Annotated in this window: 105 protein-coding genes and 8 pseudogenes (1 of these 113 running past the window's edge); 64 read left to right on the plus strand and 49 right to left on the minus strand. The window is 65.2% G+C overall.

The annotated features are described in order from the left end of the window. Nucleotides 1-339 precede the first annotated feature (339 nt). Together GV792_RS30285 and GV792_RS29450 are read left to right on the plus strand one after the other, a co-directional pair. Nucleotides 340-987: pseudogene (locus tag GV792_RS30285) on the plus strand (wax ester/triacylglycerol synthase domain-containing protein); the annotation flags it as partial. 48 nt (nt 988-1,035) lie between these two features. Continuing rightward, complete coding sequence (locus tag GV792_RS29450) at nt 1,036-1,608, plus strand: WS/DGAT domain-containing protein (protein WP_256667951.1); 573 nt, start codon at nt 1,036-1,038, stop codon at nt 1,606-1,608. Nucleotides 1,609-1,687: 79 nt separating this feature from the next. Here the strand turns inward: GV792_RS29450 and GV792_RS02525 are convergent, their stop codons facing one another. From GV792_RS02525 to GV792_RS02545, 5 genes and pseudogenes are all read right to left on the minus strand, one after another. Next, complete coding sequence (locus GV792_RS02525; RefSeq protein ID WP_163821931.1) at nt 1,688-1,972, minus strand: DUF1918 domain-containing protein; 285 nt, start codon at nt 1,970-1,972, stop codon at nt 1,688-1,690. Between the two features lie 93 nt (nt 1,973-2,065). After that, complete coding sequence (locus tag GV792_RS02530; protein ID WP_163821932.1) at nt 2,066-2,998, minus strand: ribose-phosphate diphosphokinase; 933 nt, start codon at nt 2,996-2,998, stop codon at nt 2,066-2,068. Then, nucleotides 2,995-4,338, minus strand: a complete 1,344-nt coding sequence (locus tag GV792_RS02535) for a phosphoribosyltransferase family protein (protein ID WP_163821933.1) — start codon at nt 4,336-4,338, stop codon at nt 2,995-2,997. The genes GV792_RS02530 and GV792_RS02535 overlap by 4 nt, the downstream gene beginning before the upstream one ends. Before the next feature lie 52 nt (nt 4,339-4,390). Next, nucleotides 4,391-5,329 (minus strand): universal stress protein, encoded by a 939-nt coding sequence (locus GV792_RS02540; RefSeq protein ID WP_256667950.1) that lies wholly within the window; start codon nt 5,327-5,329, stop codon nt 4,391-4,393. Nucleotides 5,330-5,349: 20 nt separating this feature from the next. Further along, nucleotides 5,350-5,850: pseudogene (locus GV792_RS02545) on the minus strand (pyridoxamine 5'-phosphate oxidase family protein). Between the two features lie 396 nt (nt 5,851-6,246). Between GV792_RS02545 and GV792_RS02550 the strand changes: the two are divergent. After that, a complete protein-coding gene (locus GV792_RS02550) occupies nt 6,247-6,897 on the plus strand; it encodes a universal stress protein (RefSeq protein ID WP_163821934.1) in 651 nt (216 codons plus the stop codon). 2 nt (nt 6,898-6,899) lie between these two features. On the opposite strand, the gene GV792_RS02555 is transcribed toward GV792_RS02550, so the two are convergent. Then, nucleotides 6,900-7,718, minus strand: coding sequence for a nitroreductase family protein (locus GV792_RS02555; RefSeq protein ID WP_178124412.1), 819 nt, complete (start codon nt 7,716-7,718; stop codon nt 6,900-6,902). 219 nt (nt 7,719-7,937) lie between these two features. Between GV792_RS02555 and GV792_RS02560 the strand changes: the two genes are divergently transcribed. Together GV792_RS02560 and GV792_RS02565 are read left to right on the plus strand one after the other, a co-directional pair. Beyond that, the gene (locus GV792_RS02560; protein WP_163821935.1) at nt 7,938-8,492 is read left to right on the plus strand and encodes a flavodoxin domain-containing protein; all 555 of its coding nucleotides are present in this window, start codon (nt 7,938-7,940) and stop codon (nt 8,490-8,492) included. A 69-nt stretch (nt 8,493-8,561) separates the two neighbouring features. After that, entirely contained in the window at nt 8,562-9,035 is a 474-nt protein-coding gene (locus tag GV792_RS02565; protein WP_256667959.1) for a DUF2267 domain-containing protein, read from the plus strand. 177 nt (nt 9,036-9,212) lie between these two features. Here the strand turns inward: GV792_RS02565 and GV792_RS02570 are convergent, their stop codons facing one another. Further along, nucleotides 9,213-10,109, minus strand: coding sequence for a universal stress protein (locus tag GV792_RS02570; RefSeq protein ID WP_163821937.1), 897 nt, complete (start codon nt 10,107-10,109; stop codon nt 9,213-9,215). A 44-nt stretch (nt 10,110-10,153) separates the two neighbouring features. Continuing rightward, a complete protein-coding gene (locus GV792_RS02575; protein WP_163821938.1) occupies nt 10,154-10,828 on the minus strand; it encodes an Rv1733c family protein in 675 nt (224 codons plus the stop codon). A 138-nt stretch (nt 10,829-10,966) separates the two neighbouring features. Between GV792_RS02575 and GV792_RS02580 the strand changes: the two genes are divergently transcribed. After that, nucleotides 10,967-11,869: a universal stress protein gene (locus GV792_RS02580; RefSeq protein ID WP_163821939.1), complete on the plus strand. Its 903-nt coding sequence runs from the start codon at nt 10,967-10,969 to the stop codon at nt 11,867-11,869. A 21-nt stretch (nt 11,870-11,890) separates the two neighbouring features. Here the strand turns inward: GV792_RS02580 and GV792_RS02585 are convergent, their stop codons facing one another. Further along, nucleotides 11,891-12,733 (minus strand): magnesium transporter, encoded by an 843-nt coding sequence (locus GV792_RS02585; protein ID WP_309138496.1) that lies wholly within the window; start codon nt 12,731-12,733, stop codon nt 11,891-11,893. A gap of 193 nt (nt 12,734-12,926) precedes the next feature. Then, complete coding sequence (locus GV792_RS02590; protein ID WP_163821941.1) at nt 12,927-13,907, minus strand: Acg family FMN-binding oxidoreductase; 981 nt, start codon at nt 13,905-13,907, stop codon at nt 12,927-12,929. A gap of 319 nt (nt 13,908-14,226) precedes the next feature. On the opposite strand from GV792_RS02590, the gene GV792_RS02595 reads away from it, so the two are divergent. Next, the gene (locus tag GV792_RS02595) at nt 14,227-15,099 is read left to right on the plus strand and encodes a universal stress protein (protein ID WP_163821942.1); all 873 of its coding nucleotides are present in this window, start codon (nt 14,227-14,229) and stop codon (nt 15,097-15,099) included. Nucleotides 15,100-15,348: 249 nt separating this feature from the next. Here GV792_RS02595 and GV792_RS02600 read toward each other — a convergent pair whose 3' ends face one another. Next, nucleotides 15,349-17,229: a SulP family inorganic anion transporter gene (locus GV792_RS02600; protein WP_375154302.1), complete on the minus strand. Its 1,881-nt coding sequence runs from the start codon at nt 17,227-17,229 to the stop codon at nt 15,349-15,351. 165 nt (nt 17,230-17,394) lie between these two features. Between GV792_RS02600 and GV792_RS02605 the strand changes: the two genes are divergently transcribed. Next, nucleotides 17,395-20,622 carry a beta-phosphoglucomutase family hydrolase gene (locus GV792_RS02605; RefSeq protein WP_163822217.1) on the plus strand — a complete coding sequence of 1,076 codons (3,228 nt, stop codon included), beginning with the start codon at nt 17,395-17,397 and terminating at the stop codon, nt 20,620-20,622. A gap of 51 nt (nt 20,623-20,673) precedes the next feature. After that, nucleotides 20,674-21,099 (plus strand): hypothetical protein, encoded by a 426-nt coding sequence (locus GV792_RS02610; RefSeq protein WP_163821943.1) that lies wholly within the window; start codon nt 20,674-20,676, stop codon nt 21,097-21,099. Between the two features lie 439 nt (nt 21,100-21,538). On the opposite strand, the gene GV792_RS02615 is transcribed toward GV792_RS02610, so the two are convergent. Together GV792_RS02615 and GV792_RS02620 are read right to left on the minus strand one after the other, a co-directional pair. Beyond that, nucleotides 21,539-23,149: an ABC transporter permease gene (locus tag GV792_RS02615; RefSeq protein ID WP_163821944.1), complete on the minus strand. Its 1,611-nt coding sequence runs from the start codon at nt 23,147-23,149 to the stop codon at nt 21,539-21,541. Further along, a complete protein-coding gene (locus tag GV792_RS02620; protein ID WP_163821945.1) occupies nt 23,146-24,060 on the minus strand; it encodes an ABC transporter ATP-binding protein in 915 nt (304 codons plus the stop codon). Before GV792_RS02620 ends, GV792_RS02615 begins: the two co-directional genes overlap by 4 nt. A 161-nt stretch (nt 24,061-24,221) precedes the next feature. Here GV792_RS02620 and GV792_RS30290 point away from each other — a divergent pair, with 161 nt between their 5' ends. The 4 genes and pseudogenes from GV792_RS30290 to GV792_RS02635 all read left to right on the plus strand — a co-directional run bounded on the left by GV792_RS30290 (nt 24,222) and on the right by GV792_RS02635 (nt 28,277). Next, the gene (locus tag GV792_RS30290) at nt 24,222-24,509 is read left to right on the plus strand and encodes a cation-transporting P-type ATPase (RefSeq protein ID WP_256671511.1); all 288 of its coding nucleotides are present in this window, start codon (nt 24,222-24,224) and stop codon (nt 24,507-24,509) included. Continuing rightward, nucleotides 24,470-24,667, plus strand: a pseudogene (locus GV792_RS30295) (hypothetical protein); the annotation flags it as partial. The gene GV792_RS30290 and the pseudogene GV792_RS30295, both read left to right, overlap by 40 nt. A 336-nt stretch (nt 24,668-25,003) precedes the next feature. Beyond that, on the plus strand, nt 25,004-27,292 hold the full coding sequence (gene ppsA / locus GV792_RS02630; RefSeq protein WP_163822218.1) for a phosphoenolpyruvate synthase: 2,289 nt from the start codon (nt 25,004-25,006) through the stop codon (nt 27,290-27,292). After that, a complete protein-coding gene (locus tag GV792_RS02635) occupies nt 27,276-28,277 on the plus strand; it encodes a 1-phosphofructokinase family hexose kinase (protein WP_309138497.1) in 1,002 nt (333 codons plus the stop codon). Before ppsA ends, GV792_RS02635 begins: the two co-directional genes overlap by 17 nt. 343 nt (nt 28,278-28,620) lie before the next feature. Here GV792_RS02635 and GV792_RS02640 read toward each other — a convergent pair. Further along, nucleotides 28,621-29,679 (minus strand): annotated as a pseudogene (locus tag GV792_RS02640) (AMP-binding protein); the annotation flags it as partial. Between the two features lie 262 nt (nt 29,680-29,941). On the opposite strand from GV792_RS02640, the gene GV792_RS02645 reads away from it, so the two are divergent. Genes GV792_RS02645 through GV792_RS02660 form a run of 4 tightly spaced genes read left to right on the plus strand, consistent with a single transcriptional unit; the run spans nt 29,942 to nt 34,872 of the window. After that, entirely contained in the window at nt 29,942-30,592 is a 651-nt protein-coding gene (locus GV792_RS02645; RefSeq protein WP_163821947.1) for a DUF2267 domain-containing protein, read from the plus strand. 1 nt (nt 30,593) lies between these two features. Then, nucleotides 30,594-31,799 (plus strand): site-2 protease family protein, encoded by a 1,206-nt coding sequence (locus GV792_RS02650; protein ID WP_163821948.1) that lies wholly within the window; start codon nt 30,594-30,596, stop codon nt 31,797-31,799. Next, nucleotides 31,777-33,825: an erythromycin esterase family protein gene (locus GV792_RS02655; RefSeq protein WP_175583856.1), complete on the plus strand. Its 2,049-nt coding sequence runs from the start codon at nt 31,777-31,779 to the stop codon at nt 33,823-33,825. Before GV792_RS02650 ends, GV792_RS02655 begins: the two co-directional genes overlap by 23 nt. Nucleotides 33,826-33,858: 33 nt before the next feature. Next, the gene (locus GV792_RS02660; protein ID WP_175582980.1) at nt 33,859-34,872 is read left to right on the plus strand and encodes a zinc-binding alcohol dehydrogenase family protein; all 1,014 of its coding nucleotides are present in this window, start codon (nt 33,859-33,861) and stop codon (nt 34,870-34,872) included. A 79-nt stretch (nt 34,873-34,951) separates the two neighbouring features. Here GV792_RS02660 and GV792_RS02665 read toward each other — a convergent pair whose 3' ends face one another. After that, entirely contained in the window at nt 34,952-37,516 is a 2,565-nt protein-coding gene (locus GV792_RS02665) for a cation-translocating P-type ATPase (protein WP_256673734.1), read from the minus strand. Nucleotides 37,517-37,767: 251 nt separating this feature from the next. Here GV792_RS02665 and GV792_RS02670 point away from each other — a divergent pair, with 251 nt between their 5' ends. Then, nucleotides 37,768-38,421: a response regulator gene (locus tag GV792_RS02670; RefSeq protein WP_163821949.1), complete on the plus strand. Its 654-nt coding sequence runs from the start codon at nt 37,768-37,770 to the stop codon at nt 38,419-38,421. A 68-nt stretch (nt 38,422-38,489) separates the two neighbouring features. Continuing rightward, nucleotides 38,490-40,244: a GAF domain-containing sensor histidine kinase gene (locus GV792_RS02675; protein WP_163821950.1), complete on the plus strand. Its 1,755-nt coding sequence runs from the start codon at nt 38,490-38,492 to the stop codon at nt 40,242-40,244. A gap of 80 nt (nt 40,245-40,324) precedes the next feature. Here the strand turns inward: GV792_RS02675 and GV792_RS02680 are convergent, their stop codons facing one another. Both GV792_RS02680 and GV792_RS02685 read right to left on the minus strand, forming a co-directional pair. Next, nucleotides 40,325-40,732, minus strand: a complete 408-nt coding sequence (locus tag GV792_RS02680) for a DUF302 domain-containing protein (protein ID WP_163821951.1) — start codon at nt 40,730-40,732, stop codon at nt 40,325-40,327. A gap of 20 nt (nt 40,733-40,752) precedes the next feature. Beyond that, nucleotides 40,753-41,022 carry a metal-sensitive transcriptional regulator gene (locus tag GV792_RS02685; RefSeq protein WP_163821952.1) on the minus strand — a complete coding sequence of 90 codons (270 nt, stop codon included), beginning with the start codon at nt 41,020-41,022 and terminating at the stop codon, nt 40,753-40,755. A 350-nt stretch (nt 41,023-41,372) separates the two neighbouring features. On the opposite strand from GV792_RS02685, the gene GV792_RS02695 reads away from it, so the two are divergent. The 4 genes from GV792_RS02695 to GV792_RS02710 all read left to right on the plus strand — a co-directional run bounded on the left by GV792_RS02695 (nt 41,373) and on the right by GV792_RS02710 (nt 45,292). After that, nucleotides 41,373-41,903 carry a flavodoxin family protein gene (locus GV792_RS02695; RefSeq protein WP_163821953.1) on the plus strand — a complete coding sequence of 177 codons (531 nt, stop codon included), beginning with the start codon at nt 41,373-41,375 and terminating at the stop codon, nt 41,901-41,903. Nucleotides 41,904-41,920: 17 nt separating this feature from the next. Continuing rightward, complete coding sequence (locus tag GV792_RS30025; RefSeq protein WP_163821954.1) at nt 41,921-42,862, plus strand: DUF302 domain-containing protein; 942 nt, start codon at nt 41,921-41,923, stop codon at nt 42,860-42,862. A 133-nt stretch (nt 42,863-42,995) separates the two neighbouring features. Next, nucleotides 42,996-43,754, plus strand: a complete 759-nt coding sequence (locus GV792_RS02705) for an SDR family NAD(P)-dependent oxidoreductase (RefSeq protein WP_163821955.1) — start codon at nt 42,996-42,998, stop codon at nt 43,752-43,754. A 65-nt stretch (nt 43,755-43,819) separates the two neighbouring features. After that, entirely contained in the window at nt 43,820-45,292 is a 1,473-nt protein-coding gene (locus GV792_RS02710) for a bifunctional aminoglycoside phosphotransferase/ATP-binding protein (RefSeq protein WP_175583857.1), read from the plus strand. 44 nt (nt 45,293-45,336) lie between these two features. On the opposite strand, the gene GV792_RS02715 is transcribed toward GV792_RS02710, so the two are convergent. Next, a complete protein-coding gene (locus GV792_RS02715) occupies nt 45,337-45,543 on the minus strand; it encodes an SHOCT domain-containing protein (protein WP_256667947.1) in 207 nt (68 codons plus the stop codon). Here GV792_RS02715 and GV792_RS02720 point away from each other — a divergent pair. Then, a complete protein-coding gene (locus tag GV792_RS02720; protein WP_163821479.1) occupies nt 45,542-46,870 on the plus strand; it encodes a hypothetical protein in 1,329 nt (442 codons plus the stop codon). The two genes, GV792_RS02715 and GV792_RS02720, sit on opposite strands and share 2 nt — an antisense overlap. A gap of 145 nt (nt 46,871-47,015) precedes the next feature. On the opposite strand, the gene GV792_RS02725 is transcribed toward GV792_RS02720, so the two are convergent. The 3 genes from GV792_RS02725 to GV792_RS02735 all read right to left on the minus strand — a co-directional run bounded on the left by GV792_RS02725 (nt 47,016) and on the right by GV792_RS02735 (nt 50,422). Continuing rightward, a complete protein-coding gene (locus GV792_RS02725) occupies nt 47,016-47,213 on the minus strand; it encodes a hypothetical protein (RefSeq protein WP_163821958.1) in 198 nt (65 codons plus the stop codon). A 159-nt stretch (nt 47,214-47,372) separates the two neighbouring features. Next, nucleotides 47,373-48,428, minus strand: coding sequence for an Acg family FMN-binding oxidoreductase (locus GV792_RS02730; protein ID WP_163821959.1), 1,056 nt, complete (start codon nt 48,426-48,428; stop codon nt 47,373-47,375). A gap of 749 nt (nt 48,429-49,177) precedes the next feature. Then, entirely contained in the window at nt 49,178-50,422 is a 1,245-nt protein-coding gene (locus GV792_RS02735) for a cytochrome P450 (RefSeq protein ID WP_163821960.1), read from the minus strand. A gap of 519 nt (nt 50,423-50,941) precedes the next feature. Between GV792_RS02735 and GV792_RS02740 the strand changes: the two genes are divergently transcribed. Together GV792_RS02740 and GV792_RS02745 are read left to right on the plus strand one after the other, a co-directional pair. Continuing rightward, on the plus strand, nt 50,942-51,097 hold the full coding sequence (locus GV792_RS02740; protein ID WP_163821961.1) for a hypothetical protein: 156 nt from the start codon (nt 50,942-50,944) through the stop codon (nt 51,095-51,097). An 812-nt stretch (nt 51,098-51,909) separates the two neighbouring features. After that, nucleotides 51,910-52,116, plus strand: coding sequence for a hypothetical protein (locus GV792_RS02745; RefSeq protein ID WP_163821962.1), 207 nt, complete (start codon nt 51,910-51,912; stop codon nt 52,114-52,116). Between the two features lie 189 nt (nt 52,117-52,305). On the opposite strand, the gene GV792_RS29205 is transcribed toward GV792_RS02745, so the two are convergent. The 3 genes from GV792_RS29205 to GV792_RS02760 form a co-directional block, all read right to left on the minus strand. Continuing rightward, complete coding sequence (locus GV792_RS29205) at nt 52,306-52,551, minus strand: multicopper oxidase domain-containing protein (RefSeq protein ID WP_309138502.1); 246 nt, start codon at nt 52,549-52,551, stop codon at nt 52,306-52,308. Between the two features lie 475 nt (nt 52,552-53,026). Next, nucleotides 53,027-54,343: an MFS transporter gene (locus GV792_RS02755; RefSeq protein WP_163821963.1), complete on the minus strand. Its 1,317-nt coding sequence runs from the start codon at nt 54,341-54,343 to the stop codon at nt 53,027-53,029. A gap of 321 nt (nt 54,344-54,664) precedes the next feature. Continuing rightward, complete coding sequence (locus GV792_RS02760) at nt 54,665-55,675, minus strand: AraC family transcriptional regulator (RefSeq protein WP_163821964.1); 1,011 nt, start codon at nt 55,673-55,675, stop codon at nt 54,665-54,667. 212 nt (nt 55,676-55,887) lie between these two features. On the opposite strand from GV792_RS02760, the gene GV792_RS02765 reads away from it, so the two are divergent. The 5 genes from GV792_RS02765 to GV792_RS02785 all read left to right on the plus strand — a co-directional run bounded on the left by GV792_RS02765 (nt 55,888) and on the right by GV792_RS02785 (nt 61,980). Beyond that, complete coding sequence (locus GV792_RS02765; protein WP_163821965.1) at nt 55,888-56,793, plus strand: TauD/TfdA dioxygenase family protein; 906 nt, start codon at nt 55,888-55,890, stop codon at nt 56,791-56,793. Nucleotides 56,794-56,862: 69 nt separating this feature from the next. Then, nucleotides 56,863-57,330 carry a 2,4'-dihydroxyacetophenone dioxygenase family protein gene (locus tag GV792_RS02770; protein ID WP_163821966.1) on the plus strand — a complete coding sequence of 156 codons (468 nt, stop codon included), beginning with the start codon at nt 56,863-56,865 and terminating at the stop codon, nt 57,328-57,330. A gap of 114 nt (nt 57,331-57,444) precedes the next feature. Beyond that, complete coding sequence (locus GV792_RS02775; protein ID WP_163821967.1) at nt 57,445-59,070, plus strand: long-chain fatty acid--CoA ligase; 1,626 nt, start codon at nt 57,445-57,447, stop codon at nt 59,068-59,070. A gap of 63 nt (nt 59,071-59,133) precedes the next feature. After that, on the plus strand, nt 59,134-60,144 hold the full coding sequence (locus tag GV792_RS02780; protein ID WP_163821968.1) for an alpha/beta fold hydrolase: 1,011 nt from the start codon (nt 59,134-59,136) through the stop codon (nt 60,142-60,144). Nucleotides 60,145-60,711: 567 nt separating this feature from the next. Beyond that, the gene (locus GV792_RS02785) at nt 60,712-61,980 is read left to right on the plus strand and encodes a sensor domain-containing diguanylate cyclase (RefSeq protein ID WP_163821969.1); all 1,269 of its coding nucleotides are present in this window, start codon (nt 60,712-60,714) and stop codon (nt 61,978-61,980) included. 26 nt (nt 61,981-62,006) lie between these two features. Here GV792_RS02785 and GV792_RS02790 read toward each other — a convergent pair whose 3' ends face one another. Both GV792_RS02790 and GV792_RS02795 read right to left on the minus strand, forming a co-directional pair. Next, the gene (locus GV792_RS02790) at nt 62,007-63,389 is read right to left on the minus strand and encodes a CitMHS family transporter (protein ID WP_163821970.1); all 1,383 of its coding nucleotides are present in this window, start codon (nt 63,387-63,389) and stop codon (nt 62,007-62,009) included. A 76-nt stretch (nt 63,390-63,465) separates the two neighbouring features. Beyond that, nucleotides 63,466-64,440 (minus strand): Bug family tripartite tricarboxylate transporter substrate binding protein, encoded by a 975-nt coding sequence (locus GV792_RS02795; RefSeq protein ID WP_163821971.1) that lies wholly within the window; start codon nt 64,438-64,440, stop codon nt 63,466-63,468. Nucleotides 64,441-64,588: 148 nt separating this feature from the next. Between GV792_RS02795 and GV792_RS02800 the strand changes: the two genes are divergently transcribed. Beyond that, nucleotides 64,589-66,199, plus strand: coding sequence for a sensor histidine kinase (locus GV792_RS02800; protein WP_163821972.1), 1,611 nt, complete (start codon nt 64,589-64,591; stop codon nt 66,197-66,199). Then, nucleotides 66,196-66,867: a response regulator gene (locus GV792_RS02805; RefSeq protein WP_163821973.1), complete on the plus strand. Its 672-nt coding sequence runs from the start codon at nt 66,196-66,198 to the stop codon at nt 66,865-66,867. The genes GV792_RS02800 and GV792_RS02805 overlap by 4 nt, the downstream gene beginning before the upstream one ends. A 629-nt stretch (nt 66,868-67,496) precedes the next feature. Here GV792_RS02805 and GV792_RS02810 read toward each other — a convergent pair. From GV792_RS02810 to GV792_RS02820, 3 genes are all read right to left on the minus strand, one after another. Further along, complete coding sequence (locus GV792_RS02810) at nt 67,497-68,300, minus strand: SDR family oxidoreductase (protein WP_163821974.1); 804 nt, start codon at nt 68,298-68,300, stop codon at nt 67,497-67,499. A 104-nt stretch (nt 68,301-68,404) separates the two neighbouring features. Continuing rightward, on the minus strand, nt 68,405-68,845 hold the full coding sequence (locus GV792_RS02815; protein ID WP_163821975.1) for a nuclear transport factor 2 family protein: 441 nt from the start codon (nt 68,843-68,845) through the stop codon (nt 68,405-68,407). 48 nt (nt 68,846-68,893) lie between these two features. Then, complete coding sequence (locus GV792_RS02820) at nt 68,894-70,072, minus strand: NADH:flavin oxidoreductase (protein ID WP_163821976.1); 1,179 nt, start codon at nt 70,070-70,072, stop codon at nt 68,894-68,896. A gap of 196 nt (nt 70,073-70,268) precedes the next feature. On the opposite strand from GV792_RS02820, the gene GV792_RS02825 reads away from it, so the two are divergent. Together GV792_RS02825 and GV792_RS02830 are read left to right on the plus strand one after the other, a co-directional pair. Next, complete coding sequence (locus GV792_RS02825) at nt 70,269-71,237, plus strand: IclR family transcriptional regulator (RefSeq protein WP_163821977.1); 969 nt, start codon at nt 70,269-70,271, stop codon at nt 71,235-71,237. Between the two features lie 287 nt (nt 71,238-71,524). Further along, nucleotides 71,525-71,722, plus strand: a pseudogene (locus tag GV792_RS02830) (hypothetical protein); the annotation flags it as partial. Nucleotides 71,723-71,904: 182 nt separating this feature from the next. Here the strand turns inward: GV792_RS02830 and GV792_RS02835 are convergent. After that, a pseudogene (locus GV792_RS02835) lies at nt 71,905-72,150 on the minus strand (GDSL-type esterase/lipase family protein); the annotation flags it as partial. 470 nt (nt 72,151-72,620) lie between these two features. Further along, entirely contained in the window at nt 72,621-72,947 is a 327-nt protein-coding gene (locus GV792_RS02840) for a hypothetical protein (RefSeq protein ID WP_163821979.1), read from the minus strand. Nucleotides 72,948-73,168: 221 nt separating this feature from the next. On the opposite strand from GV792_RS02840, the gene GV792_RS02845 reads away from it, so the two are divergent. Together GV792_RS02845 and GV792_RS02850 are read left to right on the plus strand one after the other, a co-directional pair. Continuing rightward, entirely contained in the window at nt 73,169-74,530 is a 1,362-nt protein-coding gene (locus tag GV792_RS02845; RefSeq protein ID WP_163821980.1) for a phosphatase PAP2 family protein, read from the plus strand. Nucleotides 74,531-74,759: 229 nt separating this feature from the next. Continuing rightward, a complete protein-coding gene (locus tag GV792_RS02850) occupies nt 74,760-76,145 on the plus strand; it encodes a DUF1254 domain-containing protein (protein ID WP_163821981.1) in 1,386 nt (461 codons plus the stop codon). A gap of 38 nt (nt 76,146-76,183) precedes the next feature. On the opposite strand, the gene GV792_RS02855 is transcribed toward GV792_RS02850, so the two are convergent. Then, complete coding sequence (locus GV792_RS02855) at nt 76,184-77,581, minus strand: MFS transporter (RefSeq protein WP_375154303.1); 1,398 nt, start codon at nt 77,579-77,581, stop codon at nt 76,184-76,186. A 209-nt stretch (nt 77,582-77,790) separates the two neighbouring features. Here GV792_RS02855 and GV792_RS02860 point away from each other — a divergent pair, with 209 nt between their 5' ends. Genes GV792_RS02860 through GV792_RS02870 form a run of 3 tightly spaced genes read left to right on the plus strand, consistent with a single transcriptional unit; the run spans nt 77,791 to nt 80,013 of the window. Next, nucleotides 77,791-78,606, plus strand: coding sequence for an SDR family oxidoreductase (locus GV792_RS02860; RefSeq protein WP_163821983.1), 816 nt, complete (start codon nt 77,791-77,793; stop codon nt 78,604-78,606). Nucleotides 78,607-78,620: 14 nt separating this feature from the next. Continuing rightward, a complete protein-coding gene (locus GV792_RS02865) occupies nt 78,621-79,085 on the plus strand; it encodes a nuclear transport factor 2 family protein (protein WP_163821984.1) in 465 nt (154 codons plus the stop codon). A 10-nt stretch (nt 79,086-79,095) separates the two neighbouring features. Then, nucleotides 79,096-80,013 (plus strand): NAD-dependent epimerase/dehydratase family protein, encoded by a 918-nt coding sequence (locus GV792_RS02870; RefSeq protein WP_163821985.1) that lies wholly within the window; start codon nt 79,096-79,098, stop codon nt 80,011-80,013. 1,051 nt (nt 80,014-81,064) lie between these two features. Here the strand turns inward: GV792_RS02870 and GV792_RS02875 are convergent. After that, the gene (locus tag GV792_RS02875) at nt 81,065-82,027 is read right to left on the minus strand and encodes a ferritin-like domain-containing protein (RefSeq protein ID WP_163821986.1); all 963 of its coding nucleotides are present in this window, start codon (nt 82,025-82,027) and stop codon (nt 81,065-81,067) included. A gap of 213 nt (nt 82,028-82,240) precedes the next feature. Between GV792_RS02875 and GV792_RS02880 the strand changes: the two genes are divergently transcribed. After that, nucleotides 82,241-82,918: a phosphodiesterase gene (locus GV792_RS02880; protein ID WP_175582981.1), complete on the plus strand. Its 678-nt coding sequence runs from the start codon at nt 82,241-82,243 to the stop codon at nt 82,916-82,918. Between the two features lie 90 nt (nt 82,919-83,008). Here the strand turns inward: GV792_RS02880 and GV792_RS02885 are convergent. Continuing rightward, nucleotides 83,009-83,561 (minus strand): annotated as a pseudogene (locus tag GV792_RS02885) (SDR family NAD(P)-dependent oxidoreductase). Nucleotides 83,562-83,567: 6 nt separating this feature from the next. Further along, nucleotides 83,568-84,149 carry a TetR/AcrR family transcriptional regulator gene (locus GV792_RS02890; RefSeq protein WP_163821987.1) on the minus strand — a complete coding sequence of 194 codons (582 nt, stop codon included), beginning with the start codon at nt 84,147-84,149 and terminating at the stop codon, nt 83,568-83,570. Nucleotides 84,150-84,249: 100 nt separating this feature from the next. On the opposite strand from GV792_RS02890, the gene GV792_RS02895 reads away from it, so the two are divergent. Next, complete coding sequence (locus GV792_RS02895) at nt 84,250-85,389, plus strand: acyl-CoA dehydrogenase family protein (RefSeq protein ID WP_163821988.1); 1,140 nt, start codon at nt 84,250-84,252, stop codon at nt 85,387-85,389. Between the two features lie 178 nt (nt 85,390-85,567). Here GV792_RS02895 and GV792_RS02900 read toward each other — a convergent pair whose 3' ends face one another. Next, nucleotides 85,568-86,992: an MDR family MFS transporter gene (locus tag GV792_RS02900; RefSeq protein ID WP_163821989.1), complete on the minus strand. Its 1,425-nt coding sequence runs from the start codon at nt 86,990-86,992 to the stop codon at nt 85,568-85,570. Nucleotides 86,993-86,994: 2 nt separating this feature from the next. Further along, nucleotides 86,995-87,945, minus strand: coding sequence for an NAD(P)/FAD-dependent oxidoreductase (locus tag GV792_RS02905; RefSeq protein WP_163821990.1), 951 nt, complete (start codon nt 87,943-87,945; stop codon nt 86,995-86,997). 62 nt (nt 87,946-88,007) lie between these two features. On the opposite strand from GV792_RS02905, the gene GV792_RS02910 reads away from it, so the two are divergent. From GV792_RS02910 to GV792_RS02925, 4 genes are all read left to right on the plus strand, one after another. After that, nucleotides 88,008-88,457 (plus strand): helix-turn-helix domain-containing protein, encoded by a 450-nt coding sequence (locus GV792_RS02910; protein WP_163821991.1) that lies wholly within the window; start codon nt 88,008-88,010, stop codon nt 88,455-88,457. A gap of 207 nt (nt 88,458-88,664) precedes the next feature. Continuing rightward, nucleotides 88,665-89,468: a helix-turn-helix transcriptional regulator gene (locus tag GV792_RS02915; RefSeq protein ID WP_256673752.1), complete on the plus strand. Its 804-nt coding sequence runs from the start codon at nt 88,665-88,667 to the stop codon at nt 89,466-89,468. A 156-nt stretch (nt 89,469-89,624) separates the two neighbouring features. Continuing rightward, a complete protein-coding gene (locus GV792_RS02920) occupies nt 89,625-90,380 on the plus strand; it encodes an SDR family oxidoreductase (RefSeq protein WP_163821993.1) in 756 nt (251 codons plus the stop codon). A gap of 153 nt (nt 90,381-90,533) precedes the next feature. Continuing rightward, nucleotides 90,534-90,959, plus strand: a complete 426-nt coding sequence (locus GV792_RS02925; protein ID WP_256670352.1) for a hypothetical protein — start codon at nt 90,534-90,536, stop codon at nt 90,957-90,959. 42 nt (nt 90,960-91,001) lie between these two features. Here the strand turns inward: GV792_RS02925 and gntA are convergent, their stop codons facing one another. Then, on the minus strand, nt 91,002-91,694 hold the full coding sequence (gene gntA / locus GV792_RS02930) for a guanitoxin biosynthesis heme-dependent pre-guanitoxin N-hydroxylase GntA (protein WP_163821994.1): 693 nt from the start codon (nt 91,692-91,694) through the stop codon (nt 91,002-91,004). 447 nt (nt 91,695-92,141) lie between these two features. Between gntA and GV792_RS02935 the strand changes: the two genes are divergently transcribed. Together GV792_RS02935 and GV792_RS02940 are read left to right on the plus strand one after the other, a co-directional pair. Then, nucleotides 92,142-92,522, plus strand: a complete 381-nt coding sequence (locus GV792_RS02935; protein ID WP_163821995.1) for an RNHCP domain-containing protein — start codon at nt 92,142-92,144, stop codon at nt 92,520-92,522. 10 nt (nt 92,523-92,532) lie between these two features. Then, complete coding sequence (locus GV792_RS02940) at nt 92,533-92,943, plus strand: RNHCP domain-containing protein (RefSeq protein WP_163821996.1); 411 nt, start codon at nt 92,533-92,535, stop codon at nt 92,941-92,943. Nucleotides 92,944-93,024: 81 nt separating this feature from the next. Here GV792_RS02940 and GV792_RS02945 read toward each other — a convergent pair whose 3' ends face one another. The 3 genes from GV792_RS02945 to GV792_RS02955 form a co-directional block, all read right to left on the minus strand. Further along, nucleotides 93,025-93,588: a YceI family protein gene (locus GV792_RS02945; RefSeq protein WP_218581180.1), complete on the minus strand. Its 564-nt coding sequence runs from the start codon at nt 93,586-93,588 to the stop codon at nt 93,025-93,027. A gap of 71 nt (nt 93,589-93,659) precedes the next feature. After that, the gene (locus GV792_RS02950) at nt 93,660-94,157 is read right to left on the minus strand and encodes an allene oxide cyclase barrel-like domain-containing protein (RefSeq protein ID WP_163821998.1); all 498 of its coding nucleotides are present in this window, start codon (nt 94,155-94,157) and stop codon (nt 93,660-93,662) included. A gap of 15 nt (nt 94,158-94,172) precedes the next feature. Further along, on the minus strand, nt 94,173-94,661 hold the full coding sequence (locus GV792_RS02955; RefSeq protein ID WP_163821999.1) for a nuclear transport factor 2 family protein: 489 nt from the start codon (nt 94,659-94,661) through the stop codon (nt 94,173-94,175). A gap of 452 nt (nt 94,662-95,113) precedes the next feature. Here GV792_RS02955 and GV792_RS02960 point away from each other — a divergent pair, with 452 nt between their 5' ends. Further along, on the plus strand, nt 95,114-96,079 hold the full coding sequence (locus GV792_RS02960; protein ID WP_163822000.1) for a GNAT family N-acetyltransferase: 966 nt from the start codon (nt 95,114-95,116) through the stop codon (nt 96,077-96,079). On the opposite strand, the gene GV792_RS30030 is transcribed toward GV792_RS02960, so the two are convergent. Beyond that, nucleotides 96,076-97,704 carry a helix-turn-helix transcriptional regulator gene (locus GV792_RS30030; RefSeq protein ID WP_163822001.1) on the minus strand — a complete coding sequence of 543 codons (1,629 nt, stop codon included), beginning with the start codon at nt 97,702-97,704 and terminating at the stop codon, nt 96,076-96,078. The genes GV792_RS02960 and GV792_RS30030 overlap by 4 nt on opposite strands. 132 nt (nt 97,705-97,836) lie before the next feature. On the opposite strand from GV792_RS30030, the gene GV792_RS02970 reads away from it, so the two are divergent. Continuing rightward, nucleotides 97,837-98,427, plus strand: a complete 591-nt coding sequence (locus GV792_RS02970) for a hypothetical protein (RefSeq protein ID WP_256671513.1) — start codon at nt 97,837-97,839, stop codon at nt 98,425-98,427. 527 nt (nt 98,428-98,954) lie between these two features. Next, entirely contained in the window at nt 98,955-99,857 is a 903-nt protein-coding gene (locus GV792_RS02975; RefSeq protein WP_163822002.1) for an aminoglycoside phosphotransferase family protein, read from the plus strand. A gap of 58 nt (nt 99,858-99,915) precedes the next feature. Here the strand turns inward: GV792_RS02975 and GV792_RS30200 are convergent, their stop codons facing one another. From GV792_RS30200 to GV792_RS02985, 3 genes and pseudogenes are all read right to left on the minus strand, one after another. Beyond that, nucleotides 99,916-100,029, minus strand: coding sequence for a DUF397 domain-containing protein (locus GV792_RS30200; RefSeq protein WP_309138504.1), 114 nt, complete (start codon nt 100,027-100,029; stop codon nt 99,916-99,918). Nucleotides 100,030-100,178: 149 nt separating this feature from the next. Then, nucleotides 100,179-100,340: pseudogene (locus GV792_RS30300) on the minus strand (Scr1 family TA system antitoxin-like transcriptional regulator); the annotation flags it as partial. A 128-nt stretch (nt 100,341-100,468) separates the two neighbouring features. Next, on the minus strand, nt 100,469-100,633 hold the full coding sequence (locus GV792_RS02985) for a helix-turn-helix domain-containing protein (RefSeq protein ID WP_163822003.1): 165 nt from the start codon (nt 100,631-100,633) through the stop codon (nt 100,469-100,471). Nucleotides 100,634-100,939: 306 nt separating this feature from the next. Here GV792_RS02985 and GV792_RS02990 point away from each other — a divergent pair, with 306 nt between their 5' ends. After that, nucleotides 100,940-101,125, plus strand: coding sequence for a hypothetical protein (locus GV792_RS02990; protein ID WP_163822004.1), 186 nt, complete (start codon nt 100,940-100,942; stop codon nt 101,123-101,125). 92 nt (nt 101,126-101,217) lie between these two features. Further along, nucleotides 101,218-101,406, plus strand: coding sequence for a hypothetical protein (locus GV792_RS02995; protein WP_163822005.1), 189 nt, complete (start codon nt 101,218-101,220; stop codon nt 101,404-101,406). A gap of 231 nt (nt 101,407-101,637) precedes the next feature. Here GV792_RS02995 and GV792_RS03000 read toward each other — a convergent pair whose 3' ends face one another. From GV792_RS03000 to GV792_RS03010, 3 genes are all read right to left on the minus strand, one after another. Beyond that, entirely contained in the window at nt 101,638-102,177 is a 540-nt protein-coding gene (locus tag GV792_RS03000; protein WP_175582982.1) for a VOC family protein, read from the minus strand. 203 nt (nt 102,178-102,380) lie between these two features. Further along, a complete protein-coding gene (locus GV792_RS03005; RefSeq protein ID WP_163822006.1) occupies nt 102,381-103,583 on the minus strand; it encodes a lipid-transfer protein in 1,203 nt (400 codons plus the stop codon). After that, nucleotides 103,576-104,022 (minus strand): Zn-ribbon domain-containing OB-fold protein, encoded by a 447-nt coding sequence (locus GV792_RS03010; RefSeq protein ID WP_309139067.1) that lies wholly within the window; start codon nt 104,020-104,022, stop codon nt 103,576-103,578. The genes GV792_RS03005 and GV792_RS03010 overlap by 8 nt, the downstream gene beginning before the upstream one ends. A 132-nt stretch (nt 104,023-104,154) precedes the next feature. Here GV792_RS03010 and GV792_RS03015 point away from each other — a divergent pair, with 132 nt between their 5' ends. Continuing rightward, nucleotides 104,155-104,940, plus strand: coding sequence for a hypothetical protein (locus tag GV792_RS03015; RefSeq protein WP_163822007.1), 786 nt, complete (start codon nt 104,155-104,157; stop codon nt 104,938-104,940). Nucleotides 104,941-105,127: 187 nt separating this feature from the next. On the opposite strand, the gene GV792_RS03020 is transcribed toward GV792_RS03015, so the two are convergent. Continuing rightward, nucleotides 105,128-105,733, minus strand: coding sequence for a TetR/AcrR family transcriptional regulator (locus GV792_RS03020; protein ID WP_163822008.1), 606 nt, complete (start codon nt 105,731-105,733; stop codon nt 105,128-105,130). Between the two features lie 86 nt (nt 105,734-105,819). On the opposite strand from GV792_RS03020, the gene GV792_RS03025 reads away from it, so the two are divergent. The 10 genes from GV792_RS03025 to GV792_RS03075 all read left to right on the plus strand — a co-directional run. Further along, nucleotides 105,820-106,821 carry a saccharopine dehydrogenase gene (locus GV792_RS03025; RefSeq protein WP_163822009.1) on the plus strand — a complete coding sequence of 334 codons (1,002 nt, stop codon included), beginning with the start codon at nt 105,820-105,822 and terminating at the stop codon, nt 106,819-106,821. Between the two features lie 210 nt (nt 106,822-107,031). After that, nucleotides 107,032-108,420, plus strand: a complete 1,389-nt coding sequence (locus GV792_RS03030; RefSeq protein WP_163822010.1) for an MBL fold metallo-hydrolase — start codon at nt 107,032-107,034, stop codon at nt 108,418-108,420. Between the two features lie 249 nt (nt 108,421-108,669). Continuing rightward, on the plus strand, nt 108,670-108,939 hold the full coding sequence (locus GV792_RS03035; protein ID WP_163822011.1) for a metal-sensitive transcriptional regulator: 270 nt from the start codon (nt 108,670-108,672) through the stop codon (nt 108,937-108,939). 46 nt (nt 108,940-108,985) lie between these two features. Then, nucleotides 108,986-109,759: a sulfite exporter TauE/SafE family protein gene (locus GV792_RS03040; protein ID WP_163822012.1), complete on the plus strand. Its 774-nt coding sequence runs from the start codon at nt 108,986-108,988 to the stop codon at nt 109,757-109,759. A 227-nt stretch (nt 109,760-109,986) separates the two neighbouring features. Further along, nucleotides 109,987-110,400 (plus strand): hypothetical protein, encoded by a 414-nt coding sequence (locus tag GV792_RS03050; RefSeq protein WP_163822013.1) that lies wholly within the window; start codon nt 109,987-109,989, stop codon nt 110,398-110,400. A gap of 213 nt (nt 110,401-110,613) precedes the next feature. Next, the gene (locus tag GV792_RS03055; RefSeq protein ID WP_163822014.1) at nt 110,614-111,159 is read left to right on the plus strand and encodes a VOC family protein; all 546 of its coding nucleotides are present in this window, start codon (nt 110,614-110,616) and stop codon (nt 111,157-111,159) included. A gap of 403 nt (nt 111,160-111,562) precedes the next feature. Then, nucleotides 111,563-111,814: a hypothetical protein gene (locus GV792_RS03060; protein WP_163822015.1), complete on the plus strand. Its 252-nt coding sequence runs from the start codon at nt 111,563-111,565 to the stop codon at nt 111,812-111,814. A gap of 221 nt (nt 111,815-112,035) precedes the next feature. Continuing rightward, nucleotides 112,036-112,524 carry a TauD/TfdA dioxygenase family protein gene (locus tag GV792_RS29475; RefSeq protein ID WP_375154447.1) on the plus strand — a complete coding sequence of 163 codons (489 nt, stop codon included), beginning with the start codon at nt 112,036-112,038 and terminating at the stop codon, nt 112,522-112,524. A 138-nt stretch (nt 112,525-112,662) separates the two neighbouring features. Continuing rightward, nucleotides 112,663-113,307, plus strand: coding sequence for an ABC transporter permease (locus GV792_RS03070; protein WP_375154448.1), 645 nt, complete (start codon nt 112,663-112,665; stop codon nt 113,305-113,307). Then, nucleotides 113,304-114,488: the 5' portion of an ABC transporter ATP-binding protein gene (locus GV792_RS03075; RefSeq protein ID WP_163822016.1), read on the plus strand. Its footprint extends 93 nt past the window's final position; 1,185 of the gene's 1,278 nt are visible here — the first part of the coding sequence; its start codon is at nt 113,304-113,306; the stop codon falls past the right edge of the window. The genes GV792_RS03070 and GV792_RS03075 overlap by 4 nt, the downstream gene beginning before the upstream one ends.

Below are 114,488 nucleotides of genomic sequence, written 5' to 3' on the forward strand. Positions count from 1 at the left end.
CTATCACGGATGCGGTTCGGCACGAGACCCGGCTGCCGCGCACACAGCGATACCGGGTCGAGAGCTGCCAGAACCGGCTGGGGGCACCGGTCGGCGCACCGTGCCGTCGTCAGTGCCTGTCCCGTGGACGACAGCGTGGTCGCCCACGCACCCGACCAACACAACGGTGTGCGGGCTGGGCTCCGGAGCCGAAGCACGTGGGTGCGCGACGCGTGGTCCCGCGACAGATCTGCCGAGACGAGGAAGCACACGCACATGGCTCACCTATCACAGACCGACTATCTCACCTGGCGATTGCAGCGAAACCCCGTCCTGCGGCCAACCATTGTTTCGATTCTGATGCTCGATGAAGAACCGGACTGGGCGAAGCTGACAAGGGCGGTCGATCGGTGTACCCGAGCGGTGCCGGAACTGCGCCAGCGGCTTGTCCCGTCCCTGCTGCCCCTCGCTCCACCACGCTGGAAACCCGACGAGTACTTCGACTTGTCGTGGCACCTGCAGCGGTCCCCGCTGATCCCCCGGATCGATCTGGAAGCGGTACTCGACTTCGCTCGCCACGACGCAATGAACCAATTCGAACCGGACCGTCCCTTGTGGCGGGCGACGCTCCTGCACGGACAGGACGGTCAAGGATGCGCGTTGGTGTTCAAAGTTCATCACAGCCTCACCGACGGTGTCAGCGGAGTTCGAATCCTTGCCGGACTCTGTGATCTGGACAGAGTGGGAGTGGGCCACATCCACTCCGAAACGCCGCCATCGCAGCATCGCGTCGTTTTCCATTACTGGTCAGAGGGTCTGGGATTGCTCCGGCACGGCATCTCCCGTTCAGCGGCGACGGCCGTTGGAGCCGTCACCCATCCCGTGGCTACCGTGCGGGACGGAATCGGCCTCGCGGCGTCACTGGCACGCGTAGTCCGCCCGATCACCACAACACTGTCGCCCGTGATGACCGATCGTGGTACTGCGCGCCGCCTTGCCGCATTCGACGTTCCTACCGCTGCGCTCGCCCGTGCCGCGCACACAAACGAGTGCACGATGAACGAAGCATTCATAACGGCAGTACTCCTCGGATTGCGTGACTACCACGACCGGCACGGCACATCGATCGAACAACTGCGGGTGACGATGCCGATCAGCCTTCGAACCGATGACGACCCGCTAGGGGGCAACCGAATCACTCTGTCCCGCTTTGTGGTACCGGTGAATGGCGACCCCGCCGTCCTGATGCGGCGCGTCGGTGAGGTGATCCGGAGCCAACGCAGTGAACCCGCGCTCCCGTACTCCGCCGCCGTGGCGGCGGTCCTCAACCGAGTACCGGTCACGCTGATCGCCGGAATGCTCGAGCATGTCGACTTCGTCGCCTCCGACGTACCCGGCTCGCCGGTGCCGCTCTATCTCGCCGGCGCACGTATCGAACAGATGTATGCCTTCAGCCCCACGCTCGGTACGGCCCTCAACGTGACGATGGCCTCCCACGCCGGTACGTGCTTCCTCGGAATCAATGCCGACATCGCCGCTGTCCCCGATGTCAGGACCCTTTCCCAGTGCCTCGCCGACGGCTTCCGGGCAGTGCTGGATCTCGATGATCAACAGGCAACCGGGATCTGAACCCACATGCGACAGCCGCGGCCGGCGAGACCAGGGCCGCTCGCCGGCACTCCCTGACGGTACCGCGCCTGATGTCGGCCTATTCAGCCAACTTGCCGGTGTCCGTGGAGCGCAGCACGGACGGGTCGAGAGCCGAGGTGAAGTGGCTGGTCGTGATCTCTACTGCGGCATGTAGCTCATCGCTGGTCAGGACGTGCGCGTCCGGGCCGGGAAAGGTCAATGCCCTGTGCCCGTTGTCGGCCCAGTGCACGAGATACGGCGGAGCCCCATCCTTTCCTTGTACCTGTTCGATCAATCCGCGGCGTACCGCGCCGCCGACATTACGACACTCGACGACCAGCCAATCCCCCACCTTTGCATACATCTCCCTACCTCCTATCTCGCCGGCCTCGGGCCCCACATTCGTGCGTATGCCTCGACTCTCGCCCCAGAATTCATCGAACAAGCCCTCTGTAGATCAGTAGTCAACGAGCGAGGCATGCTTGGGCTCGGGGTAGTCGCGATGCAACCGGTCGATCGCTTCGGCCAGCAGCGGTGCCAGGGTGCAGACCTCGTACGTGCTCGCAGCATTCGGCAGCACCACGGAATCTGTAACCACGATGCGGCGCAGCCCGAGCCGACTCAGCCGCTCGACCGCCTCCGTGGTCAGAGGGCCGTGTGTCGCTGCCACGGCGATATCTGTCGCGTTGTGCCGTATGAGCCCCATTGTCGCTTCGATGGTGGCTCCGGAGCAGATCATGTCGTCGACGATGACGGCACGGTGGCCGATGACGTCACCCAGTATCTCGCGGGCCACCACGTTGGTTTCGTTCACTCGGAACTTGCGCACGACCGCCACGGACTCTCGCATTGCCTTGGCGTACCGCTCGGCGAGCTCAGCTGCGCCGAGGTCCGGCGCCACCACGACCGCCTCGGTCCACGCCGGCGCGATGTGGTGTGCCAACAGAGGGACGGCGGACAGTGTCTCCACCGGTATCGAGCACACGGCTTCCAGAGCCGGGGTGTGCGGATCGACGACCACGAGTCTATCCGCGCCTGCGTTCGCAATCGCGTCTGCGGCAACTCTGGCACCCAGCGCTTGGCCGGCCAGTTCCCGCTGATCTTGACGCGCATACCCGAAATAGGGCACCACCGCGGTCACCCTGGCGGCGCCTGCGCGCCGGCACGCGTCGATGAGCAACAACAGTTCCATGAGGTGCTCACCCACTGGCGGCGAAGTCGACTGCACGATATAGACATCTTGTCCGCCGAGGTGCTCGACTCGAGGCTGCAGCTCACCATCGGGATACCGCCCCATCGTGTAGTCGGTGATCCTGACGTCGAGCAGCTCGGCCACTGCCGGCGCGAGCGCCGCACCCGTGCTACCGCCCACAATTCGTACTTCAGTCATCTCGGGAACTTCCCTCCATCAGCGGAGCGAGGCCCTGTGCCGAGCGGGGCCAGCTGCTTGATAAACCACGTACGAGCGAGTTCAGCGACCTTTGTCAGTGCGCCCGGCTCGGTGAACAGATGCGTCGCGCCAGGAACCACGGTCAATACCGTCTCGCAGGTCATCTGCTGTGCAGCAAGACGGTTCAGTTCCAGAACTGCATCGTCGGCACCGCCGACGATCAGCATGGTCGGCGCCTGTACTTCTGCCAGTACCGGCCCGGCAAGGTCGGGTCGGCCACCACGTGAGACCACAGCAGCGATCGACGCCTCCGGCGAGACCACCGCTCGCAGCGCCGCCGCGGCGCCCGTACTCGCCCCGAAGTAGCCGACCCTCAGACCTGCCGCTTCCTCTTGTTCGGCCAGCCACACGGTGAGGTCGACCAACCGCGACGCCAGCAGCTGCACATCGAACACCCGCGACCGATCGCCCTCCTCTTCCGCCGTCAGCAGGTCGACAAGAAGCGTTCCGAGCCCCGCGTCGTTGAGTACCCCTGCCACGTAACGGTTGCGAGGGCTGTGGCGGCTGCTTCCGCTGCCATGCGCGAACACGACCAGCCCGATCGGATCACTCGGGATCATCAGGTGCCCGGCCAGCTGAACCCCGCCGGCGAGGATGTGGACCGATTCGTCTCGCAGCGGCGGTCTCGGCGGACCGGCAGCCGACATCCCCGCGGCCCGGTTCAGCAAGACGGTCACCTCCGCGTCGGTCACCTGCGCGAACTGGCGATACAACCGATCCCCGGCACCAGAACCCGGTGACATCTCCACGCAGACCAGCTCATCGACGTCGCCGCGGAGCGCCATCAACACGTCCTGGCCTGCGGCGGGTACTGCCAGGATGACCCTCCTCGCGCCCCGTGCCCGCGCCTCCCGGCACACAGCCCGCGTCACCGCTTCGACAGCGATACCTTCATCGACCACGACCGCGATCCGGTCACGCATAGGAATCCTCGGCACCGCTCGCCGGAGCCGGTCGACGCGGGCGGCGAGCTGTTGGCATTCGTGCCGCTCCACCTCCGCGATCTCATACCGGGTCAACCGGGCCCGCGACACGATGCTGTTGTCGATCACCACCACACCGCCTTCGCTGAGAGCACCGAAGGTGAGACCGGGCCGCTGCGGGTCATCGAGCCTGCGGAGAACCACCACATCCAACGGTGCCCGCAACGAGGAGGCAACCTCGGACGCGACGACAGCACCGCCCGGAGGCACGCCGAGCACGACAACGTTCTCACCACGCAGGAAGTCCAGCCGTTCAGCCAAGCGGCGCCCGGCATCGCGTCGATCCTCGAACATCATCGCGAACCTCCTACCCCTACTCTGCGCCGCAGGGCGGTGCCCGGCCTCGAGGTCAGTTCTGGTGGACCACCATCACCGGGCAATGTGCATGTTGGACCATGTAGTTGCTGGTCGAGCCGAGCAATAGTCCGCGGAATCCGCCACGGCCGCGGCTGCCCACGACAATCAGTTGGGCTTCTTTCGACCAGTGCATCAAGTGCTGGCGTGGCCCTGACAGATACACCTCACGGCTGACCTCGACGGTCGGGTACTTCTCCTGCCAGCCGGCCAGGCGCTCGGACAACAGTGCCTTCTCTCCGGTCTCCAGTTCAGTCGTGGGGAGATCCAGGTAGGACGTTCCCGCGAACGTCCCTTGCGAGAGGTCGCTCCAGGCGTGCACGGCGACAAGGTCGGTCCCGCGTTCGGACGCCTCGCTGAAGGCGGCCTCGACAGCTGGTTCGCCGACCGAGCTGCCGTCGACGCCGACGACCACGGGCCCGGTGTCGCGGACGGTGTGCTGGGGATGTGTCTCGCGAACGACCACGATGCGGCCGTGACCATGACTGGCGACAGCCAGCAGCGTCGAGCCGAGGTGGGCAAGGGTGCCTGCCATGGTCGCGGCGCCGAGGACGGTCATATATGCGGTGCGCGAGAGCTCGATCAGTAGTTGCGCGCAATTGCTTTCCGACAGCTCGGTGACGACGTCGAGGCTCGCGTCGGTGTCGGCTGCGATGCGGGCCGCCGAGTCCAGGACACGTTCACCGTTGGTGCGGATGTTTTCGGCGATCGGGGGCACGACGACGTCGTAGGAGGTGAGCATCGCGCTAGTGGCTTTGAGGTCGTAGCCGTGGGCGATGACGAGGCGGCGGCCGCGGGTGGATGCGGTCTGTGCGGCCCATTCCACCGCGCGGGTGGCGGCCGGTGAGCCGTCGGTTCCGACCACCACCGCGGCCGATGCCAGGGTGCGCAGGTCATGAGTGGATTGCGGAGTCATGGCGGTTGTGCCTTCCATTTCGTTCCGTTAAGCCACTTTCAGTGTCGATCGGGCTCTCGACCGGCCCCAGGGGCTTCGGCCCTCATTTGTTGGGACTCGGTGCCCTCGTCGTCGACGAGCTGGATCCCGTTGACGAGGGTGGGCTCGATCTCGATCACGTCGTCGAGGGCCATTCCGACCCACGGTCGAAGCAGATCGTGATAGCGAGCCAGCCGGGTGCGATCGGTGACGGGCCGAGCTATGCCCGTCACGACGACCGACCACCCGGTTCGGCTCACCGTATCGATGTCATCGGCCTGGTAGGCGACAACAACTGTGGGAATGGTGTGGACCGTTCCCGAGAATTGTGAAGCCAGCCGGGTACGGACGATAACGACGCCGTCGTCGACGATGTGGTTGACCGGCCGAATCGCGGGGAGGGCGTCGCGCGTGTACACCACCCGACCGAACGATGCCTATGCAAGCAACGACAGCGCCTGCTCGCGATCCAACTCCACGACTCGACGCCCAGTGTCGTCGGCGGTAGTCGAGCTGGTCATCCTGCCTCCTTCGAAGGTTCCCACAAGTAGCTCAGTCGACCGAGATGTTTCTTTCGAGCGCGCTGCGCGATCGAGCAGTACTGCAAGGCGCAGATTCCGTCCTGCTGCCGACGGGAGCAGGAATGTACGTGCCCACAGGTGTTCTCGGTCCAACCGCTCAATTTCACCGGTGGATTCAGCCTGTCGGTAGGGCCCAATGTCGCAGCAGGCGGGGACGAAGGGCCCGGCTCCAGGACAACGTCCGAGACGCCTCCCAACAACGGCCAATAGCCGGTCGAATGCCAGTCGGAGGGTGCCGATAGGCCCATTTCTTCGGGTACGGATGCTCTGACGGTCCGCGCTGCCGGCGAGGACGCTGTGAGATAAGCATCGCAGAAGCCGGCGCCTCCGATTACCATGCTGATGATCCGCGGCGAGCCTGCGACGAAGCTGGTCGAGCTGTCGGAAACTGCGGCGCTGGTCGTGATCGGCAGCGTGGGCGGAAGTTCGGGTGCGCGCGCCTTGCTCGGGTCGGTGGCGACCGATCTGGCCGCCGGGTCGCATTGTCCGGTCGCGGTGATCCGTCCGATCCAGAGCGGAGCGTCAGCGGTCGGACCGGTTGTGGTCGTCACCGAGCCGTCGCTGTCGGGGTCGCCGGCGGCGGTTTCGGCGGCGTTCCAGGCAGCGGCTGATCGCCACGCCGACGTTCTGGTCGTCGACATCGCGCGTCCAGCCATGCGCGACACGGCGCGGGCAGTGGGTGTCGATGTCGAGGCGGTGCTGGACGACCTCGGCCGTCGATACCGCACTGGGCGGGTTCGTCTGGTCACTTACTTCGGACACGCCCGTACTGCCATTGAAAAGTTCAGCATCACTGCACAATTGGTTGTCGTCGGCCGCAGCCGCAGACCGCGCCGGCCGCATCTGGGCGACTCGCTGCGAACGGCGCTGTGCCACACCCGCTGCGCGGTGCTCGTCGTCCCCGAGGGCACCGCTGCGCTAGCGGACATCCGCAGCGTCCCCAGACATCGGAGCGAGGCGAAAGCCGGCGTTTCTGCACCCGTATAGACCTATCGTCGATCGGCTATCTCGAGTATTTCCTCGATGCTTCGACGCGGAGTGCGTGGCGGCCGCGCACCCAGTGCCCGGCCCACTCTCACTAGGACCTGGGGATGGCGTTCACCGGTGAGATCGACCAGCATGGACCGGGCCGCCGGGAGCTCGGTGATATGGGTCAGTGTGCAGGTGGACAGGCCCTTTACAGTGCACTCGAGCAGTACTGCCGACAACGCGGCTCCGCAATCGAGTAGCGCCGGCGGAGAATCTTCTCCGTTCGACAGCACCAGCACCGTCGCCTGGTCATCGAGATCGTCAGCTGACTCTGCCGTGCCGGCGGGGAAGGTTCGGCCGCTGGCCACGTACGGGCGTTGCTCAGCCGTCGGCAGGGCCGATGCCGGCACCCCGGTCTCCCCTTCACGTTTGGCGGTCCACCACGCCAACTCCGACTGATACTTCGGGTCGTAACGGCGCAGCCCGGTCGTGACCTGTGCGATCTTGTCCAGTTCGCTGCGTTGATCGTCGTCGAGAACCAGCATCGATATCGAATGGCGTCGGCACAGGTGATCGAGGACGATCTCGACAGCGGGCCAGCCATCCAGCGCCGCCATCGCCATCCGATCGGTGTACCGGTCGTCCATCGCGGCGGCGAGCATCTGGTCGGGCTCGACTGGCTCATGACGACGCACTGGACGCATCGCAGCGACGTGTGATCTGTCCGTTGGTTGACCGAGCAGGGAAAACTCGTCGGCATCATCACCGAAGCCGACCTCGCCCGCAGCCTCCCCGATCAGACCGTCGGCGAATTCGTCGAAGCGATCTGCGCCCAACACCTGCCATCAACAACGACCGCAGACTCCTGAGCGCCACCCGCGCAACGATGCCAGGGCCGGTTGAGGCGCGGAGGGCGCTGCTGTCCGTGCGTTCATTCACCGTCTTTGCTAATCGGATTCGAGCACCACGCGACATCCGATTCGCCTGAGGCCCTTGGTCCCTGCCGCGCGGGCACCTTGGCTCTGCCGCCTTCGACTGCGATTGAGCAGTCTGATGACATGGACAACAACAGGCTCCGAATCGCCATCCTCTACGCGACCGAACAGGGATCGACCCGCGATATCGCCGAGTTCATCGCAGACGACTTGGCCGGCCGCGGCGCCGAGGTCATGTTGCACGACATCGAACACGCTCCTGATTTGTCGCCCTTCGGCACCATCATCATCGGCAGCGCAATCCACAACATGGATCTACTACCGGCAGCCTCCGCCTACATCCACGCGCACCGCGACCAGCTGACCGGCTCGCGAGTGTGGATGTTCAGCGTCGGGCTGGGCCCCGCCTTGCGCGGGCCCCTCGGACGCCGACTCGGTCGAGTCGTTCCGAAGAAGGTCGCCGAGCTGCGCGACACGATCAGGCCTCGGGGATACCACGCCTTCGCAGGTAGATACGACCGCGCAGGAGCCGGATGGAAAGCTCGCACGCTCTACAGGCTGATGGGCGGCGCACGCTACGGCGACTTGCGCGACTGGGCCGCGATCCGCACGTGGTCGAACGACATCGCGAGCGCCCTCGGGCTGCCACACTCGGCCGCCAACACCGTCCATCCGTAACTACCATCCTGTGGGTTCACCCGATAGGACCTCCACATGCACGACCACGACGACCCACTCGCTCCGGCGATGCACACCGCCCACGAATGGCTCCGCACAGTCACCGATGATCTCGGCACCTTCGATCGGACGTTCGCCCACCGCGTCATACGTGCATGGCTCCACACAGTGCGAGACAGGCTCGGCGTATCGACCACCGCCCAGCTCGGAGCACAACTACCAGAGTTGTTCCGCGGGCTCCTCTTTGAGGGGTGGAGGCCCACGCAAGTGCCCAAGCCACACGACGTCACCGGCTTCCTCGACCAGTTCGCTATGGAAGCCGGCGTCACCACCGATGAGGCAGCCGCATTGGCGGCCATCGTGACCGAGGCATTCGCCGACCTGTTCTCCGAAGGTCAACTCGACCGAATGTTCGCCGAACTCCCCCGCGAGCTGCGCGAACTCCTGCGCGGGGATCTACTCAGCGGCACCATGGGCGATCAGGACGCAAAGCCCGCCAGACGCTCCGCCGCCGACCAGCCCAGCAGGACGGAGCCGCGCTGACCAACCCCGTTACTGGTTGGGGATCCAACCGAGGCGCACAGTGAGGTGGCGTTGGTTCACACCCACGGCAGGACGTCGCCCACCGAGGGCAACAGCCGCCGTCCTGTACGGCTGTACCTTTCGATTCTCGCTCGAGTGCAGACGGTGGAATCGCCTTCCATCATTCCGCACCTGACCTCAGCGTGAACGGATGACAACAACCGGGCAGGCGACTGTGTGTAGAACGGAGTTGCTCGTCGATCCGAGCAGCATGCTGGTGAAGCCGCCGCGGCCGTGGCTGCCGACGACAACCATTTGGGCGTAGTCGGATTGGTCGTGGAGCGCGTGTGCCGGCCGGTTGGGTACAACGAGTCTGCGTACCTGGACGTCGGGATACTTCTCCGCGAAGCCTGCCAGCCGCTCAGCGAGCACGGCGCGTTCGGCCTCGCGCAGCGATTCCCAGTCCCTCGTTGGCAGGTCCAGGGAGCTGGTGTCGCTCCAGGCGTGCAGGGCGATCAGGCCGACGTTGCGGCGTGATGCTGCATCATAGGCGTATTCGACTGCGGACACACTGTTTTCGGTGCCATCGACCCCGACGAGGATAGGTTTGTCAGCCGACACAGCGTCAATCGCGGCGAAATCGTGGATGACTGCCACCGGGCAGTGGGCGTGCCGAGTGATCGCGGTGCCGACCGAGCCGAGCAGCCCACGCTGAAACGCGCCTGATCCACGGCTGCCCACGACCAGCATTCTCGCGGTTGTGGAGCGGTCGAGCAGAGTGGGGATGATGAAGTTGGACGTGACCTCGGTGGTGAGGGTCAGCCGGTCGTCGTCGACTGCTTGACGCACGACTCGCGCTGCTTCGGTGACCACACGCTCGCCATCGGCGCGGAGCCACTGCTGCTCACGTTCGGACGGCTCTAGGCCTTCACTGAGCGCTGATGCCATCGCGATTCCCGTGGAGATGATCAGGTGCAGATGCGCGTCGTGTAGTAGCGCTTCCGCAGCGGCCCAGGCTGCTGCGTGGTAGGAGCTCGCTGATCCGTCGACCGCGGCCAGGATGACCCGCTCGTTCGGACTGGTGTGCGCCGACATTCATATCCCCTTCTCGAAGATGGTCATCCGGCGGGTCGGCCGGGCTATGACATATCGCCTGTGACGGGTTTGTCGAATAGCACCCATTCGCGCTCCCACTGCTTGGCATGCCGGCGGCCCGACAGGATCGAGGCACCGCGGAGCAGCCCAACGCCGAGCAGGCATGTGGCGGTCCAGATGAGTATCGTGGCGCCGATTCCGGCGAACGCGGCGGTGACGGGGTTGCGAGGCGCCTCGGTGAGTGCGCCATCGTGATCGACCCAGACAGGTACTTGGTCTCCGACGTCGGTGCGGCGCGGCACGGCTACGACGGCTGTCACGGCACGATCTCCAGTCTTCCAGCGCACTTGGGCCTCGAAGTCGTGTGCTTCGGTCCATTCCGGTTCGGTGAGCACGGTGGCATCGATGGATGTTGCGCGTGCGTGCTCGGCACGGACACGCGCGGCGTCGTCCGTATAGATCTGGGTCCCGATGGTCAATGCCAGTGGGAGGGCAAGCATGACCGCGATCGCCACGACAACCAGCAGCAGGCATTCGGCCCGGTCCGACGAGCGGAGTAGCGGGTTGGGGTTCCATGGCCGCATCCACGACCACATCGGCGCCCCAGCCCGAGTCTGGGCGTCCTCTACGCCGGCCATGGCGAGTCCCCTCTCGAACGGCAAACCTTCTTGTTCGAGCTTCCCGCGACGACCTGTGCGGTCGACAGGGACGAAGGTCATCGGGAGTAAGGGTCCACCGGCACCCCTCGACGATGAAGTGGCTTTGGACCTGCAGGTCGAGGACTTCCGGCGGACGCGGGCGAATCCCGATGTTGCCTAGCCTGTAGAAGCCATCGCACCAGCGGAAGGACCTCGGTCATGTGTGCGCAGAATCTCGATGATGAGCAATGGCCGATCGTGGTCGGCGTCGACGGCTCCGAAGCCAGTGACCTGGCCGTGCGGTGGGCAGCCGAGACCGCCTCCGCCAGAGGCCGGCGCCTTCGCCTCGTGCACGCTGCCGACCTCGCCGCGGCCCGGATGGTGCTCGAGCCATACGACCTGCTGGCGCCGTCGGTGACCGAATCCATGAAGGACCACAGCGCCGATTGTTCGGCAGCCGCACGCCGGCTTGCTTTGGCTGTCGACGCCGGGCTGCGGATCGACACCGAGACCGCCGACGGCATCCCGGCCCCGGTGCTGATCAGGCAGTCCAAGTCGGCGCATCTGACCGCGATCGGCGCGTATGGCGTCAGCGGAGGCGGAATACTCGGCTCCACCGTGCTGGCCGTGACAACGCACGCACACGGTTCGGTAGTCGTTGTCCGTGACACCGGCACCGAACAGCAGACCCGCCACACCGGACCAGTCGTCGTTGGTGTCGACGGCAGCGAATTCAGCCGAACCGCAGTAGCCGCCGCGTTTTTCGAAGCCAGCGAACGCAATGCGCCCCTTGTCGCTGTCCACTGCTGGAGCGACCTTCGGTTCGGATGGTTCGCCGGACTACCCGACACGATCTCCAATCCTCACGCCGAAGCTGCCGCACAGGCGCTGGTCGCCGAACAGTTGGCCGGATGGACCGACAAGTATCCCGACGTCACCGTGACACCCAAGGTGTACATGTCCGGTCCGTGCCACCATCTGGTCGAATGGTCGAAATCGGCGCAGCTGGTCGTCACTGGAAGTCGTGGCCGCGGTGGCTTCTCCGGGATGCTGCTCGGCTCGACGAGCACCGCCCTCGTTCAGAGCGCCCACTGCCCGGTCATGGTCGTCCATCCGCGCTGACCGGATCGCTTCCGCTGCAGGTCAACCCACGACGACAGTGCTGATGGTCAGGTACACCAGGATCGACAGCACATCCTGCACGACTGTCGCCAACGGACCGGCCCCGAACGCCGGGTCGACGCCGACTATGGAGAACGCCCACGGCAAGGCCATCGCGACGCCAGCCGCGACCGAACACGCCGCGAACAACGACAACGCGACCGCTAGTGAAACCGACGGGTCATGCCACAACAGCAAGGTCGCAGGGTAGGCGGCGACGGCAATGAGTGCGCCGATCAGTAGGCCGGTGATGGTTTCGCGCCACACGATGCTGCGAATGCCCACGCCTACGGACAATCCGCGAATGACCAGCGCCTCGGTTTGAGTCCCGACTGCGTCGGCCAGGTAAACCACGCCGGGGATGAAGAAGGCAACCAGCACCTGGCGTTCCAGCTGATCCTGGAATACGTCGAGGACTCCAGCTGCCAGTATCGCACCCACCAATCCGACCAGAAGCCACGGCAATCGATGCCAGAGGCGCCGGCCAATCCGCTCCGTCGTTGCCGATCGGGCTCCTGCTGTCGAGGCCAGATAACCCGACAGCCGAGCGACGTCCTCGTCGTGTTCCTGCAACAGCACCGACAACAGCCGCTGAGGAGGAATAACGCCGAGCCATCGCCTTTCGGAATCGACCACAGCCAGCCCTGGCTCGTCATGGCGGAGTGCTTCCCAGACCGCGTCCTCTTGGTTTTGATGACCGGCGACCACGGGCGGGTCGCGATCCATGACTTCGGCGACCCGAGCGGTGGGTTCGGCCGCCAGTAGATTCTCTATCGTGATCAGCCCGGCGAGCCGGGGCCCGTCGCAGACCGCGACGACCGACACCGTGGCGAAGCGTCTACCCTGCAGCCCACTCAGCACTTGGCCGACCGTGTCGTCCGGGCGCGCTTCAGGGATATCTCGGTACGCGTGCGCTGCCGCCGAGGTCAAGAACGCGGACGAGGATTCCACTGGTTGTCCGCGCCTACGGCGGTTCGGGGCGAACGTCCCGAACCGCCCGAGCGGCTTCATCGGCCGGTCAGTCGACGTCGGGCGGGAACACCAGTTCCTCGACCGGACGTCGCGGCGTCGCAGGAATGGGCTCATTGCTGGTCGGTGCCCACCCGACCCGAATGAAGGCCTGCGGGTGGCAGGTTCCGTTCAACATCTGCGACCTGATCCGCTCGCGCTGCGCAGGGATCTCGAGCGGTTCGGTGAGCGCACAAGTGGCCAGCCCGATGTTTGCGGCAGTCAGCAGCACGGCGCTCAACGCCTCCCCGGCCCGCAACCGCGACATCCGATCATCGGCCGACGTTCCCAGCATCAACAGCTCCGCGTAGTCATGCTCCTCGGCCGGATCAGCCAACTCCGGTGCAGCAAACGCCCGTGCAGGTAGCTCGTCACCGGGCCTCGGAAGGGGCGTATTGCGGGCCGGAACGCCGTCGAGGCTGCCACGCCTTCCCGACCACACCGCCAGCTCGAACCGATAGTCGGGGTCCGCAGCATGTGCTCGTGCGGCGGCGCGCGCGGCGGCGATCAACTGTTCTCTTTCGAAGTCCCGAACCGGTCGCAGAATCGCCCCGAGCGACGCTGCTCGCTCGGTCAGCAATCCGAGATACCCGGGCGGTATGGGCCACGACGTGTAGTGGCGACGGTCGGTCCGCCGTTGATGAATCGCGGCGCTCATCTCGATCTCTTGACTGGTGGCACGGTGGCCGACCAATGTCACTGCGGCGAGGTGATCCGGGTCGTCCGAGTTGGGCAACCGGTGAATGACCGTCGACCAACCCATCGCCGCGAACGCCACCGAAAGGTGGTGCAGCGCAGCGCCGCAACTGAGGATCAGATCACGCCGGTCAGGGTCGGTCATCGGCAAGGCCCGGTCCTCATCGAGGTACAGGTGGATACTTCGGCCGGCGATGCGCCAGCGCCATGGCTGCACGTTGTGTACCGACGGTGCTCGTCCGGCGAGCGCGAGTACCGCCTTAACAGTGTTGTCGTCAGGCAATCCGCGGTCCATGATGTCCGTCCTTCATCCGTAAGAGTTGCCACCACAGTGGCACCGCGATGTGCTGCAGATAAGGGCATGAGGGCCCCTTCTGAGGTGACTTCGGATGGCTGGCGCCGGACACCGCCTGCCGTTCGCGGACTATCGGAGCAATCGGCCGAACGGGCCTCGTTTCAACCGCGCGGTCATGCGAAACGCTGGTGCGTCCGGGCATGCCGCTCACCATTGGTCCTCGACAACGGTGACCAAGGACCGGCGCGGACGGCCCCGACCATGCTTAACCTTCAAGTATCCGTTCGAACGGAGCCGAAGGGGACAGAAAGGCCAGCTCATGTCCGCTATCACCAATCCACCGGTTGTCATCGGAGCAGATGGTTCCGAGCAGTCCCTCGTCGCCGTCCGCTGGGGGGCCACCTACGCAGCACACCACCACGCACGACTGCATCTGGTCTACGCGATCGGGGTGCCGGTCGAGTTCGTGCCTGGTCTCTCTGGGCCGCCGTTGGATTACGAGGGATTCCGCAAACACGGCGAAATCCTGCTCGCCGCTGCAGCCGAAGTCGCACACGAAGTCACAGCGTCGAGGGCGCCAGTCGAAATCACCACCGCGGTGATCGGCGCGGAGCCGATCCCCGTCCTGCGGGATCTCAGCAGCACGGCCCGCCTGCTGGTGGTCGGCAGCCGCGGCCTGGGGGCGTTCCGCCGCACACTGCTCGGCTCGGTGAGCACCGCGCTGGCCAGGCACGCGACCTGCCCGGTCGCCATCATCCCCGAGAACGACTTCCGCGGATGGCGGGGACCGGTTGTTGTCGGTGTCGACGGCTCCCCGGCCAGCGGTCGCGCTATCGCGATCGCGTTCGAAGAAGCTTCCGCCCGCGACACCGGCGTGGTTGCACTGCACGCATGGTCGGAGTTCAACCGCTACGTATCCCGGCCAGGTATGCAGACCGAAGCCGAAGCGCTGCTCTCTGAGAACATCGCCGGCTATCGCGAGAAGTACCCCGACGTGCCGGTCAAACGTGTCGTGGTGGAAGACCGCCCAGTCCGCTCCATCCTGCACGCCGCAGAATCGGCACAGCTGATCGTCCTCGGCAGCCATGGACGGGGCGGATTCGCCGGCATGACCCTTGGATCGGTCAGCCAAGCCGTCCTGCACACCACCGAATGTCCACTGATCATCGTCCGCGAACCCGAGGACAGCTGAGCATCCGCGCATCGGAAGCGGCGACAGCGGTTGTCCAGCGTCACCCGAAATGGCTTGTAGGCATCCAGATGACTGCCTGTGAGCCCGCTGGTCTCATGACACACGGCGTACCCTGTGCCATGCCGTGGACTATCCGCGCAGTGAGCACCGGCGCCGTCGGCGTGAGCGCCGCCAGGCGTGCCATTACTGGTGCCGGATTCGCTCTTGGGCAGAGATTGCGGAGCATTCGGGTGTTTCCTCGCGGCGCCGCTATACATCCCCATCGGCTCGCGCGCGGTTTGGCGGGAGGGCACCGCCCGCGGGGTCGGAAGTGGTAGTGCCGCGACGAGTGTCGGCCGAGTCGGTTGCGGTCACCGACGTCGTGCCGGCTGACTGCTCCCGTGCAGCCTTACCCGCGTCAGCGGGGCCTCTGTCATCGCTGGCGTCTGCTCCACCCTGTTGTGAGCGCAACCGTGCTTCGTAGGCTGCGACCGCAGTAGGCAGGGTCGGATAGAGATGCTCGGCACCGATCCGGTCGGTGAGGCCAGCGGCGTCGAGGTCGTCACGAAGGTCCTGTTTCACCCGCGCCATCGCGAAATCCACTCCACGCGAGGACAGTTCACATCGAAGCTGTTCCACAGCGTCCATCGCGGTCAAGTCGACCTCGACGTTCGCCTCGGCATTGAGTACGAACCAGCGCACCGGGGATGAGTCACGGTCGGCCTGTTGATCGATCGCTTCCAGCGCCCGGCGCCGGAAGTCCTCGGCATTCGCAAAGCACAAGGGCGCGTCGTAACGGTAGATGAGTAAGCCGGGAACGGGCTTCGCTTGGGGGTAGTCGTCGATGTCGTGCATTCCGGGCAGATCGGGCACGTAGCCGAGGATGGCGTCGTGGGCCCGGGCGACTCTGCGCAGCAGATCGAAGATCGAGAGCCCGATGGCGATCAGCACGCCGTACAGCACTCCGAGCGCGAGCACAGAGAGCAGCGTGGCCAGCGCCAGCAGCAGTTCACTGCGCCGGAACCGGCCGATTCGCCGGAACTCCGCCATGTCGACCAGGCGGATAGCTGCGTACACCACCAGCGCGCCCAGAGCCGCGGTAGGAAATCCTGACAACACTCCCCTCGCCCCGATCAACACCACAAGGACAACCGCCAGCGCGGTGAGCGAGTACAGCTGGGTCTTGGCGTTCATCGAGTCGGCGATGGTTGTCCGGCTTCCACTACAGCTCACTGGGAAGCCGTGCAGGGCGCCCGCTGCCAGGTTCGTTGCCCCCAGCGCTGCGAGTTCGGTGTTCGCGTTGACGTGGCGGCCGTGCCGGGCGGCGAACGCTCGTGCGGTCAGCGCGTTGTCGGAGAAGCCGACGATCGCGATGCCGATAGCGGGAAAGATGAGCTGGGTCAGGTCCGATGGTGCCACTGCAGCGAATCCAGGGGCTGGGATACCCGAGGGCACCGGCCCGACGGTCTCGATGCCGTTGTTCGGTAATGAGAACACCGCGACTATGACTGTCGCCAGCAGCACCGCCAGCAACGGGCCCGGCAGTCGAGGCGCCCACCGCGCTGCTGCCAGCAACCCCAGCAGGACAGCTCCCGCGAGGAGCGTCGTCGGCCAGTGCAGTGCCGCCAGGTTCTCGCCGAAAGACCGCAGCTGCGCGGGGATCGTGTCGCCGTCCACGGGAATCCCGGTGACTGTGCCCAGTTGGCCGACAATCATGATGCCTGCCGTCCCGGCGAGGTAGCCGACGAGTACAGGTCTGGACAACAGGTCCGCGAGCACACCCAATCTGGCCACCGCACCGGCAAGACACAGCACACCGACAACGACCGCGAGTATTGCCGCCAGCGCAGCGTAACGGGCAGGATCGCCGCCGGCCAGAGGTGCCAGCGCGACAGCGGTCATCAATGCAGTTGTCGACTCCGGCCCCACCGACAGCTGACGTGACGTACCGAGCACGGTATATACCGCCAGTGGACCCAGCACCGCCCACAGCCCGACAACTGGCGGTAGTCCTGCCACGGTCGCGTAAGCCATCACCTGGGGCACGAGGTACGCAGCCACTGTGATTCCGGCCAGCACATCCGTCCGCAACCAGCGACGTTGATAGTGCCGGAATTGGTCCAACCCGGGTAGCGCACGCGCCGCCATCATGTCAGCATTGTCCGTCCTCACCGCTGCGTCGCGCGCCTGCCGTTTGTGTTCCGTTTGCGGACCAAAGGCACTTTTCTTCCCACCTGAGGGCGAGCAAGATCGAGACGTGCAGGTCGCGCGCAGATCTTCCTCGGGTCCGCACCACACGGGCGGGTCGGTGTCATGATGCGCCTGGACGAACCGCCGACTACGCCGGCGCGTACGGCCAACGGCTACGCCGCAGTTGTCTTCGATATGGACGGGGTGGTGACCGACACGGCCTCTGTGCACGCAGCCGCATGGAAAGCCCTGTTCGACGAAGCGCTGCCTGCGCTCGGTGGCACCAGCCAGCGGCCGTTCGACCCGATCGGGGACTATCGCGAGCTAGTAGACGGTCGTAGCCGCGAAGATGGCGTACGGGCCTTTCTGGCCTCACGCGGCGTCGATCTTCCGGAAGGTCGACCCGACGATGCGCCGGACAAGCTGTCTGTCGCCGGCCTCGCTGCGCGCAAGCAGAACCTGTTCGCAGAGGAGCTCGCCCGCTCCGGCGTGCGTGTCTTCGCTGACGCTTCGCGTCTGCTGCGGGGTCTGCGGACCGCGGGTGTTCCGACTGCTCTGGTGACCGCCAGCCGAAACAGCGCCGCCGTCCTGGATGCGGCCGGAATCGCCGACATGTTCTCGGTAAGGGTCGACGGCACGGATGCCCTCCGCCTCGCCTTGCCCGGAAAACCGGATCCCGCGATGTTCCTCGAGGCCGCGCACCGGCTTGGATTCCCACCGAGCGAGGTGGTCGTATTCGAAGATGCCAGTGCTGGAGTTCGGGCCGCCGCTCACGGTGGGTTCGGGCTCGTCGTCGGGGTGGACCACACCGGCTCCGGTGCGCAGTTGGACTCAGCAGGTGCCGATGTCGTGGTTACCGATCTCGCTGACCTGCCGCTGGTTCCGCACCCCGACTATCCGCCACGGCCAGGACTTCGCTGGGGTGGTGGCGCATCCGGCGAGAGCCCGGGTGGATGGAACCTCATCTACGACGACTACGATCCCGCGGAGGAAGGAACTCGGGAAGCGTTGTGCACGACCGGCAATGGCTACTGGGCCTCGCGCGGCGCACTCCCCGGCACGACAGCCGACGGCGTCCACTACCCGGGCACTTACTTCGCCGGCGTCTACAACCGCCGAGAATCCGAGATCGACGGGCACACCACCGAAACCGAACACCTCGTGAACGCACCTGACTGGGCCTATCTCACCGTCCGGCGCGTCGACGGATCCGAGCTGACGTTGGGTGTCCCGGACATGGTCAGCCACCACCAGAACTTGGATCTGCGTGCTGGAGTCCTCACGTGCATCGACCGCTACCGTGATAGCGACGGCAATTTCACCCGCATCACCAGCCGCCGCTTCCACTCGGTGACCGACCCGCACCTGGCAGCTGTCGAACTCACCATCGAGGCCGAGAACTGGTCCGGCACACTCACCATCACTTCCGCGATCAACGGCCGCGTGGCCAACCGCAACGTCGCTGCTGACGAGGCCCTGGACTGCGACCACCTACGACCACGCGGCTACCGCGAACTCGATGCCGAAACCGTGGTGTACGAGGCGATCACCAACCAGTCCGCGATCACGATCGCCACCGCGACCCGCACCCACATCGAGTGCGCCGGCAATATCGAGCGCCGATTCCAAGCCGACGATCGCTGCCCCGGGCACCACTTCGGCGTCCACGTGCGGGCCGGTGTCCCGGTCGTCATCGAGAAGGTCGCGGCGGTGGCAACGTCCAGAGATCCGGCGCTATCGACGGCTGTGTCAGACGTTGGCGCTCGAATCGAGCTGGCGCCCAGCCTCGCGACGCTCCTGGCAGCTCACGTGACAGCATGGGCACGGCTATGGGACCGGTTCGGGATCCGTCTCGATGATGGCCGCCGCCACCGGCTCGCGCTCAACCTGCACATCTTCCATGTCCTGCAGGCCACGATCGCGACGCTCCCCGATATCGATGCGGGCCTGCCCGCCCGAGGGTTGCATGGGGAGGCCTATCGGGGACACATTTTCTGGGATGAGCTGTTCGTGTACCCGATGCTCACGCTACGCCGCCCCGAACTGACCCGGTCGTTCCTCCAGTACCGATATCGCAGACTCCGCCGAGCGCGCGCCAACGCCCTCGCCGCGGGGCTGTCAGGGGCGCTGTTCCCCTGGCAGAGCGGCAGCGACGGCCGCGAGGAAACACCGACAATGCTGCTCAATGTTCGCAACGGGCAGTGGGTTACCGACAACTCATCACGCCAGCGTCACGTCGGCCTCGCTATCGCCTACAGCGTCTGGCAGTACTACCAGACAACCGGCGACCAACGATTCCTCATCGACTGCGGCGCTGAGATCATCGTCGAGGTCGCACGACTGTTCACCTCACTGGCCGTCCACGACCCTGCCGACGACCGCTACGACATCAGCGGAATCATGGGACCCGACGAATACCACGACGGCTACCCCGACTCACCAGGTCAGGGCATCCGCAACAACACCTACACCAACGTGCTCGCTTCATGGGTGTTGTGCCACGCCCGCGATATCACTGGTCTTCTCGATGGCCTGGATTGCGAGCCCTTGTGGGACCGGCTCCAGCTCACCGCGAACGAACCGGCCCTGTGGGACCGGATCAGCCGCCGCCTGCGCATCCCCTTCCACAGCGACGGCATTATCAGCCAATTCGAAGGATACGAAGATCTCGACGAGTTCGATTGGCACGCCTACACTTCCAGATACGAACACATCGAACGACTCGACCTCATCCTGCAAGCCGAAGGCGACACCACCAACCGCTACAAGGTCTCCAAACAGGCCGACGTGCTGATGCTGTTCTACCTGTTCTCCGCCGAAGAGCTGCGTGCGATGTTCGAGCACCTCGGCTACACGCTGCCACCCGAGCTCATCCCCCGGACCGTCAGCTACTACATCTCCCGCACCAGTCACGGATCAACGTTGAGCCGCCTGGCCCACGCATGGGTCCTCGCCCGTACCGACCGCGAAATGTCATGGTGGCTGTTCACCCAAGCCCTCGAGGCGGACCTCGCCGACACCCAACGCGGCACCACTAGGGAGGGCGTCCACCTCGGCGCCATGGCCGGCACCGCCGACATGATCCTGCGCTGCTACAGCGGCATCGAAACCCGCCACAACACACTGCGGCTGCATCCAGTGTTGCCCACCGAGCTCAACGAAGTGGAGTTCACCGTCTCCTACCGCGGACAACCCATCAACGTCACCATCACCCACACACGCATCACCCTCCGGCTCCAGCCGAGCGCCGCGGCACCCATCCGCGTCCACGTCGAAGACACCGAACGCGACCTCGGTCCGGGACAGGTATGGGAAGTCGAGCTGGAGCCGAAGGCCGACCTTCGGCCCTCCTGACGATTACCTCCGGCACTGTAGACCGCGACGATCACGCGCGATCGTTGACCTATGACCGGACATATTCATCCCCCGACCCCCACAGTCGCACGGCGGGCCCTGGTGGCGACATCCGGGTTCGTCGCCTTCTGGGCGATAACTGGAGCTGTCGGCCTGACCGGCGGCGGCGCCGATCTGAACCGAGACATCACTGAAGAACTCCCGTTCGAAAGCCCCGCCTTCGCAGGAATCATGCTTCTGGTCATCGTCGGCATCCCGATGACATTGACGTGCGCGATGGCCGTATCGCGCCACACCAATACACCTGCCGCCGCCGTGATCAGCGGGCTCACGCTCGTCGGCTGGGTGTGTGCGCAGCCGGTAATCATCGGCCAGACCCACTGGTTGCAGCTAGTTTTCGGAGTGCTGGGTGTCACGGTTGCGCTGCTCAGCACCGGAATGCGCGAGCACCAGGTCCAGCCGATCACGACCTCCTGACTGCTCCACGCACGCCGTCGCGCCCACGCCGTGGGACGACCTCGCTACTCGGGGAACGACGAGATCCCATCCGCGCCGATACTCACGAAAGGAGTCATCCCATGAGCTGGTCAGTTGCTGCTGTCATCATCGCCGTGGTCTTCGCGGTGATGGTCATTGTCACGACGTATCTGTCGACGAAGAAGTCCTGAAACGCCGACCATCCGGCGACCACTGCCCCGCGAGGTCTTCAGTGGTCGCCGGTGTCCTCATGTTTCCTGGGCGACTCCCACAATCCGACGATGTTGACTTCAGGATCGGCGCAGTACGCTGCGAAACCCATCTCCCCCACAGGACATCTCGGGCCGACGGTCTTGCAGCCGAGTGATCGAATGCCGTGGTTCAGTGGCAGGGCATCGTCGAAACATCCTACCGATCGGTCATAGAGACAGGTGCCTCATCAGTATCCGACGTCGCGGTGGCGGAAGCCCACGAACCCGACCGCCAGGAGTGCCGCCGCGGTGACCAACAGGGCGAGGATCGGCATCGCGGCGGCGTCCTCGAGCGGAGCCTGCGTTGCATGGCGGAACGGTGAGGCGGCCTCGAACCATTCGGGCAGGTCGAATGCGTCGGTGAACAGGATCGCCACCACGCAGTAGGCGAACACAGCCCAGGCCACTGCCGCGGCCGCTCGGGGGATCCACCCGAATCCCAGCACGGCGAGCGCGATGATCACCCATACCGCAGGTACGTAGACCAGCGCCGCTGCGGCGAGCCTGGCCGGCTGGGCCGGATCGGAGATCGTCATCCCGTAGGACACTCCCCCGCCGAGTCCGCCGGCGATCGTTACCAAGGCGCTTCCTGCGAGCACGACAGTGAGGTGGCTGCCGAGCCAGGTGCCACGCGCTATCGGGCCGGCGAGAAGCGTGTCGGCCCGACCGGCGGCTTCTTCGGATCGGGCGCGCAGAGCTGCCGCGACACCATAGGCGGCCGCGAGCAACGAGGTGATCGAGATCGTCAGGACGAGATAGGAATCGACGGCGTCTTCCACACCACCCGGCAGATATGCCGCGATAGCCGGATTGTCGGCCAGATACTGTTCGATGCTCTCGGCGAACGACCCGTAGGCGACCCCCAACATGAAGACTCCGAAGACCCACGCGGCAAGCACTGCACGTTGCAATCTCCACGCCAAACCCAGCGGCGACCCGAGCAATACCGATGCGGTCGGGCGGCCAGTTCCGTAGCGGAACAAGCCCGCGCCGAAGTCGCGGCGTTCGAGCACAAAGAACGCTGCCGCGATCAGCGCTGCCGACGCAATCGGAAACAGCAGTGCCGGCCACCAGCGATCTACGACGAACGGGTAGCTGCGCTGGCCCCACCCGATGGGCGAAGTCCACGCGATCGCATCGTTGCCGACGTCACCGACCGCACGCAGGACATAGGCTGCGGCGATGGCCAAGGTGACCGATCCGTAGACGCTGCGCGGGTTCTCGAATATCTGTGCAGCCAGCGTCGTCGCCGCCGCGAAACTGAATCCGATACCGCCGACCGCGACACCGGTGAGCAGCGAGCCGCCCGTCGGTAGTCCTGTGGCTGCCGCTGCGCCGAAGACCACGAGCGCCGCTGCACAGTCGGCGATCGCAGCCAAAGCGAGCGCAGCGACCGCCGGGGCTCGCCGCCCGACCCGCGTGGATCGAATGAGCTCCGCGCGCCCGGTCTCCTCGTCGGAACGTGTGTACCGGCCGATCACGAACAGGTTCATCAACGCGGCGACAATGGCCAGGTAGGTGAAGATCTCGAACAGCACCTCCCCACCGATGGTGTCGAGCAACCGGGCGGGGCCGCCCGTCGCGAGTGCGGCGGCGCTGGCGCCGACAGTGGCGCGCAGTTGGGCCAGCTTTTCGGGGGCACCGTAGAAACGCTGGCTGCCCACCGACTGCATCGTCATCAATACGCCCAGGCCGAACAGCCACAGCGGCAAGGTGAAACGCTCGCGGCGTAGCGCGAAACGCAGCAGGGAAATTGTGCCTGCCACGCTACTCAGGCTTGCGTCGGCCCTGACGGTCATGACGCCACCTCGGTGGGCACGCCGATCTCCCCGTAGTGGCGCAGGAAGATGTCTTCCAGAGTCGGTGCGGTGCTGGTCAGACTCTGTACCCCGATGTCGGCCAGTACACGCAGCACTGTGTCCAGATGTGCGGCGTCGGCCTCGAAACGTGCGTGGCGGCCGTCGATCACCAGGTTGTGCACACCAGCTGTCGTCTCGAGTATCACGGCGGGGCGTTCGGTCTTGACCGTGACGGTGGTGCGGGTGAGATGTCGCAGATCGTCGAGTGCGCCGCTTTCCACGGTGTGGCCGGCACGGATGATGCTCACCCGATCGCAGAGGGCCTCGACCTCGGCGAGGATGTGACTCGACAGCAGCACGGTGCGTCCGTGTGCGACGAGTTCGCGCACGCAGTTCTGGAACTCCGCCTCCATCAGCGGATCCAGCCCGACGGTCGGCTCATCGAGCAAGAGGAGTTCCGCGTCAGAGGCCAGTGCCGCGACCAGAGCAACCTTCTGCCGATTGCCCTTGGAGTAGGCACGCGCCTTCTTGGTCGGATCGAGATCGAAGCGCTCCAGAAGTTCGGCCTGCCGGTGGCGGTCCAGGCCTCCACGCAACCTACCCATCAGATCGATGATCTCGCCGCCGGTGATCCCCGGCCACAACGTCACCTCACCGGGCACATAAGCGAGGCGGGCATGCAAAGCCACAGCGTCGGACCACGGGTCGCCGCCGAGCAGCCGGATACGGCCGGAATCGGCACGCAGCAGTCCGAGCAAAATGCGGATGGTTGTCGTCTTTCCTGACCCGTTCGGCCCGAGGAAACCATGAACCTCGCCCGCCTCGACCGTCAGATCAAGGTCGTCGAGAGCCTTGGTGCGGCCAAACGATTTCGACAGACCGGATACCGAGATCGCTGCATCGGTAATCATCGCTCCATCGTCTCCACCGCCGCGGTAGCTCAGGCAGAGCCGAAGGTCCCGGCAGACGCTGCTTTGTACCCTGATCACCCGGGGCCTCGGGACGTTCGGCCCGCCGACCCGCACCAGTCGACTCTGCCGCCTCCGCGCCATGCGTAGGCAGGGTGAATGGCATGGACCTGACGGTCAGGCCCGCCCCTGCGGGCGGGCTCAGTAAGGCCGAGGCAGCCGAGCGGCATCGTCGACAGGGCCCCAATGCCCTGCCCCCGCCGCCTCGGCCCAATCTTGTTGTGTTGCTGCTGGCTCAGCTGACTCACTTCTTCGCGGTGATGCTCTGGATTGCTGCGGGGCTGGCTCTTGTGGCGGGTGTGGCCCCCTCGCGGTGGCTATCGCCGTCGTGGTCGGAGTGGTCTCCTTCGCAGTGTTCGCCGCGCTCGGCAGGCCGACGACCCCGAGCGTGATGTTCTCCATCGGGGTCACCGTCGCGTTGGTGCCCGAGGGCCTCCTGCCAACGGTGACCTTGTCATTGGCGCGCGCCGCACAGCGAATGGCGGCCGCCGAGAACGCCCTGGTACGCCGCCTCGAATCGGTCGAGACGCTGGGAGCGACAACCTTCATCTGCACCGATAAGACCGGAACGCTCACCCGCAACGAGATGCAGGTGGTCCAGGTATGGACGCCGCATGGCATCGTCACCGTCGACGGAGTCGGCTACAACGCTGAGGCTGATGTCACTGGTGCGTCGCAGGCGCTATCGGCGGCGGCGGGCAGGTCGAGAGCTGTCGATATGGATCGGGCGATTCTCCGAGCGGCTGGTGCTGCGTGTTCTCTTCGAGCTCGAGGCCCTAAGTCCCGTCGACACGGGCCCCCCGACCCTGACCATCGGTTACTGGCTCGAGCCAGGCTGAGGACAGCACACGAAGCATCGCGAGATCGACACGATCGGAGTCGAGCCATGGGCGACAATGTGGCCACTTTCGCCGAACTACGTCTCACCGACGCAGACCGAGCCGGGGGCAAGGGCGCGAACCTGGGCGAGTTGGTGGCAGCTCAACTGCCGGTACCACCGGGCTTCGTCGTCCTGCGCAGCTGCTACGACCACATCGTCCTAGCGGGCGAGACCGGTAACGAGCTGGAACGACTACACAATCGAGCACTCGACAGCTCCGACACAGTACTGCGGGATTTGTGCGGCAGAATGCGCGAGTTGGTAAGCCATGCGACATTCGATCCTGCGGTCCGCAACGCTGTTCTCGACGCCTATCACGCACTCGGCGACAACATCTCGGTAGCCGTGCGATCGTCGGCAATCGGTGAAGACAGTGCGACATCCTCGTTCGCCGGAATGAATCTGACCCGCACCAACGTCCGTGGCGACGACAACCTCATCGCTGCCGTCAGCGACTGCTGGGCATCGCTGTTCACACCACGTGTCGTGACCTACCGAGCCCGCCGCGATATGCGCAAACCTCCGGTCATGGCTGTGGTCGTCCAGCGCATGGTGCGGGCGAAGCAAGCGGGTGTGGCATTCACCGCCGATCCAGCCACGGGGCGCCGCGACCGGATCGTCATCGATGCCGCGCGCGGGCAAGGCGAAGTAGTGGTGTCAGGTGCGATTGAGCCCGATACATACGTTCTCGACTCGCGTGGGCCGCGGTTGCTCGAAACCCGTCTCGGCACCCAGACCTACGCCATCGTCGCCGGACCGCATGGCGACCGCACCCTCGAGATCGACGCCGACGAGGCCGCGACCCCCGTTCTCAATGAACGGCAGGCTCTTGCGATCGCCCGACTGGCAACGGCAGTTCAGGATCATCACGGCGGGAAGCCACAAGACATCGAATGGGCCTTCGACGACGAAGCACTCTGGCTGGTGCAGGCACGCCCGATCACCATGCTTCCCGAGGAGACCGGTACCGAACCTCCCCAGAAGCAGACAACGGCATCGGCCTTGGTGCGCGGACTTGCAGCGGCCCCTGGCATCGCCGACGGCGCCGTTCGCATCCTCAGTTCACCTGAGCAGGGTGGGGCGCTGCGGTCCGGCGAAATCCTGGTCGCACCTATGACCAGCCCCGATTGGCTCCCCACCATCACCCGCAGCGCCGCAGTGGTCACCGACAGCGGCGGCATGACCTGCCACGCCGCCATCGTCGCCCGCGAACTCGGCGTGCCGTGCGTCGTCGGCACCCGCAACGCCACCAAAACCCTTACCGACGGCGCGATCGTCACCGTTGACGGTTCCGCCGGAGAAGTCCGCGCCGGGTATGCCGCCAGGCCTGTCACAACCACGACTTCTGCTGGGGTTCCCTCGCAATCGGGGGCTGCCGCGGCGCCGATCGCCACCAAAATCTACGTCAACCTCGCGCTTCCCGATGCCGCCGAACGCGTCGCGGCGACCGACGTCGATGGAGTCGGACTACTACGAGCGGAAACGCTGCTGGTTCAGGCGCTCGGCGGAAAGCACCCCCGCGAGCTGATCGCCCGCGGACAACAGCAGATGTTCATCGACCAGATGGTTCAGTCGCTGCACCGCATCACCGCCGCATTCCATCCTCGGCCGGTGATCTATCGAGCCACTGATCTGCGCAGTAACGAATTCCGGGCGTTGGAAGGAGGTTCGCGCCATGAGCCCGTCGAGCAGAACCCGATGATCGGCTACCGCGGCTGCTACCGCTACAGCCGGGAACCCGAGGTGTTCTCCCTTGAACTGGCCGCGCTCGCCCGAGTCCGCGCATCCACGCCCAACCTGCACCTGATGATTCCGTTCGTCCGCACTCGGTGGGAGCTGGAAGCCTGCCTCGAGTTGGTCGACGCGAGTCCGTTGGGCAAGCAGCGGGGCCTGCATCGCTGGGTGATGGCAGAAGTGCCCTCTGTCGTACATTGGCTACCCGAGTACGTCGGTCTGGGGATCGATGGCGTGTCGATCGGGAGCAACGATCTCACCCAGTTGATGTTGGGTGTCGATCGTGACTCCGAGCAGTGCGCCGAACTCTTCGACGAATCCGATCCCGCAGTCCTGGACGCGATCGCGCGCATCATCAGCACCGCCCGACGGCTCGGCATCACCTCGTCGCTGTGCGGACAGGCACCGTCCAATCATCCCGAATTCGCCGAGCGCCTCGTCCGCCTCGGCATCACCTCGATCTCGGTTTCACCCGACGCCGTCCCAGCCGCACGCCGCACCGTCGCCGCAGCCGAACAGCGTCTCATCCTCGACCATTCGCTCCGTGAAGCAGCGTGCTGAGGCAATGGAGCACAACGACATTGTGACGGTGACTCTCAACCCGACGGTCGACCTGTCGATGGAAGTGGATGCGCTCACCGCCGAAGGCAAGAACCGGGCTCGCATCACGTCGGTCCGCGGCGGTGGGGGCGGAATCAACGTCGCCCGGTGCATCGGTCGGCTCGGCGGATCCGCAACTGCAATCCACACGAGCGGTCGAGAAGTGGGACAACGCCTGGATCGGCTACTCGACGACGAAGGTCTGCAGCACATCGGCGTCGGCATAGGCTCCGACACACGAGAAGCGTTCGTAGTCGCGGATGGGGCCACGAACCGCAGCTATCACATCGTCCCGCCGGGGCCTCAGCTGTCTGCGGACGAGGAAGCGCTGCTCCTCGCGGCGATACAGAGATCCAGCGCGAACGCTCGATATCTTGTCGTGTCCGGCAGCGCCACGCCGCATCTCCGCGAGGATTTCTGCGCTCAGATCATCCGCAATACCTCCCCCGCTACCCGGGTCATTCTCGATATCGCCGGCAGCCAATTGCGAACGGCGCTGCGTGAACACACTTTTCTGATCCGACTTGATCGCCGCGAGGCAGCCACGCTGATCGGACAGGAGATCTCGAGCCACGCGAACGCTCGTGCTGCGAACGAGCTGTTGCTCACGAACAAATCCTGCGATCACGCCGTCACTACCGTGGGTGCGCTCGGTGCCGTGTACTCCTGCCACGACGCGCACTATGAGATATCGGCACCGCGCCTGCCCCACTCGTTCCGCAGCGATGCCTGCGCGGGGGACAGTTTGGTCGCAGCCATCACCTACCATCTCGCCGCTGGTGCTGCACCATTGCGTGCCTGTGAACTCGGCGTCGCTGCAGCAGCCACGACGGTGCAGTTACCTGGAACCGATGTGTTCGAGTCGACCAGCGTGGAGGCCCTGATCGGGCAGGTTCGCACGCGGCGTATCGACCGCAACTCGTCGTTCGCGCCAGCGGCACGCTGATAACGACATGCTCAGCACGCTGATGGCCTCCGGGTTGACCCGATCCGTGAACCGTACGAGCTCTCGGATACAGAACACATGGACACCAGCCGTTCGGCCCACCGGACCGGGACAAACTAGACGGTCAGCGCGACCGCATGGACTTTGGCCCCGTGCGTCCACGATCAGCGATCACCCCGTCCAGTGCCATTGTGTTGTTCATCGGTGCACACCTCGACCCGGTCGCTTCCGAAGCTCGTCCCCCGAACCACACTCACACCGTCATTCCCTCGCATATGCGGTACATGGTTTGTCGGGATGTCGCCGTTACGAAATTGCTTCGGCCGATGGCGTCTGGGCGCAGGCCCGACACTCGGACGCCATCGACGCGGGCCGCGCTACAAGCACCATAGCCCTCGGGTTCGCCCCGATATCCGCGAAACATCGATGGCCATCCCGCACGCAGGGCGAGCTCGCCCGTCTCCCCCACATCGGCGCGCATGAGGTCACCATCTGTGGCCAGCACGCGGCCGTCGGATCCGCGTCGCACAACGGTCGCCTCGATTCCGGGAAGGGGACGACCCATCGAGCCCGGACGCACGTCGGTGGCGGCGAAGTTGGCGACCATGATTGCGCCGGTCTCGGTCTGCCACCAGTTGTCGTGCACCACATGTCCGAGCACGCGCTCGCTCCAGACGACGACCTCGGGATTGAGTGGCTCGCCAACGCTGGTGATGAACCGCAACGCGGACAGGTCCGTTCCGTCCGGTAGCCGGTCTCCGAATCGCATGAGCATGCGCAGCGCTGTTGGCGCGGTGTACCAGACCGATACCCGCTGCCTGCTCAGGATGTCGTACCACCGCTTGGGGTCGAACTCGGCCTCGTCGCTGATCACTGTGGCACCCAGACACAGCGGAGCGATGACACCGTAGGACATACCGGTGACCCAGCCAGGATCGGCGGTAGACCAGAAGATGTCTCCCTGACGCAGGTCCAGCGCGTAGCGGGCGGTCACCCGGTGGGCAACGACGGCGCCGTGAGCGTGCATCGCACCTTTCGGGCGACCAGTTGTGCCACTGGTGAAATGCAGGAGCGCAAGATCATCTGCCGTCGTGTGGACTGTATCGAAATGTGGGTCTGCGTAGGTGTAGTCGACGATCGCACCCGCGGTATTCAGCCAACGCAGCGCGATCGCTTTCGCCATCTCTCCCTGTGCGTGCCGATCGACGGCCTCATGAGCGATATTCATCCAGCCGATCGAGCCGTCGAGCTCGGCATCGGCGGCCTTCTCCCAGGAGAACTCGCTGCATGTGCGTTCGTAGTCGGTGATGTTGGCCTTCGCCCGCACCGATTGCGGCTTGACGATCGGCGCCCAATCGAACGACCCGCTCGACGGGCGACCGGTCCGAGTCGTCTCCTTCATACCGCCATGGTCGGACGGACCAGGCCTCGCGCGGCAGGGCCGCCGGACCCTCAGTTCAACCTCTTTGCCGCAGGTAAGTCCGCACGAGATGGGACTTTGGCCCCTTGCGCGCAGCCGCAAGCGACCGCACAACGGGTCAGCTGGCGACGCAGGACCATAGACCCGTCGCGAGCACACCTATGGCCCTTGGGCCGATATCGCGCTGAGCACACGCTAGGTGGTACGCCCCACGCCGCACCGGGTGAACACCGAGGAGGACACCATGCCGCACCCCGACGATCCCTTCGCACCGGCCGTCCACAAGGCCCATGAGTGGGTACGCGCAGTGGCAGACGGACTCGACACCGATGACCACGGTTTTGCCTACCGGGCACTACGGGCATGGATGCACACCGTGCGCGACCGCATCACAGTCGCCGCTTCGGCACATCTCACCGCTCAGCTGCCCGAGATCCTGCGCGGCACCTATTACGAGGGCTGGGTCCCCAGCCACGTACCGGTCCGGCACAACATCGGCGACTTCGTCGCCCAGTTCTCCCGAGAGGCCGGCATCAACCGCGACGATGTCGGCGAGGTTGCGGGCTCGATCACCGTGGTCCTGTCCGAGATGTTCTCCCCAGGCCAACTCGATCGCGTCTTCGCGCTCCTTCCGATGCACCTATACGCGGTCCTATGCGGCGTATCAGCGGCCGACTTCGAACCTGTGCCTCGCGACGACGAAACGCAACCGCCCGACCGCCTGACCGATCTCGACGCCCGGGTCCGCGCGCTCAGCGACGCGATCTCGGCGCTTGTCACCGGGCTGGAGCAGCTGCCCACCGACAGAGATGACGGCACGCGAATGGCTTCGGCCGCCCAGCAGGCGCACCGCATTCTGCTGGCCGAAGGGCTCGCCCGGGTACCGGAGCGCTGACATGCTGCGCGCCACGCTCCCGCTCGGCAGGATCGCCGGCATCCGGATCGGAGCCCATTGGTCGGCGCTGGTGACCCTCGGCCTGTTCACTTGGCTGCTCGGCCTGGCTTTGGCCGATGAATATGGAAACTCGCCCGCTGTGTGGCTGATCGCCATCGGCAGTGCTGTCGGATTGATCGCCACGTTGCTGGCTCATGAGCTCGCGCATTCCGTGGTTGCTCAGCGCCACGACGTGCCCGTAGATCGGGTGGTGCTCTGGCTTCTCGGCGGTGTGTCCGAGCTCGGTACCGAGCCCAGAGACGCGCGCTCCGATCTACGGATCGCGTTGGCCGGACCGCTCACCAGCCTCGCGATCGGCGTCGGCCTGTTCGGCGTGGCAGTCGGTGTCGGATTCTTCGGTTCCGGGCCCGTGCTCGCCGCACCCGTCTGGCTGGCCGCGATGAACGTTCTGCTCGCGGTCTTCAACCTCCTGCCCGGTGCTCCCCTGGACGGAGGCCGGGTGCTGCGAGCACTCATATGGCGGCGAACCGGTGACCAACTTCGCGCGGCGATCCTCGCAGCACGGTGGGGCCGGGCGATGGGCCTGGGATTCTTGCTCATCGGCGCCGCCGAGCTCGTTCTGGTCGGCGCAGCCGGAGGCATCTGGCTGATGCTGCTGGGCTGGTTCCTGTTCACCGCCGCCAGCACCGAACTGACCGCCGCCGGCCTCCGCCACCAACTCGGCGACCTGCGAATCCGCGACGTCATGACCACGCCGGCCACCGCAGTACCGAATACGTGGTCGGTTGCGGACCTGCTCACCTCCACAGTCCCTGATACCGGCCACCAAGTGTTTCCGGTCGTGGACATGAACGGATGCCCGGTAGGCGTAGTGGGCTGGGCCGACCTCATCGCTATCCCGAGACCTGAGCGGGCGAAGTCGATGGTGTCCGAGGTTGCTCGACCGCTACCTGCCCGCGCACGCGCCCATGACAACGACACACTCAGCGATGTCGCTGCTCGGGTCGTGCTGCGGCCCGACCTCGACGTCATCGCCGTCGTCGACTGGGCAGGCCGCATCACGGGGCTGATCACGGCCACAGAGGTGGCCCAGGCCTGCCGGCGCAGCGAACTGGGGCTTCCGGTCCGCCCTCTACCGCAGCGCCGCAACGGCCGGATCGTGACAAATCCCTGTGGAGGCACCTATGAACCCCATCAAGACGCGTGATAGCGGTTCATTCCGGCAGATCTTTCGTGATCGGCGAGAAGCTGGACAAGCGCTGGCCGAATTGCTCGACCACTACCGCGACGACCCGAGCGTCGTGGTACTCGGCCTGCCGAGAGGCGGAATCCCGGTGGCCTGGGAGGTCGCCGCCTCCCTGGAGGCTCCGCTGGATGCACTCGTGGTGCGCAAGCTGGGTGCCCCCGATAACCCGGAATTCGCTTTCGGCGCCCTGTCCTCCGGCGGCCGGATCGTGCTCGCCGACGATATGGTGCGCGCCCTGCGCCTGACGCCTGAACAAGTGCGTGCGATCGCCCGCGACGAGGCATCGGAGCTGGCCCGGCGCGAAGCCGCCTATCGCGCCGACCGCGGGCCGATCGAGGTCTCAGGACGAACCGTCATCCTCGTCGACGACGGCCTGGCAACCGGGGCAAGCATGTTCGCCGCGATCGAAGCGATTCGATCGCAGGAACCGAAATGCATCGTTGTCGCTGTCCCCGCGGCACCAGAATCGACCTGTCGCGAACTCGGCGCCGCGGTAGATGAACTGGTGTGCGCGACGATTCCGTCGCCATTCCGCGCGGTCGGGGCCTCGTTCTGGGATTTCACGCAGGTCACCGATGACGAAGTGCGCACTCTGTTGACTACCCCGACTACCGGCCCACCGAGCACCGAAATGGACCCTGTGCAAACGATTCGTGCGTGTGCGATAGCGGCGCCCGCAGGCATTCCCCCAGAGAGCGAACTCGAGGAACTGATCGGCGAGGCGAACGTCGTTCTGATCGGCGAGAGCAGCCATGGAACACACGAGTTCTATGCCGCCCGCGCGCAGATAACGAAGTGGCTGATCGAGAACAAGGGGTTCACGGCGGTCGCGGTCGAAGCGGACTGGCCCGACGCCTACCGGGTCAACCGCTACGTACACGCGCGCGGAAGCGACACCCACGCGGAGGAAGCCCTGCGCGGCTTCGAACGGTTTCCCGCGTGGATGTGGCGCAATACAGTTGTCCGCGACTTCGTCGGCTGGCTACGTGATCACGACGACGGCCAGGTTCGTCACGACGAACCCACCACGGGGTTCTACGGGTTGGATCTGTACAGCTTGCATCGTTCGATGACGGAGGTCGTGCGCTACCTCGAGCGAACCGATCGCCTCGCGGCACAACGAGCCAAAGCCCGCTACGACTGTTTCGACCACACTGGCGGCAACGACGCGCAGGCATACGGATTCGGCGCGGCATTCGGCGCCGGACGATCGTGCGAAGACCAGGTGGTTCAGCAACTGATCGAGCTTCAGAACACCGCGGTCGCCGACGGAGGCAGCGACCCTGCCGCGGCCGACGAGTTGTTCGATGCGCTGCGCAACGCATGGTCGGTCCGCGACGCGGAGGCCTACTACCGCACGATGTTCGGGGAACGGTCCGCCTCGTGGAACCTGCGCGATCAACACATGGCCGACACCCTCGACGCACTGCGCGAACACCTTCGCCGACGTTCCCAGCCGGGGCACGACATCACCGACGAGCCACCGAAAATAGTGGTGTGGGCACATAATTCCCATGTCGGCGACGCTCGCGCCACCGAGATGGGCGCCGAGGGACAGCTCACGATCGGTCAGCTGATGCGCGAACGCTACGGGCCGGACTGCCGAACGATCGGTTTCAGCACCTATTCGGGCACGGTCACCGCCGCCGAGGAGTGGGGCAGTGTGGCGCTCTGTGAAGCCGTCCGCCCAGGGCTGCCCTCCAGCATGGAGACCTTGTTGCACGACACAGGGCTGCCGGAGTTCCTACTGCGCTTCGATACAAGCAACGCTGCTGCCGAGGAGCTCACACAACCGCGGCTTCAACGCGCCATCGGGGTTATCTATCGTCCGGGCACCGAGCGCCAGAGCCACTATTTCCATACTCGCGCGGCCGAGCAGTTCGATGCGCTGATTCACATCGACCGGACCACCGCCCTGGAGCCGCTCGAGCCGACCAGTCAGTGGATCGCCGACCAGACTCCCGAAACCTACCCTTCCGGCCTTTAGCCCGCGTCGGTACATCGAGCGAAGGACACCGCCATGACAGCACGAGACATGCGGGCCTGGCAAGTGAGCACAACGGGCCCGATCCAGACCACGCCCCTGCGGAAACAGAACGTCCCGATTCCGACTCCCAACGACAACGAACTACTGGCCCGAGTGTTGGCCTGCGGGATATGCCGAACGGATCTGCATGTTGTCGAGGGCGATCTACCGGTTCACCTTCTCGGGGTCGTACCCGGACACGAGGTCGTTGCCGAAATCGTTGCCGTGCCTGGTGCGAGTACCGTATTCGCCGTCGGTGACCGTATCGGCATTCCCTGGTTGCGCCACACCTGCGGAGTGTGCCGCTACTGCCGGCGCGGGGCGGAGAACCTATGCCTCCGCTCGCAGTACACCGGCTGGGACGCCGACGGCGGGTACGCCGAATACACCACGGTGCCCGTCGATTTCGCGTTAGAACTCCCCTCCGGCTATTCCGACGACCAGATGGCGCCCCTGCTCTGCGCAGGCATCATCGGATATCACGCGCTGCTCCGCGCCGACCTACCAACCGGCGGTGTGCTCGGTATCTACGGGTTCGGCGGCAGTGCACACATCACGGCCCAAGTCGCGATTGCACGCGGTGCACGCGTCCACGTGATGACACGCGGTGAGGCGGCCCGTGATCTGGCCATAGCGCTCGGCGCCGCATCGGTACAGGGGCCCGCGGATGCTCCGCCCGAGCCATTGGACTCGGCGATCCTGTTCGCGCCAGTCGGTGAGCTGGCCCTTCCCGCCCTGGAAGCATTGGACAGCGGCGGCACCCTCGCACTCGCCGGGATCCACCTGACCGACATCCCGCCACTGAACTATCAGCGCCACCTCTTCCGGGAACGCCAGGTGCGCAGTGTCACCTCGAACACCCGCGCACAGGCCCGGGAATTCCTCGCCTTCGCCCAACAGCACCGGCTGCATGTGACGACCCACCAATACTCACTCGACCACGCCGACAGAGCACTCTCCGACCTTGCCTACGGCCGGTTCGACGGCGCCGCAGTCCTTGTTCCCTAGCGTCTGGGAGTCCTGCTCAGCAAGAAGCCGATTCCGGTCGACTTCTCAGCTCGAGGCACATCAAGGGGACCGAACCTGTTCAGTCAGTAGTAACTTGCGGCGTCGAGGGAACTGTGGGGGCCTCAACCGCGCGGCTCGGATGCACGATTCGATCCAGCCGCACCGCGGCATAGCCCAGGGTCGACAGGGCACCGACAACCAGCAGTTCGAAACCGTTGAGCGGCTCGGTACCGAGCAATTCGCGCAGCGGCGGCAGATACAGCCCGGCCAGCTGCAAAAGCAGGGCAGCGGCGACGGCAATCAGAAGCATCGGATTTGCCAACGATCCTGGCCGAGATCGGGATCCGAGGGCCGCACCCAACTGGGCCGCTCCCAGCGCGAAGAACGCCATGCTCTGCCACGGCCGATCGGTGTGGTGCCCCCAGAGCGCCACTCCCAGCGTGACAGCTGTCAGCACAAGTGCGATTCGCGGGACCCGTTGCCACAGACCGGCCCCGAGAATGCTCTGCGTCGGCGGACGTGGCGTCAGCCCCATGGCTTTCGGGTCCACGGGCTCACCGCCGAGCGCAACACCCGGGAGCCCGTGAGTGAGGAGATTGATCCACAGGATCTGCGCCGGCAGCAGCGGCAAGGCCAGGCCGAAGAACGGGCCAGCGAGCATGACAGCGATCTCGGCTGCCCCACCCGATAAGCCGTAGACCAGGAAACGTCGAATGTTGGCATAGACCCGCCTGCCCTCTTCGACAGCCACAACCACGGTATTCAGGTCATCATCGGCAAGGACGAGATCGGCGGCCTGTCTGGCTACCTCGGTGCCGCGCCCGCCCATGGCGACGCCGATATCGGCACGCCGCAGAGCTGGGCCATCGTTGACTCCGTCACCATTCATTGCCACGACCTGGCCGTCGCCGCGTAGGGCTTCGACGATGTCGAGCTTCTGGGCGGGAGTAGCGCGGGCGAACACGATGCCGGTAGTCAGGTCGGTTTCCGACATATGGCGGCAATCGATCACGCGTTCAGTCGCAGTGATGATGCCGAGATCGACTGCGATCGCGTGCGCGGTGCCGGGATGGTCGCCGGTGATGACGATCGGGCGTATCCCCGCCCGACGGCACGCTGCTATCGTGCCCGCGGCGGCGGAACGAGGCGGATCAACGATGGCGACGAGTCCGATGAGCCAAAGATCACGTTCGAATTCTTCCTCGGCAGCAGGCAGTTCCGCCCTGTCCGCGGCGGCCACCGCGAGCACGCGATACCCTTCCGACGCCTGGCGATTCGCCCAGTCGGAAGCTTGCTCCAACACCTCTGGATCATCGAGTAGGACGGTGCGGTTCAGCAGGACTTCGGGAGCGCCCTTACAGATCACTCGGTACCCGGCGCCGGGCAGTTGGTGGACGGTGGACATCCGCTTTCGATCGCTGTCGAACGGCAGCTCACCCGTCCGCGGGAGCCGCTCGTCGAGTTCGGCGTGGTCGAGGCCCAACCGGGCCGCGGCAGCCAACAGCGCGGCTTCGGTCGGATCGCCGAGCGCAGTCCATCGACGCCCGTCGGTGCGTGGATCCACCAGACGGGCGTCGTTGCACAGCGAGGCGTCCGACAGCAATTCGGTCACATCGCGTCGATCCGAGGGTGCGAGCACCTGCCCGTCCGCATGAACCGCGCCGTCGGGTGCGTAACCGGATCCGCTGACCTCGGCCACGCCGTCCGGTGTCCACAATGTGCGCGCGACCATCCGCCCCTCGGTCAAGGTTCCGGTTTTGTCGGTGGCCAGCACCGTGACCGATCCCAGTGTTTCCACGGCGGGCAGTTTGCGGATCAGGGCATGTCGTGCGGCCATATGGCGAGCGCCCATCGCGAGAGCGAGTGTGACCACGGCCGGCAAGGACTCCGGGACGGCCGCGACGGCGAGGCTGATCGCGGTCACCACCATCAGCTCGACAGACTCGCCCCGCGCAAGGCCCAGGACGAGCACGATCACGCAGAGCATGATCGTCACACCGGCCAGCAGCCGACCAACATCGAGTAGCCGCTTCTGGAGAGGCGTTGGTCCGGAGCCTCGGTCCATCAGATGCGCGATCCGCCCCGTCGCGCTCTGCGCACCGACCGAGGTGACCACCGCCCGGCCGCGGCCTCGAACCACAATCGTTCCCGCCGATACCAGGCTCGCCGCGGTTTTGTCGACCGGGACGGATTCGCCGGTCAGGGCAGACTCGTCGACCATCATGGCGGCGGCTTCGACAACGTCCGCGTCCGCCGGAACGATGTCGCCTTCGGTCAGGACCAGCAGATCGCCGACCACGACTTCCGCGGCCGGGATCTCGCGCTGACTGGTTTCCCTGATGACTCGTGCGCTCGGGGCGGTCAGCGCTGACAGGGCGGTGATCGCACGGTCGGCGCGAACCTCCTGACCGACGCCCACGACCGTATTCGCCACGATGACCAGAAGAATCACCGACATGTCGGTCCAGTCGGCGGTCACCGCGGTCAGCACGGTCGCCCCTAGCAGCACCATGATCAATGGGTCGCGCAGTTGACGCGTGACCCGCTGCCACAGCCGGGTGGGAGGCGGCTGCGGAACCATATTCGGCCCATCGCGGGCGAGACGGGCAGCGGCCTCCGCCGACGACAACCCCATCCCGGTCATCGGCGGTGTCGGTCTCGGTGAAGCCGGCCTGCGGCCGCCACTGGCCGCAGGCGGTTCAGTGGCCGACGCGTCCACCCCGCACCTCCGATTCCGCACGGACTGCTCTGATTCGAGTCCAGCAGCGAGTGGCTTACGGCATCGAGGGAACAAAGTCCTCATCTGGAGAGACCAATGGCAAGTTCGCCACTCGACTACACCACCGTGGCCTGCATCTTTCGTAAGCTGGGGGCATCGTTGAAAGGAGTCGGCCGATGGTCCGAGTATTCCTGGTCGATGACCACGAAATCGTGCGACGCGGCGTGGGCGACCTGATCAGCGCCGAACCCGACCTCGAGGTCGTCGGTGAGGCAGGCACCGTCGACCACGCGCTGGCCCGCATCCCCGCCACCCGGCCAGAGGTCGTCGTGCTCGATGTCCGGCTGCCCGACGGTAACGGCATCGAGCTGTGCCGTGAGCTGCTCACTCACGATAACGATCTGCGGTGCTTGATCCTGACCTCGTTCACCGATGAGCAAGCCATGCTCGATGCGATTCTTGCCGGGGCAAGCGGATATGTCGTGAAGGACATCGGTACGACCGATCTCGTCGACGCCATCCGTGCTGTCGGCGCCGGTAAATCCCTGCTCGACAACCGCGCCGCCGCCGCGCTGATGGCCAAACTCCGCACCGAAGCTGAAGAACAGAAAGGTCCCCTCGCCGGTCTCACCGGACAGGAAAGGAAACTGCTGGCACTCCTGGGCGAAGGATTGACCAACCGACAAATCGCGGCCCGGATGTTCCTGGCCGAGAAGACGGTCAAGAATTACGTCTCCCGGCTACTCACCAAGCTCGGGGTCGAACGCCGAACCCAAGCAGCTGTGCTCGCGTCCAAGATCGATCCAGAACGACGACGGGAAACGCCCTGAACGGCGAGGGCAACACCGGTTCCGAGCATCGACCTGCTCGGGCGGCTTCTGACTGCCAGAATGCTGATATGCACGATCCCTCGTCGGTCTCCGGCCCGAACGGCCGACCCCCGGTGATCGAGACACTGGCCCAAACGCGACTGCGCGAACTCCTCAACGAGGTGCAAGATCGCATCTCCGAGATCATCGGCGTGCGCGACCAGATGGACCGGCTCATCGAGGCCATGCTGGTCATCAACGCAGGCCTGGATCTGGACAACACACTGCGATCGATCGTGCACACCGCCATCGAGCTCGTCGATGCCCGCTACGGCGCACTCGGCGTCCGCGAAGCCGACAAGAGCTCCAAGAAACTGTCCGAATTCGTCTACGAAGGCATCGACGACCGCACCAGAGTCCTGATCGGCGACCTACCGCAGGGCCACGGCGTCCTCGGCCTGCTCTTCGAACAACCCACACCGATCCGGCTCACCGATCTGTCCCAGCATCCCTCGTCGGTCGGATTCCCACCGCACCATCCACCGATGCACACATTCCTCGGCGTCCCCGTTCGGGTTCGTGACGAGATCTTCGGCAACCTGTACCTCACCGAGAAAGCAGGCGGCCAAGAATTCACCGCCGACGACGAGGTCGTCGTCCAAGCCTTGGCAGCCGCCGCAGGCAGCGCGATCGCCAACGCCCGTCTCTACGAGGAGTCCCAAGTCCGCCAGCAGTGGCTCGAAACAACGCAAGAGGTCGCCACAGCGGCACTCGCCGGTAGCGCTCCCCCCGATCTGCTCCAGCTGATCACCGAACGCGCCCTGACATTGACACAATCGGCGTCGGCTTACCTCGCAATGCCCGAGGACCCGGACGCACCGAGCGAGGAGGTCACCGAACTCGTCATCACCGCCGCAGCGGGTGCCGGAGCACAACCCCGCATCGGACGGCGTGTCCCTGTCTCGTGGTCGCCAGCAACTCTCTCCTTCGAACGCACAACCGACGACGCATCAGCGGATGACCTTCAACCCGGATCCAACGGCGACGACGCCTCGGTGGAAACGTCGCAATTACGGGCCGGCCAATCGGTCATCGGGGTGCTGGCCACCGTCCGCGCGAACGGAATGGCAGCGCTCGATTCGACCGGGCAGAAGATGATGACCGCCTTCGCCGACCAAGCCGCCCTCGCACTGCAACTCGCCGATACACAGCGACGGATACGCGATCTCGATGTCGTCTCCGAACGCGACCGCATCGCACGCGACCTGCACGACCACGTCATCCAGCGCCTCTTCGCCGTTGGCCTGTCCCTGCAAGGAACAGTTCAGCGTGCACGCGCACCCGAGGTGAAAACCAGGCTCGCCGACACCATCAACGACATCCAGTCGATCGTGCAAGACATCCGGCACTCGATCTTCGACCTGCACGCGAGTTCGACCGCCGAGACACCCGCCCTACGCAAACGGCTACACGCCCTGGTCGGCGAGATGACCTCAGAATCCGACCTCCGCACCTCCATCAGACTGTCCGGACCCGTATCGGTGCTGAGCCCCACCATGTTCGACCATGTGGAGGCCGTGCTCCGCGAAGCTCTCAGCAACGTCGTCCGGCACGCACGCGCCAGCGCTGTTGCCGTCAAGCTGACGATCGGCGACGACGTCGTCATCGAGGTCATCGACGACGGCATCGGTCTCCCCGACATCATCGAACGCCACAGCGGCCTGGCGAATATGGCGGCACGCACCCAGGAAGCCGGTGGAACATTCGGGGTGGAACCGAACCCTTCCGGTGGCACGATCCTTCGCTGGTCCGTGCCGATGCCTGAGGTACCGCCACGACCGTAGCTCGGTAGAGCGGACCCGTATCCGGTCCCACATGCTCGATGAACTCACCACGCACCGTTACGGATCTGCAGATGATCAACTCAAGGCGAATTGTCCTCGAGGGAGTCGAGTGCGGCCTGAAGCTTGGCGCTTGCTTGGGTGGCGATGGGCTGCAGCGCCGGGTCGTCGGTGACCTCAACCATGACGTCGGGATTCATTGCCTCGACAATGATCGTGGACTCGGAGTGCGGGTCGCGACGCACGACGACGTTACACGGGAGGAGTAGCCCGATCTGGCGGTCGGCGCTGACGGCGCGGTGGGCCAGGGGCGGGTTGCAGGCGCCGAGGATGAGGTAGTCCTCCATATCCTCGCCGAGTTTGGTTTTGAGGGTCGCGCGCATGTCGATCTCGGTGAGAACGCCGAATCCTTGTTGTGACAGCGCGTCTCGTGTGCGGGTGACCGCCTCGTCGAAGGTGGTGTGCAGTCTGGTGGTCAGACCCAGTTTCATCGGTTCGCTCCTTTCGGTTGTCAGGCCAGGGCCAGGAACAGCTTTTCCAGCTCGGCTACGGTCATCAGCTCCGCGGTCTCAGAGGAGTCGCCGGCCAGGCATTCGCGCAGACCGGTAGCGACGATCTTGAATCCGGCGCGATCGAGTGCACGCGAGACTGCCGCCAGCTGGGTGACGACGTCTTTGCAGTCGCGGCCTTGTTCGATCATGGCGATGACGCCAGCCAGCTGACCGTGAGCTCGGCGCAGCCTATTGAGTACTTCGGTGATCGCAGCGTCATCGCCGACCATGTTGCGCCTCCTCAGTTGATCCCTGGTTCCAGCATACCCCTAGGGGTATAGTGGCCATCGCCGAGCGATCCCCTGGCTCATCACCGCGATCGCAGGGTTCGACACCGCTGGCGACCAGCACACGATCACCTCGAGTAGATGAACTCGCGTTTGCTGTGCTCTTCCCCCACGATCCCGGAGCCGATCAGCATGATGGTGGCAAGCCGGGCTACGAGGGCGGCGACCAGGACCACCCGGCGCAGCAACCGACGACGAAGGTCCTTCGGCTCGTGCCGTTCGGCACTGTCGTGCTCTGGCAGGTGGTCATAGCGTCGGGGATGTACCAGGACCCACTTCTCGAGGAGGCCGTCATGCGAGCACGCGTCGTCTATGAATCGATGTACGGCAACACCGCTGACGTCGCCCGGGCGATCGCAGAGGGACTTCGTGAACACGCCACCGTGGAAGTCCTCGACGTCGCTTCTGCCGAGCGGGCATCAACCCTTCCACTCGTGGACCTCCTAGTAGTCGGGGGGCCCACCCACGCCTTCGGTCTGAGTCGGCCCTCGACCCGCGCCGACGCGGCCACCCGATCCGGTGACGCGGTCACGGTCGATATCGGGATACGTGAGTGGCTCGACACCATCGAACCGGTGACGGCAGGCAGTCTCGCGGCAGCCTTCGGTACCAAAGTGGCGAAGCCGCCCTGGTTGCCGGGATCGGCGGCGCGCGGCACAGGCAAGCGGCTTCGCAAGCTGGGCTATCAGCTCGTCGACCATCCCATGGATTTCCTCGTCGACGGAATGACCGGACCACTCACCGAAGGGGAACTGGGCCGAGCACTCCAGTGGGGACAGCGCCTGGCCATCGCCGGAGCCGAACGAACCGCACGGCATCCCTGATCTGGAAGGTCGCCACGATGTCCTACCACGTCACGGTGGCTGAATCCGCACCCGAAACGGTTCTCCAGCTGCACCGCACGATCAGGGCCGACCATGCCGGCGACGACATCGGCAATGGTATGCAGTCGCTCTACGAACTGGCCGCCCACACTGGCATGCATCCGGCCGGGCCACCGTCGACCACCTACCACAGCGATTTCCTGCCCGGCCAGACCACCGAGGTCGATTTCTGCCTGCCTGTTGCTGCGGGCAGCAACGACGGCGTCGAGCAAATGGCTGTCCGGTCAACCGAGTCCGGCATAGTCGCCCGGACCATCCACCACGGCGACTACCACTCCATCACCCACGCCTACCGCGCACTCGACCAGTGGCTGAGAGAGTCGCCATTCCGGCCGGTCGGGCCACCAACAGAGATCTACCTGGTGGCTCCCGAAGAAGCTGTGGCGGCCAAAGATCTCGTGACCGAAATCCGCATTCCTGTCGCGCCCACCGATCTGAGCGCCGAGGTTGCCTCCACAGTCGCTGATACCGCGGCAATCGTGCGCGAGGCGCTGGCCGAACAAGGGTTCGGTGTACTCACCGAGATCGACGTGAGTGCAACGCTGCGGGACAAGATCGGACGTCAGATCGAGGATTACTTCATCCTCGGAGCCTGCAATCCGACGCTGGCCTCCGAGGCGCTAGACGTGGACCGGGCTGTCGGCTTGCTACTGCCCTGCAACGTTGTCGTGCGAGCCACAGATAGCGGCACCGTCGTCGAGGCCGTCGATCCCCGCACGTTGTTGCAACAGTCGCACTCCCCCGCGCTCGCTGCGGTCGCCCGCCAGGCACGAGCCGGATTGGCAGCGGCTATCGCGGCGGTTGGAGTCCGCTCACATTCTCAACGAACACCGTCGGAAGCACAAAGCTCCGGCGACATGAAGAGCCGTGGCGGTTCGCAAGGCCCTGCTGATCAATGACTTTCGGCGATCGCGGTGGTCGCGGTGGTCGCGGTGGTCGCGGTGGTCGCGGTGGTCGCGGTGGTCGCGGTGGTCGCGGTGGTCGCGCGATTCTGAGTTCAACCCATCACAACGAGAAGAAGGAGTCGCCATCATGACGGATACCAACACTCTCGACCTTGCCGGACGCAGTGTCGTCATCACCGGCGGAGCGCGTGGCATCGGCGCGGCGATCGCGCACGCCCTCGTCAAATCCGGTGCCGGCATCGTGGTAGCCGACATCCTCGACAAGGATGGCGAAGCCACCGCGGCCTCGCTCGGCTCCGCGTGCATCTACCGGCGGCTCGACGTCACCGACGAAGACCAATGGCAGCGTGTACTCGATGACGCCGAAGCCACCTTCGGACCGCTCGCGGTGTTGGTCAACAACGCCGGCATCGTCGACTTCGGCAGTGTCGAATCTGAATCGCCTGCCATGTTTCGGCACGTCATCGATGTCAATCTGACCGGAGCCTGGTTGGGAATGCACCTGGCGGCGCCGCGGCTGCGTGCAGCAGGCGACGGTGTAATCGTCAACGTCTCCTCCACCGCCGGACTCATGGGCTACTCCGGCGTCGCCGGCTACGTCGCCAGCAAATGGGGACTTCGCGGAGTCACCAAAGCTGCCGCCATCGAACTCGGAAAGGCCGGAATCCGCGTCTGCTCCGTGCATCCGGGCCCCATCCATACGCCGATGACCGCCGGAATGGATGAGCAGATCGCCGCCAGTCAGCCATTGCCTAGATTCGGCGAGCCCGAAGAGGTCGCAGCCATGGTCGAATTCATCATCACCGAGGCCACGTTCTCGACCGGATCGGAATTCGTCATCGACGGTGGCGCGACGGCAGGCCAGGACCTGATCGAGCAGCTGTGAGCACACAAGACACATCAGCGAATACTGATGCGCAACTCTGTGAAACCCACACCGGAATCGTCATCTTGTGCGGCGACCGCGCATACAAGGTCAAGAAGCCGATCACCACCGACTTCCTGGACTTCAGCACGCCGCACTTGCGTGAGCGTGCCTGCGCTCGCGAGCTCGAGCTCAACCGCCGACTGGCGCCCGATGTGTACTTAGGCGTCGGGCACCTGACCGACCCGGTCGGAGGTCCTGCGGAACCGGTGTTGATCATGCGGCGCATGCCTGCGAAACTGCGGCTTTCGACTCTGTTAACAGAGTTCGGATCCGACACCATCGATCTGGCGGCGCTGACGGATACTCTCGTGCAGTTTCATCAGTCGGCTGGCCGCGGACCCGAGATCGACCGCTGCGGGCGACCTGAATCAGTCCGGAGCCGATGGCTACCGGTGCTGAATACGCTGCGGCTGCAGCCACCAGCTCTCGTCGACTCCGCTGCGCTCGCCAGGGTGCAGACACAAGCCATGCGCTATCTCGACGGCCGGGCACCGTTATTCAACCGCCGCATCGCTGAGGGCCGCATCGTCGACGGCCACGGAGATCTCCTCGCCCAAGATATCTTCGCCCTGCCTGATGGCTTCCGGATCCTCGACTGCTTGGACTTCGACGACAAGCTCCGATACGTCGACTGTATCGACGATATCGCCTTCTTGGCTATGGATCTCGAGTTCCTCGGATACCCTGACCTCGGCGAACGGCTGCTGACCGACTACCTTCACACTACGTCGGACACTGCGCCGAGGTCGCTGCTCGACCACTACATCGCCTATCGCGCCCTCGTCCGCGCGAAGGTCGATGTCATCCGGTTCGCCCAGGGTGAATGCGCCGCCGGCGAACGGGCTCGCTGCCATGTGGCGATAGCCGGCGCCCATTCCGATCGCGCTGCCATCCGGTTGGCGTTGATCGGTGGACTTCCTGGCACCGGCAAGTCGACGGTGGCCCAAGCCCTTTCCGAAGGGACGGGTGCGGTCCTGTTGTCCAGTGATGTGGTGCGACAAGAAATGGCCGCCGCAGGCGAGCTGAGCGGCGCCAGCGGTCTCTATGGACAAGGCCGGTACTCCCCCGCGAGCAAGGGCCGGGTGTATGCCGAGCTACTTTCTAGGGCCAGGTCGCGGTTGGAAGCCGGTGAATCCGTTGTTCTGGATGCCAGCTGGATCGATCCCGAGCAGCGGCGGCACGCGAGTGCGCTGGCAAACGCAACGGCCGCGGAGTTGGTTCAGATCCGGTGTTGTTGCCCCGTTGAGGTGGCTGAGCAGCGTATCCGAAACCGCAGCAGCTCCATGATGTCCGAGGCTACCGTCGAAATTGCTGCTGCGATGGCGTCCGATGACGTGACATGGCCGCAGGCACGCACGGCGCCAACCGACCAATTGCTCGAGGCCACCGTAGCGAAGGTCCTCCACGAATGGCATGCTTCAGCAGAGTCAGACCGGCGCAAAAGGTCCTGTGCAACGGCACTTTCCCGCCGCGCCCGCGCCGGTCCCGACCGGTAGCCGCCAGCTTCTGCGCGGCGATCGAGCAGCACGCGGTGTCGACGTCAGGCGTGTTTCAGGCCGGCGCGCAGGATGGTCAGACGTCGCTGGAATTCCTCGTCGTCGATCTCCCCGCGGGCAAACCGCGCCGCCAGCAGCTGTTCGGGCGACTCGGAACCTCCGTAGGGTGGCTGCGAGCGCGGGGGTGTCGACGCGACAATCCGTAGTGTCGCGATGATCGCCACGGCGACCAGCGCCCATACCAGGATCATGACGAGGATCATCACCGCATATCCCCATCCGGTCATCCCGTGGTCAGGCCAGTACATCATCGTCCTTCTCCTGAGTTTCGGTGGATCAGACATCGACCATCTCGCGTTGCCGGGGTGTGCAGTAGAGGACTACGACATGTCGGGCCCGTCCGTTTGGCCCGGCTCGCCGGGCACATTGGCCGATACCCGAAAGTCCCCACCCAATGATGGCCTTTGGTCCTGTCCAACTCGGGCGCAGCTGAGAAGCATCGACGTTATGGCAGACAATCACGGCTACCGAACCTCCGGGTGGTCGAGTTCGGCGATCCTGAGCGTCCTGCATTTCCCGATCACCTCCAAGTTCGTGCACGGCCTCACCGAACTGCGGTACACCGGGATTCGAACGCGCCGAGACATCGCGCTGCCTGTCGGATATGCCCGCCGAGGAGACGAAGTGGTTGTCCGGGTGAGCCGCCCAGAAGCGAAGACCTGGTGGCGCAATTTCGTCACGCCCGCACCACTGTCACTCTGGATAGATGGGCGGTGGCGCCACGGCACCGCACGAGTCCTCGCTCCCGGCTCGCGCGGCTATACCTATGCTGCGGCAATTCGCCAGAAGCGCCGGCTGCTGCCCTCAGCTGCTCCTACAGATCCACTGTTGCTGATCGACCTCGCATCCAACAGCAAGAAGCCTGAGATCTCCGGCGCACAGCAGGGAAAGCGGTTATGGCGCCGCTGGTTCGCGCTCGTCACTATCGGCGAGGTATTGGGGTTCGCCGCACCGGCCGCGGCCGCTGTAACGATTGGTCAGATCGACAGCACACTAGCTGCCGTCACCATGCTTATGGCAGGCCTTGTCGAAGGCGCAGTACTCGGCTGGTTTCAGGCCCGAGTGTTGCACAGCGCCATCCCCGATCTGGACACACGCCGCTGGATACTGGCAACAGCCCTCGGCGCGCTGACCGCATGGACCGTCGCAATTGCACTGATGGCGTCAAACGGGCTACAGGGCTGGCCAACCGCTGCGGCGATACCAGTGCTCGCATCCGGCGCACTCGTGATCATCTTCTCGCTCGGCGTGCCCCAATGGTTCGTACTTCGTGATCATCTTGCAGAGGCAGACGGCTGGATCGGAGCAAGCGCGGCAGGCTGGATCGCCGGCCTGCTGGCATGCACCATCGTCACCAGCCCGCTCTGGCAGCCTGGACAATCCCGAGCGGTCACCCTCGCGATCGGACTCGTCGGTGCAATGGTCATGGCGGCCGCAATGGCGGCAGTCACCGGGTCCTACCTCGTATGGTTGCTTCGGGCACAACCACACCATCCGTCCCGCATCGCACAACGATGACCGAGTCCTGCGTACCGTGCAGCGAACACGAACACGGCCTGCCTCAGCTTGCATGCGTTGACGTCTGTTCGCCTGGCCGGGCATTCCGACGATTCCCGATCCGATGGCTACGCAGCTGACGTAAGGCGCGCCTCCAACGGCGTGGCTATTCGGTGGTCCCCGCTTGTTCGCCGCCGGGCGGCTCGGCCGTAGTCCGCAGCAGTGTGATGGCCAGGACTGCCAACCACAGCACGAACGCGGCAACGCTGATCCGTTCCAATACCCCAGCCCACGGCGGCGGGAGGTCGTCCGGGATCCGCGGCCCGTAGAAACTCGTCGCGATACCAAAGACGAATGAGATCACCAACGACACGATCGAATAGGTCCGGAACCATTCGCCGAAGGGATGGTTTCGAACCCGCAGCTCCCGGGTCCCGAAGCCCACGCACCGGGGCCGCTCCACGTCGGGCTGGTCCGCAAAAGATCGGCGGGTAGTCCCAAACTCGGTCAACGTCCCGGCCGATTACTGAAGCACCGACAAGATCTCACTGACCGGCCGCCGCGGTGTGGGCGGCGGGGCGAGATCGGTCGGGGCGGCACCGACCCGAATGAGGACCTGTGGCACCCCATGACATACGGTCAGCCCTTCGATCGCCTTACGCGCGCTGACCAGTTCGGTGATATGGGTCAAGGCGCATGTCGCGAATCCTGCTCTTGTACACTCCAACAGGACCGCCGACAGCGCTTCACCCGCATGGAGCCAGTCGGCCATGCTGTTTCCTGACGAGCTCAGCACCACAAGCTTCGCTTCGTCCTCGATGTCGCCGCGGCGCTGGGAGTGGGGGGCCGAAGGGAATTTTCGCGCGACCGGTACGTGAGCAGCCTCGGCATCCGAAGGCAAGGATGTGCGCGGCACCCCTTCTCGGTCCGGCGAATGCCCTGCCCACCAGTGCAGTTCAGCCTGGTAGTCCATGTCATAGCGTCGCTTCGCACTCGCTTCTCGAGAGGCTTGCGCGAGCAGCGGACGAGCGCTGTCATCCAAGAGATCGAGCTCGATCTCGAGCGGACTAGCCAGCATCCGCGCCGACCGCATGACTTCCTCGAACCCGACGGGAGCCGCTAACGGGAGTCGGTCGGTCCGCCTCGTCGCGATCGCTGCGGCGCGGGCCACAACTCCTTTCGGAGGGTCGAGCCACGGCCGGAAAGCGAGTCGACCCAGGAGGTCCGGACGTCCGGTATCAGGAATGCGTTCGAGATCGGTATGCCACCCACCCGCGGTCAGCACAGTCCGGAGGTGGTGCAGCATCGCGCCGCAACTGATCACCAACTGACGCCCGGTCGGATCCGCCGAGGCCAACAGCCGGTCTTTATCGCGGTAGAGACACAGCTGTGCGCCATCGAACTCCCAGTGCCATGGCTGTGTGTTGTGAATCGAGGGAGCGCGACTCGCTCGCTGCAGCGCCACCTGGATCGCCGCCAGATCCGGGACGGAGGATACGGTGTTGGCGTTATTGTCCATCATGGCTTCAGTGTTCTCCCGACCTGACGCGCTGCGTATGGGCGAAAGGTTCCGCATCATGGGCCTATGGTCACCGGGAGTAACCCCGGTGCCCCATCTGCTTCGTTGCTGCCCGTAGCGTTGCATCGTCAACCAGTCAGGGACCTCGACACCTCGATGTCGAGTAGTCGACTCCCCGGAATTCGCGTATCCAATTTCCCGCCGCGCGCGGTTGAATCCACGTCACGCTTGATTTAGCAGGGGCGGCGTCGACGGGATGGACAGAAATCCCCGTGGTCTCTCGCAGTCGGGGGAGTACCAATGTCAACGATGAAAGACCCAGCCGCGCGGCGGCAACCGCCGCGATCGCAGCCGGTGCACATGTGAATTGCTCATCGTGCAGAGCGGTGTTGCGCAGCGCATACAACCAACCGAGGTCGGATTCGAAACCTGCTGCGGCGTCCTCGATCCGGTCGGCGAGTCGGTGCGCGTCTGCCAGCGAACCCCGCCACGTTCGCAGGCGATAGCCGGCTTCGCCTCCCAGGTTGTCGGCAATGACTGCCACAGAATGCGCGGCGCCACGCCCGCGCGGATCCGCAGTGGGAGAAACCGTCAGCGCGTCGACCCAGAGATTCGGATCACGGAGTAGCTCGTCATCGGCGGTCCCCGTCCACTCGGCGATCGTCGCGCGATGTGTCTGGGTCGGCATTGTGCCGAGCCTGTTCGGCCGACCGCGATCCTGCGGCGTCAGTGCTGCTACTGATCCGCTTCGGCGAAGTGGCTGGTTTCGCCATCGCGGTCAGACTGCCACTGCTGGTATTCGAGGCGGGCTAGTACATACCGGCACCCTGGATCGGCGCGCTCGGCGGAAAGGTGACCGGCAGGGAAACCAGCGACCGATGAAACGGGCCCGGTCGCCACCGCAGTTCCTCCCTCGGTATCGACAATGCCAATTCTGGCAGTGCGTCGAGCAGTTGGTCGATGGCATTCTGGACGATCAGCATCGTCATCGATCGCGCTGGGCAGCCATGCGGGCCCGTCCCGAACGCCAGATGTGACCGATTATCGGTGATGTTTCCGGTCCGGACGGCCGGATCGTTATTGCAGGCGGTCATGCTGATCAGCACCGGCTGATGCGCGGGCAACCAGACGTCCTCGATCAGAATCGGTTGGCGCGGATATCTGATGCAGTAGTTCGCCAAGGGCGGGCTATTGAACAGCACCTCGTCGAGAGCATCCCGGGTCGACAAACTCCCGTCGAGCACATTCCCCGCGAACCGACCATCGGTCAGCATCAACAACAGGGTATTGACGATGAGATTCTGCGTCGGCTCGATACCGGCCGCGTACAGCAGCGCCAGATGACACACCATCTCTTCGTCATCGAGGCGCGCCGGATGCTCGACCAGCCAACTGGTGACGTCTTCGGCTGGTCCGGAACGTTTGATCCGGATGAGTTCGGCCAGCGCACCGAGGAGCATCTGATTGCCGTCCGCGGCTCCGACGGTGTCGAATATGGCCGCCATACCGATCGCCGCGCGCTGACCGATGTCGGCGGGGCAGCCGAGGATCGCGTTCAGGGTGGCGAAGGCGACCGGCAGCGCGTACTGGCCGACCACATCGCAATGACCGTCTGCGCAGAAGGTGTCGATCAGCGGTGTCGCGATCTGTTCGACGGTGCCGTGCAGACGATGCAGATCGACCTTGCCGAGTGCACCCGCGGTGGCGGATCGGTAGCGGATATGCTCCAGGCCCCCACTGTGGAGGGGATTGGGATACCACTCCATCATCGGGCGGATCGGGCAGTCGGCGGGAATATTCTGCTCCCAGCCCCGTGGATCGGAGGTGAAGCGATCCGGGTCGTTGAGGATCCGCACCGCGGCGTGGTAGCCGATGACCAACGTCGCGGGAACTCCGGGCGCCAGCTCCACCGGCGCGAGCGAGCCGAACCGGTGGAGCATGTCGCGGTGCGCCCGATGCGGATCCGCCGCGTACTCCTCGGTGTACAGAGCGATACGTGGACCGTCGAAACCCGACGGCGTCGGCGCCGAGCGTGCATTGCTGTCGATACTCAATTCCTACCGATCCTGACGTGTCGCGTGCGGACCATCTGCCACCTGGGGCGATATCACACTATCCAGGTTCCGGCGAGTCACGCATGTGGAAGAGGCCGGTTGAGCCATTGTCCTCAGAGGCAGGGCGCCAGTGCTTATCTGTGACCGTGGTTCTGGCTGAATTCCGAGTGGCATCCGGCAAGCGCCACGTCCCGTGGCGAACCCGACTCACCGACGTGCTCCTCGGCGACCTACGATCGGCTGAATTCCACGTCTTCGACAGCTTCGTTCATCCAAGCACGTCCGTTGTGGATCCCTCCAATTCGTCCTCGATGTCCCAGAATTCGGATGCGACGTCCCTCAGTCCTTGAAGCGTGAACGATCAGGCCACCTTCTCCGGGCGAGGACCCGTGCACTCCACTTCGAGAAAATGACCTGTTCGTCCAGATCGTCGCCGTCGATTCCCAACCGCCGACCGGGCATCGCGTGGCCGTGCACGAGCCCGCCGCGGGAAACCCTTGCTAGCCCAGGTCCACGCCTGTGTTCATTCCTCGAGCAGAGCGCACCCCGGCCGGTATCGCCGCCCGTTGGGATGAACTCAACCGCCTCACCCACCTGCAACGCTATGGGTCGGCGTTCGAGCAAACCGACCGATACCTGCGCGCAATCCCGGACGAAACGACCCCGCATGCGTGAAACTGACTGTGACTACGCCAGTGGCGCCGGAGATTCGCACCTGCGACCGCGCCGCACGAGCGGATCACCTTCCTGGGTCGTCGATGGCCAGCAGTCCGTATCGGCGCAGCGCGTGTGCGTAGTGGCTCACTCCCCCTCCGGACACAACTCGACATTAGCCTGACCTGCATGTTTCCGGTTTTCAGCCGAGTGTCGTGGGAGAAAATTGCAGTTCAGCGCGGTGGGGGTTCACCTCGCCCACGCCGAGATGACCACTACGCACACGGCCAGAGCCGTTACCACCGTGTCCGGCCCTGGCCGCCGCTCGGGCACCTATTCGGACCGCGCTCTCGGGCTGCGGCATTCATTACTATCCGCAACAACGCTTGCGCGGCTGCAGGATTCAACTCAGGTGCCTCGGTTGGCACCGTAACCGTCACCTGGTTGCTGCAACCGTCGTCACTACTCACGCTAGTCATGCGGGCCTCCGTGACCTGTCGTCCGGACTATGCCGGGCCGGCTGACTTGCTCTCACCCGAGTATCGATCGTCGGCTGTCGTGGCGTGACTGCAGCTGTAACCGTTCGTGTTTCGTGATCGTGGGTCAATTTCAAGCCGGGGTGTCGACATACCTCGAGTGCACGGTCGTGCGCGATTCGATGGCGGAAATGTCAGCGGCAGCGAGATCTCGCTGGAGCTATCGGCCGTGGTGAACTGGGCAGGCCATCGTCGCGATCATCCCCATGCGCGTCGGCCTCGGCCTCATCATCGCCCCACTGGCCGACCTGATCCTCGCCGATATCCCGAAGAACGACTCCGGCGCGGCCCTCGGGCATGCTCAACACGACCACCCAGCTCGGCCAGGTCCTCGGCATCAGTTCGCTGGCATTCTTCGGCCGCCTCGACCACGGCACCGCGCTGCCGGACGCGTTCGCCTACTCGCTGCGGTACGTCGCCGCCTTCGTGATCGTCTTCACACTGCCGCTCACCGTGCGAAACCGCCGGTCCGCACCGCAACCGACCGGCGGTGTATCCAGCTGAGCCTCCCTAACACGGTGGCCACCCCGCGGCAACCCGGTGGCCGTGCGAAACGACCCCGAGGTCATCCACGAGGCGACCGCCTTGACGCTGTCTCGAAATTGCCCTGTCGGTGCAGCCGAGCAGCTTCGCGAACGCTCGATGACCAGTGTTCGCTTCTGATGTAGGGCCTTTGCGCAGCGGCTTTGCGATTCAGACGATTTCGAGGTTGGTCATCTCCATGTCCTCGTGTTCGGCGTTGTGGCAGTGGAACAGGTAGCGGTCGCGATAGCTGTCGAAGCGAGTGAGGAGCTCCACCGATTTGCTCGGTCGCAGTGACACGGTGTCTTTGGGGCCGCCGTCGTGCGGCAACGGTTGTTTGTCACCGCGGGGAGACTGTCCGGAAGCCGACCAAGTGCAGGTGGATCGGGTGGTGGACGTCGGCGACCAACGCCAAATTTCTACGTCCCCGTGCCGGACTGTGACATGGTGCGGGCGGGGCGAACTGTTTTCCGCCGATCAGCCAGCCGTGACCGCCATCCATACGACCGGCACGGAATGAGAGGTCGCGCATCCGGTTGGCGTCCGACCGGCGCCAGTTCGGTAGATCGGTCGCAAGGACGCGGGGAATTCGACTGTCGTCCACGGCTTTTCGTGCTATACGGAAGGCTGGTACGTCGCGAGCGCGGCCGGAGCCCAGCCGGTCGGGAACCCGCACGCGGCTGCCGGTCGGTACGTCGGCGAAGTCGATGATCACGTCGTAGCGCTGGCGGCCATCGCCGAACTGATCAAGGCGGGACTCGGTATCGGTCTCGTCCCGACCTCGCCCGGCGTTCCATCCCCAGCCCCGCCGTCGCCTAGGTCGCCCGGTGGTCTGGGATGTGCATTCCGCCCGGAACCGGTTGCGCCCCATCGGGGTTGAGCACGGGTGAGCTCAGCGGATGGCGGCGCTCACCGATCGGCGCAGGCTCGCCGGGTAGGCGAGCTTTCCGACGATCAGGACCACGATGGCGACGATGTACACCAACGGAGCCAGTTGCAGGGCTACATCGAGGCCGTGCCGGTCGGCGATGACGCCGGTGACCATGGGTCCCAGCGCGAGCCCCAGGACGCTGTTGGACGTCGTCACCACCCCGAACGCCGATGCCCGCAGGGACCGGTGGGTGAGACTGACGACCATGGAGGTGATACCACCGGAGGTGGCGGAGGTGAACAGCGCACCGGCGCCGATGAATATCAGTTGGATCGGACCCGGATCGAGGCTGAACCCGGTGATCAGCAATACGGCTGCCGCGCAACAGAAAACGATCGCGACCGACCATTTGCGCTCGGCGTTCCGGAGAGCGGCGCGGTCGATGATGATGCCCCCGAAGACCATGCCCGCACCGAGCGCCAGAAAGATGACCGCCGCCATCGCGCCCGCTCGGTCCGGCGCGAGGGAGTAGTAGCGATTGAAGTAGCTGGGCAGCCATGCGATGAGCGCGCCCGCGACAAAGGTCTGCAATCCCGCTACCGCGTAGGCGCACAGCACCGAGGTTGTGGAGAACAGGCTCCGCAGCGGTGCGCGATAGCCGGGTGGCGTCGCCGACGAATCGGCAGTGGCCGGGCCGGTGTCGTCGATGTGGTGGCGTGCCAACCGCGTTTCGGTGACCACGCCCCGGAAGAGCGCCACGAGCAGGAACCCGAAGATCGCCATGACCGCGAACGACCATCGCCAGCCCAGATGCACGGCGACCACCCCGCCCACTGCTACGCCGATCACCGATCCGACCGATCCCGCCGCATAGAACGCTCCGCTGAGCGAAGCCTGCGCGCGGTGCGAAAATACGCTGAGTAGCACTGCGACCCCGGCACTTCCGAATGCGGCTTCCCCCACCCCGACGAAGAATCGCGCTCCGAGCATCTGCTCGTACGAGACGACGAGCGCGCAGATCAGTGTTGCCACACTCCAGAACACCGCCATCAGGATCATGCTTTTCACATGCCCCCAGCGATCCGCCAGAATGGACAGCGGCAACGCCAGTATGCCGACCATGAGCGAGACGGCACTGTTCAAGGTCGCCAGTTTCGTATCCGATAAACCCCATTCGTTCTTCAGGAAGGGGTAGATGGAACTGAGGACCTGCCGAGACATGTAGTCCGAAAGGACCAGGCCGATTACCAGCGCCAGTACGAACCATGGGAAAAGGCGCGAAGTGGCGGTCGAGCGTGGTTCCTCGACACTGGTTCGTTCGAGACGAGAAAGGTGCATGTGCGAGTCCTAAACAGGTAAGGGACGTGCCCGCATCCCGCTGGCCGCCACCGAGCGAATCATTGTGGGCAGCAGCGGTTTCCGAGTGGGCTCCTCGGGCGGTGAAAGTCGCGTCCTGAGGCGGCAGGTCATGGACGAGTTGGTCAGCCACGGCCGCCGGGCCGGAATGTATGCCACGTCACAGTAACCCGAGGTAGAAGCTCAGGTCTTTGACTGATAGTTGCCTATGACTGTGCGATCTGTTGCATGTGCGGCGATTCGACGGGCGAGCGCGCCCTGCCGTCGCGAGGGATGGTTGCCCGCGGGAACCGCGCGCGCCGCCTAGCTTCCAGCCCGGTGGAGCGTTCTCCACGCCGAGGGACTGGATCCGAACTCGGAGCGGAACCAGCGCGAAAACGCGGATGGTTCGGAGAAGCCGAGCAATTCGGCGATCTCGGTGAGCGAGCGGCGCTGTTGTTCGACGTGTCTGACGGCGAGCTTGCGCCGAGTCGTGTTGAGCATCTCGGAGAACGAGGTATTCGTCCGCGCGAGGCGCCGATGGACGGTGACGCGATTGACGCCGAGGGTTTTCGCGATTTGATGCAACGAGCAGCGGCCGGTGGGAAGCATCGTCTCGATGAGATCCTGAATGCGATCCAGGTCGTCTTCGGGCCGGGGGCCGACGATCTCCGCGAGATACTGCTTCGCGAACGGCCGCAAGGAAGGGTCGGACCAGATATTCGGTGCATCGAGATCGGTGGAATAGAGGACGAACCCGTTGAATTCCCCGTCGAATCGGATGCCGCCGCCGAGAACCTGTTGGTGCGCGGAGAGGTCTCGTGGCGGGTCGTACATCAGGGAGACGGCGACCGGCTGTAGGAGATTGCGGCCGACGAGCAGCTTGAGAATCTGGAGCACGGCGCCGACGGCCAGTTCGGCGAGCTGGCGGTGCTGGACCGACTCGTCCATATCGAGGCCGAATTTGATCGTCGCCAGCCCGTCGGCCTCGGTGACCCGGATGTGGAATGCCTCGCTGTGCAGGTAGTCGTAGCGGCTGATCAACCTGAGCACGCTGCGGACATCGGGTTCCTCCCGGGCGGCGAGGCTGATCGGGCCGACATTGGACAGGCGACGTCCTTGCGCGAGCCGCAGCCCGAAACCCTCGGTATCCGTCACCTCGGCCGAGAGCTCGAGCAGTCGGGCAACGGCGTCGACGGCGACCCATTGATTGGGTAGCGCCACATCCGCGATCTGAAGACCGACCGACCTCAGCAACGGCAGCGGCTCGGCATCCAGGCTGCGGACGAGATCCAGGTAGCCGTTCAGCACCGCGTTGCGGACCAGAAGTGTCATCGGAACCTCCCTAGCGGAAACGTACAGTCAAGTTGAAAGCAACGCAAGGTCAAGCAACCGCCAAGCCGACGTGCTTATCATTCATTCGTCATCGAAATCGCCAACCCTGTTTATAGGCGATCGGGGATTGCCGCCGAATTCGCCGAATGCATACGGCGACACCTCGATGTCCGTTTCGAATCAATCCATCCGACCATTAAGGGAGCTGTGCCATGCAGACCATTCCAGTCGCCGAGGATCAGCGGACCGGCACCAATCTACGGGACCCGCAGAATTTGATCAAAGTAAATCCGCTTACTCGTCATATCGGCGCCGAACTGTTCGATGTGCAAATCCCCGACATCACGGCCGACGACGACTTGTTCGCCGAAGTGCAGGCGCTGCTGCACCGCTACCGCGTGCTCTTTCTGCGCGACCAGGACATCACCCGGGCCGAGCACTCGGCCTTCGCCCGTCGCTTCGGCCCGCTCGAGGAGGGACACCCCAGTACCGATGCCGATTCCGGCCTGATCCTGCTCTACAAGGACGAAACCACCGAAGAACACTACGAAAACGCTTATCACACCGATACCAGCTGGCGCGAAACCCCGTCCATGGCATCGGTTCTGCGGTGCGTGGAGACGCCGGAGGTGGGCGGCGACACCATCTGGGTCAATATGGTCCAGGCCTACAGGGACCTGCCCGAACACGTCAAGTCGCAGATCGGCGGACTGAAGGCCCGGCACAGCTTCGAAGCCACCTTCGGCGCTGCCAGGCCCATTGAGATTCGTCACCGGCTGCGGGAGCAGTTCCCCGACCCCGAGCACCCAGTGGTGCGCACCCACCCCGAGACCGGGGAAAAGATCCTCTACGTCAACACCTTTACCACCCATTTCACGAATTTCCACACTCCGGAGAACGTCCAGTTCGGCACCGACTACACGCCCGCCGCGAGCAACCTGCTGAATTACCTCCACAGCCGGGTCGCGATTCCCGAGTATCAGGTTCGCTGGCGCTGGACCAAGAACAGTGTTGCCCTGTGGGACAACCGCGCCACCCAGCACTACGCCGTCCAGGACTATTGGCCCGCGGTTCGCAAAATGGAGCGAGCGACGATTATCGGAGAAAAGCCGTTCTGACGGTTCGGCCCCAGTAATCGCACCGACGCGAACAATTCACTTTCCAATCACCGAGATCGGGAGACATCCATGCAGATCCAGAAACAACTCGACGTCAATTACATGAGCGGTGACGACAATCCGTGGATCCCGTTCACGCCACTCAGCGATGACGTGCTCCTCAAGTACTGGAAGGTCGACCCGGTGCGCGGCGAGATCGTCGTGTCGATGAGGGTTCCGGCCGGAGTCGAACTCGCACCGCACTACCACACGGGCATCGTCGTCGTTCACACCGTGAAGGGCGTGTGGCGGTACAAGGAGAATGACTGGACCGCCCGCGCTGGCGACACCGTCTACGAGGTCGCGGGTTCCTCTCATACCCCGGAGGGCATCGAGGACTCCGAAACGTTCCTCTTCATGATCGGTGAACTGCTGTTCGTCGACCAGGACAACAATCTGCTGTGGCAGGAAAACCACAAGACCTCGATCGAGCGCTACACCAATTACTGCGCCGCGCACGGCATTACCCCGCGCGACCTGAGCAACTGGGAAGACTGAGCGCCGACTCCATCGAACCGGTCCGGTGCCGCCCGGCTGTCCGGCGGCACCGGACCTCGTTCGTCAATCCGGCTGTGGAGGACCGTCTTTCACTGCCACTGAACGAGGAATCACATGATCAACGGTCTGACCATGGACAACTACCAGTTGACATTGACCGCAGTCGTCGAGCGGGCCGAACGCTTCCACCGGGACAAAGAGGTAGTCTCCCGGCGGCCGGACGGCAGCATTACCCGGACCACGCTGGGGGCATGTGCCGAACGTGCTCGGCGCCTTGCCTCGGCCCTGGCGGAACTGGGGATCGGTGACGGCGATCGGGTGGCCACGCTGTTGTGGAACCAGGCCGAACACCTCGAGGCGTACTTCGCGATCCCCGCGATGGGAGCGGTGGTGCATACGCTCAATCCCCGTTTGCATGCCGACGAACTCGCGTTCATCGCCGCGGACGCACAGGACAAGGTGATCATCGTCGAGGAATCGCTGCTCGACGTCTTCGAGGGCTTCCGTCACCGCCACCGTTTCGAGCACATCGTCGTCGTCACTCACGGCACGAGCGCGCCGGCCGGGATGCTGCAATACGAAGGGCTGATCGCCGATGCCGAGGCGATGGTGTGGCCCGTCCTCGACGAGTGTCGCGCGGCCGCGATGTGCTACACCTCGGGGACCACCGGACGACCGAAAGGCGTCGCCTATTCGCACCGCGCACTGGTGCTGCACTCGATGGTCGCCGCGCTCCCCGATACCTTGAGCGTGTCGGCCCGAGACGCACTGCTGCCCATCGTGCCGATGTTCCACGCCAACGCATGGGGACTGCCGTACGCGGCCGCGCTCGTCGGATCGCGCCTCGTGCTGCCCGGCCCCCGCCTGGACCCGGTGAGCCTCCTGGAACTGATCTCGGACGAGCGGGTCACCATGGCGGCCGGTGTACCCACGGTATTCCTGGCAATGCTGTCGGCCCTCGATTCCGAGCCGAAGCGCTGGAATCTGTCAGCGCTCGACCGGCTCGTGATCGGCGGCGCCGCGGTGCCGCAGAGCATGGCCGAAGGCTTCGGCGCACACGGCCTGACCGTCATCCAAGCCTGGGGTATGACCGAGACCGCCCCACTGGGCAGTGTCTGCCGCCTGCCCGAGGAACTCGAACGGGCAGATGAGAAGGAACAGTGGGACTTTCGATCCCGACAGGGCATCGCCGTGCCGTTCGTCGACATCCGCGCCCGCGACGACGACGGCGAGCTGATCGCGTGGGATGATCGCGCTCTCGGCGAACTGGAAGTGCGCGGACCATGGGTAGCCGCTGAGTATTACAACCGCGGCGCGGCGGACAGCTTCACCGACGACGGTTGGTTCCGCACCGGAGATATCGTACGAATCGATCACCGAGGCTGTATCCGCATCAGCGATCGGGCGAAGGACCTCGTCAAATCCGGCGGTGAGTGGATTTCGTCCGTGGACCTCGAAAACCACCTGATGGCGCACCCCGCCGTCGCCGAAGCCGCCGTGATCGCCGTGCCCAGCAGCCGCTGGGGCGAGCGCCCCCTGGCGGTGGTCGTACTGCACGAAGGACAGGATTCCACCGCCGACGAGTTGCGAGATCATTTGGCCGCCAAGTTCAGCAGCTGGCAGATACCGGACTCCTTCGAATTCATCAGCGCTATCCCGCGAAATGCGACCGGAAAGTTTCTGAAGACCGAACTCAGAGACCGTTTCGCCCGACCTGCTACGACATCCGACCACCATTAGTGTCCTCGACGGAGAATTGGAGTGCCACCTGTGTCATCTCGATACGAAACTTCCGATCTCGCCATGGCCAGCGCAGCGAATTCGACAGATATCGATGATCCCGCTACGTTCACCCACCGTTTCGCGGACGTCAACGGAATCCGCCTGCATTACGTGGAGGAGGGCGAAGGACCGCTGGTGATCATGGTCCACGGATTTCCGTTCCTCTGGTATCTGTGGCGACACCAGATCCGCTCCGTCGCCGCGGCGGGATATCGCGTCGTGGCCCTCGACACACGGGGATACGGCCAGAGCGGTCGGCCGGACGCGGTCAGTGAATACGATATGACCAGGCTGGTCGGAGACATCGTCGGGCTGATGAAGGCGCTCGACGAGCGATCGGCAGTCCTGGTCGGGCAGGACTGGGGATCGCCGATCATCTTCCACGCCGCACTCATGCGACCCGACCTTTTCCGCGGCCTCGTCATGCTGTGCGCACCGCCGACCGCGCGGCCGCCGATCAGCCCGGCTGCCGCATGGGACAGGGTTTACGGTGATATCAATTTCTATCAGAAGTACTTCATGACTTCCGAAGCCGAGTCCGAGATCACGAAGGACCTGCGCGCGTTCTTGCTCGGCGTCTTCTACTCGACTTCCGCCCGATGCCCCACGGACGAACAGTGGCGTTGGGCGTGGAGAAGAAGCGAACAGTTTTCCGACACCCTGACGATCCCCGAGGAACTTCCGGATTTTCTGAGCCGCCAGGCGCTGGACTACTACACCGAAAACTTCGAGCGCACCGGAATCGCGCCCGCGCTGAACTATTATCGCGCAATCCAAAGGAACTGGGAGATCACCTCCTACCTGGACGATGCCGTAGTGTCCTGCCCCGCCGTGTTCGCCTACGGCGAGAACGACCCCAGTATCCGGCCCATCTTCGGCATCGATCGGCAAGGGCCGGCGCTCCGCGCCCTCGATGAAATCATCCCCAAGCTGCAGAATGTTATACAGATGCCCGGGGTCGGCCATACACCTCCCGAAGAGCAACCAGCAGACACGACCAGGATCATCTTGAACTTTCTGTCCACGCTCTAAGCGGGCAGGCATAAGCCATTTCGACTCCGGCGGCTCGCTCCTGCGGTGGATGCATCAGATGAAATGGGCCGCGCCCGGCCACTACCCATGCACGAACCCCGGTCAGCCTGGCCGCCGCAGTGGAATCCTTCCGTACGTAACCCATCTCTGGGACCCCCGACGGGATGAGCGGGCGGACCAGGCGCCCTGCAACATCGCTGCAAATCACTCCAGGAATAGCAGCTTCTGCTGGTGCAGGGCGTGTGCGTAGTGGTCGAGTCCCCCTCCGGACACTTACCATAGCCCCACGGTTGACCCGTGGGGTTGTTTTTTTTGGCTGCGATCAATCCCCTCCAGCCAGCGTGTGACCGTAGAGCCACACTGCCTTCTGCATGGACGTTCCGCGTCTGGACGAGGCGGAACCAGCTCATCACGTGACCGGTACGGGGAATCGGTCCGCATGCCTGCCCCGGCCAGCGCCGGGGCTCGGGTGGCGTATTCCGCCTCGCCCGCGCCGCTCGCCTGCTACGTTCGGTTGCCCATGAGCAGCGGATGTCAGTGGGTGTCGTGCGAGGAGGTCCGGTCGCGGTGAGGGGTGCTGCCTCCGATATCGCCGGCGAGTGGGCCGCGCGATTGTCCGCCACGACCGAACCGGCGCGATCGCGCGAAGAAGTTGTCGCCGTACTCGAGCAGTGGGTCCACCGGCTATTGGCCGATGTGGCCGGACCGCGAGAGGAACCGGCGGTCGGCGAGCGCGCCGGGGCCGCTCTCGTCGAGCTCGGGTTCACCGATCCGGCCGCCATTGCCGAGTCGGTGCCCGCACTGCTGCGGCTGAGCGAATGCGCCGATATGGATCCGTGCCGGCTCGCTGCCCTGGTCGGCGATGTCGGGCACGGGTTCGCCCGCGCGGCGATCGCTGCCCGCCAGCCCGCCCCGGAAGGATTCGAAGCCGCCTTCCGGCATGCGTCGGTAGCGATCGCCATCGGCGACACCGAAGGTCGCATCATCGATGCCAACCCCGCGTTCGAGAAGGTCACCGGGCAGACGGTGGCCGCCAGCCGTGGCCGGTCCGGCTTCGACTTCGCGCCTGCCGAACAGGCACGCATCCAGCAACGCGTCCACGAAGAGCTTGCCCGATCCGGCACCGGAACCGTTCGCATCGAAGGACGTATCCGACGACCCGACGGCGCCGAAGGCTGGGTGGCGTGGACGGTGACGCGATGTTTGTCGGCCTCGGGTGAGCACACATATCTGCTCGGCTTCGGCGAGGACGTCACCGAATATCACAACACCACCGAAAGTTTGCAGTGGCAGGCTCACCACGACCCGTTGACGTCGCTGGCCAATCGCCGCCACCTCATCGCTCGCTGCCAGGCCCTCATCGATGCGGCCGATCCCGGCGATATAGCTGCCGTGTGCGCCATGGACGTCGACGATTTCAAGACCATCAACGACACCCACGGTCACGCCATCGGCGACCGTCTTCTGGTCGCCATCGCCGCACGACTGTGCACCTGCTTGGATCCGGGCACCGATCTGCTGGCGCGCTATGGCGGCGACGAGTTCATCGCGCTACTCGCGCCGCCCACGGATGAACAACGCGCCCGCGCCATCGTCGAGACGCTGCATTCCGCGATGGCGCAAACCTTCGACCTCGACGACCACACCTCGCTCGAGACCTCGCTGAGCATCGGCATATTCATCGCCCCGGTCGCCGGATACCGAGTGACAGAACTGCTCACCGCCGCCGACCGCTGCCTCTATGCCGCCAAAGCACTCGGCAAGAACCGGTGGGTCCTGCACACTCCGTCCTCGATGGGGCCGAACGACGGCAGCATCGATCGAACACCGCGGTGACGACGCGCGCATCCGCAACACCCCGCTCATCCGATCGGGATCTGGCCGAGCAGGACTCCGACGGTGAGCATCGTCAGCGACACGACACACGCTCGCCAGAGAACCTTCTTGTGGTGGTCGGCCAGGCCGACGCCCGCGAGCGTGACCAGGAGCAAGATAGCCGGCACCAGCGGGCTCTGCATGTGCACGGCCTGTCCGGTGATGGAGGCACGAGCCATCTCGACCGGTTCGATGCCATAGGCCGTCGCCGATTCCGACAGCACCGGGAGAACGCCGAAGTAGAACGCATCGTTGGTCATGAAGAACGTCAGCGGTATACTCAGCACTCCGGTGATGACGGCGAGAAATGGTCCGAGCGAATCCGGAATCACCTCTAGCAGCCAGGCGCCCATCGCGTCGACCATGCCGGTGCCCTGGAACACGCCGGTCAGCACGGCGGCCGCGAACACCATGGCGACCACGGAGACGATGCTCGACGAATGCCTGGCAATGGCTTCGCCCTGATCCTTCACCTGCGGGAAGTTCACGGCCAGCGCGGTAGCGGCGGCGATCATGAACAGCACCGGGATCGGCAGCACATCGATGATCAGCACGACCAGCAGGGTGATCGTGAGCGCGGCGTTGAACCACAACAGCTTCGGCCGCAGTGTGGCCCGGTCAGGGTCGAGCCCGTCGATGAAGCGGCCGGTGGATTGGTCGTCCCCGCGGTCGTCATCGCCACCGGTACCTGTCGAACCGGATTCGACCGCGTGTCCACCGGAGCCTGCGAGCATCCGCTCCGATTCGAAGACCAGCTTGCCGATGCGGCGGCGTTCGAGCCTGCCGAGATGCAGCGCGAACAGCATCACGATGATCAGCCCGGCGATCAGCGACGGGATCATCGGGACGAAGACGTCGCTGGGCGAGACGCCGAGTGCGGTGGCGGCGCGCACGGTCGGCCCGCCCCACGGCAGGATGTTCATCGTCGCGTTGGACAGACCGGCGACCACCGTCAGCACCACCGGGCTGACGCCGAGCGCGAGGTAGAGCGGCAGTAGCGCCGAGGTGACGATGATGAAGGTCGTCGATCCGTCACCGTCGAGCGAGACCACCATCGCCAGGACGGCAGTGCCGACGACCAGCCGCGCGGGATCGTTGCGAACGAGTCGGAGGATCTGGGCGACCAGCGGGTCGAACAGTCCGACGTCGATCATGATGCCGAAGAAGACGATGGCGAAGAACAGCAGGGCGGCGGTGGGTGCCAGGTCTTTGATCCCGTCGGTGATCATGTCGCCGATCCCGACGCCGGCGCCGGCGGCCACGCCGAACGCAACCGGGACGAGGATCAGCGCGACCACGGGCGTCGCCCGACGCGACAGGATCAGGTACATGAACAGGCCAACCATCAGGAACCCGAGCGTGACCAGCATTGTTTCTCCTTGTTCGGATGGGCCGACAGCCGGCCGCGAGCACGACACCGGTGGGTACCGGTGGCCGGTGGGTGTGTCAGTGGTCGGGGCCGCGCAGCGTCCGGGCCACACTCGCGTTTTGCGCGGCGAGGAACGCGCCGAATTCGGCTCCGGGGAGGTAGGCGTCCGACCAGCCGTTGCGTTCGAGCACCTGGCGCCAGCGGGGGCTGGTGCGCAGCTCGTGCACCACTCGGCTGATGTGGTCGAGGCCGGAGGTCGACACGCCCGGCGGCGCCACGAACCCACGCCAGTTGCTCAGAGCGATATCGATACCTTGTTCGCGCAGGGTGGGCGCGTCCACCGCGGGCGAGCGGTCCCTGCTCGCGACCGCGAGCACGCGGACCGCGCCGGAGCGGATCTGGTCGAGGTATTCGCTGATACCGGTAGTCGCGGCGTCGACCTCACCGGTGAGCAGCGCCGGCAGCAGATCGCCACCACCCTCATAACGCCGATAGTCGAGGTCGGTGCGTGCGATGCCGGTCGCGTCAGCGATCTCCAGCGCCAGGAGGTGGTCGGGTCCGCCCTCGGTGGAGCCGCCGCCGATGATGACCGACGCGGGGTCCTGCGCCCAGCGGCTCTGTAAGTCCCGCACCGAGGCATACGGTGACGCGGCCGGGACCAGCACGGCCTCCGGCTCCTCGACCATCCGGGCGATCGGCGTCGTATCGGACAGCGAGTAGTGCGACGGCAGCGAGTTCAGCGCGCCCACCAGCCCCAGCCCCATGACGAGCAGCAGGTTCTCATTGCCGGTTTCGCGGACGGTGCGGGCCAGACCGACGATGCCGCCGGACCCCGCGACATTGAACACCTCGACGTCGTCGACGATGCCGTCGCGCCTGAGCACCTGTGCTGCACTACGCGCGGTGAGGTCGTAGCCACCGCCTGCCAGCGACGGCACCAGCAGCCGCACGTCCGGACCTGCGGAATCGGGCTCCGGAGGTGAGCAACCGACGACGCTCGCGACGATCAACGCCGCCGCGGCCAGTCGCGCACCCCATCGTGCCGCTGCCATCGTCCACCTCACTCCACCCGTCGGGTTTGTTGTCCTCAGAGTCTGGGGCACACATGTGATCGAGGTCACCATTGAGTAACCAGATTCATTTATGGCCATTGTGTTCACCAGTACGGTCATGCCCACGAGAGGTGGAGGAGATGGGCCGATGACGGCGCGCAGGAAACGGGCAAGCCTTGCCCGGCAGCTGCTGGTGTTGCAGCTGCTCATCATCGTCGGCGTGCTGACCGGCGTCGTCGCCGTCTCGCTGGCTCAGTCCGCACAGGCGTTTCAGCGCAATGAGAGCCGTCGGGTGCTCGCCGCGGCGGAGACACTCGCGGCCAACCCGACCGTGCGTGAATTGATCCCGGCCGCCCAGCCGCGGCTGCGCTCGGCCCTGCCGGTGGTCGCTGAATCGGTGCGGTCGGTGTCGGGTGCGTCCAGCGTCACACTCGCCGACGCGGACGGCACCGTCCTCGTTGCGACCGACCCCGACCTCGTCGGGCACCCCATGCCACTCGGCGATTCGACGGTGACGACCGGGCGCGCGTGGACCGGACTCGTCGATACCCAGCAGGGGCCCATGGTCGAAGCGCATGTGCCGGTGATCGGCGCCGAAGGTGCCATGGTCGGCGTCGCCGTGGTGGGCCAGGCCTATCCGTCGCGGTGGCAGCGCCTACAGCAGGCGGTGCCGAATCTGCTGATCTACCTCGGCGTGGCGTCGCTGGTCGGTGCGGTGGGTTCGCTGCTGCTCTCGAGTAGGATCAAGCGGCAAACGCTCGGTATGGAGCCGCGGGAAATCGTCGAACTCGCCGAGCACCGAGACGCGATGTTGCACGGCCTGAAAGAGGGAGTATTGGCGCTCGACCTCGACAACCGGGTCACGGTTGTCAGTGACAGCGCCTGGCGCCTGCTCGACCTACCGGCCGACTCCGTGGGACGGCATCTGGATGATCTGCCGATCGAGCCTCGGCTGCGGACCATGCTCGGCGAAGCACATACACGGGCGGACCAGCTCGTCCTCGTCGGCGATAGGATCCTCGCGCTCAACCGGATGCCGATTCTCGCGCGCGGCCGTCCGATCGGATCGGTGACCACCCTGCGAGATCGCACCGAATTGTCCTCTCTGGAAGAGGAATTGAATGCGAGTAAGACCAGCAGCGATGCCCTGCGGCTGCACATCCACGAGTTCAACAATCAACTGCACACCATCTCGGGGCTGATCCAGCTCGGCGAGTACGACGAGGTCGTCCGTTTCGTCGAAGGACTCACCGCGGCGCAATCGCGACGCGAATCCGAGACCATCGAACATATCGCCGATCCCGGTGTCGCCGCGCTGCTGATCGCGAAAACCGCGGTGGCAGAACAGCTGGCGGTGTCGATCCGGGTGGACCCGGATTCGGCGCTCGGCCGGATCGACGAGGACCTCTCCCGTGATGTCGTCACCGTGGTGGGAAATCTCGTCGACAACGCCGTCGACGCCGTCAGCGGCGAGCACGACCCGCAGCATCGGGTGGTCACCGTCCTGATCGAGGAGTCCGACGAGGACATTCTCGTTCGGGTGTCCGATCGCGGTCCCGGGGTCGCGGCGACCGACGTGGAGCGGGTCTTCGAGCAGGGTTGGAGCAGCAAGACCACCGATGGTGGGTCGGAGCGGGGATTCGGTCTGGCACTGGTGCGCTGGACCTGTCGCCGCCGCGGCGGCGATGCGGCGGCGCGCGCAGGCCGCGACGGCGCCGTCTTCACCGCGCGGATGCGAAAGGACGGTAACCGGCGATGATCTCGGTGCTGGTGATCGACGACGACTTCATGGTCGCGAAGGTGCACAGCGGTTTTGTCGCCCGCACCGAAGGATTCGAGGTTTGCGGTATCGCCCACTCGGGGGCGGAAGGACTCGAGCTGGCGAGCGAGCTACAGCCGGATCTGGCGCTGCTCGACGTCCATCTACCCGGCACCTCCGGTCTGGACCTGATCGCCCCGCTGCGCGAGGTCGCGCCCGATCTCGACATTCTGGTGATCACCTCCGAGCGTGAGGCGGCGTCGGTCAAGCGGGCGCTGCGCAGCGGTGTCGTCCACTATCTGATCAAACCGTTCTCCTACGAGACGCTGCGGGAACGCCTCGAGCATTATCAGCGGGTGTACGGGCAGCTGAACGAGCGCACGCAGGCAGATCAGGACGATGTCGATCAGGTGTTCGGCATCGCCGGCTCGAGCACCACGCTGCCGAAGGGACTCAGCGCCGAAACGCTGCGCTTGGTCGAAGATCTGCTGCGCGGCTGCCAGACCGACCTGTCCGCCAACGAGGCGGCGACCCAGCTGGGGTTGTCACGAGTCAGCGCGCGCCGCTATCTGGAGTTCCTCGCAGGCCGCGGCAAGGTCCGCGCCCGGCTGAAGTACGGCGAAGTGGGGCGGCCGGAGCGCCGCTATCAGTGGCATGCGGCTCGATAGCGGCCAACTCCGGCGCCCCAGCTCCGAGTGCCGCGGCCACACACCTGTCCGCTTCCCGACGCGCAGTGAGGCACAGCCCACCACCGAGGCGCGGTGTGAGAGTGAGGGTTCCAAAGTGATCCGTTTCAAATCCAATGGCATGGGATTCACCTTCGCGAACTGACGGCTTCAGCCGCATGCGGCAGCAGTGCAGCGTCAATTACTTCAACCTCGACAGGTCAAGCCGGCTACGTACCCGACCACGATCGGCGACTATGGATCGTCGGCGTCGACGCCACAGAGTCCAGCGGCGACAACGACTTCTGCCAAAATCAAGGTCTACGTCGGCGCCGACCACACCTTCCCCGTTATGACCTACGACCTCGAGGGGTCACAGCGCTCGCGCCGGCCGCTTTCGGCATCTCCGGCCAGGGGCACGCAGCGCGGTGTCGCGGCCGCAGCCCCTCGGGCGTGTACGGATCGGCAAGCGCGCCGATCTCGGCCGCATCCTTGGTAAGGAACCGGGCCAGCTCGGCGCCCATCGACTGGCCATACGGTTCAGCCGCGCTGAATCCGAGTACGGAAGAGTCGACATAACGCGGTGAGGTCACGGTCCGCCTGGACCCCACCGCTCCCGGCCGTCGGCATTCCTACCCGGTCTGCCACATCGTGGGCCAGTCCTTGCCGCGGCAGGCGGCGTCGGTCCCGCCGTCGACGAAGACGACCGAGCCGACGAAGTACGTCGACTCCGGGCCGAGAAGGTAGGCGATGAACGACGCGACTTCCTCGGGTCGGCCGCCGCGGCCGGCTGGGACCGTGGCGAGGAACTGTTCGATCGCCTTGGCCGTGAGGGGATCCTTCATGCCTTCTTGCGTCATCGGAGTATCGACGAAGCCTGGCGCTACGGCGTTGAGGCGGATACCCGCCTTGATGTACTCCGCGGACTTGGTGCGCGCGTAGTAGGCGATGGCAGCCTTGGTCGCGGGGTATGCCTGTATGGTGGACTGATCACCGAACGAGTCGGCGATAGCATTGGCCGCCTCCTGGTCACCGGCTAGACACGCCTCCGCCAGGTTCATCGGCCAGTCAGGTTGGCTGGTAGTGGAATTGGAGCTGATGAGTACCGCAGAAGGGTTGTCCCCCTCGGCGAGCAGCGGACTCAGGCCTTCGAGCATTTCGATGGCTCCGAAGTAGTTGACTGCGATCAGTTGTCGCCCGGAGCGTCCAGCGGAGGGTGCGATTCCAGCAATCGCGGCGAACCCGTCGATACGTCCATCGACGAGAGCACAGACATTGGCGATTGCATTCGCGCACCCCTCAGGGGTGCCCACATCGACTTTGATGTCGGTGTCATGCAGGTCGATCCCGATGACACGGTGGCCGTCGGCCTCCAAGCAAGACCGCGTGGCTGCGCCGATTCCGGAGGCGGCGCCGGTGATGACGTAGGTACTCATAGCTTCCTTTTGCAAAGATCTCGTTGGTAATCGGAAACCGACCTGGCGGCAAGCCCTAGCTGCGTTCAGGACATTGCTGTGGCTCCGAGGTGGATAGCCTGCGGCTAGCCAGCAGGTCCGGGGCCGAGGACCGCGAACGTACCGAGGTGTCCGTTGTTGCGTTTGGTGCGGTGACTCATTCGCCACCCGTCAGCAGTTCGTGTCCACTCATCGTGGTATTCGCCGAGCGTTCGGAAGGACTGCCCCTCCCGTTCGCCGGTGCCCAGGTGTAGATCAGCGACATAGGCGCTGCTGTGGGCGGTGTCGATGTCGATGTCGATCATGACGTTGGCGATCAGGTGTTGAGTGGGCCCGCAATCATCGAGGAAACTGCGCATCAGCGCGATCGTCTCGGTGGGGCTCGCCAGGTGTCCAGTGCCGAGGTCGGCTGTGGCGTTCTCGGTCATGATCTCTGTGATCTCGTTCCACGCGCGGTTGTCCATCGCGCGGGCGAATCGGATGATGTTGCGGTGTATTTCTCGCTCGTCGTCATAGGTTGTGGACATGTCGGCTCCTAGCCGGGAGTTGGAGGGGGCTCGTGGTGTAGGCGCTGCCTAGGACGTGCGCTCGACAAGCACGCAGCGGGCGCCGGAAAAGATTGTCGGCATGCACTTGTTGCAGTGGATACACAGCGATGTCGTGGTCGCGTCCGCCGCGATGCGGTTCACCAGATCGGGCTCACGCAACAACGCCCTGGCCATCGCCACGAACTCGAAGCCCTCGGCCATGGCGGTATCCATTCCCGCGCGATCGGTGACACCGCCGAGCAGGACCAGCGGCAGCTTCACCGCCGCCCGGATCTGGCGTGCCTGCTCGAGCATGAACAGGTCTTGGTAGGGGTATGTATGGATCATCTGCTTGCCTAGCAGTTGCACGCCCAACCGCACTGGCTGCGGCATCGCCGCGGCGAACTCACGGATCGGGGCGTCGCCTTTGAACAGATACATCGGGTTGAGCAGTGAGCTGCCCATGGTCAGCTCCAGCGCGTCGACACTGCCGTCAGCTTCGAGCCACTGGGCCACCTGGATGGCCTCGTCCACCCAGAATCCGCCGGGCACTCCGTCGTCCATGTTCAGCTTGGCCAGGATGGCTATCTTGTCGCCGACAGCCTCGCGCACAGCCCGGGCCGTATCGAGCACCACTCGCGCCCGATTCTCCAGCGAACCACCGTAGGAGTCCTTGCGGCGATTGAGCCTCGGGCTCAGGAACGAGCTCGCGAAGTAGTTGTGACCGAAGTGGACCTCCACCGCATCGAAGCCTGCTTCCATCGCCATCCGTGCCGCGGCACCGTGGGCCTCGGTGATCCGGGCTATGTCGGCCGTCGACGCGGAACGGATCAGTCGCATACTCAGCGGGTTGAACCAGCGCGACGGCGCCAGGGCGGGATAACCGGTGGACTGCTCGTTCGCTACGGGGCCGGCGTGGCCGATCTGAGCAGATGCCGCAGCTCCTTCGGCGTGTATCGCATCGGTGAGCCGGCGCAGACCGGGCATCACCTCGTGGCGCATCCACAGCTGGCCGAATTCGGTGCGCCCCTCTGGCGCCACGGCGCAGTAGGCGACCGTAGACATGCCCACACCCCCGACCGCCGGTCGGCGATGAAATTCGATGAGTTCATCGGTGACCAGAGCATGCGGTGTTTTTCCTTCGAAGGTCGCGGACTTGATGATGCGGTTGCGCAGCGTGATCGGGCCGAGTTTCGCCGGCGCCAGCACATCCGGATGGGCGGCCATGTCAGAACCCCTCTCCGCGCGAGCTCCGACGACACCTGCCGATAGTCGGCCCAGGCGAAGGTGACGCTGACAGGGCGCCGAGGTGGACGATGACCATCATCTGGTCCTCCGATCGAGTGGGCGCATTCACGATGAATCGGTCCCCGTACAGGTCGGGTGGCTGTACACCCGCCAGGCGCCGTGTTACAAAATATGAATGCGGAATTCAGAACCTGCGAGTGATGGTATTCACACATCGGTCCCCAAATCAAGTGCCCGTCCCAGCGAGGCCGAGGCACCCGCTGCAGTCGATCGGAAGTCTCCCCCGACCGAACGGGTGGTCAATATCCTCAACTTATTGGCCGATACACCCCGCAAGCGGCTCACGCTGACCCAGATCGCGGCCGAGCTGCACCTGAACAAACCCACCTGCCTCGGCATCCTCGCTGCGCTCACTGATGCCGACTTCGTCACCCGCGACGAATCGAAGTCCTACGGGCTGGGACCGGCGTTACTGCGGCTCGGATCCGCCGCAGAGTCCGGGCACGCCAGCCTCGATCTCGTCCGCCCCTTTGTCGCCGAACTCCATGAGCTTCTCGGCGTCGGTTGCATCCTCAGCGCCGCCCACGAAGGGCACACCGTGATCGTGGATAGGATGGGTACGGCCATCCCCGGCGACCGCCGCGACCTGATCGGAGAACGGCTACCGCTGGCACCACCACTCGGGCTGGTCAACATCGCCTGGCAGCGCGAGCGTGTCGTCAACGCCTGGCTCGAACGGACGCCCCTCATCCCACTCGCGGCGGGTGAGGAGATAGTGCGGGCAATCATCGAGGAGGGCCACGAGCGTGGCTATATCATCGAATGTCTGCGGACGTCGACATCCTCGAGTGTCGTTCTGGCGAGCCTGCTCGCATCCGGGATGGCCCCCCGCATCATCGACGAGCTTTGCCAGCATCTGCCGGCCGAGGACTGGTCGGAGTTCATCACAACGATGCCAGCAGACCAGACCGCCATCATCCCCATCGCCAACATCAGCGCACCGATCTTCGATCGACACGGCGCACAGCAATACACCCTGACCATCGTTCCTGAACGCGCCGACGCGACCGCCGCACTGGCGAACGAATGGGGAACGGCCACGGCGCGGGCAGCACGGGCCGCCACCACAGCCCTCGGCGGATAGCAGCCGACCGGCGAGCGGAGAGCGCACTGGCACAGCGGTGCCGGTCGCATCTCGTTGAGCAGCCGCGGGGATTTCACGGGTCCCTCGGGCAGAGCGCGGCCGGCGAGCCCTTGTCCAAGGTCACGTGCTTTCCCCTTCTGGTCCTGTTGGCCGCTTTCCCCGCGTGTGCGCGTACCGGCAAAGAGAGGGATCGGATAAGCCCGGGCGCTGAGCCGTGTAGCGCCACCGGCCGCGGCTGGGTCTCCAGACATGCCTTCGTGCATGTACCAAGACGTTCGCGTGCGGTGCGTGGCGTGCTTACCGCGTCGGCCGACGCCAACATCGGCTCGATCTTCGGCATCGGATACCCGGCGTGGACCGGCGGCGTGCACCAGTTCATCGCCGGGTATGCCGGCAAAGGCACGGCCGCGTTCGTCCGACGCGCCGACAAGCTCGCCGCCGGGTACGGCGAGCGATTCCAGGTACCCGCGTCGCTGCGCACCTGACCTGCCGCGGCCGTGTCCTCAGCCTTCGGGGTCAGAACACGGCGGCGGGAACGCCTTGCGCAGCGATGGGCGATAGAGGAACGGCAGAAGGCTGCTTCTGCGACACCCCGGTGTCGGGAACCCTGAGCACCCCGCGAAGTCACATCGTCGACACCCCACGGCCGGAGTGCTCTACCTCAGCCGTTGCCGCCCACGGAGACGGTGACGAGGTCCGGGCTCAGTGACAGTGCTTGCGGGAGTCGCTCGTCGATGACACCGCACATGAGGCGTCCGCGAACGGCGAGGTTGGCATACTCGGTATCCGGATTGATGGTGGTCAGGGATTCCGCGACCCGCTCGGCCCAGCCTCGAACGCCGTCGGTTCGGGCGGGGTCGTCGTCTCCGACTCCCTCGGTGAACGAATCCCGCAGCGCGACATATCGATTCAAAGGCGTAACGGGTGGGAAACGCACCGAACTCAGCCCGACCTCGCACAACTGTTCGGGCTGCTGGACGGCGGCGAACAGGTGTCGGCCAGCCCAGTGGGCAGTGCCGCAATCGCGTTGGTGCCCACCATTATTCGGGCCTGCCTGATCACGTTGAACATCTGCGCAGATGCCGTTGTGAACCTCGCCGACCCGGCGTCGCCCTTTCCGGACTACCCACGATTCGTGGCCGCGTGGACAAGATCGGGTCGACTTCTACGACTCGGACGGATGGACCGAGGGTGATGCCGGATACGGAGTACACGGCACCGCAATGGTTTCCGTTGTCTTCAAGGCCGCGCCGAAGGGCCCGATCCACCGTTTTGAGCGTGACGGGCCGGTATTCGAACTGAAGCGCAAGGGCGCAATCGTGAGATTGAGCCCCTTTCAACGTCCACAATGCGATCCACAAACTAGAGAACCCGGGGTCGGCCTCAGTCGCACCATGTCGATGGCGCGACCCAAATGACGGGAGAAGGCAATCTCGATTCCGCCGCGGCCTTCGCCTCATCAGCCGAACGGTACGCCACGGAATCTGGCCAGAACGACCCATCGTCGCGGAGGCCGTGGAACGACACATAGTAGGCCTGTCCATCGGCATCGAGAGTCGGTGTCTCCTCCGCCTCGAGCGTTCCCTCTTCTCGGGCCACCTCGTACCAGAAGTCGTAGCCGAGACGGATGACGAATACCGAGCTGGAGACGGTATCTGCATACAGCCACGAACCTGTGGCTACGATCTCGCCGCGGCTCATGAGAATCATGACACTACATACCTTGTTGCGGGGTGGGTGGGATGCGGCCCCGCATTCCTTCGATGGGGCAGGACACTCAGCCGCACTTCGCGAACCCGATCCCGGCGAGCCTGGCAGGGCTGGAAGCCCCTTCCCTCGTGGCGCGCATGTGTTTTCGCATCCGATCGCCTGTGTCGCTCTACGTTAAGTGCCCCGTCAAGCCGTGTTCACGGGGTATTTACGATGTGCGAATGCTTATTCACGACACGCACGGCAGTTCGACCTCACCCCCGGAGCCAGTGAGCGATGAGCGACTCCGAGAGCGTCGATTTCGGCCGTTCGTGGTGTGGGGCGGCATTGCCGCCGCGGTGCTGGTGCTTGTCGCGGGTCAGTTCATGGCCGTTCACATCCATGCTCTCGGCCCATTGACCAGCCTCTTTCGCGACTACGCCGGGACTCCAAAGTCGGCGACGACACCGTGGGCGGGCTTCCTGCTGGCACTGATCGGCGTCACCACCCGGGTACGGGTGAGCGCCCTGGCTGCCGCGGTCGCCATCGATCTGATCTTCGTGGCGGTTCGGACACTCGACGGGCGGCCGTTCACCGTCGGCAACGGACCGACCATCGTGCTCACGGTGCTGGCGGTGATCGCCGCTATTCGGTGGAGCGGTGCGCGACGGCGGACGGCACTGCACACGATCGCGCTCGGAGCGCTGCTCATCCTCGCGACGAAGGTCGGCGAAATCTGGTTGGACATCACGGCCTGGTACTGCCCGCAGGTCCTTGACCCGTACGTGGAGTTGGCCGACCGAGCGCTCGGCAATCCGTCGTGGATCGTCGGGCATGCGCTCGACCTGGCCGGGCCGATACCAACAGGGGTCGTGCGCTGGGTGTACTTCGAGCTTCCCGTGGCGGCCATCGTCGTCGCCATCTGGCAGTTGCGCAACGTGACCACGGGTTCGTGGCCGCGGCACCACTTGGTGCGCACCTTCCTGGCAATCGGCCTCATCGGCCCGATCTTCTACGTGATCTTCCCAGTAGTGGGGCCCGTGCTCGCGTTCGGACCGTGGGGGCAAGGCATGGAACTCGCCAACGTCTGGCCGGACCTCGTTCCGGCAATTCCCGCCACGGTCGAATCGATGCCCTTCGACGGCATCACACCGCGCAACTGTATGCCGTCGCTGCATACGGCGTGGGCGCTCGCGCTGTTCATCCACTCCAGACGCGGACCGGTCTGGTTGCGCTGGGGCGGTGCTTTCTGGCTGGTGTGCACTCTCATCGCGACGCTCGGCCTCGGGGCGCACTACGGCATCGACCTGGTGGCGGGCGCCGCATTCTGCCTGACGATCGAGTCCGTCTTGCGCGATCCCGACCGAGGCTGGGATCGCGCACGCGTGCGGGTGGTGGCTATGGGGATCGCCACGTTCGCGGGAGTGCTGCTGTGCATCCGCTACCTCGCGATGCCGATGGCGACCTACCCGGTCCCCTTCGGCATCGCGATCCTCGGCATTCTCACCGCACTGTCCATCGTGTTCTACCGAACCTGGTTCGCTCCGCAGTGTCCAGAAGTCGTTGCGCGCGAGGCCGAGCAGGTCGAACTCGACCGCCGCTGAAGCGGGTGGCCATGAGCGAAGGACCGTTGGTCGGCGCGGCCGAGTAGGAGCAGCGCTTCGGAGAGGTCGATTGCTCACACTGGGTACAGGGCTACGTACTTCCGTTAGCGACCGTGGGCAAGGCGGCCTCGTCACCGGTGGAGTTCATCCGTTTCGGGTGAGGCAGGCCCGCACCCGCGTATCTACCCTCGTCGGGGATGGACCGAACCTATCGAGGGAGAGGTCGAGCATGACTGCACCGCTGGACATCCGTGGGGGCTATCCGCGCGCCGAGGCGGTGCGTCGAGCCTACGACGAGCTGGACTACAACCGCGCACTCGCGATGTATCGGTTCTTCTACCCCACGGTCTCGCTGGAAGCGACCTGGCGCGGAAACCTCGCCGGCGGGACCATACCCAACAGGGTCATGGCGCTGCTTGTCGCCACCCCCGACCAGTATGTGTTCACCGCCAACTCCGACACCCCGTACTCGGGACTGACCATCGACCTCTCCGAAGGGCCGATGGTGGTGGACGTACCGCCCGGCACCCTCACGGGCACGGCGAACGATCTCAACCAGCTCTGGATTCTCGATATCGGCCTGCCCGGGCCGGCGGGCACCAACGGCGGCAAGCATCTGCTGCTGCCTCCTGGCTACGACGCCCCTGTCCCCGAGGGGTACTTCACCGGTACCGCCACCACCAATCGGGTCCTCGTGCTGGTCCGCGCGCTCCCCCACGGCACCGACGTGGACGCCGCGATCGAGCTGATCAAGCAGGTAAAGGTGTATCCGCTGGATGCCGACGCCGATTCGAATCCGCTCGACTGGGTGGACCTATCGGTACAGAAGGGGTTCGACTTCACCCCGGTGTGGTGGGAGGACAACCTCGACTACTGGCGGGTGTTGCATGAGATCCTGCAAACCGAGCCACTCAACCCCGACTACCGTCACCAGTACGGTGAGCTCGCCGCGCTTGGCATCCTGCGCGGTGCGCCTTTCGCTCCCGATCGGCGCATGGCCGCCATCCTCACCGACGCGGCCCGCCGCGGTCACCTGCACCTGTGCGTGCAGTCGTTCGCCGACCGCAGGCGGGACCGGATCGTGTGGCCGGACAGACGCTGGGAATGGGCCGTGCTGCGCCCGGAGAACGGTACCTTCGACGCCGAGGGCTACACCGATCTGTATGCCCGGGAGAAGTGGTTCTATCAGGCCCAGATCGAGTCGCCGGCCATGTTCGCCCGCACACCAGGCGCCGGGTCGCTGTATTGGCTCGGCCTGCGCGACGCGGATGGGGCCTACCTCGACGGCGCGGGCTACTACAGCCTCACCGTCCCGCAGCCGGTCCCGGCCAGACTTTTCTGGTCCATCACCGCCTACGACGCGAGCAGCCGCAGTGAACTGCAGGCCCCGCAGAACCGCGCCGCCCTTCGCTCCCTGTACGAACTCGCCGACGTCGACACCACCTACCCGCTGACCCTCTATTTCGGCCCGACGCCACCGGCGAACACTCCGACCGACCGCTGGGTTCAAACCGTCCCGGGCACAGGCTGGTTCACCTACTTCCGCATCTACGGACCCGAGAGCCCGGCTTTCGACGGCACCTGGCAACTACCGGATTTTCGCCGTCACGGATGACAGCATTGGTCGGTGCCGGAATATGCGCCCGACCGTCGTTATCGAGTCCCTTCACCACTCGAGGTCTCGTTGACTGCCTCGCGACCACGCGTATCGCGTCCGATCGGCGAATGCAGGTCCCGAGAGAGATCGCGTCCCTTGGTCTCGGCCGTGACGACGAGCGCACCCAAGGTGAGGGCGGCGGTGCCGGCCACGATGGCGCTGAGCGGCAGGCTCGAGCCGTCGAATGTGGCCAGCATGGTGCTGGCGATCAGCGGGGTGAAGCCCGCGCCGATGAGTGCTGCGGTCTGGTAGGCGATGGACACTCCGGTATATCGGATGTGGGTCGGGAACATCTCCGACAGCAGCGGGGTCAAGGGAGCGTACATAGCGTTCTGCAGCAGTTGTGCGAACATCAAGGCGGCCGTCATGGTCCACAGCGAGTGGGAATTGATCAGGGCGTAGAGCGGGAAGGCGTACAGGATCGCGCCGACCGCGCCCGCCATCATCACTCGCCGCCTGCCGAAGAAATCGGACAGTGTTGCGCACAACGGAATGGCGATGATCGACACGAACACGACCGCGAGCAGACAGCGCATGACATCGCCTACCTCGTAGCCGATTCCGGTGGCGTAGGCGATGATGTGCGAACTCGTCAGGGCGGTCAGCGCGAAGGGCGCCATGCCTGCGGCGACGCCGAGGACCATCGGCCGTGGACGGCGCAGCACCTGCATCGCGGGAGTCGACGGTTCCTGCCGGTCGGCCGCGGCGAAGACGGGGCTCTCCACCACTCGTAGCCGCACGTACATCCCGAGCACCAGCAGCGCCGCGCTGAACAAGAACGGAAGCCGCCATCCCCAGGTCGTGAACTCGGGTTCGGGAAGCTGGGTCACGACGGCCACGGCCGCGGTGGAGAGTAGAAAGCCGAAAGGTGTGCCCAGTTGCATGATTCCGGCCCAGCGGCCGCGGTTGTCCGCGTCCGCATGCTCGACGACCATGAGTGCGGCACCACCCCACTCCCCGCCGACCGCGACGCCTTGGACGACGCGCAGCAGTACCAACACTATGGGCGCTGCCACACCGATCGCATGATAAGTCGGTAGCAGGCCGATCGCCGCGCTCGAAATGCCCATCATGATCATGGTGATCAACAGCATCGATTTGCGGCCGAGACGGTCACCGAAGTGCCCGAACACCACACCGCCGAGCGGGCGAGCGACATATCCGGCAGCCAGGGTGCCGAAGGATGCGATTGTGCTCAGCGCCGGGTTCGAGGCAGGGAAGAACAGTGGTCCGAACACCACTGCGGCCATCGTTCCGTACAGAATGAAATCGTAGTATTCGATCGTCGTGCCCAGCAGGCTCGAGAACGCCGCGCGACGGCGTAATCGTATGGCCGTCGATGGATTGCCGTGCGGAACAACAGAATACGGACTCTCGGGTGGCGGTGCACTCAACGGGAGCTCCTTAGTTCTGCGCGCCGATGCGCTGTGCGAACCGGAATGTCGACGCTGCCGTCGGCGACGCGGACACCGCGCAAGGCTCCCAACGGGGCGCACCATACGCAATACCGGGGCCCGCTGAGCGGAATGCGCACCGGGCACGCACATCCCGCCCACCGGGATGTGGGCTCGCACCGAACCGGGCGGGTGGGTGAGATGGCTCTATGCCACATCAAGCGGTCGCGACACCCGGCCCGTTACTGACCGGCCGGCGCGCAGTCGTCACCGGTGGCGCCGCCGGCATCGGCGCGGCTGTGGCCGTATCGCTGGCCACCCATGGGGCAGAGGTCCTCGTCGCCGATATCGCGTTCGGGCAGCCGCTGGTCTTCGACCGGTCAGCGGGCGGATCAATCGACACGCTCGGGTGGGATGTGACCACGCGTCCGGTAGCCGTCGAACTGGTCGATCACCGTCCTGACATCCTGGTCAACAATGTCGGCCACTTTGTGCGTCCACCTCGACCGTTCACCGATGACCGGCCCGAGATGTGGGCCGAATTGCACGACATCAATGTCGGGCATGTGCTGTCGCTGACCCATGCCGTGTTGCCCGGGATGGCAGAGCGAGGGCGCGGCTCGATCATCAACCTGACCACAGTCGAGGCACATCGGGCGATCCCCGGGCACACGGTGTACTCGGCGAACAAGGCCGCGTTGATGCAGTTCACTCGATCATTGGCCGCCGAGGTCGGCCCGTCGGGAGTGCGGGTGAATGCCATTGCACCGGATCTCATCGAAACAGTGCAGGTCCCGTATGCCGACATCGTGCCCGCCGAAGATCGCGCACTGTGGCCGACGTGGTCACCGCTCGGTGGGCCTGGCAGTCCCGAGGATGTGGCCGGGGCCGCCTTGTTCCTCGCCTCCGATCTCGCCCGCTTCGTCACCGGGAGCACCATCCACGTCGACGGCGGCACGCATGGCAGCGGCGGGTGGGTGCCGCGCGCCTCGGGCGGCTGGACGAACCGTCCCCGCAATCCCTGACCGAGGAGACCGCCGTGATCACCCATGAGGACCGCGCCGAGCTGTCCGATCTCGTACACCGCTACGCGGGCTATGCCGACGGTCGGGAACTGGATCTGCTAGCCCGGTTGTTCACCGAAGACGCCGTGCTCGCGGTGCCGGATCCACCGCGGACCATGCGCCCCTCGCACGAAGCGCGGGGACGCGACGCGATCATCGAGACCTGCCGCACGCTCGGTCGCACCCACGCCACACTGCACGCCGTGGTGGGAAGCATTTTCGACATGGGCACAACACCCGACGAGGCCACCGGCGACATCGCGTGTATCGCGCATCATCTCAGCGGCAAGCCGGGCAATGCCATTGATGTCGTGTGGCATCTGCGCTATCGAGACCGCTATCGGCGTGTCGACGGGCGGTGGTTGATCGCGCGGCGAGTCCTTCACTTGGGGTGGACCGAGCGACGCCCCGTTCACGCACTGGGTGATGTCAACTCCTGAAAGGGTTTTCATGAGGATTCTGATCGTCGGCGGCACCGGCATGATCGGCGCGCACGCAGCGCTACATCTGCGTGCGCAAGGCAATGACGTCACCGTGGCGGCGCGAAACCCGCTCGATGGCGGTTCACCCGTGCACGAGTTCCCGGTCCTGCTCGGCGATTACGCCGAACAGACCTTCTCCGCAGCAGACCTCGCGCCGTTCGATGCCATCGTCTTCGCCGCCGGCCAGGACTTCCGTCATATGGGTCGGGGTGTCGACGAGGCACAGTTCTGGGAGAAGACGCAATCCAGCGGTGTCCCGCGATTCGCGGCGCTGGCCAAAGAGGCAGGTGTGCGGCGCTTCGTCCAGATCGGCAGCTACTACCACCATTTGCGGCCCGATCTCGCCGACGCACTGCCCTACGTCGCGGCCCGCAGAGCCGCCGACGAGGGCGCAAGGGCGCTCGCCGACGAATCCTTCAACGTCTCGACGCTGAATCCGCCGAACATTTTCGGCGTCATCAGTGGCCCTTCCGCCAAGCGCTACCGCAAGCTGTTCTCGTGGGCGGCAGGCAATGAACCGCAGATCCCCGACTTCGCACCTCCTGGCGGAACGAACTACATGTCCGCCCGCTCACTCGCCCAGGCTATTTGGGGCGCGCTCCAGCATGCCGAACCGGGCAAGGCCCATCTGATCGGCGATGAGAACCTCAGCTTCCGGGAGTACTTTCAGATGCTCGTCGACGCTGCGGGCGGTGACCGCGTCATCGAGGAGCGCGATGAGGAACATCCGCTCTTGCCCGATGGATTCATCGTGCAGGGCCGCGGAAATGTCATCAGCTACCAGCCGGACCCTACCGAGACCGCGCTGCTCGGATACGACCGCAACGATTGTGTGCGTGCGCTCGGCGAGATGTATGAAACGGTGCGGGCAGAGCCGGTCGCGTGATTCGGTCGGGAAACCGTTGTCGAGATGGCGGTTCTAGTATGTCCCGGCATCTGCTGGATGACTACCTCGTCCCCGAGGTGGTAACGATTCCTGCGTCGGTAGCGGGCCTCTCGAGGGCCGTAGGCCAATCCCGTAGGCCAACTCCCCAGCCCTGCTTCAATTAGCTGTCCGGTGTGGTCGACTGCCGGGAGTGAACGTGGGCAATGGTTACGCAGAGGGTGCGAGCGGGTCGCGGAGACGGCCGCGTGGGGGCAGTGATCCCTAGGAGAACGGGTCCACGCGCCGGGACGGCGATCGTAATGGCCGCGGTTTCTGTAATGATCTGCGGCGGCTGTGCCGCATCGCCTCCCGTTACCCGGACCCCGCCACCTCCCCGGCACGCGACACCGGCCATCGCGACGACACCGACTGGGCAGTCTGGGGAGAGCATTCCCGAAAGTGGAGGGCCACAGCCTATTCCGGGACAGCCGATACGGACCGGCGGGGGCGGTGTGCCCGTCGCGCCGATCAGGATCGGGAACCCTGGTCAGCGGCAAAAAGATCCCGTCGACGAGGTCGTGGCGGATGTGAGAGCCGAAATCGCAACCAAGTGCGGCGGGTGCGTCGCGGTGACAACGGCCGTCGATCCTGACTCCGACTGCACACAATGCGAGTACACCGGGTCCTACCGGGGCGGCAGGGAAGATCCCGAACCGCCCACAGAGAGCGAGTCGTCAGCGGGCCATATTCTCGTGAACCCTGATGAGACGTTGGTGTTCCTGACGGGGTCGAAGCCCTGTGAGACAGAGGGGTCCACCGACGGCGCGACGGTGCGATTCGAATTCCGCCTGGCCGATAAGCCCGCCAGTGAGAGGTGCTGATCATCTCCTCGGTCCGCCAGTACGACGACAACAGGATGCCGTCGAAGCGACGCGACGAATCTCCCACGCTCCAAACATGGTTCGCCATACTGGCCCCTTCGACCACGCGACTCGGGTACCGACTGTGCGCCCACACCAGGGCACTGCCCGAGCCGATGGTTGCGGGCCTCGTTCTCGGCATAGCGGCGACCTCAGGTGAGGCCGGTGACTTCCCGGGCAATTGCGGCGAGCCGAGTGTGTGCCGCCGAGACGACGCCCTGCCGGTTCTTGCCTGCTTCCTCATAAGCAAGAATGGCTCGCACATCTACGGGATCGGTCAGCTCCTTGACTGCGGCCACGGCCTCACCGACGTTGAGCTCGTCGTAGTCGACGACCGGCAGCTCCTCCGGTTCCAGGACGCCGGTAACGGTGCGGATCGAATGGACAGCGCCGGCCGCAGCGTCGGCGCCTTCCCTGCGGGTCACCTGTTCGGCGGTCTCGAGCGCCGCATCGCGGGAGGCGGTGAGGGTTTTGACGGCGACATCACCAGCATGCGCGCCCTGAGCCAGCAGCTCGCCCAGCGCGGGCGGGGTGGCGCGCACGGTCTCCACGACCCGGTCGATGCCGCGGGCGGACCAGTTGACCGGGATACTCACCAGCTTGACCGCGGTGCCGGTCGCCGCTTGCAGCGGTGTCCGTCTGAGTGCGGCCGGTCCACCGAGGGCGTCCTCGGCCAACACGGTCGTCAGCCATTCCACGGTCGCCGAGTGCGCGATGATCAATCGCTCGGCCAGGGACACGACATCGGTGCGGTGGTCGGCGATCGCGAGTGCCTTGACGTAGCGGGCTCGGTCGAGGAGTTGATGCTCGCGAGTCAGGTCGCCAAGCAGCGCTTCGTCGAACGGTTGGGCTTGATCGATCATCGCTTTGAACACCGCGGTAGCCCTGCCGAGGATCGGGCCGATCAGCGGCGGGACACCGCCGAGTTCACGGACCGCGGCGTCAATGGCCTCGGCGCGGGCACGGGCTTTGTCGGCGTTTTCGGACAACTCCCTGCGCACCGCATCGGTCCGAGCCTGCGAGACTCGGGTCTCGGCGATCTGAATCTCGGTGTTGGTCAGGTCGAGGACAGCGCGAAGCTGCGCCAATAGCGTGGCGGTGGTGGTAGTGCTCATGCGGATCTCGTCCCCTTCGGCGCGTTACCGGTATCAGGTCGGCGCAACGCTGCACCGCTACCTGCCTACCCCGCGCAACCAACCTCTAACGGGCATGGCAGCACTCGGCCCGTCGGCGGCCGATTCATTCGATCGCTGATCGGCACCGGTGCGTATCTCGAAGCAGAGGGGGTACGCGCTACGCACATCAGTATTTCGATGATTGGAGGTCTCATGGCTGATCTTGTTTCTGCCACGGTGACCAAGGCCTTCGAGGCCGGCGCCAGGATCCGGCACGGCCGCGTCGTCAGTTCTCGTGGCCTCCGGCTGTCCGGCAGGTTCCATGCCGAGGATGAATACGTCTCCCTGTTCGGGGACGGCGAACGAGCGGTGATCGCGCGACTGTCCAAGGGAATCGGTACTCCCGCTGGTTTACCGGATGTTCTAGGGCTGGCCTTTCGCACACTCGATCGCGACGAACACCCATGGGATGTCGTGCTGGCCACGACCGGAAGTGGCGGGCTTGGTCGCCTGGCCATTACCCCTGCGCGCGGCTGGGCCAGCGCCAGATACGGGTCTCTGCTGCCCTACAGATTCGGCAATTCCGGCCTGACCTGGCTCTTCGCTGAACCTGACAACGACCAGCCCGCCACCGCGTCACTCGACGCCATGGCTGAGCACCTACGCGAGAACACCCTCGGATTCGTAGTGACCGTTCAAGGCCTCGGCACCCCGCGACGCGTCGCCGGCGAACTGGTCCTGCACTACGCGGAGCCCCGTGAGCACCGAACCGACTTCTTCGATCCGATGCTCAACCATCCGGCCGAGGTCACCCTTGTCCCCGAGATCGTCACCCGGATCAGGGAACGCGCCTATATCGGCAGCCGACGAGGCCGCGGGGAGGAAGACTGATCCGACAGTGCACACCATCTGCCGGTCAACCGTGCGCCGGGCGCCTCGCCACCGCTCCGCGGGGCGGCTGGCGAAGATTATGCTGACTGGTCAGGTCCAGGACCGGATGTTGGTGAAGTCCTCGGAGATCTGCCAGATACGTTGGGCATCCTCGTGGCTGCGGAGCCGACTGTAGAGCTTCTGCTCCGCGGGCGGGCCGCCCAGGTGGCCGGGTCCGCTGGGACCGTAGAAGCGTTCGGTGTGGGCGTCGGGAGAAGTGGCGGCGTAGAGGGCGGGAAGTGTCGCCGACTCGACGGTGCCGACCAAGCGATCCGGTGGAGTCATCACACCGGCGTTGTTGATGAGAAGGTGTATCGGGCGGTCCACCTCTCGCAGAATCTTGCCGAGAGCCGCCACTGAAGCCATTGACGACAAATCGAGTTCACGCAGCGACACTCTCACCTTCCGGGTCGTCTGCCTGATCGTGGCGATTGCTGCCTCGCCCTGACGCTGGTTGCGTACGGGAACGACGACCTCGGCGTCGGCTGCTGCCAAGACGCGCGGCGATGCCGATTCCCATAGCGTCGCTGGCTCCGGTGACGACCGCGCGCGTTTCATGTTTGGCGCGACGCTCAGGAGATCGCCTACGACCCTCGCACCGCAACAGCCTTCATCGGGCGCTGATACCCGCCGTCAACATGGCCGACAGCTCGCGGTAAGCGGCGGCGTCGTCCAATCCGGTACTGGCGCGCACGCCGCCCTGCTGGATGCGCACCATCATGGTGGTGCCGAGATCTGCGGCGAAGGCCGCGTGGACGCTGCGGAATTCGCCGGCTTCAACGCCTTCATCGATCAGCTGCCGCACCCGGCGCGCAGCGAGGCGAGTGTTGCGTTCGTAGACTTCGCGGGCCGGGGCGAAATGGTCGAGATCGGCCATGAACCGATCGGAGGCCACCGAGAGCGCTTCGCCAACGGCGGCCAGATAGGCGGCGATCCGTTCCCGTGGGCACCCTGCGACCGCGACGGCGGCCTCGACGGCGTCGGTCGACCGCTTGAAGAAGTGCACGGTCGCCGCTGTGACCAGCTGTTCTTTGCTGCCCGCCAGCGTATAGAGGGTGGACTTGGAGCAGCGGAGCCGGGCCGCGATGGCGTCAAGAGTCAGGTGTGCGAAGCCTTCGGCCAGCAGCAGCGCGACAAGTTCATCGAACAGTTCGGTGCGGCGAGTCGTGGCGAAAGCCGGGCGGTGCTCCATATCGCGATAGTACTGCGCAGCATCTTGCAGTACTGATCGCGAGACAGTACTGTGGGATGCAATTCAGTACTGTCTTGAGTATCGCCCCGAGGAGATTCCTGTGGCCGTCGATCGACTCCTACCCACCGACGAGGCGAAGGATCTCATTCAACTCACCCGCGATGTAGCCGACAAAGTTCTGGCGCCGATCGTCGATGAGCACGAGAGGTCCGAGACCTATCCCGAAGGCGTATTCGCCACACTCGGCGAAGCCGGCCTCTTGACCCTCCCGTATCCGGAGGAATGGGGCGGCGGCGGTCAGCCGTACGAGGTGTATCTGCAGGTCCTCGAGGAGATCGCCGCCCGCTGGACCGCAGTCGCTGTCGCGGTCAGCGTGCACAGCCTCTCCATCCATCCCCTCATGGCATTCGGCACCGAGGAGCAGAAGCAGCGCTGGCTGCCGGAGATGTTGGGCGGCACCACGATCGGCGCCTACAGCCTGTCCGAACCCCAGGCCGGCTCGGATGCCGCAGCGCTCGCGTGCCGAGCAACCGGCGTCGACGGGGGCTATCGGATCACCGGTTCCAAGGCGTGGATCACCCACGGCGGCATCGCCGACTTCTACAATCTGTTCGCCCGCACCGGTGAAGGATCCAAGGGCATCTCCTGCTTCCTCGTCGACAAAGACACCGAGGGGCTGAGTTTCGGCAAGCCCGAGCAGAAGATGGGCTTGCACGCCGTCCCGACCACATCCGCGCGTTACGACGACGCCTTCGTCCCGTCCGAGCGTCGGATCGGCAACGAAGGCCAAGGCTTGCAGATCGCCTTCAGCGCACTGGACTCCGGACGGCTCGGTATTGCCGCGGTCGCGGTCGGTCTCGCGCAGGCCGCACTCGACGAAGCCGTGGCCTACGCACAGGAGCGGGTCACGTTCGGCCGCAAGATCATCGACCATCAGGGGCTGGGTTTCCTGCTCGCCGATATGGCAGCCGCGGTCGATTCCGCCCGGGCCACCTACCTGGACGCCGCTCGCCGCCGGGACGCGGGCCTGCCCTATTCTCGCAACGCCGCGGTGGCCAAGCTGGTAGCGACCGATGCCGCGATGAAGGTCACCACCGATGCTGTTCAGGTGCTCGGCGGTTACGGCTACACCCGCGACTTCCGACTCGAGCGGTACATGCGCGAAGCCAAGATCACCCAGATCTTCGAAGGCACCAATCAGATTCAGCGGCTGGTCATCAGCCGCCACCTCGCGGGCTGACCCGACCGCCCCGATCCACGTGCGGGCTGCCGACTTCACCTACGCCTCGACACGAGGCGACCAGACGGCTGCACAACCCGGGGCGGCAGGCGCCATCTCTCTCCGATCCGAGCAGTGGCAGACCCCGGGTGCTCGAGGTCTGCCACACGGTGTGCTTTGCCGCATTCCGCCCTCAGGCTCAGCTCCGGACGTCGCCGAATCGCGAAGGATGTGGCAATGCGATGGTCAGCAGCAGCAATATCGCCGCCAAGGGGAGCACCAAGAGCAGAGTATGCGGGATCGCCTCCGCCGTACTCGTCGCGGAGTTCGGCTCGCCGTCCAGTTGATGGCTGAGTATGCGACCGTACACCGCGATACCCAGTGCCATACCGAGCCCGCGCACCGACAGGACAGCCGCAGTAACCGCCGCGAGATCTGTTGGTGCGACGGAATTCTGCGCCACTGTCACCAGCAACTGCATGACCATGCCGACGCCGAGTCCGAGCATTGCCAGCTCCACCGCGACTACAGCGAAGGCGGACTCCGCACCGAGCTGCCCGAGCAGGCCGACGGCGACCGCGATCACGGCCGCCCCGGCGATCAGAAAGGGGCGGGGCTGTCCGGTTCTGGTCACCAGAGTGCCGGTCACGAACGAGGTCACCACGAAGGCCAGCACATAGGGATTCAGGGCCAGCCCCGCCGCCGTAGCGCTCATTCCGAAGGCACTGCGCAGATAGGTCGGCAGGTAGACGATGGTCGCGAACATCAGCGCGCCGAGCACCGCGGTCGCGGCCAGGACCACGCCGGTTGTTCGCCCGGTGAACAGATGCATCGGAAGCACCGGGTCCGTTGTACGGCGTTCCCACCAGATGAAGGCGCTGAGCAGCGCGATGGCCGCGGCACCGAGGGCGACGGTGGTGCCGGCGCTGCCAGGAGACGACCCGCTGGACAACTCGGTGATCAGCAGGATGCCCACCACGGTGCAGAGCAGCAGGATCGACCCGACCACGTCGAGCCGGATCGTATGCGCTCCGCGAGGCAGTCGCAGCGCCGCCGCTACCAGAACCGCCGACAGCACCCCCAAAGGCACGTTGATATAGAAGATCCAGCGCCAGCCGACGGCGTCGGTGATCACGCCGCCCAACAGCGGGCCGCCGACCGCCGCGACGGCGAAGATGGCACCCACAGCGCCTTGGACCCGGCCGCGCAGCTCGACCGGAAACAGTTCCGCGAGCGCGATCGTCGGGACGGTGAACAGCGCACCTGCGCCGATCCCTTGCAGCGTTCGGAAAGCGATCAGCCGCGGCAGCGATCCGGCCATGCCACACAATGCCGACGCGACGGTGAAAATGGTGATGGCAGCGAGGAATACCGGCCGCCTCCCGAACCGATCGCTCAACCGCCCGTACAGGGCGGCGGTAGCGGTCGACGCGAGTACATAGCAGGTGACGATCCAGCTGAGCGAGCCGACATCACCGAAATCGACGGCAATGTCGGGCAAGGCGATACTGACGATCGTCTGGTCGAGTACCGACAGCAGCATGCCGATCGCCAGGCCTGCGGTCGCGGGCGCGACATTGCTCGGGCGGGCGACGGGCGCGTCGACGGTCACGGATACGGACACGATCAATGCCTCCCGGCCGACAAGGGATTCGGCAGGCCGAAGTCATGGCTGAGCAGATCCTGGTCGATCGCGCTCGCCGCGATGGTGCCGGCCGCCGCGGCCGTGATGACCGCGGCGAACGGCATCGGCACGCTCGCGCGCCGCGCCATATCACCCGCCGCGTACACACCCGTGACACTCGTCTGATGGAACTCGTCGACCTCGACGGTGGTGTCGGCGAACATCGAGCAGCCGAGCTGTTCGGGTAGCGGAGATCGCCGGACGGGTGTGCTCGTGACGAAGGCCGCTTCGCGCGGCAGTTCGCCGCCATCGGCGAAGGCGATCGCGGCCAGTTTCGTTCCGGCCGATCGGAATTCGGCAACGAGTCCGGTATGCACGGGGATTCCTGCCGCCGCAAGCGGTCCGCGCGCCGCCTCCGGTAGGTCGGTCGCGCCATCGGTGCACAACGCGACATCCGAGCTGAAGCGGCTCAGGTGTAGCGCCAGCCGGATGCGGTCCGGCGTCGCGCCGATCACCGCGATCGACCGGCCGCTGGCCTCGAATCCGTGGCAGTAGGGGCAGTGGAAAACGCTGCGGCCCCACAGTTGGGCGATACCCGTGATATCCGGCAGCTCGTCGACCACTCCGCTCGCCAGGAGCAATCGTTTGCTCTCTACCTCGCCGCCATCGGTGAGCCTCACCGCGAAGCCACGGTGTTCGGGTAGCTGCCGCACGCCCTGCACTGTGCCGTTACGTAGCTCGATGGTCGGATACGAACGCAACTGCTCATGCGCGATCTCCCGAATCCGCGCCGGGGGCACGCCGTCTCGCGTGAAGAAATTGTGCACCGCTTCGGCCGGGGCATTACGGCCCGCGCCGGAGTCCAGTACCAGGGCGTGCCGGTGGGTGCGGCCCAGGGTCAACGCTGCGGACAGCCCGGCCGATCCGCCGCCGACGACGATGACTTCGAACATTCGGTCCTCCTCGTGAGGGTGTCTGTTTGACACCAGGGACCACTCTGCAAGTTAATGTCAACATGAAGTCAAGCCGCGATGATGACGAGGCCGAATTCACCATCGGTGAGGTCGCGGCGCGGTTCGGTCTCGCCACCCATGTACTGCGGCATTGGGAGACGATGGGCCTGCTTCAACCCGCCGGACGGGTGAACGGCCGCCGCAGGTACAACCGCGATCACCTGGTCCGGGTCGCGATGATCGTGCGGGGCAAGAAGTCCGGACTGAGCCTCGAGCAGTTACGCGACTGGCTGGATGCGCCGGACCGAACCGCCCGCACGACCGTACTCGCCCGCCAGCATGCGGAGCTGGCCCGGCGCATCGCCGAAGCGCAGGCCTCGCAGCGGATGATCGAGCATGCCATGGAGTGCGAGGCGGAGGAGTTCACGAAGTGTCCGACCTTCCGCCACATGGTCGCCGAACTCATCGATGAACCACAATCGCCTCCGCTGGTCCGACCCGACGGCTGCTGATTCCGCGGTCCGTGGGGTATCGCCGCCCCACTCGGGCCACGCTTCGGGCGGTTGGGGAGGCAGGCTGCGGGCTGGTAGCGAGCCGGATTGTGGGAGTGGTTCGCGGGTGCAGGCACCCAGAGCGAAATCGGGTCGGAAGCCCTTACGATCGTCGGCATGCGGCTGACCACACTTTCCGCCGACGCGCGGGCTCGACGTAGTGCTGAGATGAAGGAGTTTCTCCGGTCTCGGCGGGCCCGAGTGTCTCCGGCCGATGCCGGCATGGCCGTCGGGGATACCCGTGGTCGCCGCACGCCGGGGTTGCGAAGAGAAGAAGTCGCAGTATTGGCCGGGGTCGGGGTCTCCTGGTACACGTGGCTGGAGCAGGGTCGGGAGATCAATGTGTCGGGGGATGTGCTGGATGCGATCGCTCGGGTGCTGCGGTTGGATGTGGCCGAGCGTGAGCACCTCTATCTGTTGGCCGGGCTGAACCCGCCGCAGCCTCTCCCGGCCGCGCGTCGGGTGCCGGAGGAGTTGCGCCGGGTCATCGATTCCTGGCTGCCGCGTCCGGCCTACCTGTTGGATGTGCATTGGAATCTGGTGGCTGTCAACCGCACCGCCGAGCTGGTGTTCGGGTATCGCGAGGCGGACCACAACTGTTTGATCACCTTCTTCACCAGCAGTCGCTACCGATCGTCGGTGTGCCACTGGCACGATGCCGCCAGGGCCATCGTCGCGCAGTTCCGGGCGGACGCCGCGCGCTATCCGGATGATCCGGAGTTCGGCCGACTGGCGACGGACATGTGTTCGGTCAGTGCGGAATTCGCCGAGATCTGGGCCGAGCACGACATTCGCAATACGGCGACCGGTACCAAGGTCATCGCCCATGCCGAGGTCGGCGAACTCGTCTTCGACTACACCACCTTGACGCTTCCTGAACTCCCCGGCCATCGCCTTCTCCTGCACACCCCGGCTGCGGCCACGGAAACCGAGCAGCGGCTGGTCGCCCTCCTGGAAACGTCCGTCGGATAGCCCCGGCAATAGTGGCGGCCTTCGGCATCTTCGAGGCCGGACGCGATCGCCTCATCGCGGTGCGGCATCCGTGCGGCAGACCGCGAAGGTGGTGTTGTCGGCCCCAGGTTCATCGCGCACTGCTGTAGCGCCGGACGCCCACGCAGGATCGTTCGCATGCAGCGATTCACCAACCGAACTGTCCTGATCACCGGCGGCACCTCCGGCATGGGGCTGGCCACGGCCCGGCGCCTGCTGGACGAAGGCGCCTACGTCATCATCACCGGACGCGACGACACCCGGTTGCAGCGAGCCGCCGCCGAGCTCGGCGCCGGACCACGCCTGCTGACCGTGCGGGCGGACGCGGCAAACCTGGACGACCAGGATGCCCTGATGCGCCGCATCCAGACCTGGCGCTTCAGCCTCGACGCCGTCTTCGCCAATGCCGGCGTCGGGATCTTCAAACCGAGCACCGAACTGACCGAAGCCGATGTCGACCAGTCGATCGACGTCAATTTCAAGGGCGTGTTCTTCACCGTCCAGAAGGCGCTGCCGCTGCTGAAGGAGGGCAGCGCGATCGTCCTCAACGCCTCCTGGACACTGCATCGCGGCCTGCCGGTCGCCTCGGTCTACTCCGCGACCAAGGCCGCAGTGCACAATCTGGCGCGCACCCTCGGCTCTGACCTGGCGCCACGAGGTATTCGCGTCAACTCGGTCAGCCCCGGCTACATCGACACCGATATGTACCGCGACGCCACCGCCGATCCGGCCGCCGACGCCGGCAACGCCGCCCAGGTGCCGCTGGGCACCATCGGCCATGCCGCGGAGGTCGCTGCCGCGGTCGCCTTCCTGGCGTCCGATGACGCCTCCTACATCACCGGCCAGGACCTGATCATCGACGGCGGCTTGGTCGGATCGTTCCCCCATCGATGACCCGGTTTCAACAGCCGATGACCTCCCCGCTACTGGGAAAGTTCGAGTTCGGGGCGAGGGCAAGATCTTGACGGATCATCCACTCGGCGGGCAGCTGACAAGCCGTCCGCCGGGTGGTGGTCGATCGATGGTTTCTCGGAAGGAAAACGAAGGATGCGTGTGTTCAGACACGGAGCCAGGTTGGGCCTTGCCGTTCTGGCAATCCTTACTGGATCACTGACCTTGGCTGCCCCGGCGAACGCCGCGTCGTCCCCGGTAGCGGCTTGCGGCGGGGGCAGCTATCACGTCATCGATAGCCACCAGATCGACGGCCTCGCCACCATCTACCTGCTCTACAACGGCAGGACGAACTGCGTCGTCACCTGGAAGACCGCTTACATCGGCACGAAGACCGGCGTGATGGCGGCAGTCGGAATCTGGGGGGCCAATGATGGCCGGATCGACCAGGATATGTACGGGTACTACGCCGGCCCCGTGAAGGTCGATGCCCCGGGCAAATGCATCGGATGGGGCGGCGGTGCGGCGAAGCCCGGCGGATGGCTGGTCAGGTGGGACTCGGGTAAGAGCCACTGCGGCTGAGGCATGGGCGCTCCGCCCCCGGTGGGGGCGGAGCGAGGCACATCAGATTCCCGGAAGGCCGGCCAGCTCGCGTTCCTCCACCGCAGGCCGTGCGCTGAACGGGCACTGCCACTCGGCCGGCTTGGGCCGCCCGGAGTAACGCCGAGCTTCGGAGAGCTTCTCGTACTCGAGCAGGTTCGGGTTGATATCGCCCTGCAGCATGATGTCTTGTTTGCGGATCTTCTCCGCCAAACGGTCCCACATGCCCGCCGCCTTGATCAGGCCGAACTGCTGGTGGGAGTTGAATGCCAGCATCGGGAACGGCGGGCGACGGCCGAACCGCCGGTGTGTCTCGTGCAGCCCGATGACGAAGAACGGATGGCCGGCCACGCTGTAGCCGAACTCGCCGGACTGCGGATCCGACGAGTAGCCGGGCGCCCACGCGTACGTGTCCGCGTCCGCTTCGTGCAGCAGCTGCAGGTGCTGCCACAGCAACTCCTCGAAACGCAGCTCATCCACGCCGCGCGGCTGCTCGAAGGTGGCGACGAAGCTGGTGAACTTGCGTGGACTCCAGTCGGACGCGCCGACGAACTCCGCGAGATCCCCCGCCATCAATCGAGCCGATTCCTCACCGCCCATCACCTCGTAGTGGCGGTGAGTGATGCCGCCCTGGCGCCAGGCGGAGCGGCCCGCCAGACAAGCGAACCGGTCTCCGAGGAGGAAGGTCTCCAGTTCAGCTCGCGCGTCTGTCGTCAATCCAGGTGTTCCTTTCCAACCACGTGTCCTCGACCGAGGGGGAGATCATCGATTGCACGTGGCGCACCCACCTCGACCGCGCTGCGCCGCTGATCCTGACAGCCGACGGGCATGATGCGCGAATCGAGCGAATTGCCACCGATGACGGGTGCCCTGCTACGGGGCCGGAAATGTCACCCGAGCATGTTGCGGATCACACCACCGGGCAGCGGGAAATTCATTTCCGATCATGGACACCCCCGCCTACCGTTGGTCTTCGGCATTCCCTGCCGCACCGACTTGTGGAGGAGTTGTATGTTGACGGCCCGGATGGCGCCGAGCGCGCCTGATCGAATGAACCTGTTCCGCACCGGGCACCTTCTACCTGCTCGGTAACGCGGCGCATCCGTCGAGGCGCGCTCGGCCGGCTCTCGCTGATTCAGTCATCGTTCAGTAAGGAGCTTCCGGGTGTCCGAGAACACCACAACCCATCACGGCCCGAGCCCAGCGCAACGGACCGGCACCTTCACCTGTCTCAGATGCGGGCTCGTTGTCGCGGATCTCGCGCCGGACGACAGCAGGCGCAACCACTGCCCGAGCTGCCTCGCTTCCAGGCACACCGTCGACCATCGCGAAGGAGGTCTCTCCGATTGCGGTGGACGCATGACGCCCCTGTCCATCGCAGCACTGCGCAGCGGACGGTGGGCCATGGTGCATCGATGCACACGCTGCAACGAACTGTCACTGCACCCGGTCGCCGCTGATGACAATCAGCTGATCCTGATGCGGCTGGCCGTTCGGCCGCTCGCAGAGCCACCCTTCCCGCTCGAAGTCTTCGGCGAGCTGTAGGGGGCTCGCGATGCCACGAAAGAACACCACGCAGCGGCGTCAGCAACGGGTCAAGGACGTCCTGCACGTAACGAGCGGGTCCTCGGCGGGCACGTTCCGCTGCCTGCACTGCAGGTTCGACGTGCCAACGCTCGCACCGGGCACAGCCCACCGCAACCATTGCCCGCAATGTCTGACCAGCCGGCATGTCGACCGTCGGCGACCGGGTGATCGAGCGGAGTCCTGCCGGGGACGAATGGTGGCGATCAGCGTGTCGGTGCGCGACGGTGGTGAGTGGGCGCTCATCCACCACTGCCTCGCGTGCGGTGTGCTGCGTTCGAACCGCATCGCGGGCGACGACAACGCCCTGTCGTTGATGCGCATCGCGGTGCGACCGCTGGCCGACTCACACGCCGGCAGACGCGCGCTGCTCGCCCTGTGAGCGACCCGCTGCGGTCTTCTCGATGGAGAGGGCCGCAGCGGGCGTCACGCGATTCGCGGGGGTGTGGTAGGGCGGGCCGGGTTAGATGTCTCTCTGGAGGACAGTGTCGATGTACAGGCTGATCGTCACTTTCCGGCCCACCGCTGCGCCGCCGCCGTCCATCGGGACGTGCAGACCGAAATCGCGCCGGTCGATCAGCGCGGTCGCGGAGAATGCTGCCCGCTGCTCGCCGGACGGATTCGGGCCGGACTCGGTGAGCTCGACGTCGATGGGCACCTGCCGGGTGACGCCGAGCAGTGTCAGTTCCCCGTCGACGACCCAGCCGTTGTCGGCCAGTCGAGCCCCGGTGGAGCGGAAAGTGATCGTGGGAAACCTTTCGACGTCGAGGTAGTCGGCCGAGCGAAGGTGATGGTCGCGTTTGTCGTTTCCGGTGTCGAGGGATGTGGTGTCGATCGTCGCCGTCGCGGCCGTTCTGCTGTGGTCAGCGGCGGTGATGAGCGTGGCGTCGAAGCCGGTGAACCGGCCGCGGACCACACTCACTGTGAGAAATCGGGTGGAGAAGGTGATGGTGGAGCGTCCCGGGTCGGCCTTCCAGGTACCGGCCGGATAGCCCAGGATCGACATCGTGGCTGGAGTGGAGTCCATTGTTGTTCTCTCCATGGATGTGGGCGGATGTAGTGAACCGCCGGGGTGGTGGGGGTCGGATCCGCAGGCAGTCACTCCGGCATCCGATAGGTGATTTCGCCTCGTGCGTGCTCCTGCGGTGTCGCGATATCCCAGAAGCGGAAAATGCCGCGCGCATCGCGGTAGGCGCCGGTTCCACCGGTGATGGCCATATCGAGCGGGCTAGTACCTTCGACCCACAGCGCTTGCATGGTCACCGACCCTTGTTCGAAGTCGGCCGACAGTACGCATTGCATCGTGGTCTTGCCGTCGACGATCCGGATGAATTCACAAGAGCCACCGCCATACCCGACCTCGCGGCCGTTCTCGCGCAGAATGCCCGAGTAGACGTAACGGTCCCCTATGTTCGGACCGGGTTGTCCGAGATCCAGGGAACGATATTGATCGGTCTCGACTGTGACCTCGATGATGTCGACCTGCTCGTCGGCCGCATTCGCCTCGTCGCCGCAGCCGGCAAGTGCGCCGCCGACGAACAGCGCGCCGGCAGCGGCAAGCGACATTCTGGTGACCCGTTTCTTCGTGTGTCGCATGTTCCGGCCCGCGAATCAGGGCGTGTCGAGCGCTGTGGCCCGGCCCCGCGCGTCTTCGGCCGCCCAGACGACGTCCGGTGAACCGGGCAGTGGCGTGGTGTCGAAGTAGCGGACCTCATAAGTGCGTTCGGCGAATTTCCACCCGTCAGCAGTGCGCCGGTAGCGGTCGTGGAAGAGCGCGTAGTTGAAGATCGACCGGCCGTCGTTCAAACGTCCGAGCTCGCAGATGTAGGCCCGGCCGGTCGCGGTGTCACCATCCAGCACGACCGACCCCGCATGGGTGGTCTGAACGAAGTACTCCCACTGCCCGGCGTGCAGTTCGGTTCCGCGGCGGATCTCTTCGCGGCCGGACTGCTCGATATTCACGGCCGGGATTCGATATACGCCGTCCTCGGTATACAGCGACGCGAGTCGTTCGGTGTCACTCATCATCGCCGCATCGCTGAATTCCGCTCGCAGCGCTTCTATCTCGACGCGATCGGCGATTGCTTGCAGGTCTACCATCAGAGTTCTCCTCGATTGTCGGCGGTCGTACGCGGCACGGTCAGCACGCCGCGCAGCTCATCTGGGTATGGAGGCCGACGACCCCGATGCCTCGATGACTCGGCCGTCTTCACAGCGGCCGAGGAACATCTCGTTGTCGATCGGCGATTCGAACGTCCTCGCCAGTAACGACGAAACAGCCGACGCAAATGTCAGGACCGGCACACCGCGAACAAGAACCAGGCAGCAGAAAATGCTGAGTTATGTGCCGATGACCATCCTGATCGACTCGCCGAGAGTGACTCGATCTGCGGGATCGACGCTGCGGGGACCACCGCGCCATTCCGACCCGCCCTGACTACCTCGACTCGGCTTCACCGACCGCATGGGTACTTCACCCCATTACCCGGCTGCAAGCCCGATGGGCTTTTCACCCGATGTGGCGCACCCTGGACCGGTCGTAGCGTTCGGGTATGAGCACTGTGACAACCGAGCGGTCCGCGTCCGATATCGCCTACCGCCTATTGAGGGAATCGGAATTGGTGGAGGCGGATTCGATATTCCGCCTCGCGTTCGGGACGTTTATCGGCCTTCCCGACCCGATGATGTTCGCCCATGGCACCGACTGCGTGCGCACCCGGTGGGAGGCTGATCCGAGCGCCGCGTTCGCCGGCGTGGTCGACGGCCGTCTCGCCGGCTCGAATTTCGGGACGAACTGGGGCAGCGTCGCAATCGTCGGACCGTTGACCGTCCACCCCGATCATTGGGATCAGGGCGTGGGATCGCTGTTGATGGAACCGGTGATGGAGCGCTTCGCCGCTTGGAGTAGCACTCATCTGGGGTTGTTCACCTTCGCCCAGAGCCCCAAGCACCTCGAGCTCTACCGCAAGTTCGGTTTCTGGCCGCGTCATCTCACCGCGATCATGCGTAAACCGGTGCAGCGCACACAACCGGCACCGGGATGGATGGCCTACTCCGAATTGTCCGGCGCCGAGGACCCGACGGTGCTGTCGATGTGCCGTTCGCTGACAGACGAGGTGTACGGGGGGTTGGATCTGTCGGGTGAAATCGCTCGCACGCGAACGTGCGGGGAAACCGTGCTGATCATGGACGGCTGGTCGGTGTCGGGGTTGGCGGTGTGCCATCTCGGCGCGGGCACAGAAGCCGGCGATGATGTGTGCCTGGTGAAGTTCGGTGCTGTCCGTCCAGGGCCTGGCGCAGCCGAGCGATTCGAACGACTACTGGACGCGTGCGAAGATCTCGCCGCCGAACGCGGGCTCGGCACCATCGAGGCCGGAACGAATCTGGCTCGCACGAACGCCTACAGCAGCATGATCGCGCGTGGCTTCCGTACCCAGCTGCAAGGTGTGGCGATGCACTGCGCCGACGACCTCGGGTACAGCCATCCCGATTCGTATGTGATCGACGACTGGCGCTAGGTGAGACCCTGCCGGTATGCGTAGGCGGTGGCGGCGGCTCGGGAGGACACGTTGATCTTGGAGAAGATATTGCTGAGGTGACGTGAGACGGTCTTCTCGCTGAGCGACAGTGTCTGTGCAATAGCGTGATTCGTCATCCCGTCCGAAACGAGACGAAGCACCTCGACCTCCCGAGCTGTCAGGCCCGCCGGCAGAAGCGACGGTGGTCGATCCGCGAGCAGTGCGTCGGTGGCAACCACATCCGGCGCAGCACCCAGCCGGGTGAAGATCGCACGGCACGTTTCCCATTCCAGGCGTGCGGCATCGACGTCGCCGATCGATTGGCATGCCATTCCGATCAATCGGCGACTGCGCGCAAGCTCGTACGGGATGTCGAGCTCCGACCAGATCTGTTCCGCGACGCGCAGTTCGAGAAGCGTTCCCGCTGGATCCCCCTCGGCAAGGCGCAGCGCACCGTTCGCATAGGCGGCATTGGCACGAACCGCGGGACCGATGTCGGCCAGCGCGTCCAGCTCGCTGGCCGCACTCTTGGCCAGCGCTGAATCCCCCTCGGCCGTAGCCAGTTCCGCCAATGCGGGCAGCAACTTCGCTCGTGCGAGCCTATCAGCGGGCCGCTCCGCCAACGCCCGCATCAGACCCGCCGCAGCCGCATCGGTGCGCCCCTGCGCCGCACGCAGCAGAGCCAAACCGGGTTGCACCTCGTAGCTGTAGCGACCGGCGTGCGAGTACGCCTCCTCGGCCGCGACCAAGTCGCCGACCAGCCGCCGGATCTCGCCGACCTGGTACCAGGCTTGCCCGGCATCCATCGCGACGGTGCCGTTCTGCTCCTGGCATGCCCGCCGTGCTTCACGTTCGGCTTCCGTCCACGACCCGTGCAGCCGCAGGATCACCGACCGATGCATCCGACACGACCCCGAAATGGGCGTACCACCCGGTTGCGAGCTGACCCACTGCTCGAACGCCAACGTCCAGGCCTGCGCCCGACGCACGTCGGAAATGGCCTCGCACACGCTGATCGAGCTGCAATAGATCCCAACGCGCACCAGCGGATTCTCTACCTCGCCCGCGACGACGGCGAGCATCGCTTCGTCGAGTAACGCCAGCGCGGGCGGTATGTCGCCCAGGGCGGCGAGGGCCCGGCCTTGTTGATGTAGCCCGTAGTCGACCAGATCGCGATCACCGCACAAGTCCCCTATCGCGGTGACCCGGCGGGCAAGGTCGAGCGAAACGTCGGGGTTGCCCGCGAAGTAGTTCCCCTCGGCCTCGGCCAGATACAGGTAGCCATGTTCCCGGCACTCGGGCTCCGCGGCCAGCAGGCGCTGAACACGGGCAAGCCAGCCCATCGCGGCAGCCTCATCTGCCCGAAGCATGAAGACGAGATGGATCCGATAGGCGCACAGTGCGGCGGCGCGGTTCGCGCCGCTGTGCAGGTACCGCGCATATGAACGACTACGAATCTCAACGCTCTCATCGGTGCGACCCAGCAGGTGGGCACATTCCGCCAGCGCCTCCTGATCAGAATCATCGAGCTCTGACGCCGCGGCCGCACGGCCCAGCAGCGTATACGCCTCATCCCATGCGGCTTTCCGGAACGCAGCACGGCCCAACTCGACGTCATCGGCCACACACAAACAGTCCCCCGTGCCGCGTGCCTTCGCAAGGTTCATCGCCGCGTTTCCAGGCTGGTCCCGGTGCAAACACGCTCGCCTCCGCTGGCATATCGGCGTAACGTGAGTAGTGACGTAATCATGTAATCAATGGTGGTGAATGACATGGGGCGTAATTGGCATGGCGGCCGTGGATGGCACGGCAAGGGCGGCTGGCAGGCATCGGAGGCTCCCGGCGCACAGGATGCGGCCAGCTGGTTCACAGGCAGATTGCCGGAAGGTTGGTTCACCGGATCCCCCACAGTGACGGTGGACCGCGACGAGATCGTCATCGTCGGTGAACTGCCGGCCCTGGAGGGCGACTTCGCAGACGAAGCCGCACGAGCGGCCGCCGAATCCGGCAGGATCAGCCGGTTCCGCGAAGAGACCCGCGAACAGCGCATCGAGATCGCACGGCAAGCCGAGCATCGTTACCAGCGCAAGGTCGCGTGGGGCGCGCGCATCGGCGACAGCGTGGAACTGTTCACCACCCTGTCCGCGCCGGTGATGACCCGCCTTCGGCAACCCGAACGCCTCGTCCTCGACACCCTCGTCGACGCGGGCGTCGCACGTTCACGAGCCGACGCACTGGCGTGGGCGGTGCGCCTGGTCGGCGAACACGCGGAGACCTGGCTGAACGAGCTGCGGGACGCGATGACGACAGTCGACGATCTCCGCGCAAAGGGCCCGGAGCTGTCATAGATCGGTGGTCGAGCACGCGAGGCGCGGCGATCGAAGTAACCGGGCCCCTTCGGGCCACTTGGCCGCGCCGGAACCTGCACCACCGATGCAATGCTCGCGGTCGGGGCAACTCGCGATACATCAGCCGCGACGAGTGGTACCTGGCTGCGGCATTTCACGAGAGCGCCCCGCAGTCAGGTACCACTCGTGCTGACATCGCTGCGTGCGACACGTGGTGGCCGGGCGAAGGTGTGACAGGTGCTGGTGCCGGCGCGGGCCCACCACATGGTATGGCCGCTTCCGAGGCAGTTGTCGCCGACACCTGTACACGCCTGGTGGCTAGGGGTCGCGATGAACAACCTTGCGCGCGTATCCATTCGGAGATTCCGGCCGTCAGCGGGAGCCGCTCATCGAGGGACATATGGATGAGCGAGCAGACAACCCCATCGAACGATGCGGCTCGCCGGAAGCGGTGCACCTTCACCGCCGTCGGCTACCGGTTCGTGCGACCAGCCCTGACGATGGGCTGCCCCGTACTATCGCGTCACATGACCGACCCCGCGATCGAGATAACCGCAGACCTCGTCTACGACCTGCTGCTGCAACAGCACCCTGACCTTGCGGGGCTGAGCATCCGCGAGGTCGCGGGTGGTTGGGGCAACCAAATGTGGCGCCTCGGGGATGATTTGGTCGTGCGCATGCAGCGCATGGACCCCACCCCGGAGCACCAGCTCGACGAGCGGCGGTGGCTACCCGTGTTGGCCCCGCGCCTACCGCTCCCAGTGCCGATCCCGGTGCGGTTCGGTGAGCCGTCCGAGCGCTTCCCGAAGTACTGGACCGTACTGACGTGGGTTCCCGGCGAACCGCTGGACCATGGCACGATCAGCCGCGGCGCCCATGCGGCCGACACTCTGGCGGGCTTCCTCCGGGCACTCCACGTGGAGGCGCCGCAAGACGCACCGATCAGGGTGGACCGCGGCGGCCACCTCGAGCAGTACACAGATGGATTCGACCACTTCCTGCACGCGGTTGTCCCCGACGCTCTCGCCGACGGGGTCCGGTCCGTCTGGGACGACGCCGTCGCAGCGCCCGCATGGGATGGCCCCCCGCTGTGGGTGCACGGCGACCTCCATCCCGCGAACGTCGTCGTCTCGGACGGAACGCTCTCGGGCGTGGTCGACTTCGGTGACATGTTCGCCGGTGATCCGGCGTGGGACCTCGCTGCCGCATGGGTAATCCTGCCTGCTGGCGGCGCCGCACGCTTCTTCGACGCATACGGTCAGGTGGACGAGGCGACAATCCGGCGCGCCCGCGGCCTGGCTGCTGCGAAAAGCCTGTTCCTCATGCTGATGGGCCAGAACGGAGACCGGGGCCTTCCCGGCGGCAAGCCGACCTGGGGACCCGCAGGCCGGGCAGCACTCGATCGTGTTCTCGGCGGGAATTCGATCTAGCAGAGTCCCGCACTGCCAGAGCCAGCAGCGATCAGCGCAGGGCGTTGCGTGTGAAGCCTCAGGGGCGACCGAACTCGCCCTCTGCGGCCCCACCCAGGAACGAGTCCCACTCGGCCGGGCTGACCACCAGAGCCGGGCCGGTGGGGTTCTTGGAGTCCCGGACGCCGACCATGCCGCTGTCGAGTGCGCGATCTCGACACAAGTATTCGCCCGTTCGGACCGGCTGCTCTTGAACCACCGCGCCCCGGACAGGTCAATACAGAGTTGCCGGGCCATGACGGAAGGTCCACCGACCCGGTGACGCAACACCGCCTCGGACAGGATCGCGTCCATCTCGAATCCGTCCTGATTCGGCTTGGCCTGCCGCCGCATGGCCAGCTCTAACTTCTGCTCCGCATCCTTGGTGGAGAGGGTGGGGTCATCCGCCCAGATCAGTTCCCTACGGTATTCGGGGGTCTGGAACAGTCCGGGCAGCAGGGTCATCTGGAAGGTGATGATTCCGCTCGCCGCGTCTTCGAGCGCGAGGTAGTGATTGAACCCCGGCTCCACCGCATAGCTGCGCCACCAGCCATTCCCGGCTTTCTTCGCTTCCTCGACCTCTGCGGCCAGTGTCAGTAGCCGCTCGCGTTCCCGTTGAGTGCCTGATACTCATCACACAGGGCGTTGACGTAGACCCGCGACAGCTTGGCCGGTAGCCCGTCCTCCATCCGCCCGATCGTCTGTGGCGATACCTCGATGACCTTCCCCGCGGCCGTTTGACTCTGACCTGCCCGCATTCGCAACCTGCGCAGTTCCCGCCCAGCCGCCCGTTATGGGAGTGTCGACCCCGCTGCCATGTAGTTAGCCTCGCTATCGGATTGCTCGAATTATGGAACGCCTCGTGGTGGAACATGTGGTCGTGCGTGGCCCTCCGCAGAATCTTGGTGTCGCGACCGAAGAAACACGACGATCCACATTCCAAACCCCTTGCGGGGCGGGTCTACTGATCTCAGCGCCGAGCGGCGGGTGAGGTCCGACCCCACCGGACCCCTGACGCTCGGGGCACACCAGCCGATATCGACAACCCGGAGGTGCCCGCAATTATGAATGCCGTTCCCCCTTTTCGCCACCATGCCCTTCTCACCATGCCGGTGGAGCTTGCACATCGGATCATGCAAGAACACGTCGACGGTCCGGTCACGGTGTGCGCGATCAAATCACAGGCGAAAACTGTACTGGTGCACCATAAACGCCTGGCACCGGCGAGCCGCGTGAAGTTCGGGTATTGAGTCGTGGACCGACTGCGCGATATCGAAATCGATGTTTTTCGCGAGGTCATCGAGGCGGTCGATGCCCGGCTCGACACCCTCCAGAACCTCACGTGCCCCGATCGAAGGTCTACACCTCGGTCATCTACGCGGTCATATCCAGCGCCAGGGACACCCGTCACTACGGCGCCGGGATGCTGGCACACGCACCATTGCTCGATTCCATCCTGTCAGGTGCGGAGGGAAGCGAGCACGGTGCGACGATCTTCGCCACACTGGTGGACTTGACTGCCTTGAACTAGCGAAATACCGCCATCCGAACCGAATTCGAGGTGACCCGACCATAATTCGGAGGGTAAATTGAGGCCACACTTTGCGCAGCTGGGTGGCTCAGCATCGTCGAATTGCCCTGATCATCGGGATGGGCCTGTGACCGACGGTCCCATCGTACGGACGGGTTCGACTCACTTGGGTCCTCGCACCCATCCGGATGTGTGGCCGTCGGGCGCCATGCGGCGTCCGTCGTCGGATCGTCAGGAACTGCGGTGCGCGGCGTATTGTTCCGCAACCCGCGCCCACACCTCAGGGTCGGTTCGCGGCCCGCCGGGAGTATCCGCGCCGTAACGCTCGATCTCGGCCGCGATGTTCAGCTGCCCCGTCAGAGGGGTGCCCGGACGCAGCGCCGATGCGACGTGCTCATCCGGGACCAACCAGCACACCTCGAACTCGATGCCGTCGGGGTCGCGCCCGTACAGCGCCTTGGTCGAACCGTGGTCTCCGGAACCGGTGAGAGCACCGGAGTCTGCCAGCGCTCCGCGCATCCGGCCGAGCTCGGCCAGCGTGTCGACCTCCCACGCCACGTGATACAAACCGACCGAACCGGGTGCGGGTAGCGCGGCGCCGCGGGACTGGAACAAACCCAGATCATGGTCGTTCGCGGAGCCCGCATGCCGCAGGAATGCGCCACCGGGAAAACCTTCGGGCAACCGCTGGAAGCCGAGCACCCCTTCATAGAAAGCGAGACTGCGTTCCAGGTTCGACACGTACAGGACGACGTGGTTGATTCCCCGCATGCCCAGCTGCTCCTCGACCGATAGCTTCTACATTTCCGCCACACCGACAACGAGCGGACGTCATTCCGCCGCGATCCTCCCCTGACCGCGCGCACGGTAGCGCGGCGCGTCCCGATGATCGGGAACAAGCGTTGTGTGGCAGCTCCCCCGTCCGGCCGGGCTATCCACCGTCGAGACCCGGCCGTCCGGAGTGAGCTTCAGATTCAGCGGGTCGCGATGATCGCCGAGCCGTGACCGAAGAGCCCTTGATTCACTGCGATACCCGCGCGCGCGTCGTCCACCTGGCGCCCCTCGGCATGGCCGCGCAACTGCCAGGTGAGCTCGCACACCTGAGCGATGGCCTGCGCGGGGATCGCCTCACCGAAGCAGGCGAGCCCGCCACTGGGGTTCACCGGCACACGTCCGCCCAATGTCGTTGCGCCGCTGCGCAACAGCGCCTCCGCGCCACCGGTCTCGCAGAGCCCGATGTCCTCGTACCAGTCCAACTCCAGTGCGGTGGAGAGGTCATAGACTTCCGCGAGAGACAGGTCGTCGGGCCCGAGCCCGGCCTCCTCATACGCGGCGTAGGCGACGGCGGAACGGAACGCGCGCGACGGAGGTTCGACGGCAACTGCGGAGTCGGTCGCGAAATCCGGCAGGTCCAGCACGGTCTTCGGGAACGTCGGCGTCACCGTCGACAATGCCCGGATGCGGACCGGGTCGGTGACGCCGTGACGCTTCGCGTACTCCATCGAGGTCAGCACCACAGCGGCGCCGCCGTCACTCGTCGCGCAGATGTCGAGCAGCCGGAGCGGGTCCGAGACGATCGCCGAGGCGGCGACCTCTTCGGCCGATACGTCCTTGCGGTAGCGCGCATACGGGTTGTTCAGGCCGTGGCGGGCATTCTTCACTTTGACCGCGGCGAAATCGTCGAGCGTGGCGCCATGAAGTGCCATCCGCCGACGTGCATAGAGCGCGAAATAGATGGGGTTCGTCGCGCCGAGCAAATGGAAACGCAACCAGTCCGGATCGTCGCGACGTTCACCGCCGACCGGCTGGAAGAAGCCCTTGGGAGCCGCATCCGCACCGACCACCAGCGCCACGTCACACAATCCAGCCAAGATCTGGGCGCGCGCGTTGGCGATGGCCTGGGCACCGGAGGCACAGGCGGCGTAGCTGCTCGAGATCCGCGCCCCCGACCAGCCAAGTGCCTGGGCGAACGTCGCGCCCGAGACGAAGCCGGGGTAGCCGTTGCGGATCGTGTCCGCGCCGGCGATATAGCCGACCTCGCGGTGGTCGACCCCGGCATCTGCCAGCGCGGCGCGGGCCGCGACCAGCCCGTATTCGACGAAGTTACGGCCCCATTTGCCCCACTGATGCATGCCCGCACCGAGGACGGCGATATCGCGGTCATTCGTGTCACTCATCGACCGGCCTCCACATCCACACCGTGTGCTCCGCTTCCTCGTCTTCGTAGAGCACGCCGAGCGTCAGCTCGACCGGCATGCCGACAGCTAGATCGTCCACGGTGAGCCCACGCACTACCTGCCCGAGAATCACCATCTGCTCGACTTCGAGCTCCACAGCCGCCACGACATAGGGCTCGAATGGCTCGGGCGAAACATACGGAGGTGGTGGCTTGTATCGGGCGTCCGCGTACGACCAGATCCGGCCACGGGTGGAGAACAGGTATTCGGCGAGCTCGGAGCCGTCTTTCAGGGCGGAGCACTGCGGATTCCGGCAGGCCAGCGAGTTCCGCGGGAAGTATGGCGTGCCGCAGACAGTGCAGCGGCTTCCCTTCAGGCGCACCATACCGTCGTCCGCAGTGAACCAGTCGGCCACGGCGGGGCGTTGTTCTTTCTGCACAAGCCCGACGCTATAGGAACACGTTCTACTTTGGTGCCGAAATCCGCTTCTTCGATGCGCGGGCGGAGGTACGGTGAGGCCGGATCAGGGATGCGATGGCGTCCTCGAGTCGATCTGGAGTACCGCCATAGGATGGGCACCGAAATCATTGAACCGCAGTCGATCCGCAACGTCTCCATCGTCGGAGATCCCGACGATACGACGCGCGTCGTCCACCGCCTGCTCCGCGGTTTCACCACGACCGGCACCGGCAGGGCGGCCACAGTCCCCTGGGTGACCGACGGCATCGATCACACGATCCGCATCGCCGAACAGTCGAGCGACGCGCCCATCGCCGCCCTGGAGCGGGCGATCCGGGTAGCCGATGGGGTGATAGCGGTCATGAACGCCGCCCCGGAGAGCACCGCACGACTCGAAGCGATACTGCGGATCGCCGACGACCACCAGGTCGCACGCTTATGCCTGGTGACCGGACTCGATCATCCCGCCGCCGACTTCGACCGCTGCCTCCGCACGATCGCGGGCACGCACGGAGCGGTGCCGTTGACGCTGCAGATCCCGCACGGTATCGGCGCCGACTTCGACGGCGTCATCGACCTGATCCCGATGTGGTCCCTCGAACCGATGGCCGCCGCGTTCTACGGTAGCTATTGGAAGGTCGCCGAGAAGCGGTACTGCGACCTGGTGGACCAGGTCATGCAACAGGGCGTATCGGTTCCGAACATCCACAGTCTGCGAGAAATCCCAGCCGAGCAGGTGCACGACCGCGTCCGCCACCTCACCCACCTCGGCGACGCCGCCCCCGTCCTGTGCGATGCGCCTCCACGCACCGACATCGCCCCACTCCTGGACGCGATCGTCCGGTATCTGCCATCACCCATGCATGTCTGCCAACCGGAACATGCCCTCGACTACTGATGGACACGTTCGGGCTCAATCCAGCAACAAGCCACCATCCATGACCAGGGACGGCCCGGTCATATAGTCGGTCGGCGGCGAGGCGCGATACGACACCAATCCCTCCATGAATCCCGGTAGATCCTGGACTCCGTCATCGAGTCGGCACCGCAGCCCTGACGTGGATTTTGGTGACCGGCAGCCGACCCTAGTGGCCGGAATTCCGATATCGCTCCCCGGTTGCGCTGGCGGCTAGGAGGACGCCGGTCAAAGCCGTGATGGCGTCGTCGACGGTCGCGGTCCCCCGGTTCAGTTCCCCAGCAATGGCCTCTGCGGCGCCGAACACGCCGACACAGTGCAGCCGCAGAGCCGCGCGGCTCATGCCGGAGTACGGCGTCAGCGCATCGGCGATGACATCGGTGTAGCTGTCGTACATCTCGTGCTGGATCGCCTCCATGTCCGGATCGCCTTTCAGCGCCGCGGAGATGGCGTTCAACTCCGGCATATCGGTGGCGCAGGCGAAATAGGCGGCGCTGATGACCGCCGCGACGCCCCCCGCGGTCGGCGGGGCCTGCTCCAGGGCCTGCATGGTGGCGGCACGGTGCCGTTCGTCGAGCCGCCGATAGAGCGCGAGCAGCAAGCCGGATCGGGTGCCGAAATGGTCGTACACGATGGGCCTGCTCACCCCGGCCGCCTCGGCGAGCGTTGGCAGCGTCAGCCCGTCGGCGCCGTTGGCGCGCACGATCGACACGGCCGCATCGAACAGCTGCTCGCGCCGGGCCTGCTTGGACAGGCGGGTCGGTGTGGTGGCCATCGTCCTCCTCTTGCGTCCTTCCGAGATTCTAGCTACAAACTGTAAGTTACAAAATGTAGGTTTGCAGATCGGGAAGGACTATGGACATGGACCATCGGAAACCGGTACTACTCCTTGGCGGTTCGGGACAGGCCGGCTCGGACACTGCCGCCCATTTGCGACGGTGGCACCCGGAGCTGCCGTTGACCATTGCCGGCCGGAATCCGGCGCGCGCACAGCGGGTGGCCGACGAACTGGGCGGCGCCACCGCGATAACCATTGATCTAACGCGCCGGGATCTCGGACTGCCCGCCGGCGAGCAGTATGCGGCAGTGGTCGCGACCGTGTGGGACAGCAGGCTGAACGGGCTGCGATTCGCGCAGGATCACGGCGCACCGTACGCCAGTCTGTCCAGCGGCATGATCGACATCGCACCGGAGATCACCGCAGGTACGCAGCGCCCGGCCGCCGCACCGGTGCTGATGGCCAGCCACTGGGCGGCGGGTGTCATCACGCTCGTGGCACTGGAATGGGCCAAGGAGTTCGACCGGGTCGACACCATCCGTATCGGCGCGATCCTCGATGAGAACGACGCCGGAGGACCCGCCGGCCTCGCGGATCTGGAGCGTTGGGCGGAGGTCACCTCCGCCGGATACGCACGGCGCGACGGCGTCTTCGCCTGGATCGGCGCGGCGGAGGCGCAGGTCGAGCTGCACAGCCTCGACGGCACCGCCGTCACCGGCCAGACCGTCCCCATCCTCGATGTGACCAGCCTGGGGCTCGCAACGGGCGCGCCGAACGTCGAATTCGCCTTCGCGGTCGGCGAATCCGCAGGATCGCGCCGCAGCGAGGGACCGTCCGTTGAAATTCGGATCGACCTCGAGGGGCTGGGCAGGTCGGGCGCTCCGCTCACTATCAACCGGCATGTGGTCCACCTGAGCGGACAGCGCCCCCTGACATCACTCGGCCTCGCGCTGGGTGTCGAACGATTGCTCGGACTGCGCGGCGATGCGGTGACGCCCGGCATCTACACGCCCGAGGTGTTGCTCGATTCGGCATATGTGGTCGAGCAGCTGGTCGACGTGGGAACCAGCTTCGTCGACGTGTGAGTCCCGCAAACGGGTGTGGCGGTGGCCGCCATCGTGCGGTAGCCGCCATCGCCCACGCATGTCCGCCGACCTGAAACAAACCCTCAGCTTCTGGCGGACGCTCTGATCGGCAACTGATCTTGCAGGCCAGATACCCCCGGGGGCATTTGCATACCCTCGGGGGTATATGTCAGGATGGACGCGTACGCGGCAACACCTGGAGGAGTCCGCATGATTCTCGAGCAGTACTACATCGAGTGCCTATCGCACGCGTCGTACCTGATCGGCGACGAAAGCACCGGTCGCGCCATCGTGGTCGACCCGCGCCGCGACGTCACCGAATACCTCACCGATGCGCGCGACCACGGCCTGACCATCGAGGCCGTCATCAACACCCACTTCCACGCCGACTTCGTCTCCGGACATCTGGAGCTTCTCGAAGCGACCGGAGCATGGATCGGTTTCGGTGAGGCCGCGCACACCGACTATCCGATTCGGCGCCTCCGCCACGGCGACCACCTCGAACTCGGGGCGGTCGACATCGAGATACTGGCCACCCCAGGGCACACCTGGGAGTCGATCAGCCTTCTGGTGCGAGAACACGCGGACGCGACGCCGAGCGCGGTACTGACCGGCGATTCCCTCTTCATCGGCGATGTCGGTCGCCCCGATCTGGTCAACCTCGGTACCAGCACGAGCACCGATCTCGCCCGAGCCATGTATCGAACCATCCACCAGACGCTGCTATCGCTTCCCGACTCGGTCACCGTGCTCCCAGCGCACGGCGCGGGCTCCTCGTGTGGCAGGAACCTGTCGACCGAACTCTCCTCCACCATCGGCGAACAGCGCCGCGGCAACTACGCGGTTCAGCCGATGAGCGAGGATGAGTTCGTCGCACTGATCACCGAGGGCCAGCCGGCGGCGCCGGCGTATTTCGCCGTGGACGCGGCCTTGAACAAAGCCAACCGGCCACTGTTCGACGAGCAGCGTCATGTGCCCGCGATCACCGCCGAGCAACTCCGAGCCGAATTCGGCTCCGGAACGCGCGTCCTCGACGCTCGCACCCCTGAGGACTTCGCCAATGGCCACCTCGCCGGCTCGGTCAATGTCGGATTCGATGGTCGATTCGCCGAAACGGGCGGCATGGTCGCCGAGATCGGCGACCGGATCGTCCTGATCACCTATCCCGGACAGGAGCAGACCGCTGCCATGCGCCTCGCGCGGATCGGTTCCGACCACACGATCGGATTCTTCAACGTCGATGCCGACGGCTCGTTCCCGGACGACGTGATCGATCTGGTCCGCGTCGCGCCGCGGACGACCGTCCCCGAACTCGAACACCTACTCGCCGCGGGCTCGGTCACCGTCGTGGACATCCGCAACCCCGGCGAACGCGAGTTCGGGACGATACCCGGCGCGCTGCCGATCCCGCTGGCGCAGCTACGTACTCGCATCAGCGAGCTCTCGACCGACCGGCCGCTGGTGGTGCACTGCGCCGGCGGATGGCGTTCGAGCGTTGCGGCATCGCTGCTGCGCGCCCACGGAATACCGGACGTCAGCGACCTGGCCGGCGGATACAACGCATGGGCCGCCCGATCACAAGACATGACGCGAACCTGACACAGCCACCCTCTACAACCCCTGAAGGAGACACCCATGTGCTATCAGACGACCTGTTCGACCTGCCGCAAGACCACGTGGGGCGGATGCGGACAACACGCGGACAGCGTGATGAAATCCGTGCCCGCCGCCCAGCGGTGCTCTTGTGCCGATCACAACTCCCCCGCGAAGAAGGGCTTCCTTTCCTCGCTTTTCGGCCGCTGACCCGCAGCTCGACGGCTGCCACCAACGCATACAGAAGGAAATGACATGGTCGGCAATGAAGAGAACATCGCCCAGGTGCTGAATCGGCTGCGGCGCGCACACGGTCAACTCGCCGGAGTCATCTCGATGGTGGAGCAGGGCCGAGACTGCAAGGACGTCGTCACCCAACTCGCCGCGGTCTCGCGCGCCCTCGACCGCGCTGGATTCAAGATCGTCGCCAGCGGCCTGCGGGAATGCTTGGCAGGGGAAACGCGGGAGGGTGGTGAACCACTCACCGAAGCGGAACTGGAGAAGCTGTTCCTCGCATTGGCCTGACGGTCGAGGTGACACACGAAGCCGCAGTACACAGAACGGATACTCCATGGCAACGGCGGTCGCTCTCCTACTGGGCGCGATCATCGGGATCCTGCTCGGCCTGCTCGGCGGAGGTGGATCGATACTCGCGGTCCCCGCCCTCATCTACGGCGTCGGGCTCGATATCGAGCAGGCGATTCCGATTTCACTCATCGTCGTCGGCGCCTCCGCCGCGGTCGGAGCGCTACCGAAGATCGGAGCGCACCTGGTGGAATGGCGGCTGGCCGTCATCTTCGCCGCCGCCGGCCTTCCCGCCGCCTTCGCTGGAAGCGCCATCGGACGGCTGGTACCGCAGCCGGTGCTCCTGATCGGCTTCGCCTCGGTCATGATCCTCGCCGCGGTGCGCATGCTGCGGGACACCGAAGGTGTCGGTATGGCCTGCAAGCGGACGGACTCGGGGATCAATTGGCGCCGGTGCGTGTCCCGGTCGATACCGGCGGGGCTCGGCGTGGGATTGCTGACCGGGCTGTTCGGCGTCGGCGGCGGATTCCTCATCATTCCCGCCCTGGTACTGATGCTCGGCGTCCAGATGCCCGTCGCGGTCGGCACCTCACTGGTGATCATCGTCGCGAACTCGGCTTCCGGCCTTGTCGCTCATCTAGGCGCCGGGGGAATCGACTGGGCTCTCACCGGCTTGTTCGCGGGCGCGGCAATCATCGGATCACTGATCGCGGGGCATGTGGGCACCGGAATGGATACCGGCCGACTGCAACGGTGGTTCGCCGCTCTAGTGTTCGTGGTCGCCGCATTCGTCGTGGTCGACACGGTCTTTCTGATGTGACAATGGCCGTCGCCGAGATAATTGCCGGCGTGGAACAACTCGAGGTCGTCTCGAGGTGATCCGCGCGTGGTGGTCGTCGCGCAGCCTGCTCGGGATCGCTTGGCTGGTCGGGCACGGCTTCGACCCGACGGCGACATGCGTCCGCCCTGGTCTCACCCCTAATTTCACCGGCGGGCGGATCGAATGCCGTGATCGGGGTACCCGCACAGCACGAAAGGAGTGCTGTGATGAGACCTTCACCCTCCGGTCGCCGACCCGCCCGCGCCGGGCTCGCAGTCGGCGTGATCCTTGCCGCAGCGATGCTGGGCGCCTGCTCCGATGATTCCGGTGACGATCGACCTCCCGATCCCGACCCGCCCGCACCGGAGCAGGTGAGCCCGGTCGCCGCCGAACAGCTCTGCGAGATGATCCTCGTCGATATCGGCTCCTGGCAGGAGCACGGGCCCACCGTTGGCCGGATCTCCTTTGAAGGCTATGTCCGCGCCTGGACGGCCGAGTACGAGAATTTCGACGCCGTCATCATTCGCGACCATTCCTTCGTCGACACCATGACGATCCAGTACTGCCCCGAGGTGCGTGAGCGGGCGCTCGACGCACTCGAGCTTCCCGATCTGGCCTCCGGACTTGTCGGCTACACATGACCCGTCGCGAGGGCGTGGTCATGACATTCGAACCCCTTCCGGTGCGGCCGGGCTCCAGACGAACTCAGAACGCAACGGCGACAGACCGGAGCAAACCTCCCGCTGAGTGAGCGGCAACGCCGAGGATTCGGCGGCGGCGCACATAGCGTCGTGCGGGCGAGGTGTTGATCATCCCGTCACCCGATCTCGCTCGGTAGTCCGAAGGAGTTCCTGATGCATGATCCGACCGCCGAACCCGTCATGCAGGTCGGTTACGTCGTTGCTGATCTGGACACCGCCATCCAGCAGTGGGTGGGATCCACCGGGATCGGCCCGTGGACCGTTTTTCGTGGTGCGAGCCTCGACGGCCGGTACGCGGGAAGCGATACCACCGTCACAATGGACGTGGCGATGGGTTATTCGGGTGGGATCCAGATCGAACTCATGCAGATCACATCCACCACACCGTCGCCGTACGCGGACGAGTCCGGCGAGCCGAAACTCGGACCACACCACATCGCCTGGATCACCGACGATCTCGACGCCTCGGTGGCACAAGCGCAGGAGCGGGGACTGACTGTTCTGTTCGCCGCGACCGGCCCCGGCACACAGATCGCGTACCTCCACTCTCCGGCACAGCAGGGCATCGTCTTCGAATACATCCAGAGCGAGGGGATGCGGGAGATGGTCGCCCATGGGATCGAACAGGCCCGCACCTGGGACGGGTCCGACCCCATCCGGCCGGTGACCGCGGACGTGCCGAACGACCGCACCCGGTAACGCCTGATCCCCTCGCCGAGCCATGCGCTCGCCGCACCACACCGAGCGCCTTCGCGGCGGTGGCATCCGCGGCAAGATCGCACTCGACGCAACGTCCTGGTAGCGGCCACGACTGCACCCACCGGACATCGAGGAGGACACCATGCTGGCGCTACGGGTTACACGGGCCGCGGGACGCCCGATTGGACGAGATTCCCGAGCCCGCCGTTCGTCCGGGCATGGTCAAGATTCGTGTCGCATGTGCCGGCATATGCGGGTCGGACCTCTGTCGACCCGGTTGCGCACGCCCTCGAGGTCACCGGCGGCCGAGGCGTCGATGCCTCGTTCGATGCCGCGGGCGTCGGTACCGCGACCTTCGCCCCCTGCCGTCGGAGCGCTGAGGAAGGGTGGCACCACGGTCGCCGTGGCGATGTACCACGAGGCCGTCGACCTCGATCCGGGAATGCTCATGGTGACCGAGAAGACCTGCACCGGCAGGCTCGCCTACACCAGTGAAGATTTCCGTGCGGTCATCGACGCGATCACTCAAGGCCGCATCGATCCCACGCCACTGGTCACCCGACGGATCTCACTCGACGAGGTCATGGACAAGGGACTCGAGCTGCTCCGTGGTGAAGGCCGCGATACCGAGGTGAAGATCCTCGTCACGCAGTGAGCCGCAGCCGTTGTCGTAGCAGCTGGCCGATGCTGCTCCCGCGATCCCGTTCCGATCCGCGTGACCGTAATACTGGTCGCGGCTGCCCCGGAGATGGTTGTCTCTGCTCGTTCGTCGAGTTCGAAGGAGAGCCGTTATGTCCGTCGCTGACACCGCGTCCACCGTGCAAGTCATCAAGCTCGGTACCCATATCGGCGCACAGCTCGACGGAGTTCGGCTGGGTGGCGGCCTGGACGAGCAGACCGTGGCCGCCACACACCAACCGGTACGACTACGCCGCCGCCACCGAGGAGTTCCAGGGTGCGCAAGCCAGGGCATATCGGCGAGAGTTCGAATCCACGTACTTCGAGACCGAGCATCCCGTGGTGGAAGTGCATCCGGAGACCGGTGAACGCGCCCCGCTTCTCGGCAGCTTCGTGAAGGAGATCGCCGGATTGCCCAGCAGTGAGTCACGGGTGTTCCAGGACCGGGTGTCCCGGCTCGAGCACACCACCCGCTGGAACTGGGCGCTCGGTGATGTCGCCATGTGGGACAACCGTGCGACCCAGCATTACGCCATCGACGACTACGACGGCAGTGAGCACCGGAAGCTGACCCGGATCACCCTCGCCGGAACCATTCCCGTCGGCGTCGACGGCAGGTCGAGCACCGTGATCAGCGGTAATGCCGACAATTATTCCTCGGCTGACACATTGACGCGGGCAGCGTGACGCCGCACTTCTCGAATCGCCCACCACGCGAATTCCGATCCGACCGCCCGACATCGATTAGCCTGTGACGGTTCACGAGTCCGGCCATAACACGCAGACAACGTACCGACTGATCTACAGCTGATGATGGGAATCGGCGTGAATTTGTGGAGCTATATCCAAGGGCGGGGCGATGTCCTGGCCTTCCTCACCTATCAGCACGCCTCCCTGGCATTCCAAACGGTGCTGGTCGGCACGATCGTCGCCGTGCTCATCGCGGTGGCGGTGTACCGGATTCCGCTGCTGTCCGCGCTGTCGCTGACCTCGAGCCGGGTCGCACTGACCATTCCCTCGCTGGCGCTGCTCGCGTTGCTACTGGTCCCCTTCGGGCTCGGTGTGGTCCCGTCGTTTCTCATGCTGGCGTTCTTCGCGTCGCTGCCCGTGATCGGAAACGCGATCGTCGGATTACGGTCGGTGCCCGCCTCGGTGATCGAATCCGCCCGTGGCATCGGGCTTTCCCGCTGGCGCATCCTTTTGACGGTCGAGTTACCGATCGCCTGGCCGGTGATTCTCACCGGAATCCGGGTCTCCACCCAGATGATCGTCGGTGTCGCCGCCATCGTCGCCTACGTCCTCGGCCCCGGCCTCGGATCGCTGATCTTCAACGGCCTGTCCCGCCTCGGCGGCGCGAACTCGCTCGAAATGGCGTTGACCGGAACGCTTCTCATCGTCCTCATCGCGTTGGTGTTCGACGCGCTCCTCGTCCTGCTCGGACGGCTCACGATCGCAAAGGGACTCTCATGACCGATACTGTGGCCGATCGGCCCGCGCCGCCCGAACGCAATATCACCGGTGCCTCCATCAAGCTCGATGCGGTCGTCAAGCGCTACAAGGGCCAGGACAAGCCTGCGGTGCAGCGCCTCGACCTGGAGATCGAGGCGGGCCAGATCGTCGCATTCGTCGGCCCGTCCGGTTGCGGTAAGACGACCACGCTCAAGATGATCAACCGGTTGATCGAGCCGACCGAGGGCCGGATCTTCATCGACGGCCGCGATGTCACCACGGAGGACCCCGACAAGCTGCGCCAGTCGATCGGATACGTCATCCAGTCCGGCGGACTGTTCCCGCACTGGTCGGTCGCCAAGAATATCGGCGCTATCCCCCGGGTGCTGGGCTGGGATAAGAAGCGGATCGCCGAGCGCACCGAATATCTGCTCGATCTGGTCGGTCTGGACCCGGACGCGTTCGCCGACCGGCTGCCGAAGGACATGTCGGGCGGCCAACAACAGCGGGTCGGCGTGGCCCGCGCGCTGGCGGCGGATCCCCCGGTGCTGCTCATGGATGAGCCGTTCGGTGCGGTCGACCCGATCACCCGGGTGCGCCTGCAGGACAGTCTGATCGCGATCCAGCACGAGCTGGGCAAAACCATCGTGATCGTGACCCACGATTTCGAGGAGGCCACCAAACTCGGCGACAAGGTGCTGATCCTGTCGGAAGGCGGTCACATCGAGCAATACGCGAGCCCGGAGGAGATTCTCACCGACCCTGCGACGCCGTTCGTCGAGGAGTTCGTCGGATCCGGTGCGAAGCTGGCGTATCTGACCGTGTCGCGGGTGCGCGATGTCGATCACGATCCAGTGATCACCGCGCGGATCGGCGAACCCGCCCAGCAGGTGATCGACCGCGCGAAGGCAGCAGGGCAGACCTGGATTGTTGTCGTGGACAACGCGGGACGGCCGCGCTCGTGGCCCACACTCGCGGAGGTGGCGAGCAAACCGGAGGTCTCCGACTACCTCGACCGACGACTGCCCGTGGTCGCCCAGTCCTCCACCCTCAACGACGCACTCGACGCCATGCTGGCTGCCAGCCAGGGCGCCACCCTCGTCACCGATGGGCGCGGCGCCGTGATCGGCTCGCTCAGCATCGGCTCGGTGACCGACGTGATCCAGACCAAGCTTGCCGAGGGACGCGCCGCGGAAGCGGAT

The organism is Nocardia cyriacigeorgica, assembly GCF_010868145.1.
Lineage (GTDB): Bacteria > Actinomycetota > Actinomycetes > Mycobacteriales > Mycobacteriaceae > Nocardia > Nocardia cyriacigeorgica_D.

Bases quoted from the DNA above. Each gene is read 5' to 3' on its own strand.
- GV792_RS03005 (WP_163822006.1), bottom strand. From the start codon at position 103,583: ATGAGTGACACGAATGACCGCGATATCGCCGTCCTCGGTGCGGGCATG.
- GV792_RS03015 (WP_163822007.1), top strand. From the start codon at position 104,155: ATGGGCACCGAAATCATTGAACCGCAGTCGATCCGCAACGTCTCCATC.
- GV792_RS03000 (WP_175582982.1), bottom strand. From the start codon at position 102,177: ATGCGGGGAATCAACCACGTCGTCCTGTACGTGTCGAACCTGGAACGC.
- GV792_RS02915 (WP_256673752.1), top strand. From the start codon at position 88,665: ATGAAGGAGTTTCTCCGGTCTCGGCGGGCCCGAGTGTCTCCGGCCGAT.
- GV792_RS03055 (WP_163822014.1), top strand. From the start codon at position 110,614: ATGCATGATCCGACCGCCGAACCCGTCATGCAGGTCGGTTACGTCGTT.
- GV792_RS02615 (WP_163821944.1), bottom strand. From the start codon at position 23,149: ATGACCGTCAGGGCCGACGCAAGCCTGAGTAGCGTGGCAGGCACAATT.
- GV792_RS02775 (WP_163821967.1), top strand. From the start codon at position 57,445: ATGATCAACGGTCTGACCATGGACAACTACCAGTTGACATTGACCGCA.
- GV792_RS02990 (WP_163822004.1), top strand. From the start codon at position 100,940: ATGAATGCCGTTCCCCCTTTTCGCCACCATGCCCTTCTCACCATGCCG.
- GV792_RS29450 (WP_256667951.1), top strand. From the start codon at position 1,036: ATGAACGAAGCATTCATAACGGCAGTACTCCTCGGATTGCGTGACTAC.
- GV792_RS03030 (WP_163822010.1), top strand. From the start codon at position 107,032: ATGATTCTCGAGCAGTACTACATCGAGTGCCTATCGCACGCGTCGTAC.
- GV792_RS02680 (WP_163821951.1), bottom strand. From the start codon at position 40,732: ATGAAACTGGGTCTGACCACCAGACTGCACACCACCTTCGACGAGGCG.
- GV792_RS02650 (WP_163821948.1), top strand. From the start codon at position 30,594: ATGCTGCGCGCCACGCTCCCGCTCGGCAGGATCGCCGGCATCCGGATC.
- GV792_RS02800 (WP_163821972.1), top strand. From the start codon at position 64,589: ATGACGGCGCGCAGGAAACGGGCAAGCCTTGCCCGGCAGCTGCTGGTG.
- GV792_RS02825 (WP_163821977.1), top strand. From the start codon at position 70,269: ATGCGGAATTCAGAACCTGCGAGTGATGGTATTCACACATCGGTCCCC.
- GV792_RS02720 (WP_163821479.1), top strand. From the start codon at position 45,542: ATGACGAGGATCATCACCGCATATCCCCATCCGGTCATCCCGTGGTCA.
- GV792_RS02665 (WP_256673734.1), bottom strand. From the start codon at position 37,516: ATGACCGGGATGGGGTTGTCGTCGGCGGAGGCCGCTGCCCGTCTCGCC.
- GV792_RS02675 (WP_163821950.1), top strand. From the start codon at position 38,490: ATGCACGATCCCTCGTCGGTCTCCGGCCCGAACGGCCGACCCCCGGTG.
- GV792_RS03050 (WP_163822013.1), top strand. From the start codon at position 109,987: ATGAGACCTTCACCCTCCGGTCGCCGACCCGCCCGCGCCGGGCTCGCA.
- GV792_RS02845 (WP_163821980.1), top strand. From the start codon at position 73,169: ATGCTTATTCACGACACGCACGGCAGTTCGACCTCACCCCCGGAGCCA.
- GV792_RS02605 (WP_163822217.1), top strand. From the start codon at position 17,395: ATGCGCCTGGACGAACCGCCGACTACGCCGGCGCGTACGGCCAACGGC.
- GV792_RS02745 (WP_163821962.1), top strand. From the start codon at position 51,910: ATGCTCAACACGACCACCCAGCTCGGCCAGGTCCTCGGCATCAGTTCG.
- GV792_RS02755 (WP_163821963.1), bottom strand. From the start codon at position 54,343: ATGCACCTTTCTCGTCTCGAACGAACCAGTGTCGAGGAACCACGCTCG.
- GV792_RS02715 (WP_256667947.1), bottom strand. From the start codon at position 45,543: ATGATCCTGGTATGGGCGCTGGTCGCCGTGGCGATCATCGCGACACTA.
- GV792_RS02620 (WP_163821945.1), bottom strand. From the start codon at position 24,060: ATGATTACCGATGCAGCGATCTCGGTATCCGGTCTGTCGAAATCGTTT.
- GV792_RS02955 (WP_163821999.1), bottom strand. From the start codon at position 94,661: ATGGTAGACCTGCAAGCAATCGCCGATCGCGTCGAGATAGAAGCGCTG.
- GV792_RS02940 (WP_163821996.1), top strand. From the start codon at position 92,533: ATGCCACGAAAGAACACCACGCAGCGGCGTCAGCAACGGGTCAAGGAC.
- GV792_RS02945 (WP_218581180.1), bottom strand. From the start codon at position 93,588: ATGGACTCCACTCCAGCCACGATGTCGATCCTGGGCTATCCGGCCGGT.
- GV792_RS30290 (WP_256671511.1), top strand. From the start codon at position 24,222: ATGGACCTGACGGTCAGGCCCGCCCCTGCGGGCGGGCTCAGTAAGGCC.
- GV792_RS02910 (WP_163821991.1), top strand. From the start codon at position 88,008: ATGAAGTCAAGCCGCGATGATGACGAGGCCGAATTCACCATCGGTGAG.
- GV792_RS03035 (WP_163822011.1), top strand. From the start codon at position 108,670: ATGGTCGGCAATGAAGAGAACATCGCCCAGGTGCTGAATCGGCTGCGG.
- GV792_RS02840 (WP_163821979.1), bottom strand. From the start codon at position 72,947: ATGATTCTCATGAGCCGCGGCGAGATCGTAGCCACAGGTTCGTGGCTG.
- GV792_RS02765 (WP_163821965.1), top strand. From the start codon at position 55,888: ATGCAGACCATTCCAGTCGCCGAGGATCAGCGGACCGGCACCAATCTA.
- GV792_RS02810 (WP_163821974.1), bottom strand. From the start codon at position 68,300: ATGAGTACCTACGTCATCACCGGCGCCGCCTCCGGAATCGGCGCAGCC.
- GV792_RS02875 (WP_163821986.1), bottom strand. From the start codon at position 82,027: ATGAGCACTACCACCACCGCCACGCTATTGGCGCAGCTTCGCGCTGTC.
- GV792_RS02870 (WP_163821985.1), top strand. From the start codon at position 79,096: ATGAGGATTCTGATCGTCGGCGGCACCGGCATGATCGGCGCGCACGCA.
- GV792_RS02540 (WP_256667950.1), bottom strand. From the start codon at position 5,329: ATGGAAGGCACAACCGCCATGACTCCGCAATCCACTCATGACCTGCGC.
- GV792_RS02960 (WP_163822000.1), top strand. From the start codon at position 95,114: ATGAGCACTGTGACAACCGAGCGGTCCGCGTCCGATATCGCCTACCGC.
- GV792_RS02600 (WP_375154302.1), bottom strand. From the start codon at position 17,229: ATGATGGCGGCGCGTGCGCTACCCGGGTTGGACCAATTCCGGCACTAT.
- GV792_RS02565 (WP_256667959.1), top strand. From the start codon at position 8,562: ATGCACACCGCCCACGAATGGCTCCGCACAGTCACCGATGATCTCGGC.
- GV792_RS02950 (WP_163821998.1), bottom strand. From the start codon at position 94,157: ATGCGACACACGAAGAAACGGGTCACCAGAATGTCGCTTGCCGCTGCC.
- GV792_RS02655 (WP_175583856.1), top strand. From the start codon at position 31,777: ATGAACCCCATCAAGACGCGTGATAGCGGTTCATTCCGGCAGATCTTT.
- GV792_RS02575 (WP_163821938.1), bottom strand. From the start codon at position 10,828: ATGACCTTCGTCCCTGTCGACCGCACAGGTCGTCGCGGGAAGCTCGAA.
- GV792_RS02705 (WP_163821955.1), top strand. From the start codon at position 42,996: ATGACGGATACCAACACTCTCGACCTTGCCGGACGCAGTGTCGTCATC.
- GV792_RS02670 (WP_163821949.1), top strand. From the start codon at position 37,768: ATGGTCCGAGTATTCCTGGTCGATGACCACGAAATCGTGCGACGCGGC.
- GV792_RS03040 (WP_163822012.1), top strand. From the start codon at position 108,986: ATGGCAACGGCGGTCGCTCTCCTACTGGGCGCGATCATCGGGATCCTG.
- GV792_RS02525 (WP_163821931.1), bottom strand. From the start codon at position 1,972: ATGTATGCAAAGGTGGGGGATTGGCTGGTCGTCGAGTGTCGTAATGTC.
- GV792_RS02610 (WP_163821943.1), top strand. From the start codon at position 20,674: ATGACCGGACATATTCATCCCCCGACCCCCACAGTCGCACGGCGGGCC.
- GV792_RS02580 (WP_163821939.1), top strand. From the start codon at position 10,967: ATGTGTGCGCAGAATCTCGATGATGAGCAATGGCCGATCGTGGTCGGC.
- GV792_RS02820 (WP_163821976.1), bottom strand. From the start codon at position 70,072: ATGGCCGCCCATCCGGATGTGCTGGCGCCGGCGAAACTCGGCCCGATC.
- GV792_RS03025 (WP_163822009.1), top strand. From the start codon at position 105,820: ATGGACCATCGGAAACCGGTACTACTCCTTGGCGGTTCGGGACAGGCC.
- ppsA (WP_163822218.1), top strand. From the start codon at position 25,004: ATGGGCGACAATGTGGCCACTTTCGCCGAACTACGTCTCACCGACGCA.
- GV792_RS02645 (WP_163821947.1), top strand. From the start codon at position 29,942: ATGCCGCACCCCGACGATCCCTTCGCACCGGCCGTCCACAAGGCCCAT.
- GV792_RS02850 (WP_163821981.1), top strand. From the start codon at position 74,760: ATGACTGCACCGCTGGACATCCGTGGGGGCTATCCGCGCGCCGAGGCG.
- GV792_RS02535 (WP_163821933.1), bottom strand. From the start codon at position 4,338: ATGATGTTCGAGGATCGACGCGATGCCGGGCGCCGCTTGGCTGAACGG.
- GV792_RS02795 (WP_163821971.1), bottom strand. From the start codon at position 64,440: ATGGCAGCGGCACGATGGGGTGCGCGACTGGCCGCGGCGGCGTTGATC.
- GV792_RS02920 (WP_163821993.1), top strand. From the start codon at position 89,625: ATGCAGCGATTCACCAACCGAACTGTCCTGATCACCGGCGGCACCTCC.
- GV792_RS02570 (WP_163821937.1), bottom strand. From the start codon at position 10,109: ATGTCGGCGCACACCAGTCCGAACGAGCGGGTCATCCTGGCCGCGGTC.
- GV792_RS30200 (WP_309138504.1), bottom strand. From the start codon at position 100,029: ATGGTCGGCGTCCGGGACTCCAAGAACCCCACCGGCCCGGCTCTGGTG.
- GV792_RS02880 (WP_175582981.1), top strand. From the start codon at position 82,241: ATGGCTGATCTTGTTTCTGCCACGGTGACCAAGGCCTTCGAGGCCGGC.
- GV792_RS02550 (WP_163821934.1), top strand. From the start codon at position 6,247: ATGCTGATGATCCGCGGCGAGCCTGCGACGAAGCTGGTCGAGCTGTCG.
- GV792_RS02985 (WP_163822003.1), bottom strand. From the start codon at position 100,633: ATGCGGGCAGGTCAGAGTCAAACGGCCGCGGGGAAGGTCATCGAGGTA.
- GV792_RS02730 (WP_163821959.1), bottom strand. From the start codon at position 48,428: ATGATGCGGAACCTTTCGCCCATACGCAGCGCGTCAGGTCGGGAGAAC.
- GV792_RS03020 (WP_163822008.1), bottom strand. From the start codon at position 105,733: ATGGCCACCACACCGACCCGCCTGTCCAAGCAGGCCCGGCGCGAGCAG.
- GV792_RS30025 (WP_163821954.1), top strand. From the start codon at position 41,921: ATGTCCTACCACGTCACGGTGGCTGAATCCGCACCCGAAACGGTTCTC.
- GV792_RS02560 (WP_163821935.1), top strand. From the start codon at position 7,938: ATGGACAACAACAGGCTCCGAATCGCCATCCTCTACGCGACCGAACAG.
- GV792_RS02925 (WP_256670352.1), top strand. From the start codon at position 90,534: ATGCGTGTGTTCAGACACGGAGCCAGGTTGGGCCTTGCCGTTCTGGCA.
- GV792_RS02805 (WP_163821973.1), top strand. From the start codon at position 66,196: ATGATCTCGGTGCTGGTGATCGACGACGACTTCATGGTCGCGAAGGTG.
- GV792_RS02815 (WP_163821975.1), bottom strand. From the start codon at position 68,845: ATGTCCACAACCTATGACGACGAGCGAGAAATACACCGCAACATCATC.
- GV792_RS02530 (WP_163821932.1), bottom strand. From the start codon at position 2,998: ATGACTGAAGTACGAATTGTGGGCGGTAGCACGGGTGCGGCGCTCGCG.
- GV792_RS02695 (WP_163821953.1), top strand. From the start codon at position 41,373: ATGCGAGCACGCGTCGTCTATGAATCGATGTACGGCAACACCGCTGAC.
- GV792_RS02790 (WP_163821970.1), bottom strand. From the start codon at position 63,389: ATGCTGGTCACGCTCGGGTTCCTGATGGTTGGCCTGTTCATGTACCTG.
- GV792_RS02780 (WP_163821968.1), top strand. From the start codon at position 59,134: ATGGCCAGCGCAGCGAATTCGACAGATATCGATGATCCCGCTACGTTC.
- GV792_RS02905 (WP_163821990.1), bottom strand. From the start codon at position 87,945: ATGTTCGAAGTCATCGTCGTCGGCGGCGGATCGGCCGGGCTGTCCGCA.
- GV792_RS02890 (WP_163821987.1), bottom strand. From the start codon at position 84,149: ATGGAGCACCGCCCGGCTTTCGCCACGACTCGCCGCACCGAACTGTTC.
- GV792_RS02760 (WP_163821964.1), bottom strand. From the start codon at position 55,675: ATGACACTTCTGGTCCGCAACGCGGTGCTGAACGGCTACCTGGATCTC.
- GV792_RS02590 (WP_163821941.1), bottom strand. From the start codon at position 13,907: ATGGACCGCGGATTGCCTGACGACAACACTGTTAAGGCGGTACTCGCG.
- GV792_RS02660 (WP_175582980.1), top strand. From the start codon at position 33,859: ATGACAGCACGAGACATGCGGGCCTGGCAAGTGAGCACAACGGGCCCG.
- GV792_RS02685 (WP_163821952.1), bottom strand. From the start codon at position 41,022: ATGGTCGGCGATGACGCTGCGATCACCGAAGTACTCAATAGGCTGCGC.
- GV792_RS02770 (WP_163821966.1), top strand. From the start codon at position 56,863: ATGCAGATCCAGAAACAACTCGACGTCAATTACATGAGCGGTGACGAC.
- GV792_RS02860 (WP_163821983.1), top strand. From the start codon at position 77,791: ATGCCACATCAAGCGGTCGCGACACCCGGCCCGTTACTGACCGGCCGG.
- GV792_RS02595 (WP_163821942.1), top strand. From the start codon at position 14,227: ATGTCCGCTATCACCAATCCACCGGTTGTCATCGGAGCAGATGGTTCC.
- GV792_RS02970 (WP_256671513.1), top strand. From the start codon at position 97,837: ATGGTGGTGAATGACATGGGGCGTAATTGGCATGGCGGCCGTGGATGG.
- GV792_RS02975 (WP_163822002.1), top strand. From the start codon at position 98,955: ATGACCGACCCCGCGATCGAGATAACCGCAGACCTCGTCTACGACCTG.